The organism is Blastococcus goldschmidtiae, from assembly GCF_031845325.1.
Taxonomy (GTDB): domain Bacteria; phylum Actinomycetota; class Actinomycetes; order Mycobacteriales; family Geodermatophilaceae; genus Blastococcus; species Blastococcus goldschmidtiae.
The window spans coordinates 1-114,953 of the sequence record NZ_JAVREI010000014.1; the positions used below are offsets into that span (position 1 = coordinate 1).

Sequence of the window (114,953 nt, forward strand, 5' to 3'; positions counted from 1 at the left end):
AGCGCACCGCCGCCCTGGACAGCTGGCTGGAGCACTACAACACTGCCCGCAGCCACTCCGCCCTCGGAGGCCGCCCACCGGTCAGCCGCCTCGCCGCGTGAACAACCTCTCCGGTCGCGACACCTAGACCGCGGCGTTCCTGCCGGATATCGCGTCGCCCCGGCCGCACCGGGTGCGACGGCCGGAAACCGCCAGGATCCTGTCGGTGCTCCTGCCTAGGGTGCGGCCGTGAGCTCTCCGGCAGCCGCCCCCGCGGGGCGCACCGTCCTGGCCGTCGTCGTCACGGTGCTCGCCTGGGCGTCGGCGTTCGTGGCCATCCGGGGAGTGGGGGAGGACCTCTCACCCGGTGCCCTGGCGCTGGGCCGCCTGCTGGTCGGCACCACGGTGCTGGCGGCGCTCCTCGCCGGCCGCGGCTGGATCGCCCCCGACCGTCGCGAGTGGGCGCTGCTCGCGGTGTGCGGCGTCGGCTGGTTCGGCGTCTACAACGTCGCGCTGAACGCCGCCGAGCAGCACCTGGACGCCGGCACCACCGCGATGCTGGTCAACATCGGCCCGATCCTCATCGCCGTCCTCGCCGGCTGGCTGCTCGGCGAGGGCTTCCCGCGCTGGCTCGTCGTGGGCGTGGCCGTGGCCTTCGCCGGGGTGCTGCTCATCGGCTCGGCCACCCGCGGCCCCGAGCTCGACCTGGCGGGGGTGCTGCTGAGCGTCGTCGCCGCCGTCACCTACGCCATCGGGGTGGTCGCCCAGAAGCCGCTGCTGGGCCGGCTGCCCGGACTCCAGGTCACCTTCACCGCCTGCGCCATCGGCGCGCTGTGCTGCCTGCCGTGGGCCGGTGCGCTCGTCGCGGACCTCCGGACCGCGCCGGCGGGGTCCGTGGCCGGCATGGTCTACCTCGGGGTGGTGCCGACGGCGCTGGCCTTCAGCACCTGGGCCTACGCGCTGCGCAGGATGGACGCCGGCCGGCTGGGGGTCACCACCTACCTGGTGCCGCCGCTGGTGATCCTGCTGGGCTGGTTGCTCCTGGACGAGGTCCCGCCGGCCCTGGCCGTCGTCGGAGGCGCGGTGTGCCTGGTGGGTGTGGCGCTGTCCCGGCGGGGTGGACGGCGGCGCGCGGCGGCCCCGGAACCCGAGCGGCTGGTCGCGGGCTGATCCTCCGCGGCGCGTCCCGCTGCGACGGCGGCGTGCGGTGCCGGTCGAGGATGGGGTAGGCAGGGGGGCAGGCACGCGACCCGGGAGGTACGCCGTGGAACAGCAGGAGTGGGCGCAGGTGGTGGGCGCCGCCACGCGGGCGCCCTCGATCCACAACACGCAGCCGTGGCGGTTCACCGCCACCACCGACCAGCTCGACGTCTTCCTCGACCCGGCACGTGCGCTGCCGGTGCTCGACCCGACCGGCCGGCAGCAGGTGATCAGCTGCGGCATCGCGGTCGAGTTCGCCGTCGTGGCGTTCGCGGCCGCGGGCTGGCTCAGCGAGGTGGAGCTGCTGCCCGACGACGACGGCGACCACCTGGGCACCCTGCGGCTCATCGGCCGGATCGAAGCCACCGAGGAGGACCGGGCGCTCGCCTCCGCCATCGAGCAGCGGCACACGGTGCGCGACCCTTTCCAGCCCCGGGACGTGCCCTCGGCACTCCTGGACCGGCTGCAGGCGGAGGCCGGCGCTTTCGGCGTCTGGTTCAAGCCGGTGACCCGCTCGGAGGAGGAGGTGGCCACGGTCTTCCTCGTCGACCGCGCCGAGGAGATGGAGCAGCAGGACCCTGCCTACCTCGCAGAGCTGCAGAGCTGGCTGCGCACCGACCCGGCCGCCGTCGACGGCGTGCCGGTCGAGGCGGTGCCCAGCGCGGACCCCCACCAGCGGCCGTCCAACTGGACGATCCGCGACTTCGTCGTCGGCACCCGCGAGCACGGCGGAACCGGCCGCACCGCCGACCCCGACGCACCGCCGCCGGACGTCGAACGGCCCACCGTCGTGCTCGTGGGTTCCGACGGCGACGACCGGTACGCCTGGCTGCAGGCCGGCCGGGCGCTGGGCCGGATGCTGTTGCTGGCCACGTCGGCGGGTGTGGCGGCGTCGCCGCTGACCCAGGCGCTCGACTGGCCGGCGACGCGGACCCGGTTGCGGTCCCGGCTCTCGCTGGTGGGGCACCCGCAGATGCTGCTGCGGATGGGTTACCCGCAGGAGGGGGCCGTCATCGCGAGCAGCGGCCGGCGCCCGGTGGCCGAGGTGCTGGCGCCGGCGCCGGCCGGCTGAGCACCCCGCACCCTCACTGGTCCGAGCGGCGCGCCGGCGCCCACGGGTCCTCGGCGTCGAAGCCGTCCCCCGGGGTGTCGGCCGGGACGCTCCGGCCCTCGGCGCGCCGGGCGGCTGCGTCCAGCGCCTCGTCCCGCCGGCGGGCGCTCTCGGCCGCGGCGGCGCGGGCCTGGGCCCGCTCCTCGCGGCGGGCCGGGCTCGCGCTGCCCTCGGCCGCTCCCGCCCGCCACAGCGCGATGCCGGCCGCGGCCAGTCCGATCGGCAGCACGTAGGCCGCCGCCCGCTCGGTCGCGCCCCGGGCGAGCACGTCGACCTCGGCGATGAAGAAGATCGTCGCGGCCGCGCCGACCAACCCCAGCAGGACCAGCAGCGTCCCGAGCAGCTCCGAGCGGGGACGCAGGGCGTACGCCAGGGCGATGAGCCCCACGGCGCTGCCCACCAGGTACAGGACCGCGCCGGTGCCGTGCCAGACGTCGGACCGGTCCGCGGGGAAAACGCCGACCAGCAGGGCGCCGAGCGCGGCGATGCCGACCAGGTAGGCGGCCGCCCGGCCGGCGGCGCTGCTCAGTGCGGGGAGGAGCAGGACTGCGCCCCCGACGATGAGTGCGGCCTGCACCACGAAGGAGGCGTTCATCGTCTGGTGGCCCGGCCAGCTCGTCTCACCGAGTTCGCTGATGACGTCCTCGACGCGGGAGTGCCCCTGTCCCCGCAGCTGCACCACTGTCTCCACGACGAAGAACTGCAACGTCAGCACCCAGGCGAGCGCGCCCCAGCGGAGCCGGTCGAGAGTCACGGGACCCATGGTCCCAGCCCGGGCAGGCCGGCTCGCGCCTGCACCGACGCCAGCTGGGCGGTGGACAGCCACGACGGGTTGCTGCCGGCCGGCATCCGCAGCACCTCAGCGGTCCGGAATCCGGGATCGGCCAGGAGCTCGCCGCGCTCGACCGGGTCGGGCAGGTGGGTCAGCCGCACCGGGAGCACGGGGCCGTCGTCGTCCCCGTTCCTCTGGCGCACCGGCCCGGTGACGGTGCCGACGGCGTGCACGCCCGGGCTCGCCCGTCCGCTGACCCACAGGACGACCGGCTGGCCGGGGGACACCAGCTCCAGCCGGTAGGAGCGCCGGACGCAGCGGGTCAGCTCCCGCTCCTCGCCCGGCGCCCAGCCCGGCACGATCTCCGCCGGGGGCCGGGTGCTCTTGAGCAGCCAGGCCGCGACGTCGGAGCCGTGCAGCCGGGCCACCGGTCGCCGACCGGGTCAGTCGGTGGCGGGGTGCCGCACGGCGCCGGCCGGGTCCGCGTCGTCGGAGTCGACGGCCTGCCGTTCCAGCTCGGTGCGGTGCTCGAGCACCTCGTCGCTGGGGTGCGGGTCCTTCGCGTGCTGGGTGCGGTCCCGCGTCACGTTCTCCTCGGGGAGGAGGACGTCGTCGAGGGTGGGCTCGTCCTGAGGGCTGGTCATGGCGGGAACTCCGTCCGGAGGGATCAACGTGTCACCGGAGCCATAGCCCGGTCGACCGGGGTCCTAACCACGGCGGCCGGCTCACCGCGGTTCGAGCCGGGCCGCCGGGAGCCAGGTCTCGATCAGCGAGGGCCCGTCCGGGCCGGTGACCGCGTAGGTGACCCGGCCCTGCCAGCTGCCGTGCCGCTGCCGCCACTCGACCAGCAGCCCCGGCCAGGTGCCGGGCGCGTCCGGGGGGTCGTGCACCCAGCAGTGCCGGCCCTCGCCGCCACGGCCCGCCGCAGCGTTGCCCGTGGCGGGCGTCCGGTCGGGGAGGTCGAGGTCCGGCGGCGGTGCGTCGGCGGCCGGCGGGGAGGCTCGGCCGGACAGCGCGGCCCGCTCGGCCAGCGATCTGCCCGAACCGCCTCGCTGCATGCCTCCGGCCACCCGGCCAGCATGGCATGGGTCGAACGTGTGTTCGACCGCGGCATGCGAGTGAGCAGGAGATGAACAGTCGAGGACGCCGGAACTGTGGCGCAGGACACCGGATCTCGGCTGGCCGCCCGAGGGCCGGCGCCCTATGCGGAACCCGTCCGCCCGGTGGCGTCACCACGTTCCGTGTGCGGTCCGATGCATGTCGCCGGTCCGAGGGCGAACACCGACATGCCCCCGGGAGGACGGCGTGACCGTTTCGTCATCTGGCCGTCGGAATCGCTCCCTAGCGTCCGCCGCCGTCACTCAGTGACGCCGCTACCCAGCCCCTCGGAAGGACCAACGCGTGCCCGAAATCCTCGGCACCGCACGGCGATCAGGCACCGCACGTGCCCTCGGACGTCGCGCGGCCATCGGCACCGCCGCTGTCTCCATGGCAGTCGTCGGCATGCCCGCGCTCGCCTCTGCGGCGCCCCCGACCGCCCCCTTCATCTCCGAGTTCCACTACGACGACGCAGGCGGTGACGCGGGAGAGTTCGTCGAGGTCCAGCTGCCTCCGGGCACGAGCTCGGCAGGCCTGACGGTCGAGCTCTACAACGGCGGTGGCAACCCGACCGGTGCCCTCTACGACACGCTCACGCTGCCGGCCGTGACGGCTCCCGCGGACGCGCCGGCCGTGGTCGCCGTCGACGCGGTGGGGCTCCAGAACGGTGGGCCCGACGGGCTGGCCCTGGTCGCCGCCGATGGGACCGTCGTGGAGTTCCTCTCCTACGAGGGCACCTACGTGGCATCGGACGGCGCCGCGGCCGGCATGACCAGCGAGGACGTCGGCGTCGCCGAGGATCCCGCGCCGGTGGAGGGTTCGTCGCTGTCCCGGATCTACGACGTCACGACGGAGACGTTGACCTGGACCGGTCCCGCGCCCAGCACGCGGGGCGCGGTCAACCCCACCACCGGCGGCGAGACCCCCGGTGACGGCGGCCAGACCCCCGGCGACGGCGGCGAAACCCCTGGTGACGGTGGCGAGACGCCCGGTGGCGGCGGCGAGACTCCCGGCGACGTCTGCACGACCGACCCGACCCACACCATCGGCGCGGTGCAGGGCAGCGGCGACACGACCCCGCTCGCAGGCCAGTCGGTCAGCGTGCGCGGCGTCGTCGTCGGCGACCTGCCGGGGATGTCCGGCTTCTTCGTCCAGGACGGCGGCGACGGCGACTCCGCCACGTCCGACGGGATCTTCGTCTTCAGCCCCGCCGCGGTCGACCTCGGCGACACCGTGACGGTGAGCGGCCCGGCGGCCGAGTACTTCGACCAGACGCAGATCGGCTCGGGCAACACCGTCACCGTCTGCGCCGAGGGCACCGTGGCCGACCTCCCCGCCGCCACTCCACTGGACCTCCCGGCCGACGACGTCGACCGGGAGCGCATCGAGGGCATGCTGGTCGACCCGGTCCAGGACCTGACCGTCAGCGAGGTCTACGACCTCGACGCCTACGGCGACCTGACCCTCTCCGAGGGCGGCGTGCTGGTGCAGCCGACCGAGCTCGCCCGCCCCGGCGCCGCCGCTGCCGCCATCGCGGCCGACAACGAGTTGCGCCGGATCGTCCTCGACGACGCGGTCAGCGGTGCGGTCAGGGACGTTCCCTACCTGACCCAGGAGACCCCGGTCCGGGTCGGCGACGTGCTGGAGTTCACCGAGCCGCTGGTCTTGGGCTACGGCTTCGACCGGTGGCGGCTCTTCCCGGCCGACGGCACGGCAGACGGGGTGTTCGCTCCCCAGAACACCCGGCCGGCCTCCCAGGAGCCGGTGGGCGGCGACATCCAGGTCGGCGCCTTCAACGTGCTGAACTACTTCCTCACCTTCGGCGACAGCTCCACCGCCCGTGGCGCCGAGAACGCCGCGGAGTTCCAGGAGCAGGCCGCGAAGATCGTCACGGCGATCGACGAGATGGACGCCGACGTGCTGGCGCTCATGGAGATCGAGGACACCGACTCCACCGGCTACGCCCCGGGGAACGCCGACGCGGCGCTCGCCGAGCTGGTCGGCCGGCTGAACACCGCCGCCGGCGACGCGGACAAGTGGGCGTTCGTGCCCATGCCGCAGGAGCTGTACGGCGTCGACCGCGACGTCATCCGCAACGCCATCATCTACCAGCCCGCCGCCGTCATCCCGGTCGGCGACTCCGTGGGCCTGGTCGACGAGGCGAACTTCGACAACGCCCGTGAGCCCATCGCGCAGACCTTCGAGGCCGACGGCGACGAGTTCACCGTCATCGCCAACCACCTGAAGTCCAAGGGCGGCGGCCGCGACGCCAGCGGCGACAACGTCGACAGCGGGCAGGGTGCGTACAACGGCGACCGCACGCGTCAGGCGCAGTCGCTGGCCGCCTTCGTCGAGTCGCTGCAGGCCGGCACCGAGGACGACGACGTGATGGTCCTCGGCGACCTGAACGCCTACTCGGAGGAGGACCCGATCCTGGCTCTCGAGGCGGCCGGCCTGACCGACCTGGGCACGGAGCTCGACCCGGGCCGGTACAGCTACGTGTTCGACGACCTGTCCGGTTCGCTGGATCACGCGATGTCGACCGACAGCCTGACGGCGAAGGTGACCGACCTCGTCCACTGGAACATCAACTCGGTGGAGTCCATCGCCTACCAGTACGACCGTGACCCGGCCCTGTACGCCGAGCACGAGTACCGGTCCAGCGACCACGACCCGCTCCTCGTCGGCCTCGACCTGGGCGAGCTCCCCGGCGACGGCGAGGTGCCCGGCGACGGCGAGGTGCCCGGCGACGGCCCGATCGTGGACGACGGCACCACCGAGATCCAGCTGCTCGGGTTCAACGACTTCCACGGCCGTCTGGCCCAGGCCGTCGCGCTCGCGGGCACCATCGAGGAGCAGCGGGAGCGCGACGACGTCGACGCCACCGTGCTGGTCTCGGCCGGTGACAACATCGGCGCCTCGCCGTTCGTCAGCTCCGTCCAGCAGGACGAGCCGACGCTCGAGGTGCTCGACGAGATGGGCCTCGGCGTCTCCACGGTCGGCAACCACGAGTTCGACCGCGGCTTCGAGGACCTGGTCGAGCGGATCGGCGTGGACGGGGGGAGCGGCCTGGCCGACTTCCCCTACCTGGGCGCCAACGTCTACCTCGACAACGGCGAGCCGGCCCTGCCGGAGTACGCCCTCACGGACGCTGCCGGTGTCTCGGTCGCCTTCATCGGCGTGGTCACCGAGGAGACCAGCTCCCTGGTCTCCCCGGCGGGCATCGAGGGCCTCACCTTCGGCGACCCGGTCGCGGCCACCAACCGGGTGGTCGGCGAGCTGACCGACGGCGCGGGCGACGAGGCCGACGTGATCGTCCTGCTCGCCCACGAGGGGCCTCCCGGCGACGACCTGGAGGAGCAGCGGGCCGCGGACACCGCGTTCGCGGAGATCCTCAGCGACGTGGACGCCGACGTGGACGCCATCTTCAGCGGCCACACCCACCAGACCTTCGCGTGGGAGGCGTCCGTGGGCGACAGCGGACAGACCCGGCCGGTCATCCAGAGCGGCTCCTACGGTGAGCTGCTCGGCCGCATCTCGCTGACCTTCGACGAGGTCACCGACGAGGTGATCGAGTTCGAGGTCGAGAACCTGGAGCTCACCGAGCGGTCGGAGGAGGACCTCGTCGCCGCCTACCCGCGGGTCGCCGAGGTCGCCGAGACCGTCGCCGAGGCGGAGGCCTTCGCCGACGAGGTGGGCAGCGAGGTCATCGGCTCGCTGGTCGCCGACATCACGCGGGCCTTCACCGCCGACGGCACCGAGGACCGCGGTTCCTACTCGGCGATCGGCGGGCTGGTGGCCGACTCCTACGTCTACGGCACGGAGCTGTCCGCGGGGGAGCCGGCCGACCTCGGTCTGGTCAACCCCGGTGGGCTGCGCTCCGACCTGCTCGTCGGCGAGGAGGGCGCACCGGGGGAGATCACCCTGGCCGAGGCCAACGCGGTGACGCCGTTCGCCAACGACCTGATCGTGGTCAGCCTGACCGGCGAGCAGCTGGTGCGGATCCTCGAGCAGCAGTGGCAGCCGGAGGGCAGCTCGCGTCCGTTCCTCGCCCTGGGGACGTCGGAGGAGCTGACCTGGTCCTACGACCCGGAGCAGCCGGCCGGTGAGCGCATCATCGTCGACAGCATCCGGATCTCCGGTGAGCCGATCGACCTGGGCGCGACCTACCGGGTGGCGACCAACAGCTTCCTGGCCTCCGGTGGCGACAACTTCACCGTGTTCGCCGAGGGCACGTCGGAGGAGACGGGTCTGATCGACTTCGAGGGCTTCCAGGCCTACATCGAGGACAACCCGGGCCTGGACCCGGCGGACTACGTCGGCCGCGTCACCCTGGCCGACGGCGACACGCCGCCCGGCGACGGCGAGCAGCCCGGTGACGGGGAGCAGCCCGGTGACGGGGAGTCGCCCGGCGACGGCGAGCAGCCCGGTGACGGGGAGCAGCCCGGTGACGGCAACGGTGGTGTCGGGCAGCCGGATGACGGTGACGGGGAGCAGCCCGGCGACGGCAACGGCGGCGGCGAGCACCCGGGTGACGGTGACGGGGAGCAGCCCGGCGACGGCAACGGCAACGGGTCCGGCAACGGCAGCGGTTCCGGGAACGGCAACGGTTCCGGGAACGGCTCCGGATCCGGCAAGGTGTCCGGCTCGGGCGGTACCGACGCCATGAAGGGCGGGGGCTCGCTGGCCTACACCGGCGCCGAGGTCTCCGGCCTGGTCGCCCTCGGCCTGGCGCTGACCGCCGCCGGTGGTGCCCTCGCGGTCGCCAACCGGCGTCGCCGGGAGCTCGCGGACTGATCCCGCAGCACCGCTGAACGGCCGGAGGCCGGTCCCCGTCGCGGGGACCGGCCTCCGGTCGTCGTGCGGGGCGGACGAGCCCCGGGGCGTCCGCCAGATCCGCTCAGTCGGCGCGGGGGCCGGCGACGCCGTCGGCCAGGGTGCGCACGACCGAACGGAGCAGCGGGTGCCCGGGCAGGTCCTCGACGAGGACCGGCAGGGGGAGCGACCAGTTGGGCCGGTCGCCGGCCCCGGGCATGTTGGGACGGCGGGGCTCGCCGATCGCGTCGTCCAGCGTGGCCGAGAGCAGCAGGGACGGCGCCTGCGCGAGCAGTCGGTGCGCGTGCTCGACCGCCTCCTCCGCCGCGGCACCCTCCGCCAGCCCGGGCAACTGGGCGAGCAGCGTGGTGCGGCCGCGCTCCAGCTCTTCCTCGGTCCCGGTCCCGTGCTCGCGCTGCTCCGCGATGTCCGCGCCACCCACCAGCCCGGCGACCGTGGGCAGGTCGTGGGTGGTGATCGCCGCCATCGCCTCGGCCGGCCAGGTCGCGGGCTCGTCGTCCTCGAACCACAGCAGCCGGTAGGAGAGCACGCCGTGCTCGGCCATGGCCTCGCGCACGCCGTCCTCCACGGTGCCGAGGTCCTCGCCGACGACGAGGGCCTGCGCCCGGTGGCTCTCCAGCGCGACGATGTCCAGCAGGTCCTCCGCCGGGTAGCGGACGTAGGCGCCGTCGGCGGCGGTGCCGTCGCGCGGTACCCACCACAGCCGGAACAGGCCCATGACGTGGTCGATCCGCAGGCCGCCCGCGCCGGCGATGGTGGCCCGGATCGACTGGATGAACGGCTCGTAGTCGGCGTCCCGTAGCCGCCACGGGATCAGCGGGGGAGAGCCCCAGTCCTGCCCGGCGGAGTTGAACGCGTCCGGGGGAGCGCCGACGCTCACGCCGTCGGCCAGTACGTCCTGCCACGTCCACGCGTCGGCGCCGCCGCCGGCGAAGCCGATGGGCAGGTCCTGGATCACGGTCATGCCGTCGGTGGCGGCCGTGAGCTGCAGCTCGAGGGCCCACTGCAGCCAGGCGTGGAAGGCGACGACCGCGCCGTGCCGCTCCACGTAGGCGTCCAGCGCCTTGCCACCGGACCGCCGGAGCTCCTCGGGCCAGGTGTGCCAGTCGGCCCCGTGCTCCTCGGTGATCGCCGCCCAGGTCGCCCAGTCCTGCAGCGGCCGGCCCTGCTGCTCCCGCCAGCGCCCGAACGCCTCACCGCCCCCGTGGGCGAAGAAGATCCGCATGAGGACCTCGCGCTTGCGGGCCCAGATCGCGTCGCGGTCGATGAGCTCGCCGTCGCCCAGCGCGCGCCCGGCCTCCTCCTCGAGGTCCACGCCGTCGGCCCCGGGCACCTCGGACACGCGCAGGTAGATCGGGTTGAGGAAGCGCCGGGTGGCCGGCAGGTAGGGACTGGCCTCCTGCTCGGCGATCGGGGCGACGGCGTGCAGCGGGTTGATGAGCACGAAGCCGGCGCCCTGGTCGGCGGCCATGCGCCGGATGCTGCGCAGATCCCCGAGGTCGCCGATGCCCCAGCTCTCCCGGCTGCGGGTGGCGTAGAGCTGGACCGCCCAGCCCCAGCTCCGCTCCGCGGGCAGCCAGCAGCGGCCGGGGGAGACGATCAGCCGGCGCCGGCGCCCGTCGGCGGACTGCAGCCAGTGGTAGCCGAGCGGGAAGTCCTCGGGGAGGTGCCCGTCGATCGACCGGAGCTCGCCGTCCTCGCAGATGGCGTCGGCGGCGTCGACCTCCAGGGCGTCGCCGGGCCGGGCCACGATCGGAGCCCTGTCCTCGAGGTCGTCCGGGGGCGTCCCGATGATCTCGCGGAGCTTCTCGATGGTCTCCTGCGCTACCTCGTGCTCCTCGTCGAGCGCGTCCAGCCAGCTCGCATCGATGCCCCACTCGTCGGTGGTCGGTGTCGGTGTCACCGGCCGATCCTCGCCGGGCTCCGCTGCCCCCGCAGGTCGGACGGGCGTCGCGCCGGTCTCCCCGATGGCGAGCGGGGAGCGCGAACAGATTGCCCGAGGCCCCCGGTGCGCCGTCGTCGAGCAGAGCCGGCTTGCCCGCAGCCACCCTGTCCGGCAGCGTGGACCGGGGGCGGTACCCGGGACCGGGTCCTGCGGGGCGGCCACCGACGGGCCACGCCATGCCGGCGGTGCGCCGCTCGACCGGGAAAGAGACGACATGCCGTCACTGCAGCTCGACCTCCCGCTCCATCTCGACCTCGACACCAAGAGGTCGCTTGTCGGAGAGATCGGGGACGTCTACGCCGAGGTGATGGACGTCCGACTCGAGTTCATCACCGTCTCGATCCACGCCCTCGGCCCCGGGGGTGTCTGGCGATGTGGCACGGAGGGCCCGGAACCGGCGGGGCTGGTGATGTGCGACGTCCGCGCCGGCCGGCCGGCCGCGACACGGGAGGCGCTCGCCCGCCGGATCGTCGACGTGTGCGTCCGCATCTGCGGGCTGCCGGAGCGCCACCTCAAGGTGGAGTTCACGCAGCACTCCGGGGACGAGATGTACCACCCGAGCCTCGGGGGCTTCGCCCCGGACTGGGCGCCCATCGCCGGCAAGCCGGGGTGACGCCCCGCCGGTGAACACATCGTGACCCGCACCCGACGACGAGGCGTCCCCGGCCGCCGCCGCTGCGGGGCACACTGGCCGCGTGCGCAGGCCCGACCTCCCGCTGCGGCGCCGTACCGGCCCGACCAGCCTGGCGCGTCAACTGCTGATCCTGCAGGGCCTGGTGCTCGCCGTCATCGTCCTCACGGCGACCGCCGTCGCCTACGTCAACGCCCAGCGAACGGCGCAGCACGACGCCGAGGGACAGGTGACGGCGATCGTGGCGGCGCTGGCCCACTCACCGCTGGTGATCGACGCGGTGGCCGGCCCCCGGCCGACCGAGGTGCTGCAGCCGTACGTGGAGACGGTGCGCAGGGACACCGACATCTCCTTCATCACCGTGTTCGCCCCCGACCGGACGCGGTACACCCATCCCGATCCCGCGGAGATCGGCCGGTCGTTCATCGGCACCATTGCGCCGGCGTTGGCCGGCCGGACCTTCACCGAGACCTACACCGGAACGCTGGGGCCCTCGGTGCGGGCGACGGGCCCGGTCGTCGACCGGGACGGTGACGTCATCGGACTCGTCTCGGCGGGAATCACGCTCGATGCGATCGGAGTGGATCTCGCCCGGTCCTTGCCCGGCATCGCCGGCGTCGGGCTGGTCACCCTCGCCGTGGGCGGTACCGGCAGCTGGCTGATCAGCCGGCGCCTCCGGCGGCAGACACGCGGCCTCGGGGCGCCGGTCCTGGCCCGGATGCTCGACTACTACGAGGCTGTGCTGCACGCGGTGCGCGAAGGGCTGCTGGTCGTCGACGGGAACCGCCGGGTGCAGCTGGTCAACGACGAGGCGCGTCGCCTGCTGTCCCTCGACGCCGATCCGAGCGGACGGCACGTCAACGAGTTGCTCCTGTCCGGGGACCTCGCGGAGACGCTGTGCCAGCAGCAGCAGACGGTCGACGAGGTGCACGTGAGCGGAGGCCGGGTGCTGGTGGTCAACCAGGTACCGGCCCACGCCTCGGGGAGTTCGGCCGGCGCTGTGGTGACCCTCCGCGACCACACCGAGCTGCAAGCGCTCACCGGCGAGCTGGACAGCGTGCGCGCCTTCGCCGAATCCTTGCGAGCGCAGGCCCACGAGGCGGGCAACCGGCTGCACACCACGGTCTCACTGATCGAGCTGGGCCGCGAGCAGGACGCCGTGGAGTTCGCCACCGCCGAGCTCGCGTCGGCCCAGCGGCTGACCGACCGGGTGGTCGACGCCGTCGAGGAACCAGTGCTGGCTGCCCTGCTGCTGGGCAAGTCCGCGACGGCACACGAGCGGGGCGTGCTGCTCGAGATCGATCCGGGCACCGCCGTGGCAGCCACCGGCATCCCCAGCGGCGAACTGGTGACCATCGTCGGCAACCTGCTCGACAACGCCATCGACGCCGCGCTCGCCGGCGAACCTCCGCGCGAGGTCCAGTTCGCCGCGTGGATCGACCGCGACCGCCTGGAGATCCGCGTGGAGGACAGCGGACACGGCCTCACGGAGCAGCAGGTGCCGCTGGTGTTCGAGCGGGGGTGGACCACCAAGGACGCCGGCGAGAAGCCATCAGCTGGGCCCGGACGGGGGCTCGGGCTGGCGCTCGTCGCGCAGGCGGTTCGTCGCAACGGCGGTTCCGTCGCCGTGCGCTCGGGTCCGGGGGCGCAGTTCGCCGTGTCCTTACCGGTCCGCACGGCCGTGGAGACCGCACCGTGATCCGGGTTCTGGTGGTCGAGGACGAGCCGGTCGCCGCCGAGGCGCACCGCACCTACGTCGACCGCACGCCGGGTTTCACGACTGCTGGGGTCGCCGGGACGGGCGCGCTCGCTCTGGACGCGCTGGGGCGGATGTCCGTGGACCTGGTGCTGCTGGACATGAACCTCCCCGACACGCACGGCGTCGAGGTGTGCCGGCGGATCCGGGCCGCCCGTCTCGACGTCGACGTCCTTGCCGTGACCTCGGCCCGGGAGCTGGCCACCGTCCGCGCCGCCGCGGCACACGGGGTCGTCGGTTACCTGCTCAAGCCGTTCACGTACGCGGCCCTGCGCGACCGGTTGGTGGCCTACGCCGACTACCGGGACCGGTTGCCCGCGGGCGGCGCCGCCGCCGGACAGGAGGACGTCGACCGGGCCCTGGAAGGCCCACGACCCCAGCGGCAGGCGCCCATGCCCAAGGGCATGCACCCGCAGACCCTCGACTCCGTGGTGGCCGTGCTCCGTGCCGCCGACGGGCTGTCCGCCGCCGAGACCGCCGGCGAGACGGGTACCTCCCGGATCACCGCCCGCCGGTACCTCGAGTACCTGGCCGAGACCGGGCTGGCCACCCGGACCCCCCGCTACGGCGGCGCGGGGCGGCCGGAGACCGAGTACCGCTGGCGGTGAACAGCGGCAGCTGCCGGGCGGCGGCGCCGTCGTGCGACCGGGTGCGCTGAACCCCCGGCGCAGCGATCGTCGGCGCGTCCTCGCGGAGTCGGTAGCGCGGACCCGGCCATGTACAAAATGGACTAATGTCGCGTGGGTCACACTTCGTGGTGCAGGGTTCGCCCGACCGGAGCCGCTCCGCGATCCTGGAGGCGTTCGACCTATGTCCCTGCACCACCTCACCGACGCGGGTGCGCGTACGCGCCCGGCACGACCCGGCCTCGGCCGGTATCCGCGACTGGCCGGCCTGGCCGCCGCCTCCCTGGTGCTCGCCGCGTGCGGCGGCGGGGGCGGGGGCGCCGTTGAGGACGACCCGGCAGCCGCCGAGGGTTTCCCCGAGGACGAGATCACGATCGTCGTCCCCTTCTCCGCCGGTGGTCCCACGGACACGGTCACCCGGCTGATCGCCGAGCCGATGGGCGAGGAGCTCGGCACGCAGATCGTCGTCCAGAACGTCGAGGGCGCCGGCGGCACCATCGCGGCCGGCCAGGTCGCCAGCGCGGACCCGGACGGCTACACCGTGCTGATGCACCACATCGGCATGTCGACGGCACCCTCGCTGTACGCCGACCTGCCCTACGACCCGCTCGAGGACTTCAAGACCGTGGGTCTGGTCACCGAGGTGCCGATGACGATCATCGCGCGCAGCGACTTCGAGCCCGACACCCTCGAGGAGCTCGTCACCTACCTCGAGGAGAACGGCGAGGACGTGACCCTGGCCAACGCCGGCGTCGGTGCCGCCTCCCAGCTGTGCGGTCTCCTGCTCCAGGACGCCATCGGCGTCGAGCTGACCGAGGTGCCCTACGAGGGCACGGGCCCGGCGCTCCAGGACCTCGTCGCCGGCGAGGTCGACCTCATGTGCGACCAGACGACCAACACGACCGGCCAGATCCAGGGCGGCGGCGTGAAGGCCTACGCGGTGACCACCGAGGAGCCCGTGGAGAGCCTGCCCGACCTGCCGACCACCGCGGAGGCCGGACTGGATGACCTGCAGGTCGGTGTGTGGCACGGCCTGTACGTCCCCGCCGAGACCCCCGACGCGATCGTCGAGGAGCTCACCGCGGCCCTGCAGGTCGCGCTGGAGGACCCGAACGTCATCGACCAGCTCGCCGAGCTCGGTGCCGCACCGTCCTCGCAGGACGACGCGACGCCCGAAGCGCACACGGAGCTGCTGTCCGACCAGATCGACCTGTGGCAGCCGATCATCGAGGACGCCGGGGTCTCTGCGGACTGACGCCCGTGGTGGTGGGGTGGGCCGTTCCGTGGAGCGGCCCACCCTCCGCCGTTCCCGACAGCTGAGAACGGATCCGCATGAAGCTGCACGACGCGCGCAAGGACCTCCTGGCCGGAGCGGTGTTCACCGGTTTCGGCCTGGCCTTCGCCTTCACCTCCGCGACCTACGAGATCGGCAGCCCGCTGCGCATGGGTCCCGGTTTCTTCCCGCTGGTGCTCGGTGGGCTGCTGGTCGTGCTGGGCGTCTCCATCGCCGTTCAGGGGTTCCTCGCCGCCGACGGTGGCGACATCGGCAGCGTGCCCTGGAAGGCACTCGTGCTGCTCCTCGGCGCGATCATCTTCTTCGGGTTCACGGTGCGTGACCTGGGGCTGGTGCCGGCGCTCTTCGTGACGGTCCTGCTGGCCGGCCTGGCCGGGCGCAACGCCCGCGTCATCCCCGCGGTGGTCATCGCGGCGAGCCTGACGGCCCTGAGCGTGCTGATCTTCGTGTACGGGCTGCAGCTGCGGCTGGACCTGTTCGGCCCCTGGCTGGGGGGCTGACCCGCCGATGGGCATCCTCGACAACCTCGCGCTCGGGTTCGAGACGGCGTTCACGCCGGTCAACCTGCTCTTCTGCCTGATCGGTGTCGCCCTCGGCACCGCGGTCGGCGTGCTGCCCGGGATCGGGCCGACCGCCACGATGGCCCTGCTGCTGCCGATCACCTTCGGCTTCGAGCCGGCCACCTCGCTGATCATGCTGGCCGGGATCTACTACGGCGCCCAGTACGGCGGGTCGACGACGGCGATCCTGATCAACCTGCCCGGTGAGTCCTCGGCCGCGGTCACGGCGATCGACGGGCACCAGATGGCCAAGCAGGGCCGCGCGGGCACGGCGCTGGCGACCGCGGCGCTCGGCTCCTTCTTCGCCGGCACCGTGGCCACGGTGTTCGTGGCACTCCTGGCCACCCCCCTCGCGGACCTCGCGCTGAACTTCGGGCCGGCGGAGTTCTTCTCCCTCATCGTGCTGGGCCTCATCGCCTCGATCACGCTGGCGAGCGGGTCGACGCTCAAGGCGCTGGCGATGATCGTGCTGGGCCTGGCGCTGGGCACCGTCGGCCAGGACCTCGTCTCCGGATCTCCGCGCTTCACGTTCGGACAGCGCGAGCTCGACGGGGGGCTGGACTTCGTCTCCCTCGCGGTCGGGCTCTTCGGCGTCGCCGAGATCCTCCGCAACCTCGAAGGCGACCTGACGCGCAGCGTCATGGTGAAGAAGGTCAAGAACCTCTGGCTCACCATGGCGGACTTCCGGCGCGTCCGGATGCCCGTGCTCCGCGGCACGGCCCTGGGCTCCGCGCTCGGTGTCCTCCCGGGCGCGGGCCACGTCCTGGCGTCGTTCATGTCCTACTCGGTCGAGAAGAAGGCGTCGAAGACCCCCCAGGAGTTCGGCAAGGGTGCCATCGAGGGCGTCGCGGGGCCGGAGTCGGCCAACAACGCCGCCGCGCAGACCGCCTTCATCCCGCTGCTCACCCTCGGCCTGCCGGGGAACGCGGTCATGGCGCTCCTGGCCGGGGCGCTGCTCATCCAGGGCATCGTTCCCGGTCCCGACGTGATCAACAACGAGCCGGAGCTGTTCTGGGGGCTGATCGTCTCCTTCTGGATCGGCAACCTGTTCCTGGTCATGCTCAACCTGCCGCTGATCGGGCTGTGGGTGAAGATGCTGACCATCCCGTACCGGGTGCTGTTCCCCGCGATCATCGCCTTCGCGGCCATCGGCACGTTCTCCATCAACCGCAATCCCTTCGATGTCTACGCGATCGCCTTCTTCGCCGTCCTGGGGTACGTCCTCATCAAGCTGGGCTGTGAGCCGGCACCGCTGCTGCTGGGCTTCGTCCTGGGGCCGCTGCTGGAGACGTACCTGCGCCGGACGCTGACCATCTCCCAGGGCGATGCAACGGTGTTCCTGACCCGGCCGCTGTCGGCGACCCTGCTCGCCCTCGCCGTCGTCGCGTTCCTGATCGCGGTGCTGCCGTCGGTCCGGCGCAAGCGCGAGGCTGTGTTCGAGGACGAGGACTGATCGCTCCGGCAGGTCGTCCGCCTCCCGGTCGGCGACCTGCCGGCCGAGGGTCAGGCGGTGAGCGCCAGCCAGAGCGGCAGGGTGAACAGCGCGGCCGTCGTCGCCGCGGACACCTGGGCGGCCACGAACGTGCCGTTGCCGTTCATTCGTGCGGCCAGCACGTAGGACGCCGTGGCCGGCGGGACGGCGGCGAAGGCGAGGACGACGAAGCGCTGCTCCCCGTCCACGCCGAGAAGGGCGCAGAGCGCGAGGGCCACCGCCGGCACGGCGAGCAGCTTGACCGCCCCCAGGTAGCCGGCCATGAGCCGTTGTCCGCGCGGCAGCCCCCTGAGGCGCAGCGCGGCGCCGACCGCCAGCAGCCCCAGCGGCACCGCCGCGGCGGCCAGCCGGGACAGCGTCGCGTCGACCGGTCCGGGGAGCGTCAGCCCGAGCAGGTTGCCGCTCAGCCCCGTCACCGTGGCGATGATCAGCGGATTGCGGGCGACCGCACCGAGCACGTCGAGCGCACGTCCGCCCGGCGCACCCCCGGGTGCGCTCCGGGCCAGCGCCGTCACCGCCAGGACGTTCACCAGGGGGACGCTGACGCCCAGCAGCACACCCATGAGCGCCAGGGCGGCCACCCCGAGGTCGTCGACCAGCGCGAGCGCGATGAAGGTGTTGAACCGGAAAGCGGTCTGCCACCCCGAGGCCGCCGTCATGCGGTCGACGCCCGGCAGCCACCGGACCACCGCGCCGAGGAGCGCGCCGGCGCCCGTGGCCCCCAGCGCGGCCAGGAGGACTCCGCCGGAGCCGGCGGCGGCGAGGTCGGCAGCCAGCGTGGTGCGGAGGAGGAGGACCGGGAAGAGGACGAAGTAGACCAGGCGCTCCAGGTCGACCCAGAACTCCGGCGACCGCCAGGCGAATCGGCGCAGCAGCAGGCCGATGAGGAGGAGAGCGAACTCCGGCAGGACCAAGGCAGCCGCGTTCACCGGGGAAGCCTAATCAGCCGGACGTCGGCGCCTGCGCAGCGAGCCGGCGTCCTCGCGGTGTCTCAGGTGTAGGCGTCGACCGCGAGGTAGACGGCCAGGCCGAGCCCGGCGAGGGCGATGATCCGCCGCAGCGCCGTCTGGGGTGCCACGCGGACGATGCGGGGCCCGAGCAGTGAACCGAGGAACAGCCCGACGGCCAGCGGCAGGGCGGCGGACCAGACGACGGTGGAGAAGATCGCGAAGCCGACCGCGGCGACTGTGTTGGCCACCCCCAGGACGACGTTGCGCATCGCGTTGCTGCGGGGCAAGCCCTCGCCGGTCGTGAGCAGGAACGTGGCCATCATCAGCACGCCGGCCGCGGCCCCGAAGTAGCCGCCGTAGACGGAGATGACCAGGACGGCGATCGGCAGCCACCACTGGTCGGGGCGGCCGGCATTCGCGGCGGCGCCCTCGGCCGCCAACTCCCGGGGTGGGCGCTGGACCAGGATGGCGATCGACGCCGCGCCGATGAGCCACGGTACGAGCTTCTCGAAGCCCCCCGCCGGTGTGACCAGGAGGAGCAGGGCGCCGAGAGCCCCGCCGATGAGGCCGGCCGCCATGAGCGGCAGCAGCCGCCGCCCCTGCCCCTCGAGCTCCGGGCGAGAGGCACTGACCGTGCCCACGCCCACCACGACGAGGGCAGCGGTGTTGGTGACGTTGGCCGTCACTGGGGGGAGGCCCGCGGCCAGCAGGGCCGGGTAGCTGATCAGCGAGGCCAGCCCGGCGATGCTCCCGGTGAGTCCCGCCCCGACGCCGGCCAGCACCAGGAAGGCGAACTCCCAGACGCTCACCCGGTCACCAGCACCACGATAGCGACGAGCCCGAGGGCGACGATCGCCGTCCGAAGCACCGCCGCGGGCAACCGCCGTCCGTAGCGGGAGCTGACCGCGGCTCCGGTCAGCGATCCCACCGACAGGAGCGCGGCGGCCTGCCAGTCGATGCGGTCGGGGGCGACGACCACGTAAGCGATCGCGGCGACGGCGTTGACCGCCAGCGTGAGGACGTTCTTGATCGCGTTGAGGCGCTGCAGGGGCTCGCGCAGGAGCATGCCGAAGATGCCGATCTGCAGCACGCCCTGGCTGGCCGCGAAGTAGCCGCCGTAGGTGCCGGTGAAGTACGCGCCGACGAAGCACGCCGCGAGCCGCCCACCTCGGACCGGCGGGGCCGTGCCGTCGTCGGGACGGGCGGGGAGCCTGCGCTGGACCCGCGGCTGGAGGATCACCAGGACGACGGCGAGGCCGATGAGTGCCGGCACGATCGCCTCGAACGCCGCGGCGGGCAGGGTCAGCAGCAGGAACGCCCCAGTGAGCGCGCCGAGGACCGAGGCGGGCAGGAGCCGCAGGAGGAGCCCGCGCTGGCCGCGCAGCTCGCGGCGGTAGCCGATCGAGCCGCTGAGGTTCCCGGCGACCAGGCCGAGGGAGTTGCTGATGGTGGCCGGGACCGGGGGGAGTCCCACGGCCAGGAGCACCGGGAAGCTGACGAGGGTGCCGGATCCGACGACGGCGTTGATCCCACCGGCCGCGAAGCCGGCCGCGATCACCGCCAGCATCTCCCAGACGGTCATGTGGACATCGCCCGGAAGCGTCGCACGCCGCCGAGGCCGAACGCCTCCGGTGACGTGACGATCGGCTCACACCCGGTGGCAGCAGCGGCCGCGGCTCAGCGTCGAGGCCGCGCCCGTGACGTCGCTCGCTTCGTGGCCGGCGCGGCGGCCGGGTCCTCGGGCCAGGGGTGCCGGGGGTAGCGGCCCCGGAGCTCGCTGCGGACGGCGGGATAGCCGGTGCCCCAGAACCCGGCGAGGTCGACGGTGGTGGCCACCACCCGGTGCGCGGGGGAGAGGAGCTGCAGCCGCAGGGGTCGTCCCGCCACCTGCGGGGCCCGGGCCCAGCCGAACACCTCCTGGACCCGCACCGAGAGGGTCGGCACGGTGGGATCGGTGTAGTCGATCCGGATCCGCGACCCGGTCGGGACCGTCACGGCGTCGGGGACGACGGTGTCGAGGTCGCCGGACACCTGCCAGGGCACCAGGGTGCGCAGGGCCGCGGTCACGTCGATGCGGGCGAGGTCGGCCCGCCGGCGGGCACCGGAGACGTCGATCGCGGCGAGCAGGTCGTCGTCGGCGACGGCCGGCCAGGGCTCCCCGACACCGGCGTGCGCGGCGGCCAGTCGCTCGCGCAGCCGGCGGGCCGCCGTCGTCCAGGTGAGCATGCCGGGGCCTTCCTGACGCAGGCCCTCGGTGACCGCGGCTGCCAGGGCGGCCGGATCGGGTTCCGGCAGCGGCCGGTCGGCCAGCACGACCGCGCCCAGCCGCTCCACGCGGGCGCTGCGCACGTCGCCGTCCCGCCAGGTCACCTCGTCGCCGTCGGTGTGCAGGGGGCCGCCGGCCTCCAGGGCGGTCGCCTCGTCGATCGCGACGGCCGAGCGCACCCGGGCGTCCCGGCGGCCGGGCGACCGGTCGGCGACGGCGATCGCCAGCCACGGAGCGCCGGAGAGCGCGGTGCCCGGCGGCAGCTCGGCTCCGGTGCCGGCAGCCATCAGGTACGTCGTGCCCTCGGCGCGTCGCCGGGCCAGCCGCTCGGGATGGGCCAGGCCGACCACCAGCCCGGCCGCTGTGTCATCGGGCAGCGCGTCCCCGGGCAGGCGCCGGGGGTCGACGTCGCCCGCCGCTCGCTCGAGGCGGCCGACCTCGTCCCGCCAGCGCGCGGTCGCGCCCCGGTCGGTGCCCGAGCGCAGAGCCCGCCACGTCGCCGTGAGGTCGTCGCCGCGGGCGGGCAGGTCCGCCGACAGCAGCGCGACCACCTCGGCAGCCCTGCGACGACCGACCAGGGGAGCGCCGTCGAGCAGCGCGCGGGCCAGCCGGGGATGCACGCCGACGGCGGTCAGGGCGCGTCCCCGCGCCGTGGCCCGTCCCTCGTCGTCCACCGCGCCGAGGGTGCGCAGCGTCTGGCCAGCGACGAGCAGCGCCGCCGCCGGCGGCGGGTCCAGGAGCGCGAGACCGGAGCCGCCGGGCGCACCCCAGCACGCCAGCTCCAGTGCGAAGTCGGTGAGATCGGCGACGGCCACCTCCGGCTCGTCGTGCGCGGGCAGCCGGTCCTGCTCGGCGGGGGTCCAGCAGCGGTAGACGGTGCCCGGTGCCTCCCGGCCGGCGCGGCCGGCGCGCTGGGTGACCGCCGCACGCGACGCCCGCACGGTGACCAGCGATCCCAGGCCGCGGGCCAGGTCGGCCCGCGGCACCCGCGTCAGCCCGGCGTCGACGACGACGCGGACCCCCGGCACGGTGAGGCTGCTCTCCGCGAGTGCCGTGGCGAGGACGACGCGGCGTCGCGGGCCGGGCTGCAGGGCGGCGTCCTGCGCGGCCGCCGGCAGCCGGCCGTGCAGGGGCAGCACGTCGGCGTCCACCCCGCGGAGCGCCCCGGCCACGGTGCCGATCTCCCCGGCGCCGGGGAGGAAGACCAGCACGTCACCGGTGCGGTCGGCCAGCGCCCGGCGGACCGTCGCCGCGACGTGGGACAGCAGCCGCGGGTCGACGCGCAGGCCGTGCGGCGGGTCCACCGGGCCGGCCGGCGGCGCCCACACGACGTCGACGTCGTGCAGGGTGCCGGCGGCCTCGACCACGGGAGCGGGCCGGCCCTCGCCGCCGAGCAGGCCGGCCAGCCGGTCGGCCTGAGCCGTGGCCGACATGGCGAGCACCCGCAGCTCCGGGCGCAGCGCCCCGCGGACGTCGAGGCCGAAGGCGAGCGCCAGGTCGGTGTCCAGATGCCGCTCGTGGCACTCGTCCAGGACGACGGCGTCGACCCCGGCCAGCTCCGGATCGGCCTGCAGCCGGCGGACGAGCAGCCCGGTGGTCACCACCTCGACGCGGGTGGCAGGGCCCCGACGGCTGTCGCCGCGGACGCTGTAGCCCACCCGGCCGCCCACCGGCTCGCCCAGGAGCGCCGCCATCCGGCGGGCGGCCGCGCGGGCGGCCACACGTCGGGGCTCGGCCACGACGATGCGTCCGGGCAGGTCCCCGGCCAGCGCGAGGGGGACGAGCGTCGTCTTCCCGGTGCCGGGCGGGGCCACGAGTACGGCCGTACCCCGTGCCGCCAGTGCCCCCGCCAGCGCCGGGAGCGCGGCGCGGACCGGCAGGTCGGTCCCCGGCGTCCCGGGCGGTGGCAGCACGCGGTCAGTGTTCCGGAAGGCGGTCACCCCATCGGGGGCGGTCGGGTCCAGCGTGCTTCAGCGCCCGGCCCGCCCCGCCGACGTCCTGGGTACTGGGACGAGAGCGGGGACCGATGGAGCACGGAGCCACACGGCGGCAGCTGCCGGCGTGCGCCGGCTGGGCCGTCGCCGCGTCGGTGCTGCTGATCGTCTACCGGGAGGTCGCCGGCACCCTGGGCGGCGAGCTCCTCTACCTGCTGGTGGTCTGGGCCGCGACCGCGATGGCGTGGTGGTGGCTCCGGGAGGGGGCCGGGCGCCTCGCCGGGGTCCTCATCGCCGCCGGGCTGACGATGTCCTCCCTCGGCGACCTCCTGTGGATGATCCTGAAGTGGCTCGGCAACGAGCCGGACGTGTCGGTGGCCGACGTCCCCTACCTGGCCGGCTACGTCGCCCTGGGGCTGGGGCTCACGGTGCTGGCCCGGGTTGCCCGGCAGCCGGGACGGCAGCGGATCGACGGCTGGATCGACGCGGCCGTCGTGTTCGTCGCCGCGCTGCTGCTGATGTGGCACCTCTCCATCGCCGAGACGGTGGCCGACGCCTCGGTGTCGCTGGGCACGCGGGTGGTGTGGGCGATGTACCCCGCCCTGGACGCCGCGCTCATCGCGCTGGTGTTCCGCCTGGTCGGCGGGGGACGCCGGGACGGCAGCGCGGTCGCGCTGGCCGCCGGCTCGATGTGCTGGCTGGTGTCGGACCTGGGCTTCCTCGTGCGGCCCGACGCCTCGGGCCTGCTGGACGTGGGCTGGATGCTCGGGGCCGCGTTCCTCGCCTCCGCCGTCCGGGACATCGGACGGCGGCGGTCCGCGACGGCGGCCGTGGCGCCCGGTGACGGCATCGGACGCCTGGCCGTGTCCCTCGCGGCGCTGTTGGTGCCGGGCACCCTCGAGCTGTTCAACCACCTGGGCGACCGGCCGGAGAGCCCGCTGGCGCTGTACACGGCGCACTTCGCGCTGGTCGTGCTGGTGTTCGCGCGCACCGTGCGCCTGCTGCAGGCCGAGGGACGCGCCCGCGACATGGTCCGGTCCCAGGCGCGGCACAGCGCGGCGCTGGCCGCCCACTCCTCCGATGCGGTCGTCGTCGTCGACCGGTCCGGCCGCCTGCGCAGCGACGCCACGCGGCTGGCCGGCCTTCTCGGCTCCGCCCACGACGTGGACGGTGGGCTCGCCGAGCTCATGACCAGCACCGGACTGCGGCTCGAGGAGGCGCGCGTCGTCTTCGAGCGGGCCCTGGCGGCCGGAGGCTCGGTCGTGAGCGCGGAGCTGCCCCGCCGGGTGGACGGGCAGGAGTTGTGGCTCGGGGTGCGCCTGGTCGACCTGACCGACGATCCGGATGTGCGGGGCGTCGTCATCCACGCCACGGACATCACCGAGCGCAAGCGCGCGGAGCAGACCCTCGCGCACCAGGCCTTCCACGACGGGCTCACCGGCCTGGCGAACCGGGCGCTCTTCGCCGACCGGGTCGAGCAGGCGCTGCGGCACAACGCGCGGCGCGGTGACACGGCCGCCGTCGTCTTCATCGACCTGGACGGGTTCAAGGAGGTCAACGACGCGCTCGGCCACCAGGCCGGCGACGTCCTCCTGCAGCAGGTAGCCGGCCGGCTGCAGGCAACCGTCCGCACGGGGGACACCCTGGCCCGGCTCGGCGGCGACGAGTTCGCGATCCTCGTCGAGCAGATCATCGGCCCCGACGAGGCGCGCGCCGCCGGTGACCGCGTCCTGGCCGCGCTGGGCGGCCCGGTCCGGATCGGCAACCAGGTCGTCTCCGTGTCGGGCAGCGTCGGCGTCTCCATCAGCGACGGCGACGCGACGCGCGACTCGCTGGTGCGCGACGCCGACATCGCGATGTACGCCGCCAAGTCGGCCGGCCGCGGCCGCGTCGTGGTGTTCGACCCCAGCATGCGCGCCGCCGTCGTGGAACGGCGCGAGCTGGAGCGCGAGCTCCAGGGCGCGCTCGCCGGGGGACAGCTGCGGCTGGTCTACCAGCCGGTCGTCGAGCTCGACGGGTCGACCGTCGTGGGCTTCGAGGCACTGCTGCGTTGGACGTCGCCGTCGCTCGGACCGGTCCCGCCGGACCGCTTCGTGCCCGTGGCGGAGGACCTGGACCTCATCGGGGAGATCGGCGCCTGGGTGCTGCGGGAGGCGTGCACGGCAGCAGCACGGTGGCGCCGGCTGCCCGGCGGCCGGGACCTCACCATGGCCGTCAACGTGTCGGCAGTGCAGCTGGCCTCGCCCGACCTGGTCGGGCAGATCGCCGAGGCCCTCGCCGGCAGCGGGCTCCCGGCCTCGGCCCTCGTCCTCGAGGTCACCGAGACCGCCCTCGTCCGGGACCCGGACGCCGCCGCCGAACGGCTCGCCGCGCTGCGCGCGCTGGGCGTGCGGCTGGCGCTGGACGACTTCGGGACGGGGTACTCCTCGCTGAGCTACCTGCGGCAGTTCACCGTCGACGTGCTCAAGATCGACCGCTCGTTCATCGCGACCATCCAGGGGGCCCACCTGCCTCCGATCGTGCGCGGCCTGATCGACCTGGGACGCACCCTGGACCTGGAGATCGTCGCCGAGGGCGTCGAGCTGGAGGTCCAGCGCGACCAGCTGCGCGCCGCCCGGTGCGACCTCGCCCAGGGCTACCTGTTCGACGCACCGCTGGAGGCGGGCGCGGCGGAGCGGCTCGTGCTCCACCCGGCGGGCGCCTCGCTCGCCGACACCGCCCGCCGACTGCCCGCGCCGCGTGTCGGGGCGACGCCGGGCCGAGCGGGGAGCGTCAGACCGTCCTGAGGTCGCCGGGACGGCCGGACCTCGGTAGGCATGACCCATGCCGGTGATCGGATTCCACAACTCCCACGAGCAGGTCCATCCCGCAGAGCTGCTCAAGGCGGTCCAGCACGCCGAGGAGGTGGGGTTCACCGCGGCGATGTGCTCGGACCACCTCACGCCCTGGAACCCACGGCAGGGGGAGTCCGGCTTCGCCTGGTCCTGGCTGGGTGCGGCGATGGCCACGACGTCCCTGCCCTTCGGTGCGGTGAACGCCCCGGGGCAGCGTTACCACCCGGTGATCGTCGCCCAGGCGATCGCGACGCTGGGCGCGATGTTCCCCGGCCGGTTCTGGGTGGCCCTGGGCAGCGGCGAGGCGATGAACGAGCACGTCACCGGTGACAAGTGGCCCCGCAAGGACGTGCGAGACGCCCGCCTCCGGGAGTGCGTGGACGTGATCCGCCGGCTGCTCGCCGGTGAGGAGGTCAGCCACGACGGCCTGGTCACGGTCGACCGGGCGATGATCTACACGCTGCCCGAGCAGCAGCCGGCGCTCATCGCCCCGGCGGTCAGCGTGGCCACCGCCCGGAGGGGCGCGGACTGGGCCGACGGGCTGGTCACCATCAACCAGCCGCACGACAAGCTGCGCGAGATGATCGCCGCCTACCGGGACGCCGGGGGCCAGGGCAAGCTCGTGCTGCAGGTGCACGTGTCCTGGGACCCCGATCCCGACCGCGCCCTGGGCATCGCCCACGACCAGTGGCGGAGCAACGTCTTCCCCCCGCCGCTGTGCTGGGACCTCGACAGCCCGGAGGCGTTCGAGCAGGCCAGCGCGCACGTCACCCCCGAGGACGTGACCGGTGCCGTCCGCGTGTCGGCCGATCTGGGGCAGCACGCCGCCTGGCTGCAGGAGTACGTCGACCTCGGCTTCGAGGAGATCTACCTGCACCACGTCGGCGTGGAGCAGCGGCCCTTCCTCGACGCGTTCGGCCAGCACGTCCTGCCGCAGCTGGGGGTCACCGCCCCGGGGCCCGCGGTCGCCGTCGATCCACCCGGACCGGCCGAGAACCGCCGGCCGCACCTCGACCCGGTGCCGGCGCCGTGAGGATCACCGACACCAGCGACCTGTGGTGGAAGAACGCCGTCGTCTACTGCCTCGACGTCGAGACCTACATGGACTGGAACGGCGACGGCATCGGTGACTTCGAGGGTCTCGCCCAGCGCATCGACCACCTGGCCGACCTCGGCGTCACCTGCCTGTGGCTGATGCCCTTCTACCCGACCGCCGAGCGCGACGACGGCTACGACATCACCGACTTCTACGGCGTCGACCCGCGGCTGGGCAGCGTCGGTGACTTCGTCGAGGTCCTCCGCACGGCGAAGGAGCGGGGCATGCGGGTGATCGCCGACCTCGTGGTCAACCACACCTCGATCAAGCACCCCTGGTTCCGCTCGGCCGAGGCCTCGAAGGACTCGCCGTTCCGCGACTTCTACGTGTGGCGCTCGGACCCGCCACCGGACACCTCCGGGCAGGTCGTCTTCCCCGACCAGGAAAACGGCATTTGGACGCTGTCGGAGAAGACGGGGGAGTGGTACCTGCACAAGTTCTACAAGGAGCAGCCCGACCTGAACGTCACCAATCCGCGGGTGCGCGACGAGGTCGCGAAGGTCATGGGCTTCTGGCTGCAGCTGGGCCTGGACGGCTTCCGGGTGGACGCCGTGCCGTTCTTCCTGGAGACCGTCGGCGCGGACGACGGGGCGTTCCCCGAGCCGCACCAGTACCTGCGGTCGCTGCGCTCGCTGGTCAACCGGCGGTCCGGCGCCGGCGTGCTGCTGGGCGAGGTCAACCTGCCGTTCGAGCAGCAGCTGGAGTTCTTCGGCGGCACCGACGGCGACGAGCTGACCATGCAGTTCGACTTCAACGGCATGCAGGCCCTCTACCTCTCCCTGGCCCGGGGTGACGCCGGCCCGCTCTCCGCCTCCCTCGGGAAGCGGCCGACCCTGCACCCGGACTCGCAATGGGCGACCTTCGTGCGCAACCACGACGAGTTGACCCTGGACAAGCTCTCCGACGAGGAGCGCGAGGAGGTCTTCGCCGCCTTCGGGCCGGAGGAGCGCATGCAGGTGTACGGCCGGGGGCTGCGGCGCCGGCTCCCACCGATGCTGGACGGCGATCCGCGGCGCGTTCGGATGGTCTACAGCCTGCTCTTCTCGCTGCCGGGCACCCCCGTGCTGTTCTACGGGGAGGAGATCGGCATGGGCGAGGACCTCGACGCCGAGGGGCGGCTCGCCGTCCGGACCCCCATGCAGTGGACCTCCGGCCGCAACGGCGGGTTCTCCACCGCCGAGCCCCGGAAGCTGCCCGGCCCGGTGGTCGACGGCGGCTTCGCCCCGGACTACGTCAACGTCGCCGACCAGCGCAACGACCCCGACTCGCTGCTGTCGTTCATGAAGCTGCTGATCCGGCGGTACCGCGAGTCACCGGAGCTCGGGTGGGGGGGCTTCCAGGTGCTGGAGCACCCGTGCCCCGAGGTGATGGCCCACCTGTGCACCTGGGACGACGGGGCGCTGGTGGCCATCCACAACCTCAGCTCCGTGCCGCGCACGGTGCCGTTGGTGCTGGAGAGCTGCGGCCCCGATCACCGCCTGGCCGACCTGCTGCAGGCCGGCAGCACGGACGTGGGCGACGGCGGGCGCGTGGAGCTCCAGCTCGACGGCTACGGCTACCGGTGGCTGCGGGTGGTCGGCGCGGACAGCCGCCGGCTGGTGTGAGCCAGCTGAAGGGCATCACACAGCGAGGCGAGCCGCCGCAGACGCTTTGGCTCAGGAGCGTCTTTCTCGGGGATCTCCCTGCCCGACCAGGGCGGATTGCGTAGCATCCAACCCATGCCCCTGGAAGTGTTGGCGGACCGCTATGAAGTTCTCCGGCGCCTAGGTCAAGGGGGAATGGGCGATGTATGCCTTGCCCAAGACACGCTGTTAGGACGCGATGTCGCAGTGAAGTTTGTGAGCGACCGGGCCCTGCGTGAGACACCAGGGTCTGCCGACATCCTTCGCGACGAGGCGAAAACCGCCGGTAGTCTACTGGGGCACCCGCAGATTGTGAGCGTCCTTGACCTGCTGCATGTTTCCACGGACTTGCATGAGGGCCCAGCAATAGTCATGGAATATGTGGCAGGATGCAATCTCGCGGAGTGGATTACCGTACATCAGAACAAACTTGATGTGCGCACCCGCCAGCAAGTGGGTCTGTATATCGCACAAGAGATCATCGAAGGTGTGTCTTTTGCGCATAAGAAGGACGTGCTACACCGCGACTTGAAGCCGCACAACATTCTAGTGTCTCTAGAGGGGCGAATTAAGGTCACTGACTTCGGCCTCGCTCGCGTAGTTGATGCCGTCACCCGAAGCCATACGCTTTGGTGGGCGCGAACTCCTCTGTACGCAGCGCCAGAACAGTGGCGTGACGAGAAGCCGGACGAAAAGACGGACGTCTATCAGCTTTGTGCATCGCTCTACCATCTCTTCGCCGGCAGACCAGCTGCGGAGGGGCGTAGTCCAATGGCGCTGATGCGCTGGCACGAGCGCGGGAGTGTAAGATCTCTTGACACTGGCGAGGGGGAAAGTCTCGACGAGAGGGTCGCGAGACTAATTGTTCAAGGTTTGTCCAAGCGGCGAACGGACCGCCCAGACCTGTGGGCCATCTTCGACGCGGTGTCGGACCAACTCCCCGGGCATGTAAATGTCGAAGTGGATGTCACGGACTGTGAGCCCGAGGCTGTGGAGGAAATCGTCCGACTGACGGATCTGGATCGCGATGAACTTAAAAAGGGAAAAGTCGCCTTCGAGTGGCCGAACCCTCTAGAACCTCTTCGTGAGGCCATTGGCGTTGTTCTCAATGGCGGCATGTGTCGCATATTGCCGTCATCTCCGCCCGTAGCGGAGTCGTCTTCGTCCGGGGGGTCGACAGACGTTGGGGGACCAGAAGGCGAGCCCCCATCAGTCGTTGCGGAGTAACTGTCCGCAACGGAGGACGGTTGAGCCACCGAGAATTGGGTCTTGACGAACCGGTTCGACCTGTTGCCAGCAGGGGAACTTCGGCGCGGAAGGAGGCTGAACCTTGCGCGCCCGTAGTGCCGATGACGTGCAAGCCGTCCGGCATATTTCCATGTGCGGGTTCTCGGAGCGAGAATTTGCGATGAGGGCCTCGCGTACGAAGGGGCCGTCGAGCCAGCACGCCTGGTACAGCACTCTTGGCCCCAAGTCATTTATGAGCACAGCGTCCCCTTGGGCCGCGGTGGCGTTGCCGCCGCAGCACCCTGGAGTCCGATCCTGTGGGCGGACGGACGGCGGCGGTCTCCGCGGCGGCGGCCCTGAGTAGCCGGGGCCGTCTGTGACGGCGGCAGGGTGACTGGTGTGACCTCGCCGGGCGCACGGCGCGGCATCACGCTGCGTGCACGGTTCGCCGGGGCGGCGTCCCGGACACGTAGGACGCGTGCGCCTAGCGTGGCGCGCGAGGTGATCAGTCATGAGTGAACGCAACGGAAGCACGTCCACCGGTCCCGGGACCGCCGAGATCCCGGTGGTCCGCCCGAGCGGCGCCGTGGCGGCGTCGAAGGCCGGAGCGGCTCCGAAGGGTGGAGCCGCTGCGAAGTCGGGGGCGGCTCCGAAGACGGCGGCCGCACCGAAGGCCGGAACGGCCCCGACGACCGGCGCGGCGGCGAGCACGACCGGGGCAGCCGCGACGGGCGGTCGGGCGACCACCGGCGTGTTGCCGACGGTGGCTGCCCCCGACGCCGTGACGGCGGAGGCCCCGCCCGCGCCGGAGCCGGCCGCTGCCGAGCGGGACCTGCCGCCGGGTGCCCAGCCGACCGCTCCGGTCTCGGTGCGCCCGGCACCCCGCATGCCACGCCGTGGCCCGATGACGATCATGGGGCCGTGGGCGCCGGTGGCCGGAGGGCTGCTCGGCCTGGTGCTCGGTGGCATCGTCGCCGCGGTGCTCGGCGGGTCGGCGGAGAGCTACGACGAGCGGCTCTCGGTCGTGTTCGTGGTGCTCGGCCTCGGCATGCTCGGCACCGCCGGCACGCTGCTGGCCGACGAGGTGCGCATCGTGCGGCAGCAGGCCCGCGACGCCGTCGTCCGCCCGCAGTGGGTGGAGGCGACCGCCGGGCTGGTCAACGGGCTCACCCCGGCGCGGCTGCTGATGCTCGGCAGCGTCGTCGTCCTGGTGCTCGCCGCCTACGTCGGCCGGGGCTGACCCCGCGCGACCGTCCACCCGGCGGGGCCCCCGTGCACCCGGGGTCCCGCTGGGCGCGCCGTCGCCGCACTAGAAGTAGGCGTCGATGCCCAGGTGGACGGCGAGCCCGAGCCCGGCGACGGCGATGACCCGCCGCAGCGCCGTCTGGGGCGCCCGCCGCACGATGCGGGGGCCGAGCAGCGAGCCGAGGAACAACCCGATCGCCAGGGGCAGCGCGGCCGACCAGGCGATCGAGGCGAAGAGCACGAAGCCGACCGCCGCGACGGTGTTGGCCACCCCGAGGACGACGTTGCGCATGGCGTTGCTGCGGGGCAGGCCCTCCCCGGTCGTGAGCAGGAAGGTGGCCAGCATGAGGACGCCGGCCGCTGCCCCGAAGTAGCCGCCGTAGATGGAGATGGCGAACACGGCGGGCGCCAGCCACCACTGGTCGCCGTGCCGGTGGACGCCGGCGGCAGCGGCCTCGGCGGCGAGCTCGCGCGGAGGGCGCTGCACCAGGATCGTCAGCGCCGCCCCGCCGATGAGGAAGGGCACGATCCGCTCGAAGGCCTCGGTGGGAGTGCTGAGCAGCAGGGCCGCCCCGATGCTCCCGCCCAGGACGGCGGCGGCGGCCAGCGGCACGAGCCTGCGCCCCTGGCCCTCCAGCTCCGGTCGCGAGGCGCTCACCGACCCGACGCCGGTCAGGACCAGCGCCGCGGTGTTGGTGACGTTCGCCGTCACCGGTGGCAGACCCACCGCCAGGAGGGCGGGGTAGCTGATCAGCGACGCGAGGCCCGCGATGCTGCCGGTGAGCCCCGCGCCGACCCCGGCGAGGACCAGCAGGGCGAACTCCCAGACGCTCATCGGCTCAGCAACACCGCGATGGCGACGAGACCGAGGACGACGATCGCCGTCCGCAGCACCGGCTCGGGCAGCGTCCGCCCGTAGCGCGAGCTCACGTACCCGCCGACGAGCGAGCCGGCCGCGAGCAGCCCCGCCGCCGTCCAGTTCACCCGGTCTGTGGCGACGACGACGTAGGCGCCGGCGGCCACGGTGTTCACCGCGAGCGTGAGGACGTTCTTGAGCGCGTTGAGCCGCTGCAGCGGCTCGCGCAGGAGCAGGCCGAAGATGCCGATCTGGAGCACGCCCTGGCTGGCGGCGAAGTACCCGCCGTACGTGCCGGTCAGGTAGGCGCCGCCGAAGAGCGCGGCGTTGCGTCCCGGGCCGATCGGCTGCTCCACGTCGTCCGGGGACCGCCGTCGGGCCAGGGCCCGCTGGACCAGCGGCTGCACGGCGACCAGCGTGACGGCCAGGGCGATGAGCACCGGGACGACCGCCTCGAACGTCGAGGCCGGCAGGTGCAGAAGCAGGAAGGCGCCGGTGAGGCCGCCGAGGACCGAGGCCGGCAGCAGTCCGAGCAGCCGCCTGCGCTGACCGCGCAGCTCCCTGCGGTAGCCGAAGGCACCCGAGGCGTTGCCGGCGATCAGGCCGAGGGAGTTGCTGATCGTGGCCGGCACCGGCGGGATGCCGACGGCGAGCAGCACCGGGAAGGACACCAGCGTCCCCGAGCCGACGACGGCGTTGATGCCGCCCGCGGCGAACCCGGCGGCGGCCACCGCGATCATCTCCAGGCCGGTCATGCGTCCATCGCCGTCGAGACCGGCACGGCGGGGGACGATCCGCGGAGACCGGCCGTGTCTATCCGGTCACGCCGAACCCGGGCCGGCAGCGGGCGGGCAGGGCTCAGAGCTCAGGGCTTCACCGAGAGCACCGGGCGATCGGCGTCGAGCAGGATGCGCTGGGCCGCGCTGCCCATGAGGAGCTTGCCCACGGCGGAGCGCCTGCGGAGGCCGATGACGATCACCGAGGCGTCGACCTCCGTCGCGATCCGCAGGACCTCGTCGGCGGCGTCGCCCGAGTGGCTCTCCTGCCGGACCTCCAGCGGGACCCCGGCCTGCCCGGCCTGGTCGGTCAGCCGGCGCACCGCGTCCTCGGATGCGACGTCCGCACTGACCGGCGCTCCGCTGCGCGCGGTGTTGAGCACGACGAGGGGCTCCGCCCGGCGGCGGGCCTCGGCGAGGGCTGCGGCGAAGGCTGCCTCGCCCTCGGGGGTGGGCACGTAGCCGACCAGGACGGTCATACCAGCTCCTCGGTGTCGTCCGGCTGCTCGGCGGGGCGCCGCCGGGACAGCGCGGTGCGGATGGTCGGCAGGAGAGCAACCAGGAGGAAGATCACCAGCAGTGTGCCCGAGATGGGCCGGGTGAAGAACTGGAAGGCGTCGCCGTCGAAGATCAGCAGCGATCGGCGCAGCGAGTCCTCGAGCAGCGCGCCGAGCACGAACGCCAGGACCAGCGGGCCCGGCTCGAAGCCGAGCTTCTTCATGAGGTACCCGAGGATGCCGAAGACGATGACCAGCACGATGTCGAACACGTTGTTGTTCACCGTGTAGACGCCGACCAGCGTGATCAGCACGGTGATCGGGGCGAGGATCGCCGGCCGGACCCGCAGGATCTTCACGAAGAGGCCGACCAGCGGGATGCTCATGATCAGCAACAGGATGTTGCCGATGTACATCGAGTTGACGACGCCCCAGAAGAGTTCCGGCTCGTCGGTGACCAGCCGCGGGCCCGGCTGCACGCCCTGGATGAGCAGGGCACCGAAGATGACGGCCATGGTGGCATTGGCCGGGATGCCGAGGGTCAGCAGCGGGATGAACGACGACGTCGCGGCGGCATTGTTCGCCGTCTCCGGTCCGGCGACGCCCTCGACCGCGCCCTTGCCGAAGCGCTCGGGCGTCGTGGACCGTCGCTTCTCCATCGCGTAGGCCGCGAGGGAGGACAGCGTGGCGCCTCCTCCGGGCAGGATGCCGAGGACGAAACCGACGACCGAGCCGCGGCCGATCGCACCGGAGGACTGGCGCAGGTCCGCCCGCGACGGCCAGACGTTGGCCACGGCCGCCGGTGCCTGGACCCGGGTGTGCCGCTCCTCGAGGTTGTACAGGATCTCGCCGAGGCCGAAGAGACCCATCGCGATCGGCACGAAGTCCAGACCGTCGGCCAGGTTCAGGTTGCCGAAGGTGAACCGTTCGCCGCCGGTGAAGGCGTCCCGGCCGACCGTGGCCAGGAGCAGGCCGATGCAGGCGGCGACGACGGCCTTCAGCCGGCCGCCGCTGCTGACCGTGGCCACGAGCAGGATGCCGAGCAGGGCCAGCGCGGTGTACTCGGGCGGGCCGAAGTCGAGCGCGAAACCGGCCACGACCGGCGCCAGGAGCGTGAGCGCGAGGATCGACACCGTGCCGCCGACGAAGGAGCCGATCGCCGCGATGCCGAGCGCGGTGCCGGCCTTGCCCTGACGGGCCAGCGCATGGCCGTCGAACACCGTGACCACCGACGACGCCTCACCGGGCAGCTTGAGCAGCACCGAGGTGATCGTGCCGCCGTACTGGGCGCCGTAGAAGATGCCCGCGAGCATGATGATCGCGGTCACCGGCTCGACCCCGATGGTGACCGGGAGCAGGATCGCGATCGTGGCTGCGGGCCCGAGGCCGGGCAGCACGCCGACCAGCATGCCGACGACGACGCCGATCAGGCAGTATAGCAGGTTCGTCGGTTCCAGGACGACGGTGAAACCGTCGAGCACCGGTGCGAAATCCATGGCGTTGCTTACCGGCCCCTTCTCAGAACAGGTGCGGGATGGGGACGGACAGGGCCGCCACGAAGATGAGGTAGAAAGGCGACCACCATGCCGATGCTGGCGATGACCGACATGCGCCAGCTCTCGCCGCCCAGGAAGCGGAGCCAGACGAAGGCGAGCAGCCCGGCGGGGATCTCGAAGCCGATGACGTCGATGAAGGCGACGAAGACGACCATGGTCGCCAGCCCTGCCACCACCTGCCAGGTGGAGTGCGTGAACCGTTCGGTGTCGGCCGTGGTGCGGGCGGTGAGCAGGAGGCCGAGTCCGAGGACGATGATCGTGACGCTGAGGATCAGCGGCCAGGTGCCCGACCCCGGATTCCCGGCGCTGCCGGCGCCCAGCGACATCGCGCCGACGAGCGCGGCCGCGCCGAAGGCGATCACGATGGTGGCGACGACCAGGTTGGTGATCGGCCCCGCCGGTGGTGGACGGTGTTCCGCCTCCTCCTCGACCTGCAGGGCCGCCTCCTCGATGTCGTGCAGGTCCGGCGTGGCCGGGACATCGACGGGGTCTCCTGCCGAAGGGGGAGTGCCTCCGCGTTTCCCCACGGGGGTGGCCCCGGCGGCCGTGCGGCCGCCGGGGCTCCCCGAGGTGTTCACCTCGTCGTGCGCAGAGCTCACTACTCGCCCCCGAGCTCGATGCCGTACTCCTCGATGACCTCGCGGTACCGGTCCAGGTTGGACGTCCAGGTCTCGACGACCTCGTCGCCGTCGACCTCGTAGGGGGTCAGCTGGTTGTCCTCGTTGAACTGCTGGTACTCCTCGGTCTCGAAGGTGGCCTGGAAGGCCTCCTCCAGCGTGGAGATCACGTCGTCCGGCGTTCCCTCCGGTGCGACGACCGCCCGGGACTGCTGGACGGGCACGTCGTATCCCGCCTCGACGGCGGTCGGGGTGTCCGCCAGGTAGGAGGGACGCTCCTCGGCGAAGGTGACGATGGGGGTCAGCTCGCCGGCCTCGATCTGCTCGATCGCCTCCCCGAGCTGGATCGAGCCGACGTCCACCTGGCCGCCGAGCACGGCGGTGAGGGTGGGGGAGCCGCCGTCGAACGGCACGGCCGTGGCGTCGATGTCGGCCTGGGCGAAGAGCAGCTCCTGCGACAGCTGGCTGCCCGTGCCGACCCCGGTCGTCCCGAAGGTGATCGGTCGCCCGGCGGCGGCCAGGTCCTCCACCGTGGCGAAGCCGGAGTCGGGGGCGGTGACGAGGACGTAGTCGTCGAGCGAGAGGCCGGTGATGACCTCGTAGTCCTCGATGCTGACGGCGTTCTCCTCCCCGACGGCGAAGGGGGTGATGTAGGCGAGGCTGCCGTTGAAGATCGCGAGGGTCTGGCCGTCCGGGTCGGCGTCGGCCAGTGCCTCCAGGGAGATGGCGCCGTTGGCCCCGGGCCGGTTCTCGATGGTGACGGCGACGCCGAGCTCGTCGGACACCCCCTCGGCCGCCGCGCGGGCGATCAGGTCGGTGCTACCGCCCGGGTCCGCGCCGACCAGGATCGTGATGGGTCCGTCGGGGAACTCGGCGGAGTCGCCGCCACCGCCGCCGACGTTGCCGCCGCAGGCGGCCAGGGAAAGCGCCAGCGTCAGGCCGGCACCGGTCGACGCCCAGCGGCGCACGCGGTGGTTCGTGGTCATGTCGATCTCCTCTGCGAGCAGCCGTCGGTCGGCTGGAGCTGTGAGTGGCGTCACTCGATGCAGCGGAGCGTAGGGAGCGCTTCTCATGCCTGTCCAAGATCAAAGGGGCATTGATTGATACCTTGCCTGCATGGCGTTCACCCTGGAGCAACTCCGCGGTTTCCTGGCCGTCGCAGAGGAGTTGCACTTCGGCCGTGCAGCCAGCCGCCTCAAGATGACGCAGCCACCGCTGAGCCGCCAGATCCAGAAGCTGGAGCGGGTGGTGGGTGCGCAGCTGCTCGAGCGGGACAACCGGCACGTGACGCTCACGGCGGCGGGCGAGGTCTTCCTCGCCGAGGCCCGGCGGCTGCTCTCGCTGGCGGACTCGGCACCCGAGCTCGCCCGGCGGGTGTCGTCCGGATCGCACGGGCTGGTGCGCATCGGTTTCACGGCGGCGTCGACCTACGGGACCCTCGGCCGCCTGATCGACGAGCTGGACCGCGCTCTGCCCGACATCCACCTGGACCTGCACGAGATGGTCACGCGCGAGCAGGTGGCCGCACTGCTCAACGAGGAGGTCGACCTCGGCCTCGCGCGGCCGCCGTTCGACGCCGACACCTTCGGCTCACGCCTTCTGCACCGGGAGGCGCTCCTGGTCGCCGTCCCCGACGGTCACTGGCTGCTGGACCTGGGGCGCGACGCCGTCGCCGGGGATCTGGCCGCCGAGCGGGTGGTCATGCACTCGCCGACCAGGGCGCGGTACTTCTACGACCTGGTGGTCAGCATGGTCCCCACCGCGTCGGAGAACGCCGTGCACACGGTGAGCCAGGTGCTCACCATGCTGTGGCTGGTGGCCGCCGGCCGCGGCGTGGCGTTCGTGCCCGCGTCAGCCGCCCGGCTGCCCATCGACGGGGTGCACTTCGTCCGGCTCGAGACGCCGGTGCCCGAACCGGTGGAGCTGCACCTGCTCTGGATGCGCGAGTCGAGGAACCCGGCGCTCCGGCGGGTGCTGGAGCACCTCGCGCGGGTCGATCAGGAGTTCTGATCCTCTGCCGACGATGCCGAGGGGGCATCGTTCGATGCGCAACAACTCTTGGACAGGCATCGTCCGCCGTTCCTACGGTGACGTCGACCACCGCTGCTGCGAACCGCCTGGATGCGCCGCCGCGGACCCGTCGGACCCGAGGACCTGATCGCCGTGCCCCTGATGTCTCCCGACGCCCTCGCCGACCGGCTCAAGTCCGGCCTGCTGTCCTTCCCGGTGACGCACTTCGACGCCGAGCTGCGCGTCGACGAGGCGCGGTACCGGGAGCACCTGGCCTGGCAGACGAGCTTCGACGTCGCCGGGCTGTTCGCCGCGGGCGGCACCGGTGAGGGCTTCTCCCTGACGTCGGAGGAGATCGACCGCGTCCTGCGGATCGCCGTGGAGGAGGCCGGGGACCGCGTCCCGGTCATCGCGCCGGCCACGGGCAGCACCGCGCAGGCGGTCGCCCAGGCGAGGGCGGCGAAGGAGGCGGGGGCCTCGGGGATCCTGCTCTTCCCGCCCTACCTGACCGAGGCCAGCCAGGCCGGCCTGGTCGAGCACATCAGCGCCGTGTGCGGGGCGACCGACCTCGGGGTCATCGTCTACAGCCGGGCCAACGCCGTGCTCGTGGACAGCACCGTCGCGCAGGTCGCGGACCGCAACCCCACCCTGATCGGTCTCAAGGACGGCATCGGCGACATCGAGCAGATGACCCGGACCTTCGCCAAGGTGGGCGACCGGCTGATCTACATCGGCGGCCTGCCCACGGCCGAGACCTTCGCGCTGCCGCTGCTCCAGCTCGGGGTGAGCACCTACTCGTCGGCGCTCTACAACTTCCTGCCCGAGTTCGCGCTGCGCTTCTACGCCGCCGTCCGGGCCCAGGACCGGGCGGCCGTCTACCAGATGCTCACCGATTTCGTGATCCCGTACCTGGACATCCGCGACCGGACCCGGGGATACGCCGTGTCGATCGTCAAGGCCGGGCTGACGGCCGTGGGCCGCGACGGCGGCCGGGTGCGTCCGCCGCTGACCGATCTCACCGCCGCAGAGCTCACCGAGCTGACCACCCTGGTGAGCAAGCTGCCCTGACCGAGATCGCCCGGTCGGCAGGTCACCGGGCGTCCGCTGCGCACCGACCCCCGGCGATCTGGAGAGCGACATGACGAGGTCCACCACCGCACCGGCGGAGCCGCGCCGCGCCGAGGTCGTGCTGGACCGGATCGAGTCGGTCACCGTCTCCTCGGTGGTCCTGCCGTTGAGCACCGCGGTCAAGGACGCCAAGGTGCTCACCGGCCGGCAGCGGGCGCTGACCGAGGTCACGTTCCTCTTCGCGGAGGTCCGCACCGAGGCCGGGCTCGAGGGCCTCGGTCTCAGCTACGCCCTCCGGGCGGGCAGGGCGGCACAATTCGCGCACGCCCGGGAGATCGCCCCCGACCTCATCGGTGAGGACCCCAGCGACATCGACCGGCTGTGGACCAAGCTGGTCTGGGCCGGCGCGTCGGTGGGCCGCAGCGGAGCCGCCACCCAGGCCGTCGCGGCGTTCGACACGGCGCTCTGGGACCTGAAGGCCAAGCGGGCCGGGCTGCCGCTGGCCAAGCTCCTCGGTGCGCACCGGGACTCGGTGCCCTGCTACAACACCTCCGGCGGCTACCTGCACGCGCCGATCGAACAGGTCGTCGAGAACGCGGGGCGCTCGCTGGCCGCCGGCATGGGCGGCGTCAAGATGAAGGTGGGCCAGCCGGACTCCGCCGAGGACCTGCGCCGGCTACGGACGGTCCGGGAACACCTCGGCGACGACGTCCCGCTGATGGTCGACGCCAACCAGCAGTGGGACCGGACCACCGCCATGCGGGTGGGCCGGGCACTGGAGGAGTTCGGCCTGGTCTGGATCGAGGAGCCGCTGGACGCCTCCGATGCCGAGGGCCACGCCCAGCTCGCGCGGGCCCTGGACACCGCGGTGGCCACCGGCGAGATGCTCACCAGCGTCGCCGAGTTCGGCGAGTTCCTCCGCCTCGGCGCCGTGGACGTCCTCCAGCCCGACGCCCCCCGGGTCGGTGGGATCACCCCGTACCTGAAGATCGCCGCCCTCGCCGAGCACGCCCACCTGCAGATGGCGCCGCACTTCGTGATGGAGCTGCACGTCCACCTCGCCGCGGCGTACCCGTCCGAGTCCTGGGTGGAGCACTTCGACTGGCTCCACCCGCTGTTCGACGAGCGCCTGGAGATCAGCGGCGGGCGCATGCACGTGCCCGCCCGGGCCGGCCTCGGCATCACCCTGAGCGAGCAGGCGCGCGCCTGGACGGTCGACTCCGTCCGCGTCGACGCGCCGCGCTGAACCGACCGAGACCCCGAACGAGGAGTGCCATGACCACCGACGTCCGGACCACCGACGTCCAGCTGGACCGGTCGACCCGCACCGAGGGCGGCCGCGTGGTGCGCGTGGAGATCACGCCGGTCGCCTTCCGGGACCCGCCGCTGCTCAACGCCGTCGGCGTGCACGAGCCGTTCGCGCTGCGCTCGGTCGTGGAGCTGGTCACCGAGTCGGGCACCTACGGGCTCGGCGAGTCCTACGGCGACCTCCCGCACCTCCAGCGGCTGCAGCGCGCGGCCGCCGAACTGGCCGGGGCCGACGTCTTCGACCTGCCGGAGCTGCGGCGCCGGGTGGTGGCCTCGCTGGCGGCCGACGACGGCCGCGGTGGCCACGGGATGAGCGGGATGGTGACCGGCTCGGCCACCGTCGACCGGGTGCTCTCCCCGTTCGAGGTCGCCGCGCTCGACGTGCAGGGCAAGCTCGTCGGCCGTCCGGTGAGCGACCTCCTGGGCGGTGCGGTCCGCGCGGCCGTCCCGTTCAGCGCCTACCTGTTCTACAAGTGGGCCGGGCACCCCGGGATGCCGGCGGACTCCTGGGGAGCGGCGCTGGACGCCGGCGCCCTGGTCGACCAGGCCCGCCGGATGGTGGACGAGTTCGGGTTCACCGCGATCAAGCTCAAGGGCGGGGTCTTCCCGCCCGAGGAGGAGATCGCGGCCATCGAGGCGCTGCGCGCCGCGTTCCCGGACCACCCCCTCCGGCTCGACCCGAACGCCGCGTGGACCGTGGACACCTCGATCGCCGTGGGGCGGGCGCTGGACGGCGTCCTGGAGTACCTCGAGGACCCGACCCCGACCATCGAGGGCATGGCCGCCGTCGCGCGCGAGGTCCCGATGCCCCTGGCCACCAACATGTGCGTGGTTGCGTTCGACCACCTGCCGCCGGCCGTCCGGCAGGGGGCCGTCCAGGTCGTGCTGTCCGATCACCACTTCTGGGGCGGGCTGCGCCGCTCGCAGGGCCTGGCCGCCGTCTGCGACACCTTCGGCATGGGCCTGTCCATGCACTCGAACTCCCACCTCGGGATCAGCCTGGCCGCCATGACGCACCTCGCCGCGGCCACGCCGAACCTCGACTACGCGTGCGACACGCACTGGCCGTGGAAGGACCCGGCAGAGGACGTGGTCGTCCCCGGGGTGCTCCGGTTCCAGGACGGCGCCGTCGCGGTGCCCACGACGCCCGGGCTGGGCGTGGAGCTGGACCGGGACGGACTGGCACGGCTGCACGAGCAGTACCTGACCTGCGGGCTGCGACAGCGGGACGACACCGGCTACATGCAGCGGGTCGACCCCTCCTACGAGGCCCGGAGCCCGCGGTGGTGACCGGCCGGACGCCCACCGTCGCCACCGTCGAGGTGGTCCCCGTCGCCGGGCACGACAGCATGCTGCTGAACCTCAGCGGCGCGCACGGGCCCTTCTTCACCCGCAACATCGCGATCGTCACCGACTCCGAGGGCCGCACCGGCCTCGGCGAGGTCCCCGGGGGCGAGGCGATCCGCCGCACCATCGAGGACGCGGGAGCACTGCTGACCGGGCAGTCGATCGCGGCCTACGGCCGGCTGCTGCGCGAGGTCGCGGCCACCTTCGCCGACCGGGACGCCGGCGGCCGCGGCCTGCAGACCTTCGACCTGCGGACGACGATCCACGCCGTCACCGCCCTGGAGTCCGCGCTGCTGGACCTGCTCGGCCAGCACCTGGGCGTGCCGGTGGCCGAGCTGCTCGGTGAGGGGCAGCAGCGCGACCGCGTGCCGATGCTGGGCTACCTCTTCTACGTCGGCGACCGGTTCGCGACCGACCTGCCCTACCTGGCCGAGGCCGATCCCGCCGACGACTGGGAGCGGCTGCGTCGCGAGGAGGCGATGACCCCCGAGGCGGTCGTCGCCCTCGCCGAGGCCGCGCAGGCCCGGTACGGCTTCTCCGACTTCAAGCTCAAGGGCGGCGTGCTGCCCGGCGAGCAGGAGGTCGCCGCGGTGCGCGCCCTCGCCGAGCGCTTCCCGGACGCCCGCATCACCCTCGATCCCAACGGGGGCTGGCTGCTCGCCGACGCGGTCGAGCTCTGCCGGGACCTGGGCGGCGTGCTCGCCTACGCCGAGGATCCCGTCGGAGCCGAGGGTGGCTTCTCGGGCCGCGAGGTCATGGCCGAGTTCAAGCGGGCCACCGGCCTGCCCACGGCGACCAACATGATCGCCACCGACTGGCGGCAGATGGCGCACGCGATCCGGTCCGCCGCCGTCGACATCCCGCTCGCCGACCCGCACTTCTGGACGATGCGCGGCTCGGTGCGCGTCGCGCAGCTGTGCTCGGACTTCGGCCTGACGTGGGGCTCGCACTCGAACAACCACTTCGACATCTCCCTGGCCATGTTCACCCAGGTCGGGGCGGCAGCTCCCGGTGAGATCACCGCGCTGGACACGCACTGGATCTGGCAGGACGGCCAGCCGCTCACCCGGTCGCCGCTGCGGATCGAGGACGGCGCGATCGCCGTGCCGACCATGCCCGGCCTCGGTGTCGAGCTGGACCGCGACGCCCTGGCCACCGCGCACGAGCTCTACCTGGAGCACGGGCTCGGCGCGCGGGACGACGCCGTCGCCATGCAGTACCTCGTCCCGGGCTGGGCCTTCGACCCGAAGCGCCCCTGCCTCGTCCGATGAACCGGTCAGGAGACCCTGTGACGACGTCCGGAACCCCCACCACACCCGCGAGTCCCGCCGTGCTCGACCGGATCACCTCGGTGACCCTCTCGTCGGTGACCCTGCCGCTGGCCAACCCGATCAGCGACGCGAAGGTCTTCACCGGCCGGCAGCGCCCGATGACCGAGGTCGCCTTCCTCTTCGCCGAGATCGGCACCGAGTCCGGCCTGGAGGGCGTGGGGTTCAGCTACTCCAAGCGGGCCGGCGGCCCGGCGCAGTTCGCGCACGCCCGCGAGGTGGCGCCGGACCTGCTCGGCGAGGACCCCAGCGACATCGCCCGGCTGTGGACCAAGCTGGTGTGGGCCGGTGCGTCGGTCGGCCGCAGCGGCGCCTCCACCCAGGCGATCGCGGCCATCGACATCGCGCTGTGGGACCTCAAGGCCAAGCGCGCGGGCCTGCCGCTGGCCAAGCTGCTGGGGGCGCACCGCGACTCGGTGCGCTGCTACAACACCTCGGGCGGGTTCCTGCACGAGTCGGTCGAGCAGGTGAAGGACAACGCCACCCGCACCCTGGAGCAGGGCGTCGGCGGCATCAAGATCAAGGTCGGCCTGCCCGACTCGGCCGAGGATTTGCGCCGGGTCCGCGCCGTCCGCGAGCACCTCGGCGACGCCGTGCCGTTCATGGTGGACGCCAACCAGCAGTGGGACCGCCCGACGGCCATGCGGGTCAGCCGCCGGCTCGAGGAGTTCGACCTCGTGTGGATCGAGGAGCCGCTGGACGCCTACGACGCCGAGGGCCACGCCGAACTGGCCCGCAGCCTGGACACCGCGATCGCGACGGGGGAGATGCTGACCAGCGTCGCGGAGCACGCCGCGCTCATCCGCGCCGGCGCCGTGGACATCCTCCAGCCCGACGCGCCGCGCATCGGCGGCATCACCCAGTTCCTCACCCTGGCCACCCTGGCCGACCAGGCCGGGCTGCTGCTGGCGCCGCACTTCGCGATGGAGATCCACGCGCACCTGGCCGCCGCCTACCCGCGCGAGCCCTGGGTGGAGCACTTCGACTGGCTGCACCCCCTGTTCAACGAGCGCCTCGAGACCCGCGACGGGCGCATGTACATCTCGGACCGGCCCGGTCTGGGCATCACGCTCAGCGAGCAGGCGCGCGCCTGGACCGTGGACCGCGTCCACGTCGGCGCGACGCAGTGACCACCGCACCACAGCACCGGAGGACAGGCACATGAGCGACGTCGTCAGCATCGACCCCGGCACCGGCGAGGCCGTCGAGGTGGTCGCGCAGGAGACCACCACCGCCGAGGTGGACCGCCTCTGCGCGGCCGCCCTCGCCGCCGCGCCCGGCCTGGACGCCCTGGGTCGCGCCGGCCGTGCCGCGCTGCTGCGCGCCCTGGCCGACGCCCTGGAGGCCCGCCGCGACGACGTCGTCGCCGTCGCCGACCGGGAGACCGCCCTCGGGACCACGCGCCTCAACGGTGAGCTGACCCGCACCGCCTACCAGCTGCGCCTGTTCGCCGAGGTGCTCGACGAGGGCAGCTACCTGGAGGCCGCGATCGACCACCCGGGGGACACCCCCATGGGCCCGCGTCCCGACCTGCGCCGCATGCTGCTGCCGATCGGCCCGATCGCGGTGTTCGGGGCGAGCAACTTCCCGCTCGCGTTCTCCGTGCCCGGGGGCGACACCGCGTCCGCGCTGGCCGCCGGCTGCCCCGTCGTCGTCAAGGCGCACGGGTCGCACCCGGCCACCTCGCAGCTGGTGTTCGACGTGTTCGTCGCGGCGGCCCGCGCGGCCGGCGCGCCCGAGGGCACGCTCGGCATCGTGCACGGGCTGCAGGCCGGAGCCGACCTGGTCGCCCACCCGGCGATCCGCGCCGTCGGCTTCACCGGCTCGGTCAACGGCGGCCGGGCGCTGCTGCAGATCATCGAGCGGCGCCCCGACCCGGTGCCCTTCTTCGGCGAGCTGAGCAGCCTCAACCCGCTGATCGTGACCCCGCACGCGGCCGGCGAGCGCGGCGAGGTCATCGGCCGCGAGCTGGTCGGCTCCTTCACCCTCGGCGGTGGGCAGTTCTGCACCAAGCCCGGCCTGGCCTTCGTGCCGGCCGGTCCCGACGGCGACCGCGTCGTCGACGCGATGGCCGAGGCCGTGCGGGCAGCGCCGGCGCCGGTGCTGCTGAACGAGGGCATCGCCGCCTCCTACGGCCGGATCTCCGACGGTCTGTCCGGGGCACCTGGCGTCGAGGAGATCGCCCGCGGCGCCGACCCGGCGGGGGAGGGCTTCCGCGCCGTGCCGCGGCTGCTCACCACCACCGCGGCCGACCTGCCGGCGGAGGTCACCGAGGAGTGCTTCGGCCCGGTCAGCGTGGTGGCCCGCTACGACGGCGAGAAGGAGCTGTTCGCGGCGCTGTCGGCCATGCCGTCCTCGCTGACCGCCACCGTGCTGCGCGGTTCGGGGGAGACCGAGCTGCCGCTGGCCGTCTCCCAGGAACTGCGCACCCGGGCGGGGCGGCTGGTCTACGACGCCTATCCGACGGGCGTGGCCGTCTCCTGGGCGCAGCACCACGGTGGGCCCTGGCCGTCCACCAACTCCCAGCACACCTCGGTGGGCACCACCGCCATCCGGCGGTTCCTCCGGCCGGTCACCTGGCAGGGGGCGCCGCAGGAGCTGCTCCCCGAGGAGCTCACCGACGACTACCGCGGCATCCCGCGGCGCATCGACGGCGTCCTCGAGCTGCCCCGGTGACCCCACGGGTCGCCCTCGTCAGCTCCGAGCGCGGCCTGGCGGTCGACCCCGACCTCCCGATCGCCGGCTCGGCGCTGCGGGAGGCGGGGCTGGCCGTCGACCTGGTCCGCTGGGACGACGCCGGCCTCGACTGGGACGCCTACGACCTCGCCGTCGTCCGCTCCTGCTGGGACTACGCCTGGCGCCTCGAGGAGTTCCTGTCCTGGGCGGCGCGCGTGCCGCGGCTGCGCAACGCCGTCGAGCTGCTCCGGTGGAACACCGACAAGACCTACGTGCGTGACCTGGCGCGCGCCGGGCTGCCGGTGGTGACGACGGCGTGGGACCCGGCCGGCGCGGACGAGCTGCCGGACGCGGCGGAGTGGGTGGTGAAGCCGTCGGTCTCCGCGGGATCGCGGGACACCGCCCGGTGGGGCGACGCCGCGGCCGCCCTGGCGCACGTGGCGGAGCTGAACGGCGCCGGCCGGACGGCGATGGTGCAGCCCTACCAGGCCAGCGTCGACGAGCTGGGCGAGACCGCGATGCTGTTCATCGGCGGACGCTTCTCCCACGCCGTGCGCAAGGGGCCGCTGCTGGGCCGCGGTGAGGGCGTGCGGCAGGACCGCGACAGCCGGGGCGACCTGCGCCCGGCGCAGCCGTCGGCCGATCAGCGCGAGGTCGCCCGGTCGGTGTTCGACGCGATCCCGACCCTGGTGCCCGGTGCTCCCGCGCCGCTGTACGCGCGCATCGACCTGGTGCAGGACGTCTCCGGCCGACCGGTCGTGCTGGAGCTCGAGCTCACCGAGCCCAGCCTGTTCCTGCCCCAGGCGCCGGACGCCGCGGACGCGCTGGTCCGCGCGGTGGAGGCGGAACTGCGCGCGTGAGCGGGGTGCTGGGCGGCTTCGCCGCGCTGGCCGCGGTGATCGCGGTGGGGTGGGTCGTGGGGCGCGCCGGCACCCTCGGCAGCGACGCTCCGCGGATCCTGTCCCGGCTGTCGTTCTTCGTGGCCACCCCGGCGCTGCTGTTCCTCACCCTGAGCCGCGCCGACACGGCGACCGTCGCATCGCTGGCGCTGATCGCCACAGCGGGCAGCGCGGTCGCGAGTGCCCTGCTCTACGCCGGTCTGGCCCGGTGGCGGTGGCGGCTGCCCGCCCCGGAGCTCGCCACGGGCGCGCTCTCGTCGTCCTACGTCAACGCCGGCAACCTGGGCATCCCGGTGTCGGTGTACATCCTGGGCGACGCCTCCTACGTGGCGCCGGTGCTGCTGTTCCAGGTGCTGGTCATGACACCGGTCGGGCTCGGGGTGCTCGCCGGCTCCGGGACCGGCGGGCAGGCAGCGCCGTCCTGGCGGCAGCTGGTGCTCCAGCCGGTGCGCACGCCGGTGGTCATCGGCTGCGTGCTCGGTCTGCTCCTGGCGGCCAGCGGGCTGGACGTGCCACCGGTGCTCCTGGAGCCGGTGGAACTCGTCGCGGCGGCGGCGGTGCCCGCCGCGCTGCTGGCCTACGGCATGTCGCTGCACGGGGCTCCCCGCCCGGGCGCCGGCGCGCTCGCCGGGCAGGTGTGGCTGGCCGTCGTCCTCAAGAACCTGGCGATGCCGGCCATCGGGTACGCCCTCGGCCGGTGGGTCGCCGACCTCGACGGCGTCGCCCTGCTGGCGGTCACGGTGACCTCCGCCCTGCCCACCGCGCAGAACATCTTCGTCTACGCCGCGACGTACGACCGGGGCACCGTCCTGGCCCGCGACGCGATCCTGCTCAGCACCGTGCTGTCGGTGCCCGTCCTCGTCGGCATCGCGGTGCTGCTGGCATGAAGGGAACTTCCATGTACCACGAGCAGTTCGACGCCGTCCTGATCGGCGGCGGCGTCATGAGCGCGACGCTCGGGACGCTGCTCGGCGAGCTCGAGCCGGGCTGGCGGATCGCCGTCGTGGAACGGCTGGACGAGGCAGGATCGGAGAGCTCGAGCGCCTGGAACAACGCCGGCACCGGGCACGCCGGGCTCTGCGAGTTCAACTACACGCCCCGCCGGGCCGACGGATCGGTCGACGTCTCGCAGGCCGTGGCGATCGGCGAGCAGTTCGCCGCCTCGCTGGTCCTCTGGGCGCACCTGGTCTCGGCGGGCCGGATCGGCGAGCCGCAGGACTTCATCCGCCCGGTGGCGCACGCCGGATTCGGGCGCGGACCGGACGGCGTGGCCCACCTGCGGGCCCGGTGGGCGGCGCTCCGCGGGCATCCGCTGTTCGCCGGCACCGAGTACAGCGAGGACCGGGCGCAGCTCGCCGACTGGCTGCCGCTGATGTTCGGCGACCGCCCCGACGACGGTCCCGTCGCCGTCACCCGCTCGACGCAGGGCACCGACGTCGACTTCGGTGTGCTGACCCGCCGGCTCCTGACCGCGCTGCGGTCCCACGGTGCCGACGTCCGGCTGGGGCAGCAGGTGACCTCCCTCGAGCGGGACGGCGAGGCGTGGGACGTCGGGGTCCGGGACCGCCGCACCGGCGCACCCGGCCGGTTGCGCGCGCCCTACGTCTTCGTCGGCGCGGGCGGCGGGACGCTGCCGCTGCTCCAGCAGGCACGGGTTCCGGAGGTGCGCCGGTACGGCGCCTTCCCGATCAGCGGCCGGTTCCTGCGGACGGCGGACCCCGACCTCGTCGCGGCGCACGGCGGCAAGGTCTACGGACACGCCGCCCCGGGGGCGCCGACCATCTCGGTGCCGCACCTGGACCACCGGACGGTGGAGGGCCGGGAGCACCTCGTGTTCGGTCCGTTCGCGGCGTTCTCCCCGCGCTTCCTCCGCACGGGGCGGCTCAGCGACCTCCTCCGGTCCGTGCGGCCGGGGAACCTGCCGGTCCTCGCGGCGTCGGCCCGGGACAACCGCTCGCTCATGGCCTACCTGGTCCGGCAGCTCGCCCAGACCTCCGAAGGCCGGCTCGACGCGCTGCGGACGTTCGTCCCGCGCGTCGAGGCCGACGACTGGGAGCTGGTCACCGCCGGGCAGCGGGTCCAGGTGCTCAAGATGTCCGGCGGGCGCGGGGCCATGGTCGGCTTCGGCACGGAGGTGGTCACCTCCGCCGGTGGCTCGCTCGCCGCCCTGCTCGGCGCCTCACCCGGTGCCTCCACCGCGGCCGCGACGATGGTCGACGTGCTCGCGACGAGCTTCCCCGGTCGCATGGCGGCCTGGGCGCCCCGGCTTGCCGAGATCGTGCCGTCGGCGGGAGGAGCGGAGCGCCTGGAGCCGGCCGAGTTGCTGGCCCGGGCGCAGGCGGCCCGCCGCGTGCTCCGCCTGGACGAGGCAACCGGCGGTCCCCGGGAAGACCTGGCATGACGTCCCCGGAACTGCTCGAGCGGCTCCGCGAGGTGGTGGGGGAGGAGGGCCTGGTCACCGAACCCGCGCAGCTGGACGGGTACCTCAGCGACTGGCGCGGCGCCTACCGCGGCACGGCCGCGGCCGTCGTCCGGCCGGCCAGTACGGAGGAGGTCGCCGCGGTCGTGCGGATCTGCTCCGGGGACGGGGTGGCCGTCGTCCCGCAGGGTGGCAACACCGGCCTGTGCGGCGGTGCGGTGCCCGACGCCTCCGGCCGGCAGGTGGTGCTCTCGCTGGAGCGGATGCGCCGGGTGCGCGCGGTCGACCCGGTCAACCAGACGATCACCGTGGAGGCCGGCGTCGTGCTGCAGGCGGTGCAGGAGGCGGCCGCCGCCCAGGGCTGCCTGTTCCCGCTCTCCCTCGGGTCGGAGGGCAGCTGCACGATCGGCGGGAACCTGTCGACCAATGCCGGCGGCACGGCGGTGCTCCGCTACGGCACCATGCGCGACCTCGCGCTCGGGCTGGAGGTGGTGCTGCCCGACGGCCGGATCTGGCACGGCCTGCGCGGGTTACGGAAGGACAACACCGGCTACGACCTCAAGCACCTGTTCATCGGCGCCGAGGGCACCCTCGGCGTGGTCACCGCGGCGGTGCTCAAGCTGTTCCCCGCCGTCCGCAGCCGGGCGACGGCGTGGGTGGCGCTGCCGTCGGTCCGCGCGGCGGTCGAGCTGTTCGGCATCGTGCGCGCCCTCTGCGGGGACCGGCTGACCGGGTTCGAGCTCATGAGCCGCCAGAGCGTCGAGTTCGTGCTGCGGCACGGCGCGGGCGCCCGCGACCTCTTCGGCGCACCGCACCCCTGGTACGTGCTCGTGGAGCTGGGCGACACCCTGCCCGAGGCCGGCCTCGGCGGGCTGCTCGAGTCCGCGCTGGCCGAGGCGTTCGAGCGCGAGGTCGCCGGTGACGCGGTGGTGGCCTCCGGCTCCGCGCAGGTGGACGCGCTGTGGGCGCTGCGCGAGGGGATCTCCGAGGCCCAGAACTTCGAGGGCCCGAGCCTGAAGCACGACGTCACGGTGCCGGTCAGCAGCATCGCCGACTTCGTCGAGCGGACCGACCGCGCGCTGCGCGAGGCGGTCCCCGGCATCCGGATCGTCGTCTACGGGCACATCGGCGACGGCAACCTGCACTACAACCTGAGCAAGCCGGAGGACGGCGACGACGACGCGTTCCGGCGGCGGGCCGACGAGCTGGGCCGGATCGTCTACGACTCGACGAGCAGCTTCGACGGCAGCATCAGCGCCGAGCACGGGCTCGGGCAGTCCAAGCGGGAACTCGTCGCCGACTACAAGGACGCCCTGGAGCTGGACCTGATGCGGGGCATCAAGCAGCTGCTGGACCCGCGGGGCCTGATGAACCCCGGCAAGGTGCTTCCGGGCTGAACCGGGGCCCTTCGCGCGAGGGGTGATCCGGTGTGGCCGGGGAAGCCCCGTGCGACTCGTGGGACGGACCGGTCCGGGCCGCGCCGAGGTGTTTCCCGTCACAATCGCGTCAGGCAGCCTACCGTCGTCCCCATGCACCCCCAGCCCGTCGAACCGTCGTCCACACCCCGTTCCGCCGCCCCCGCCCGGGTGCGGTACCTGCACCAGCTGGCCGCGGCCCGGGTGACCGCGGCACGGCCGCGATCCGAGCAGCAGATCGCGGACATCGTCCGCGTCACGGTCGACGACGAGGTGGACACCCGCACGTTCGCCGCCATCGTCACCGACGTCTCGGACGACCTCCGTCGCTGACGCACCTCACCGCCCCGCACCGGGACGGCCGCCGGCTCACGGGTGGGTGGCGATCCGCCCGAGCACCTCGTCGGGCAGGGCGCGGTCGGCGTAGAGGAGCCGGACGGCGTCCGGGTCCGGGTTGCCCGCGTCCGGACCGCGCCAGAGCAGCGTCAGCCCCGAGCGTTCCGCGCGCCCGCGGGACTCGAGGTTGTGCTCGAGCAGGGTGGCGACGACCGGCAGCCCGGGATCGGTCCGGTGCGCCGCGTCGAGTGCGGCGGCCACCAGTTCCGCCGCGAGCCCCCGGCCCCACGCCGCGGGCGTGAAGCGGTAGTAGAGGTTCCACCACGCCGTCCCCACCCGGACGGCGCAGCCACCCGTGCCCACGACGTCGTCGGCACGCAACGGCGTCCCGGGCAGGTCGTGCCGCAGTCGCGCGGTCCAGTAGCCCAGGCCGTCCCGTGCCCAGTGGCCGACGGAGTGCTCGATGCCCTCCGCCGTCCGCTCCGGCGACGTGTGCCGCCCCGACGGCAGGTGGGCCCACGTGCCGGGGTCCGACATCAGCGCGACGTGCGCGTCCAGGTCGCCGGGGACGACGGCATCGAGCCGGAGCCGCTCCGTCTCGACGTGCCGGAGATCCACGACGGTTCCTTCCGCTGGAGGAGGGCCCGGACGGGGCCCGTCGGCACAGTCTGGACGGCGCCCGACCGCCGCCAGGCGCGGGGCCGCGGGTAATTCCGTGGACAGGAGAGCCCGCGGCGCCATCATCGGCCGGTGCGCGTGCGACTCGTCCCGGTCGAGGACGCCGCGCTGGCGGCCGCCGCCCGCGCACTCTGCGCCGCACCGGTCGATCCGCCGGGCATTCCGGACCACGACTGGCTGCACGGCGATCCCGGTGAGGTGCTGCGCAGGCTCCGCCTCGCCCGTGACCGTCGGCTGGCCGCCGGTGGCCGCGCCTGGACCATCGGCGCCGACGGAGCGGTCGTGGGCTACCTGAGCGCATCCATCGACGACGGCGGCGCCCGGGCGGAGACGTTCTCCGTGGTCGCGCGCGCCGAGCAGGGCCGGGGGATCGGTTTCGCTGCCCGACGGCTCGCCCTGGACGAGCTGGCAGCGGCGGGCATCCGGTCGGTCGTCAGTCTCGCGCGGCCGGGCAGCGCGTCCGCCGCCGTCTCACGACGACTGGGCTACCGGCTGACCGGCACGGAGGAGCGGACCCATCCCGACGGCTACGTCGTGGCACTCGAGCGGTACGAGCTGCGCCTCCCGCGCGGTGATGCACGCATGATCGGCGGATGACCTCGGCGCGGACGGCACTGCTGGCGAACTTCCGGTGGCACGGCGGGCACGCCGACGTCTGGCGGGTGTTCGCCGACGGCGACGCGCTCGCGTCGGTCGTGACGGGGCTCGCGGATCCGTGGCGGGGCTCCGCCGTCTCGCGGGTCGTCGGCATCGAGTCACGCGGTTTCCTCCTCGGGGCCGCCGTCGCCGTGTCCCTGGGCGTGGGCTTCGTGGCCGTGCGGAAGGACGGTGGCCTGTTCCCCGACGCCACGGTGACGACGGAGGCCGAGGAGGACTACCGGGGGCTGCGCCACCGGTTGCGGATGCAGGCCGTCCTGACGCCGGCCGACCGCGTCCTGCTGGTCGACGACTGGGCCGAGCGTGGCAGTCAGGCGCGTGCCGCCCGGTATCTCGTCGAGTCCACCGGGGCCACGTTCCTCGGGATCTCGCTGCTGGTGGACCAGTTGCCGGCACCCGTCAGGTCTTCGCTGGGGAGGGTCACGGCCCTGGTGTCCGCCGACGAGCTCGGCGACCCCGGCGCCTGAGCTTCCGTGGCACCGCACCGCGGAAGCCGGGCAGCCGCGACTGCACGGGGTTCCCGGCTCAGCCGGCCGGCCGCCACGGCGTCAGATCGAGATTCGGATAGCGGAGTGCCGTTCCGGCCAGGGTGTCCGGTGTCCAGTACGGGTGGCCGGGGGCGGGGAACCCGAGCGCCATCAGCTGGGGCGGGATCGCCCGGCTGACGAAGGCCGTCCATTCCGGGGTGAAGCTCCGTGTGGCCCAGGCGCCCCGTTGCCCCCAGATCAGGCCGGCCGGCCGGTAGCAGATCTGCATGCTGTAGCGGACGCCCCGTGGCGCGGTGAGCTGGGTGCCCCGGTGGACGGTGCCGGGCTGGAAGGCGATGACCGTGCCGGCCGGCCCGGCGCCGGACACCTCGGCGTCGTAGAGGTGCGGGCTCCCGCTGTCGTCGGTGAACCGGGACCGGCCCGACGTGCCCGGCCGGAGGAACCAGTTGGGCACCGCGGGCAGGTCGGCGGTGTGCCGGGAGGAGACCAGGTGCGGTGGCCCCAGGTCCTCCGGCACGTCGGTGAGGAACAAGAACATCTCCACCTGCCGGCAGCCGGGAGCCGAGCTGGGCACCAGGATCGTGTGGTTCAGGTAGTCGCGGTGCAGGTCCTGCTCGTAGTCGCAGGCACCCGTGTACTTGGCCCACGCCTCGGCGCCGTACAGGTGCACGTCGTCCTCCGGCAGCAGTGCCTGCGCCAGCTCCAGCAGCCGGGAGTGGACGGCGAGCAGGCTGATCTCGGTGCTCGCGAAGGGGAAGGAGTCGATACCGGCGAACTCGTCACCGAGGAAGCGCTCGCGGCGGGGATCCGTGCCGTCGTGAAAGCCGTCGGCGCTGGGGAACATCGCCGGCAGCTCGCGCACGGCCGGTTCGAGCTCGTCAGCGGGGATGAACGCCGGGAGGACGACGAAGCCCTCGGTCTCCCATGCCCGTGCCGCGTCCGCGAGGTCCATGGGGGGAGCCTCGGCGGGACGGAGGAGCCGGGCAACCCGTTTATCGCCACGCGCACCGGGAGGCCGTTGTCCTCCAGCGGCGGAGCGTCCCCGGTTGTGCGCACCGCTCCGCCCGCACGTTTGCGCCGCCTCACTCCTGCGGAGCTGCGGGCGCCGCCCCGGCCGCGCCCCGGCGTCGGCTCCGGCGCAGCGGGATGAGCACCGCTGCGGCGACCACGGCGGCGACCGCCAGCCACGGCAGCAGGACACCGAGGACGACGACGGCGCTGCCGGCCGCGGCGACGAGGGCGCGCCAGCCGGTGGCGAGTCCCTCGAAGAACCCGTCCGGACCACCGGGCGGCGCCACGCCGTCCGGCCGCAGGTGCACGTGCAGGGTCGACAGCTCGACCTGGTCGGCCAGCAGCGCCCGCTGGGACTGCAGCGACTCCAGCTGCTCCTGCCGGGAGGAGAGCGCTCCCTCGGCCGAGAGCAGCACCTCGATGGACGCTGCCTCGTCCATCAGGGCCTGCAGCCGGGCCACGGAGGTCTCCAAGGCGGAGATCCGGGCGTCCAGGTCGACGGCCTCCCCGGTCACGTCGGAGCGGGACACCGACACGCTCGCCACCTCGCCGAGGTCCTCCAGATCGGCCAGGACGTCGGTCAGCTCGTCCGCGGGCACGCGCACGACGAGGTCTGCGCTGGCCGACTCCTCCTCGCCGTCCCCGGCCGCCGCCTGCTCGGTCCGCTCGTCCACCCGGCCGCCGGCGGTCTCCACCAGCTCGCTCACCCGCTGGGCGGCGTCGGAGGGGTCGTCCACGACGAGGGAGGCGGTGGCGGTCGTGATCACCTGCCGGTCGGCGTCGGTCGGTGCGCCTTCGTCGGCGACGGCCCCCGCGCTGCCGCCGCCGTCCGCGCTGCTCGACTCGTCTCCGCCCGAGCCGGTGCACCCGACGAGCACCAGCACCACGGCCAGCGTCGCTGTTGCCCTGCCCACGAGAGTCCTCATGGCGGGACCGTAGGACCGCGCTCGGGTCGCCGACCAGGGCCGATGCCCGATCGTGACGCGGGGAGGAGGCGGCCCCCGTCAGCCCGCCGGCCGGCTCACCTCCCGGTGACGCGCCCGGCTGCGGGAGCGGCCCTCCCGGCGGTCCTGCAGGAACGCTGTGGTCGATGTGTCCTCAAGGGCGGCCTATGGGACAGCGTTCCCCAAGATCACCACGCCCTGATGGTCGCCGTATGAGGTGATGAGAGAGCCGTCAGCGCGTATTGATCTTGCGGTGAAGCGTCCCTTAGTGGGCCGCTTAGGGACGGGCCTTGAGAGTGGGGCGAAGGACGTCGCCTCGTGTAGATGATCGTCGCGACTCCGACGCGTCCTCACGGCACCCCGGGGGCAGGGTCGGGCACGGTCAGATGTGCAGCGACATACCCGCCACCGCCGCCATCGTCATCGTCGGGATCCCCGCAGCCGGCTGTTCCCACGGTGGCGAGGGCCAGCAGCACGGCCACCAACCAGGCGCGCAGGCGCAGTGCACGGCGACGGGCAGCACCACGGTTCGACGAGTTCGCCAATGTCCTGACCACGGGTGCCTCCTTTGGCGAGCTGCGCCCCCGATGGGCACAGCATCCTCCATGCCAGCATCGCGCGCAGATGTGACGCCCCCTGGGTCGGTGTGCCGGCGGCCCCTGGCCAGGGCCAGGCCAGTTGGCGAGAAGGACTCGCAACGGCGGTCGGTGTCCATCGATGGACCCCTCGGGACACTCATCGCAGCGACTCGACCGTTCGTGCGGGTCGTCGTCACGCCGCTCACGGGCTGCTCAGGCCCAGGCGTCGTCCTTGCGGCCGGCGTCCACCAGACGGAGCACGGCGGAGCCCTCCTCGTCGGAGGCCTCCAGGTCCACCTCGACGTCGAAGCCCCAGTCGTGGTCGCCCGCCGGGTCGTCGACGATCTGCCGCACCTTCCAGACGCCGGGCCCCGACTTGTCCCAGATGAGCATCGCCGGGCCGCGGGCGTCGCCGCCGGTCCGCACCTCGTCGTGCTCCGCGAAGTAGCCGCGCACCACCGGCTCCCAGCGGTCGGCGTCCCAGCCGGAGGCCTTGTCCAGCTCGCCCAGGTCGTACCAGCGGCGGCGGGCCCAGAGCTCCACCCGGCGGAACAGCGCGTTGCGGACCATCGCGGTGAACGCCCGCTCGTTGCCGGTCAGCGGCCGCGGCCGGGCGGGGACGGCGACCTCGGCCACCGGACCCTCGTCCGGGTTGGTCAGCGACTCCCACTCGTCCAGCAGCGAGGAGTCGACCTGGCGTACCAGTTCGCCGAGCCACTCGACGAGGTCGGTGACCTCTTCGGTGCGGGCCGCGGCGGGAACCCCGGAGCGCAGCGCCTTGAACGCGTCGGAGAGGTAGCGCAGTACCGCGCCCTCGGACCGGGTGAGGCCGTAGGTGTTGACCAGCTCGCGGAAGGTGAAGGCCCGCTCCCACATCTCGCGGACGACCGACTTCGGCGACAGGTGAGCGTCGGCCGCCCACGGGTTGGTGCGCACGTAGATGTCGAAGGCGGCGCCCAGCAGCTCCTCCAGGGGCTTGGGATAGGTCACCTCCTCGAGCAGCTCCATCCGCTCGTCGTACTCGATGCCCTCGGCCTTCATCTGCGCGACGGCCTCGCCCTTGGCCTTGTTCAGCTGGGCGGCGAGGATCTGCCGCGGGTCGTCCAGCGTCGCCTCGATGACGCTGACGACGTCGAGGACGTAGGTGTCCGACTCCGGGTCCAGCAGGTCGATGGCGGCGAGGGCGAACGTCGACAGCGGTTGGTTCAGCGCGAAGTCCGGCGGCAGGTCGATCTTGAGGTCGTAGCGCCGTCCGTCCGGCTCGGGCTCGGGCAGCCGCTCCAGGACGCCGGCCTGCAGCAGCGAGCGGGCGATGCCGATCGCCTCGCGGATCAGCTTCAGCTGCCTCTTGCGCGGCTCGTGGTTGTCGGTGAGCAGCCGGCGCATGGCCGCGAACGGGTCCCCGGGCCGGTCGACGACGTCGAGGACCATCGCCGTCGACACCCGCATGTTGCTGGTCAGCTTCTCCGGCTCGCCTCCGACCAGGCGGGTCATCGTCGCCTCGCTCCACGGCACCATGCCGTCGGGCACCTTCTTGCGGACGAGCTTGCGGCGCTTCTTCGGGTCGTCGGCGACCTTCGCGAACTGCTTGAGGTTCTCCACCTCGTGCTCCGGCGCCTGGACGACGACGGTGCCCGCGGTGTCGTAGCCGGCCCGCCCGGCACGGCCCGCGATCTGGTGGAACTCGCGCACCTGCAGCAGGCGGGTGCGGACGCCGTCGTACTTCGACAGCGCCGAGAACACGACGGTCCGGATCGGCACGTTGATGCCGACGCCGAGGGTGTCGGTGCCGCAGATGACCTTGAGCAGCCCGGCCTGGGCCAGCTGCTCCACCAGGCGCCGGTACTTGGGCAGCATGCCGGCGTGGTGGACGCCGATGCCGTGGCGCACCAGCCGCGAGAGCGTCGTCCCGAACGACGACGTGAACCGGAAGCCGCCGATCATGTCGGCGATCGCGGCCTTCTCCTCCTTGCTGCACACGTTCACGCTCATCAGCGCCTGCGCCCGCTCCAGTGCCGAGGCCTGGGTGAAGTGGACGACGTAGACCGGGGCCTGCTTCGTGTCCAGCAGTTCCTGGATCGTCTCGTGCATCGGCGTCGTCGCGTAGTAGTGGTGCAGCGGCACCGGGCGCTCGGCGTTGGCGACCAGCGCGGTGGGCCGGCCGGTGCGGCGGGTGAGGTCCTCCCGCAGCGACGTGACGTCGCCCAGGGTGGCGCTCATGAGCAGGAACTGCGCCTTCGGCAGCTCGAGCAGTGGCACCTGCCAGGCCCACCCGCGATCGGGGTCGCCGTAGAAGTGGAACTCGTCCATGACCACGAGCGCGTTGGCGAGCTGCTCCGATTCGCTGCCCTCGCGCAGCGCGATGTTGGCCAGGATCTCGGCGGTGCAAGCGATGATCGGCGCCCCGGCGTTGACGCTCGCGTCCCCGGTGAGCATGCCGACGTTGGCCGCGCCGAAGACGCCGCACAGGGCGAAGAACTTCTCGCTGACCAGGGCCTTGATCGGCGCGGTGTAGTAGCTGCGGCGGCCGGCGGCCAGGGCGGCGTACTGCGCGCCGGTGGCGACCAGCGACTTGCCCGAACCGGTCGGCGTCGCCAGGACCACGTTCGCGCCGCTGACCAGCTCGATCAGCGCCTCCTCCTGCGCCGGATAGAGCGTCGTGCCGCCGGCTTCGGCCCAGGCGGCGAAGGAGGCGAACAGCTCGTCGGGGTCGGCGCCCTTCGCCCGAAGCGCGGAGAGATCGTCGACGTCGTCGAGCAGGGGAGGGGCAACGGTCGTGGTCATCAGGTGCACCAGCGTGCCCGACGTGCCGCTGCTTCCCACGACCCCGTCCCGGCGTGTGCCCGTGTCGCCCGTTCGGTCACGATCCGGTAACGGCGTGACTAACGGAGCGTGAGGGTGGACACTGGGAATCCGCTAGGTGAACAGCAGGTGAACGAGAGGTAGCTGAACATGCGCAATCCAGAGTGCCCGGAATGCCGGTGGGTGCCCGTCGTCGACGGTGCGGGTCGTCGTCGGCTCGAGATGCGCTGGCAGCTGCCCGTGTCCGCCCCGGCCGCCGAGAGCCTCGCCCACGCCGCCTGACGACCGGGTTCCGCGCGGATCGGCGCGGGTAGGCAGGCGGCGAGCAGCCGGGCAAGCAGCGCCCCGGGCTGCCGTCCGCAGCCGATCCACCGGAGGACCACTGTGTCGTCACCTCGTCCCGAGACCCAGCCCGCCCAGCAGCAGACCCCGCCCGGGACGCTCGGCGAGATGGACCCCGAGCCCGACCACGGCGAGGAGAGCTACCAGGGCTCCGGCCGGCTCAGCGGCAAGAAGGCCGTCATCACCGGCGGCGACAGCGGCATCGGCCGCGCCGTGGCCATCGCCTTCGCCCGCGAGGGAGCCGACGTCCTCATCTCCTACCTGAACGAGCACGAGGACGCGCAGGACACCGCGCGGTACGTCGAGCAGGCCGGGCAGAAGTGCGTGCTCGTCCCCGGTGACCTCGCCGACCGCGCGCACGCCAAGACGATCATCCCGAAGGCGGTCGAGGAGTTCGGCCGGGTCGACGTCCTGGTCAACAACGCCGCCTTCCAGATGAGCCACGAGTCGCTCGACGAGATCAGCGACGACGAGTGGGACCACACCGTCGCGGTCAACCTCTCGGCGATGTTCACGCTGACCAAGGATGCGATCCCGCACATGCAGCCGGGCGCCTCGATCATCAACTCGTCGTCGGTCAACTCCGACAACCCCAGCCCGAACCTCATCGCCTACGCCATGACCAAGGCCGGCATCGCGAACTTCACCGCGTCCCTGGCGCAGCTGTACGCGGAGAAGGGCATCCGGGCGAACAGCGTCGCGCCAGGTCCGATCTGGACGCCGCTGATCCCCTCCACCATGCCCGAGGAGAAGGTCGAGAGCTTCGGCCAGCAGGTGCCGCTGGGCCGCCCGGGACAGCCAGCCGAGCTCGCGCCGGTCTACGTCCTGCTGGCCAGCGACGAGTCCTCCTACGTGTCTGGGGCCCGCATCGCCGTGACCGGCGGCAAGCCGATCCTCTGATGGTCTTCATCTGGAGCAGTGGCTGGGGCCCCCGCCGCCGGCGTCCCCGCCGGAGGTACGGCCGGTCCGGCTACGGCCGGGGGTACGGCTACGGGTCGCCGCCCGGCTACGGGCACGGCCGGGGGTACGGGCGCCGCAACGACTCGTGCCTGCGCGACCTGCTCTTCCTGAACACCGGCTGCTGCCTGGCCAACGCCGTCGGCTGCGGCATGGACGCGGTGCTGCTGGCGCCGGTCACCGCCGGGCGGATGCGGACGGCCGGGACGGGGGAGCGGGGCGCCCGCCTGGCGGACCGGATGGTGGCCGCGGTGCGCGTCTACCAGCGCGAGATCAGCCCGAAGCGGGTGCCGTGCTGCCGCTACGAGCCGACGTGCTCGGCGTACGCGGTGCAGGCCCTGGAGCGGCACGGCGCCGGCCGGGGGAGTTGGCTCACCCTGCGCCGGCTGGTCCGCTGCCGTCCCGGGGCCGCCGGTGGACCGGACCCGGTGCCCGGCGCCGCCTGACCGCGGCCGGTCCCGGCTACCGTCGCGCGGTGACCATGGACGGGGCGACGACGGGTCTGGCGACCTGGCGGGATCCGGACTGGCGCGATGCTGCCCTGGCCTGGGCCCGCGAGCAGCTGGCCGGGGCCGGGCTCGCGCTCGACGGCGAGCCCGAGCAGCCCCATGTCCGCATCTGGGCGACGGCCTTCCGGCTGCCCCTGCGCGACGGCGGTGTCGCCTGGTTGAAGGCTCCCGGAGCCGGCTCCGCGCAGGAGCCCCTGCTGGCCGAAGCGCTGGCGCGGTGGATGCCCGACCGGGTCCTGGTGCCCCTGGCCGTCGATCCGGCCCGCCGCCTGCTGCTGCTCCCGGACGGCGGGCCACGGCTGCGGGAGCACGGGAGCGACGCCGGCACCTGGGCGGCGATGCTGCAGTCCTACGCGGCACTCCAGCTGGACGTGATCGGGCACTCCGAGGAGCTGCTCGCGCTGGGCGTGCCCGACGCCCGGCCGGCCGCGCTGCCGGACCTGGTGGCCGACCTGCTGGCCGACAACGACGCGCAGTGCGTCGGCCGTCCAGGCGGCCTGGCCCCGGGGATCCGCGCGCGCGTGACCGCCGACCTCCCCGCCTACGCCGAGGCGTGCCGCGAGCTCGCCGCAGGGGTGCCGGCCACGGTGCAGCACGACGACCTGCACGACGGCAACGTCTTCGCCTCCGACGGCCGGTACCGGTTCTTCGACTGGGGCGACGCCTCCGTCGCGCACCCCTTCCTCAGCGTGCAGGTCGCGCTCGTGTCGGCCGCCCGCGTGCTCGGGCTGGCCGCGGGGACGCCGGCTCTCCGGCGGCTCCGGGACGCCTATCTCGAGCCGTGGACCGGCCACGGCACTGCCCGCGAGCTGCGGCGGCAGTGCGACCTGGCGCTGCGTGTGGCGCCGCTGGCCCGCGCGCTGACCTGGCGGCGGATCCTGCGCGGCGTGCACCCGGAAGAGCGGGGGGAGTGGCAGCTCAGCGTGGCCGAGTGGACCGCCGAGCACCTCGCTCCCGGGCCGCTGGCCCCGGCGCCCTCGTGACCGTCGGCCAGACTGTTCGCGTGCCCCCTGTCGACGACGCCGCCGGTGACCTCCCGGTCACCTCGTCCCTCGTCGTGCCCGCGGCCGCGTTGTCGTGGCGGTTCTCCCGCTCGTCGGGGCCCGGCGGGCAGGGCGTCAACACCGCCGACTCGCGGGTGGAGCTCTCGGTCGCCCCGCTGGAGCTGCCCGGCCTCACCGATCCGCAACGAGCGCGGCTCGCCCAGCGACTGGCGGACCGGCTGATCGACGGCGTGCTCACCATCGCGGCGAGCGAGCACCGCCAGCAGTTGCGCAACCGGCAGGCCGCACGCGAGCGGATGGCGGCCGTGCTGCGCGCCGCGCTCGCCCCACCGGCGCCGGCCCGGCGGCGCACCAAGCCGACCCGCGGGTCGAAGGAGCGCCGGATCGAGGCGAAGAAGCAGCGCGGCCAGCTGAAGAAGCAGCGCCGCACCTGGGACTGAGGGGTGGGGGTTCCCCCGGGTACCCCCCCCCCCCCGCCGCTCAGCCGCCGCTGCAGGTGCACCGTCACCGGCTCGCCGGCCGCGCTCTTGCCGATCGCCGTGCAGATGGCCGCCCGCAGCGGCAGCCAGTGCGGTCCGCTGCCCGACGGCATGAGCGTCGCGGCGAAGGCGTGCCCGTCGGCCGTGCCGGTGACCTTGACCGCCCGCCGGGTGCCCAGCAGCTCGGCGGAGTCCGGGACGACGAGGTAGGTGGGGAACGCGCCGTCCTTCTCGATGGGAGCGGTGAACGTGTGGTCCAGGACCGTCGGGGTGCTCATGCCTCCATGGACCGTCCCGGCGCCGGCAACTCATCGCGGCGCCGCCGGAGGAAGGCCCGCTCGCGGTCGTTCCCGGTCAGGGCGAGGGCGGCGTCGTAGGCGGCGAGCGCTTCCGCCGCGCGGCCCAGCCGGCGCAGCAGGTCGGCCCGGACGGCGGGGAGCAGGTGGTGCCGCGGCAGGTCGAGTTCCTGGACCAGTGCGAGCCCGGCCGCCGGGCCGGACACCTCGGCGACCGCGACCGCCCGGTGCAGCGCCACCACGGGGCTCGGCGCCAGCGCCATCACCTGGTCGTAGAGCGCCACGACCTGCCGCCAGTCGGTGGCGGCGGCCGTGGGGGCGTCGCTGTGCACCGCCGCGATCGCGGCCTGCAGCTGGTAGACCCCGGGCCGGTTCCGGCGCAGGCACCTGCGCACGAGCTCCTGCCCCTCGGCGACGAGCTGCCGGTCCCACTGCGTCCGGTCCTGGTCGGTGAGCAGCACCAGCTCGCCGTCGGCGGACGTCCGGGCGGGGCGGCGCGACTCGGTGAGCAGCATCAGGGCCAGCAGCCCGAGCACCTCCGGCTCGTCGGGCATCAGCTCCGCCAGCAGGCGGCCCAGCCGGATCGCCTCGGCGCACAGCTCGTCGCGCACCAGCTGCTCGCCGGCCGAGGCGGCGTACCCCTCGGTGAAGACCAGGTAGACGACGGCGAGCACGGCCGGGAGCCGGTCGGGGAGCTCGGCCTCCGACGGCACCCGGTACGGGATGCCGGCATTGCGGATCTTGGCCTTCGCGCGGACCAGTCGCTGGGCCATCGTCGGCTCGGAAACCAGGAACGCCGCAGCGATCTCGGCCGTCGTGAGGCCGCCCAGCAGGCGCAGGGTCAGGGCCACCCGCGCCGGCATGGCCAGGCCGGGATGGCAGCAGGTGAAGACCATCCGCAGCCGGTCGTCGGTCACGGGTCCCTCCTCCGCGGGTGGCGGGTCGTCGCGGAGCAGCGCGGCCTGGACGTACCGGTCGGTCCGCGTGCTTTCCCGCCGGAGCCGGTCGATGGCCCGGTTGCGGGCGGTCGTGATGATCCAGCCCGGGGGACTGGGTGGCACCCCGTCGTCGGGCCAGCGGGCGACGGCGGTCACGAAGGCGTCCTGCACCGCCTCCTCGGCGGCGTCGATGTCGCCGAGGAGGCGGGTGAGGACGGCGACCGCCCTGCCCGAGTGCTCGCGGAAGACGCGCTCGACCAGCGCGGTGGGCTCCGGTGTCATCCGGTCAGAAGGACCGAGCCACCGGGCGGACCTCGACCGGCAGTCCGAGCACCCCCGTCAGCTTGCCGGCCCAGGCCAGTGCCTCGTCGAGGTCCGCGACCTGGATCAGGTCGAAGCCGCCGACGAACTCCGTCCCCTCCGCGTAGGGGCCGTCGGTGACGAGGACCCCGTCCCCCTCCGCGCGGACGACGGTCGTCGACTCCGGCTGGTGCAGGGCGGCGGCGAACATCCAGACCCCGTCCGCGCGCATCTCCTCGTTCAGGGTGGCGAGATCGCGCATGACGGGCTCGAGGTCCTCCGGCGACGGCACCTGGCCGGTCGGCTGGATGATGTTGAGCAGGTACTGCGGCATCGAATCCTCCTCGGGCGCGGCCGGTCCCTCCAGCCGCTCACCCCCTGTACGAACGAATCCTGCCGGGATCGACACCCGCCAAGAACTTCTGCTCAGCCTCGGTGGCGGTCGATGACCTCGCCGAGGATGCGGACTCCGTCGGGGAAGCGCGCGGGGTCCGGGCCGGCGAAGCTCAGCCGGAGGAAGGGCGCCGTCGGCTCGGCCGGGAACCACTCGGTCCCGGGTGCGACGACGACGCCGGCGGCCTGGCAGTCGGCGACCAGCCGCGACAGGTTGGTGTCGTCGGGCAGTCGGGCCCACAGGTGCAGGCCTCCGGCGGGGACGTGCTCGACGTGCGCCTGCGGGGCGTGCTCGGCGAGCGCGGCGGTCAGCAGGTCCCGGCGGGCACGCAGCTGCTGGCGCAGGCCCCGCAGGTGGCGCTCCCATCCCGGCTGGGTGACGACGTCCAGGGCGGCGGCCTGGAGCAGCCCGCTGACGTACATCGACTCCGCGGCCCGGTCCGCCAGCAGCCGGTCGCGGGCCGCCCCGCGCGCCACGACCGCCGCCACGCGGAGAGCGGGGGAGACGCTCTTGGTCAACGAGCGCAGGTAGACGACGTGACCCGAGTCGTCCTGCGCGGCCAGTGGCGTGGGGGCCGTGGTGATGCCGAAGTCGTGCGCCCAGTCGTCCTCCAGGAGGAAGGCGCCGTGCGCACGGACCACGTCGAGGACCTGCCGCGCGCGCTCGGGCGACCACTGCGCTCCGGTGGGGTTCGCATAGTTCGGCTGGGCGTAGAAGAGGCGGGCGCCGGTCTCGCGGAAGGCGCGGGCCAGCTCCTCCGGATCGGGGCCCTCCGCGCCGCTCGGCACCGGGACGACGGAGACCCCCGCCCTCGTCGCGGCCTGGATCGCCCCCCAGTACGTCGGGGACTCCAGGAGCACCGGGCGGCCGGCGCCGGCGAGGGCGGAGAACGCGGAACTCAGCCCGCTCTGGCTGCCCGGGAGCACGATCACGTCCCGGGGCGTGGGGGCGGCGACGTCGGCCGGCGTGGCCGCGCGCAGCTCGTCGGCGAACCACGCCTGCAGCGCGGGCAGGCCCGCGGCCGGGGGACGGGAGAGCGCGGCCTCGCTGCGCGCGTTCCGGGCCAGCGCCGCGCGGACCAGGCGCTCGGGCAGCAGCTCGCGGTCCGGGAAACCGGAGTGGAACGCGATGACGTCGTTCGGGGTCGTGCGCAACGCCGTCGGCATCGCCAGCGACGACGCCGACGGAGCGCGCAGCGCCGCGGTCTGCCAGCCGTAGTCGGCCGGGCGGGTGGCCCGGACCGCGCGGACGAACGTCCCGACCCCGGGCCGGGTCTCGATCAGCCCCTGGCCGGCCAGGGTGCGCAGCGCCTTCTGCACGGTGACCGGACCGGCTTGGTGCCGGGCGGCGAGGACGCGGGTCGGCGGCAGTTGTGCCCCCGGCGCGGCGGAGGCGACCCAGGCCCGGAGCTCGCGGGCGATCCGGCTCCCGCTATCGTCGTCCATGACGGCTCACGATAGCGCTACTCGTTCGCGCGCCATCCCGGTACCGACGCCCGCGGCGGGCCTCGCGTGGGGACTGCTCGGGGTGCTGGCCTTCTCCTTCACGGTGCCTTTCACGCGCATCGCCGTCGGCGGGCTCGACCCGCTGTTCATCGGCTCCGGCCGCGCGGTCGTCGCGGCGGTCCTGGCCGCGACCGCGCTGATCCTGACCCGGCAGCGGCGTCCGCGCGGAGCCCAGTGGGGCCGCCTCTGCCTGGTCGTCGGCGGAGTCGTCATCGGCTTTCCGCTGCTCACATCGTTCGCGCTCACCAGCACCCCGGCGAGCCACGGCGCGGTCGTCATCGCCCTGCTCCCGGCCGCCACCGCAGTGGTGGCGGTGCTGCGTGCAGGCGAGCGGCCGCCGCGGGCGTTCTGGGCGGCGACCGTCGCGGGGGCGCTCGTCGCCGTCGGCTTCGCCTCGGCGCACTCCGGCGGCCTCGGCCGGCTGCACTGGGCCGACCTGCTCCTCTTCGGCGCCGTCCTTGCGGCCGCGGTCGGCTACGCCGAGGGCGGGCTGCTGGCCCGCGAGCTGGGCGCCTGGCAGACGATCTCGTGGGCGCTCGTCCTCGGGGCGCCGGTCACGGGCGGCCTGGCGCTGGTCTCGGCGCTCCGCGAGCCGCCGGACGGCACCCCGGGGGAGTGGGTCGCGTTCGGCTACCTCGCCGTGGTCAGCATGTTCCTGGGCTTCTTCGCCTGGTACCGGGGACTGGGCATCGGCCCGATGGCCCGGGTCAGCCAGACCCAGCTGGTGCAGCCCGTGCTGAGCATCGTGTGGGCGGGGCTGCTGCTCGGTGAGCACGTGTCCACCGGCACCGTCGTCGGCGGGCTGGCGGTGATCGCGTGCGCAGGGTTCGCCGTCCGGGTGCGGCAGCCCGCGCCCGCACCGCTGGGCCGATGAGCGCGGCTGGACCACGGGTCGGTGGTCCTCCCGCCCGGCCGTTCTCAAGCTCGGAATGCAGAAGCCGGCAAGGCGCCCTGAAGGCGGCCTTAGGGACACCAGCAGGGGATGTCTTCGCCGGAGATTGACGACGCTCGATCGGTCGTCCGGGTTTACGGGGCCGACGCGGGAGGTCTGCAGTGAACCGTGACCGCGACCCCGGAGTGGTCCGAAAGTTTGATCCCCTCGGGAGTTTCGCCCTCCCAGGCCGCCCAGTCGGTTCCCCACACGACACCACCGACCGGTGCGACGGCGCACACGTGATCGATCGGCGGGTGCTTCAGGCGCTTTTCAGGAAGGTGGTCGCCGTCCGTAAGACAAGTGAGGCCGACAGCCTCGAAGCTATTCCGCAGGAGCTTCCGGCTCGCGTTGGTTCCGTACCAGTTCGGCGCCCCGAGTGACTGGTTCAGGTCACCAGCGACTATGAGGAGCTTGCCGGGATGGTCCTTCCGCAGGTTGCTCCACTCCAGACTCTGCTGGGACGTCACGCGCCCAAATTCGTCCCAGCCCCCACGCGCTGCGGCCAGGTCGTAATCCGGTCCGAGCTCACCCTTCCAGGGCAGGACCGTGCCGAAGATGATGATTCCGTCCTCGAGTGCTGCGGCGGTGGTGCGGACTGGGTCAACGACCTGGAATTCCGCGCCGGGCCGTTTGCTCCAAATCGTGACCCACCGCCCGCCTCGGCGAGCTCCCGGACGATATTCGCTGGTGAGCGCCTTGTATGAATCTGGGAGCGCGAGCTCGTCGTTTGTCTCCGTGAGTACGAGGACGTCGCAGTTCTCGGCTAGCAACACGTCGAGTCGCGCCGCGTTGTGCTCCCTACTCGCGGACCGGACGTTCCACGTCCCAACCCGGATCGAGAGTTCGTCCACGTGCGGTGACACGGTCAGTGAGCTGGGGTCGACAACGACGCTCGGGCGCAGTCGCCTCAGACTCGCCGCGGTTGCGTGAACTCTGTCCACTGCGTGCCGTCGAACCAGCGCTCGATCGATGGGTCCTGCTTGTCGGCATACCAACCAGCGGGCGGCAGCTGCGGCGCGGGGGCTGGTGACGGGGCGACATGAGCAGTAGCCGCACGGGGAGCAGCAGCTCGTGCCAGGGCAGCCTGCTCACGCATCAGCCGGGTTTGCTCCTTCGCCTGCTTCGCAGACGCCTTCGTGTACGAGGCCGTCCGTTCCTTGTCGGGCTTCAGGCCGGAGGCGCGGGTGATCGGGGCCATGCCGGAGTAGTTCTTGCGGCCCTTGGCGTCGGCGTAGCGGTGCGGGTCGTCTCCGAACTCGGCGAGCACCCGGGCGCCGAGGATCGGCCCGAGCCCGGGCTGGCTCAGGTAGATCTCAGCGTCCGGGTGCCGGCCAAAACCCGCCTCCACCTCGCCCCGGAGCGCCTCGACCTGGGTGACCAGGGCGTCGATGACGGCGATCAGTGAGCGCACCGCGGCGGCGTAGGCGCTCACCACGCCGGGATGGGCCTCCAGCTGCGGGGTGCGCAGTGCGGTCTGGATGCGTTCGGCCGAGGCGTCGATGCTGCGCTGCCGCCCGGCCCGGCGCAGGGCTGCGGCGATCTTGCTCTGGGAGAGCCGGCGCCCGGCCTCGGGTGCGGGAGCGATGGCCAGGATCGCCAGGGCCTCCCGGCTGGCCAGGTCCTCGCCGAAGGCGGCCAGGGCAGCGGGATAGAACTCCCGCAGCATCGAGCGCAGCGCGTTGGTCTGCCGCTGCCGCGACCAGATCAGCGACTGGTGAGTGCGGGTGAGCACCTTGATGTGCTCGGCCAGCGCCGAGTCCCCGGCCACCGGACGGTGATGCGCCCGGTCCAGGCGAACCAGCTCGGCCAGCACGTGCGCGTCGCCGGGGTCGCTCTTGGCACCGGCGGTGCCGTGCCGCTCCCGGTAACGGGCCACCTGACGGGGATTGATCGCATAGACGGTGTAGCCGGCGGCGATTAGCGCCTGCACCCACGGGCCGCGGTCGGTCTCGATGCCGACGATGACCTGATCGGCCTCATCGTCCTCGTCGAGATGGTCAGCGATCAGCGAGTGCAGCCCCGCCAGCCCGTCCACGCCCTCGGGCAGCCGCCGACGAGCCAGCCGGCGGCCGGACTCGTCGACAAGCTCAATGTCGTGATGGGCCTCGGCCCAGTCATTTCCAAGGAACAACACCTCTCTGGCCTCCTCCGGATCGGCATCAGCTGCATCCGACCCTGGAGGAGAAGACCGTGGCGACCTAATGGATCAGTGCTCCAGGGCACGCCATCCCACCGGCCATCCGCTCCTCCTCACCAACCGGCGGGGGCACGGTCTGAAGCTGGGCCTCGAGGATCGGACCCGGGACAAAGAGTGCTCACCCGCCAGCGGCTCGGACACCCGGATCCTGCTGCAAACCGACCGGATGCACCCCCATTAGGGACACCGCAGGGCGCCGCGCCGGCGTGCCCTGCTCCTTGCAGGCGCTCCCCCTGGAGCGGGCTGACTCACAAGCCCCGACGTTCGGCCGATGCCTTCCAGATCCGCTGGAGCCCGGAGTAGTCGATGACGTGGATGGACTCCTCAGCCAGTACACGGCGAGCGACGGCCGACGTGAGGAACTCGAAGTCGGACTGGCGCACCGGCCAGCCCGCGTCCAAGTCATGCGAGCTGTCGTCGTCCAGACCTGGGTGCACTGCCCACTCACTCAAACCCGCGGGAAGGGCGCGGAGGAATTCGACGTAGCGCTCGGTCTTACCGGGGACGCCCAGGGCGAAGCTGTCGAGGAAGTCATGGTCCACGACAGGCAGTCCGCGCCGGCGTGCGGCGTCCCGACCCGGGTCCAGCCACACTCGCGCTGCCAGACCGTGCTCAGCAGCGAGGGCAATGGTCAGGGCCAGCAGATCCGGTCGGCCTCCGTCAGCGATGCAATGCCAGTCCAGATGGGTCGGCGCCAACCCGTATCGATCCACGGCACGGATCTGCGCCCGAAGCTCTCGTTCGACCTCCTCCAGTCGCGCTTGCGCCAGCAGCCGGGGGATCTCCGCGGTAGTGAACAGCCGACCGTCGCCATCCAGGAGCGAAGGCACCTGGTGAGCCGAAGTGACCGGCGCCCAGCGATGGTCCGCGGTGTCGCGAGTAAGGGTCAGGTGAATGCCGAAGGGGACATCTGGCGCACGCCGCAGCAGTTGCATCGCATGGTGTGCCGCCGGACACGGGACCATCAGGCTGCACGAACTGGCCACGCCGTCCTGCATCGCGCGGAGCACGGCCACGTTGATGGACTCGTGCATGCCCAGGTCGTCGCAGTTGATGATCAGAACGCGCGCGCCGGCGGGATAACCGAGCAGCTCACTCGACAGCACCGCCGACCTCCCTCTCGTCCTAGCGTTCCGCCTCAGGCTTCGTCCTGTGGGTGTCCCATAGTGGGCCGCTCAGGGCGACGTGTCTCGCGGCAACTCAGCACCGCAGGCGTCGCATCGATCCCCCGCTTCCAGTGCAGCGCAGCAGTTCGGGCACGTGAACTGGGGCGGACCGTCGGGCGGAATGGTCGGCGGTGGCGATGTGGGCCAACGCCAACGGTCACGACGTCGCCACCTACCGGACGAAGTCGACTGAAGTCTGGGCAGTCCCGCGCGACGAAGCGCCGCCCTGCTCGGCAGATGTCTCGCGAAGTTCTCCGGTTCGCTCTCAACCTCAGCGAGGCAACCGAGCGTGTGTACAGGTAGAGGCGCACTCGTCAGGGTGCTCGACCGGAAGGTGCCGTGACTATGGACAGCGAGGCTGAGTTCGCCGGCTTCGTCGAGCAGTGGTCGCCGGCCTTGATGCGGGTGGCCTACCTGCTCACCGGTGACCGGGGGCTGGCCGAGGACCTGCTGCAGACGGCGCTGCTGAAGATTCGACGACGCTGGTGATGGTCGCGTGACGGCCCGCGGCTGGCCTCTGCCTCTTGCGCTGCTCGTACTTGCACTGTCCGCCTGTGGTGGCAACGAGGACGAGCGACCGCCGACGGGCGACGAGCTCGCCCGCCCGTTGGCGAGCGACGTTCACAACAGCCTGCTGGGGCTCTGGGAGCGAGGCGACCGGATACCCCCGTCATCCGACTTTCGGCTGTACGAAGGTGAAACCCACTGCGACATGGACAGTGCCCTGATCCTGGACATGCGGTGGCCGCTTGACGGCGGCAGCGCCGAGAACGCCAGGCGCTTGTTCGTGCGCGACCCTGAAGATGTCTTCGCTGAGGAAACCGTCGAGTCATTCGATCCCGATGCCGAGCTGCCCGACGACGCGATGCCGACCGGCTACGAGAACGGTGACGGGGTCGAACTGTGGCTGGCGGAGGACCTCTCGACGGCCTACGCCCTGGACGGTGACGCCGTCGAGGCGTGGCCGGCCCTCCCGGGTTGGGGCTGCGCGTGAGCGGACCCCGGCGACCTGGATCCGAGGTGTCGATCCGGCGGCAACCGGGCTGCGGCCTGGAGCGGCATGCCGGTCGGCCGCCAGGATGATCGCGTGACCGCTCGCGGCTGGGCTCTACCCCTTGCACTGCTCGTCTTCGGTACGTCCGCTTGCGGCAGCGACGATCACGAACGGCTGCTGACGGGTGACGACCCCGGCCGCGAGGAGGCGGGGTGGGAGCGCGACGAGGAGGCCCCGCCATCCCTGATCCGGATCTACGAAGGCGAGACCCACTGCGACAAGGACAGTGCCCTGATCCTGGACATCCACTGGCCGCTCGACGGCGACAGCACCGAGCGCGCCGGGCACGTCTTCGTGCGCGACCCCGAGGGTGTCCTCGCTGAGGAGACCGCGGGGCCGTTCGTTCCCGATGCCGAGCTGCCCGAGGATGCGATACCGACCGGCTGGGAGCACGGCACCGGGCTCGAACTGTGGCTGGCGGACGACCTCTCAACGGCCTACGCCGTGGACGGTGACACGGTCGAGGCGTGGCCGGCCCGCACGCGCGGCGAGATCTGCGCGTGAGCGGGCCCCGCGCCCTGCGCTTCTCGTAGGCAGGCCGTCGCCAGGGTCTCGCGGTGGGCCGCTCACGGACGTCCGTGCCTGGGTCGGCGGCTCCTCCGGCACTCACTCCGATGCCTGTCGGTCGCGACGTCCTCACGGCGGGCCTGGGACTTCCGGGGTGCGGCATGATCGGTAAATGTCACCTGCCGGAGAGACTCCGCCGCTGCCGTTGCCGGAGTTCGTGAAGTGGTCGATCTTCCCGTTCGAGGGCGAGCTCCGGGTACGCCAGCCCAAGCCGCTGTACCCGACGGACCGCCCACGCTCGGGGGAGCCGGGCGGGGGACCCTGTCACGCGTGTGCGGCTGGTGATGACGAGTACATCTGGGTCGACAAGCGCTGGCGGGTCAGCGCAGCCAAGCCCTCAGGGGTGCCGGTCCAGGTGTTCCTCGAGACCCGTGAGCACCTCGACATGGACGACCTCGACGACGAGATGGCCGGCGAACTGGGGCAGATGATCGTCCGGCTCGACCGGGCGATCCAGGCCATCGGTGGCATCGGCCGGGTCCATGTCGCCCGCTGGGGCGACGGTGGCTCGCACTTCCACATGTGGCTCTACGGGCGCCCCCGCGGTGCCAGCCAGATGCTCGGGTTCTGCCTGCCGATGTGGGCGGAGATCCTGCCGCCGACCGAGGAGGAGCTGTGGCAGGCCAACATGGCGGTCGTCGCCGCCGAGCTCGCCACGGTGAGCGGCAGGGCGATCGCCAAGCCGTAGCGGAGGCGCTCCCGCCCCGCAGCGGCTTCGGGCGTGGGTCCAGGTGCCCGGCAGCCACCGGCCTTCCGGTAGCGAGGGCGGACGCGAGGCCTCAGGTGGGGCCGCTCCCGGCCTCCACCAGCCCCGCCTCGTAGGCGAACACCACGACCTGCGCCCGGTCGCGGAGCCCGAGCTTGGTGAGCACGCTCGACACGTGCGACTTCACCGTCGCTGGGCCGATGAACAGCTGCTGCGCGATCTCGGCGTTGCTGAGGCCCTGCGCCACGGCGGCCACGACGTCGCGCTCCCGCTCGGTCAGCTGCCGCAGTTGCGCGGCGAGGGCGTGGTCGACGGTGCGCTGCGCGGCGAACCGCCCGATCAGCCGCCGGGTGACCGACGGCGCCAGCAGCGCGCCGCCCTGCGCCACGGTGCGGACGGCGACGACCAGCTGCTCGGGTGGGATGTCCTTCAGCACGAATCCGCTCGCCCCTGCCCGGAGTGCGCGGTAGACGTACTCGTCCGGCTCGAACGTGGTGAGGATCAGCACGCGGACGGCGTCGCCCAGCTCCTCGACGATGCGCGCCGTCGCCTCCAGCCCGTCCAGCTCCGGCATCCGGATGTCCATGAGCACGACGTCGGGCCGGTGCGCGCGGGCGACGTCGACCGCTTCGAGGCCGTTGCCCGCCTCGCCCACGACCTCGACGTCCGGCTGGTGGTCGAGCACCATCGCGAAGCCGCCGCGCACCAGCGCCTGGTCGTCGACCACGACGACGCGGATCGTCATACCGGCAGCCGGGCGCGCACCCTGAACCCGCCGCCGTCGCCGCTGCCGACGTCGAGGCTGCCGCCGAGCAGCGACGCCCGCTCGCGCATGCCGACGACGCCGTGCCCGGCGCCGGGCAGCACGGTGACGCCCGACCCGTCATCGGTCACGTCCACCGACAGCCACCTCCCGTCGTGCGCCACCCGCACGCTGGCCCGCGCCCCCGGTCCCGCATGCTTCACGACGTTGGTCAGGGACTCCTGGACGATCCGGTACGCCGACAGCTCGACCCGGGCCGGCAGGTCGCCGAGCGCACCCTCCGTCGTCAGGTCGACGTCGTGCCCGGCGGCACGCATCTGCGCCACCAGGCGGTCGAGGTCGGCGAGCCCGGGCTGCGGTGACGTGCCGTCGTCGGCGCTCGGCGGGCGCAGCACCCCCAGCAGGTGCCGCAGCTCGTCCAGAGCCTGCCGGCCGGCCGCCTCGACCGCGCCCATCGCCCGGATCGCGGCCTCCGGATCGGTGGCCGCGACGGTCTTCGCCGCGCCGGCCTGCACCGTCATCATGCTCACCCGGTGCGCGACGACGTCGTGCAGCTCGCGGGCGATTCGGGCCCGTTCCTCGGTCACGATGCGCTGCGCCTGCTCCTGGCGCTCCCGCTCCGCCAGCACCGCCCGCTCGGCGCGCAGCCGCAGCCGGCGCCCGACGTACCAGACGCTGAAGAACACGACGACGCCGAACCCCACCTCGCCCCAGGGCAGGTCGCCGGTGAGGCCGTGGAGCACCACGACGACCAGCGCGGCGTCGACGCCGACGTGGCCCCAGCGCTCGGCGCTGCCGTACCGGCCGACGCCGTAGACCGCGACCAGCGCCTGCCACCCGAGGTCGGAGTCGCCGCTGCCGAGCGTCAGCGCCCAGGCCGCCAGCACGACGGCGAGGACGGCGACCGGGGCCTGCCTGCGCCAGTACAGCGCGGCGCTCCCGACGACGAAGAGCAGCAGCACGTAGACCGGGACGTCGCCCGGGCTGCGCAGGACCAGCGAGTCGCCCGTCCCCTCGGTCACACAGGCGCTCAGCACGAGCGACACCGCGGCGAGGGCGGCGTCGGCTGCTCTCGGCCAGCGGGTGAACGGTCCGGGGCGCACCTCGTCACCGTAGGCGCGGCGCGCCCTGCCGTCGCCGTCCTGCAGGCGGACGCCGGCCTCCGCCGCCAGGGGGAGGGGCGGCCCTCGGGACCCCGCCCCGCGCCGGGAGACAGCGCCGCTGACCCCGCGGAATCGTCGTCGCCACGGCCCCCGACCTCCTGGAGCGCAGCATGAACCGCTTGATCCGCCGCATCGGCGACGCGAGCGCACGACGTCCGAAGCGCACCGTCGCCGCGTGGGTGCTGCTCGCCGCGCTCGTCGTGGCGCTGTCCGGCACCGTGGGCGGTGCGTACCTGGACGACTTCACCGCACCGGGCAGCGACAGCGCCGCGGCCACGGAGCTGCTGGAGCAGCGTTTCCCCGCGGCGGCCGGCGGCACCGCCGTCGCCGTCTTCGCCGCCGACGACGGCGAGCTGCTCGAGGGCTCCCGGAGCGAGGTCGAGCGAGCGCTCGCGCGCCTGGCCGACGTCGACCACGTGGCCTCGGTGAGCGACCCGTTCGCGACCGGTCGCCTCTCACCGGACGGGCGGATCGCCTTCGCCGACGTCACGACCGACGTCCCGACGCCGGAGCTCGGGGCCGCCTGGATCGAGGCGCTGACCGCAGCGGTCGAGCCCACGCGCGACGCGGGGCTGACCGTCGAGCTCGGCGGGGAGGCGGTGTTCCTCAACGCCGAGGTCGAGCCGTCCGGCGCGGAGGCGGCCGGTGTCGTCGCCGCGCTCGTCGTGCTCGTCGTCGCGTTCGGCACGGTGGTGGCGGCGCTGGTGCCGATCGTGCTGGCGCTCGTCGCCGTGGGCGTCGGGCTCGCTTCGGTGGCGGTCCTGGCCGCCGTGCTGGACGTCTCCACCGCCGCGCCCACGATCGCCGCGATGGTCGGGCTGGGCGTCGGCATCGACTACGCCCTGTTCCTCGTCTCCCGCTACCGCGAGAACCGCGCCGCGGGGCAGCAGGGCGCGGCCGCGCTGTCGTCGGCCATGGGCACCTCCGGCACGGCGATCGTCTTCGCCGGGGGCACCGTCGTGCTGGCGATGACCGCGCTGGTGCTCACCGGGATGGGCGTGCTCGCCTCCATCGGCCTGGCCACCGCGCTCGTCGTGCTCTTCGCGGTGGCGACGGCGCTCACGCTGCTGCCCGCGCTGCTGACGCTGCTCGGCGACCGCATCGACGCCGGGCGGCTGGTCGGGCGCCGGCGCGCGGCCCGCCCCGCGTCCTCGTCGCCCGAGGGCACCGTGTGGTGGCGGCTGGCCCACCGCATCTCGGCGCGGCCGTGGCCGTACCTGGTCGTGGCGTCGCTGCTGCTGCTGACGCTGGCCGCGCCGGCCCTGTCGCTGCGCACCGGCTTCCCCGACGCCGGTGACGACATGCCGTCCACCACGCACCGGCAGGCCTACGACCTGGTGGCCGAGGGCTTCGGCCCCGGCCTCAACGCACCGCTCCTCGTCGTGGCCGACCTGCAGGGCACCGGCCTCGACACGGGCGACGCGTCGCGGGTCGCCGAGCGGCTCGCCGGCGAACCCGGGATCGCCGAGGTCGGCGAGTGGCAGCCGAGCCCGTCCGGGGACAGCGCGGTGCTGACCGTGCTGCCGACCACCGCGCCGTCGGACGCGGCGACCGCGGAGACGCTCGAGCGGGTCCGGGCCCTCCTGCCCGACGGCGTGCACGTCACCGGTCAGGCCGCCATGGCCATCGACCTCGACCGGCAGCTCTCGACGACGCTGCCGCTGCTGCTCGGCGCGGTGCTCGCCGCGTCGTTCCTGCTGCTGACCGTGGTGTTCCGGTCGGTCGTCATCGCGGCCAAGGCGACCGTGATGAACCTGCTGTCGATCGGGGCCGCCTGTGGCGTCGTCGTCGCGGTGTTCCAGTGGGGCTGGCTCGGCGGCCTCATCGGCCTGCAGAGCACCTACCTCATCGCGTCGCCGCTGCCGGCCATCTTCTTCGCGGTGCTGTTCGGGCTGTCGATGGACTACGAGGTCTTCCTCGTCTCACGCATCCGTGAAGCGCGTGCCGCAACCCGCGACGACGTCGAGGCGGTCGCCCGCGGGATGGCGGCGACCGGCCGGGTCATCACCTCGGCGGCGCTGATCATGACCGTGGTGTTCCTGGCCTTCGTGGTCAACCCGTCGCCGTTCGTCAAGATGATCGGGCTCGGCCTGGCCGTCGCGATCGCCCTCGACGCGACCGTCGTGCGGATGGTGCTCGTGCCGGCGACGATGGCCCTGCTCGGGCGGTGGAACTGGTGGGTGCCCCGCTGGCTCGACCTGCGACTGCCGCGGCTGGAGGTCGACGGTGCACCGGCTGTCGGGTCGTCAGTGCCATCGGCGGTCCCGGACCCGGTCCCGGTGCCGATCGGCTCGCGCTGATGGCAGTCCGGTCAGCCCGATCCTCAGCGGGGGAGCGGCTGGCGCACGAGCACCCAGACGGGCAGCTCGTCGTCGGAGGTGCGCAGCTCCTCGCTCACCTCGAAGCCGAAGCCGCGCAGGAAGCGCACGTTCGCCCAGGAGTACACCGCGGCGGCAGCGACCTCCTGCTCGGCGTCGCAGCGCACGATCACCGGGGCGAGCACCGCGGCGGCCAGCCCGCGCCGGCGGGACGACGGCCGCACGCCGAGGTGGGCCAGCCACCAGTGCGGCTCCGACGGCCGGGCCACGGAGAGCAGCGCGCCGGTCTCGGCCACGGTCCGCGCGCGGTCGCCGGCGATGTAGGGCAGCTCGCGGGCGAGCGCCTCGGCGACGTCGGCGGGCAACGGCGCGGTACCGGCCGGCGGCTCCCAGCTGGCGACGGCGTCGACGTCGTCGGTCACCCAGGCGCTGCCGGTGGCCACGCCGCGGTGACCGGCGTCCAGCTCGTGCAGCCGGGTGAGCCGCTGCATCCGGCCGTCGTCGGGCAGCGCCCAGCGGACCCAGCGCGAGTCGGCCAGTGCCACGGTGAGCGTGGCTGCGATGCGGGGGACGTCGCGGTTCTCGGCCGGCCGGACGTCGGGGCCCTCCTCGTCCGGATCGTCGATCCGCCGGATGGTGGGTCCCTGGGTCACCCGGGCATTCGACCACGCCCCGGACACACGGACGGGGGCCGCCCCGGATGGGACAGCCCCCGTTCGGTGTGGCCCCCTGCAGGGGCCCGCCACGAGCGTGCGAGTGGTGGGGAGCAGGGGGTCCTTTTTCAGGCGGCGTCGAAGCCGGCCCGGTCGACCTTGCGGTGGAAGCGGTCGCCGAGCTTGCCGCCCAGGATGGCGCCCAGGAGGGTCACCAGCAGGACCGCGACCAGGGCGATGATGCCGCCGGTCGTGGCGGTGCCCTCGTCGATCGGGATGCGCGGCAGGTTCAGCTCCTGCAGCACGTTGTACTCGGAGCCGAAGACCAGCCCGGCGACGGCCAGCGCCAGCACGACGAGCAGGCCGATGACCCAGACGGCGATGCCCTGGCGGGCACCGTCGAAGCGCGCCATGCGGCCGGCGACGTAGCCGCCGGCCAGGTAGGCGAGGAACAGCACCACGAGCAGGATGATCCCGCCGGCGATGCCGATGGTGTCGGCCTCGTCGGCGACGTCCTCGGCGGCGTCACTGATGGACGACACCCCCTCGGTGAGGCCCAGGGCCACGCCGGCGGCGCTCAGCAGGGCGATCAGCAGGACGGCGAGCCCGTTGGCGGACAGCCATCCGAAGAAGGCGGCTCCCCACTTGATGCCGCCGTAGCGGGAGTGCTGCGCGTCGACGGCGTTCCGCGCGGTGCCGCGGGTGGCCGAGGCGCCCCGGTCGTCGAGCGGCGTGGGATCGGATGTGGCCATGGGTGGCGTCTCCAGGGGAGCGGGGCGGCGAGATGCTCGGCCGGAACGGGCCGCACGGCGGGTGCCATGCGGTGGGGCGGCGGGGGGGGGGGGGGGGGCCCCCCCCCCCCCCGCCGCGGCGATCAGCTCCGGCGGGTGGTGGTCTCGTCGTCGAGCTCGATCTGCTCCTTGCGCACCGTCTCGTTGACGGTCTCCTGCTCGGTCACCGTCTGGGTGTCCAGGCGCACGCGCTCGACCGGCACGGCTTCCTTGGCCACGACCGGGCGCTCGGCGTGCAGCACGACCTCGTGCTCCTCCTCGGAGATGGCCGGGCCGTCCAAGGCGTTGCCGACGTTGCCGTCGGTGATCGGCTCGCGCTCGACCCGGATCTCCTCGTGCGAGACCGGCACGGTCTGCGTCACGTTCTCGCTCACGACGTACTTGCGCAGGCGGGCGCGGCCGGCCTCCACGCGCTCGGTGCCGACCCGGAGGTGCTCCTCGGAGCGGGTCATGGCGTCGTCGGTGGTCGGGCCGGAGGTGTCGTGGCCGACCGTGCCGTGCTCGTTGGCCCGGTTCGTCGTCCGGTCGGCGGTGCCGGTGGTCGTGGTGTCGGTGTAGGCGGCGTTCGTCCCGGTGCCGACGCCGTAGTAGCGGTAGAGCTCCTGCTCCTCCTGCGGCGACAGGTGGCCGTCGGTGTCGATCTGCGGCGCGTGCTTGACCTTGTCCTTGTCGTAGGGCAGGCGGAGGTCGCTCCCGGACAGGTCGGCGTCGGCCAGCGGCACGAAGGACTCCTTCGTGCCGAACATGCCGGTGCGGACCGTGGCCCACTCGGGACGGCCGGTCTCGTCGTCGAGGTAGACCTCGCCGACGGTGCCGAGCTTGCCGTCGGCTCCGTGGGCGGTGCTGCCGATGACGGTGCTGAGCTGCTGTTCGGTGATCACGTGCGCTCCTCGCGGGTTCAGGGCTGGATTGCGGTCTCGCCTCGGGGGTAGGTGCTCACCGCCGAGGGCCGCAGCCACCCATGCCCGCCCGTTTACCTCGTAAACGGAAGCCGGGCGTGTCGCCTCAGTCGCGCGAGTCCCCGCGCCGCGGTGTCCGGCCCTCGCGCAGCACGATCTCCAGGCGCTCGAGCAGGTTCTCCAGTGCCTCCTCGAACTCCGCCGCCGACTCGTCCAGCGACAGCAGCGACTCCAGCCGCACCACGGTGGGGTACTGGCTCAGGTCCGTCGCCTCCTGCGCCTCGGGCACGCCCTCGGGCTTGTCCTCGGCGTTGACCGCGACGCCCTTCTGCGACACCTCCAGCAGGAGGTGGCCGAGCAGGAAGCTGGAGTAGGCGCGGTAGGCCGACACCGCCGCCTCCTGGCTGAAGCCGCTGTCGATCAGCGCGACCAGGAACGACTCCACCCAGCGCAGGCTGCGCAGCGGCGGGCGTACCCAGGGCGCCGCCGGCGGACGGGTCGCGACGAGCGGGAACACCTCGGGGTGCGCCAGCGCGATGCGCCGGACGCCGTGCGCCAGGCGCTGCAGGTAGTCCTGCCAGCCGTGCCCGGGCTCCAGGTGGACGTCGGGGTCGCCGTAGAGCTCGTCGATGACCGTCTCGACGACGCCGTCGAGCAGGTTCTCCCGGCTCGGGACGTACCGGTACAGCGCCATCGCCTCGACGCCGAGGTGCGCGCCCAGCCGGCGCATCGTCAGCGCGCCCAGCCCCTGGGAGTCGATGAACTCCACCGCCGCCCCCAGGATGCGGCGCCGGTCCAGGCCCGCGCGCCCCGAGCCCCGGCCGGCGGCGGGGATGACCGCGGCCGCTCCGCCACGCCCCTCCGGGCTGTCGGGATCGGCGTCCTCCCGGGGCTCGTCCACGGCCGTCCTCCTTCGCTCGGTTCCGACTGCGCCCCCCGGGGACGATCGTCCACCCCGCGCCGCTCACCGCCGCGGCCGAGGTGGTGTGAGGTCCTGTGCACCCAGCGTTGACGCCGTCGTGCACCCGGGGTAACGACCGGCACCGAGTCTCGTTCCGTGCCCGCCTCCCTCGCCGCCGAGTCCGCCCGCTCCGGCGCCGGCACGGTGCGGACGACGGCCACGCACTGCCCCTACTGCTCGCTGCAGTGCGGGATGGCGGTGACCGCCGGCGACCGCCCGCCGACGCTCGTGCCGCTGGACTTCCCGACCAACCGCGGCGGGCTCTGCTCGAAGGGCTGGTCGTCCACCGAGCTGCTCGACCACCCGGAGCGGCTGCTGCGGCCGCTGGTGCGCGCCGAGCCCGGCGACCGCACCAGCGCCCTGGTCGAGAGCTCCTGGGCCGACGCCCTGGACCGGGTGGTCGCCGCGATCGAGCGCACGCAGCGCATGCACGGCCGCGACGCCGTCGGGTGCTTCGGCGGCGGGTCGCTCACCAACGAGCAGGCCTACCAGTTCGGGAAGTTCGCCCGGGTGGCGCTGCGCACCAGCGCCATCGACTACAACGGCCGGTTCTGCATGAGCTCGGCTGCGGGGGCGGCCAACCGCGCCTTCGGCCTGGACCGCGGCATGCCCTTCCCGCTCAGCGACATCGCCGAGGCCGACGTCGTCGTCCTGGTCGGCTCCAACCCCGCCGACACCATGCCCCCGGCGATGCAGTGGTTCGACGAGGGACGGGCGCGCGGCGCCCAGCACATCGTCGTCGACCCCCGGCGGACCGCGACCGCCCGCGCCGCCGCCGTCCACCTGCAGCCGCTGCCCGGCACCGACCTGGCGCTGGCCAACGGGCTGCTGCACATCGCGATCGCCGAGGGACTGGTCGACGAGGAGTACGTCGCCGCGCGCACCAGCGGCTTCGGCCCGGTGCGGGACGGCGTCGCCGCCTACTGGCCCGACCGCGTCGAGCGGCTCACCGGCGTGCCCGTGGAGCAGCAGCGACGCACGGTCTTCGCGCTCGCCCGAGCCGAGAAGGCCATCGTCCTGACCGCCCGCGGCGCCGAGCAGCACCGCAGCGGCACCGACACCGTGCAGGCCTGGATCAACCTGGCGCTCGCCCTCGGCCTCCCCGGCCGTCCGGGCAGCGGCTGGGGCACCGTCACCGGGCAGGGCAACGGGCAGGGCGGCCGCGAGCACGGGCAGAAGGCCGACCAGCTGCCCGGCTACCGCTCGCTGGCCGACCCCGCCGCCCGCGCGCACGTCGCGGCCGTCTGGTGCGTCGACCCCGACGACCTGCCGATGCCCGGGCGCAGCGCCTTCGAGCTGCTCGACGCCCTCGGCACCGACGGCGGCGTGCGCACCCTGCTGGTGCTCGCGAGCAACGTCGCGGTGAGCGCCCCGGACGCCCGCCGGGTGATCAGCCGGCTGCGCGACCTGGACTTCCTCGTCGTCAGCGACTTCTTCCTCTCCGAGACCGCCGAGCTCGCCGACGTCGTCCTCCCCAGCGCCATGTGGGCGGAGGAGGAGGGCACCATGACCAACCTCGAAGGCCGGGTGATCCGCCGCCGGCGGGCGCTGGACCCGCCGGCCGACGTGCCCGACGACCTGCAGCTGCTCGCGACGCTGGCCACCCGGCTGGGCGCCGGCCACCTGTTCAGCGGCGACCCGGAGACCGTCTTCGACGAGCTGCGCCGGGCCAGCGCCGGGGGGACGGCCGACTACTCCGGGATCAGCTACCGGCGCATCGACGACGAGGACGGCGTCTTCTGGCCCTGCCCCGCCGGCGAGGACGGGGCGCCGGACCACCCCGGTACCCCACGGCTGTTCACCGAGCGCTTCGCCACCCCCGACGGTCGCGCCCGGTTCCTCCGCGTCGAGCACGTCGACGCCCACGAGCGACCCGACGCCGACTACCCTTACGTGCTCACCACCGGGCGGGTCCTGGCGCAGTACCAGTCCGGAACCCAGACCCGCCGGTCGCGCAGCCTCCAGCTGATCGCGCCGACGCCGCGCGCGGAGCTGCACCCCGACCTGGCCCGGCGACTGGGCATCGCGCAGGACGACGTGGTCGAGCTGGCCACCCGGCGCGGCCGGGCCCGCTTCCACGCGCAGGTCACCGACGCGATCCGCCCCGACGTCGTGTTCGCGCCGTTCCACTGGGGCGGGAGCTCCAGCGCCAACGCGCTCACCGACGCCGACGCCCTCGACCCCACGTCGAGGATGCCCGCCTTCAAGGTCTGCGCCGTCGCCGTCACGCGCGTGGACGGCCCCGCCGAGCGGATAGCCCCGCCCGATGCCACGACCCAGCCGCAGCCGCGGACCCACCGGCCGGCGGCTCCCCCCGAACCGCGCCACCCCACCCGGAAGAGGAGCACCCGCGTGAAGAGCACCCCACGCTTCCTGCAAGGCGTCTACCCGATCACCGGGGAGGGGCTGACCAAGCCCGGCCCGGTGGACGCCGCGCTGCGCTACACCGTGCCCTCGGGCTGCTCGGCCCAGGCGTTGTACTTCCGGGGCGGCAACTCCACCGGTGAGCTGGTCTACGTGCTCCTGCTGCGCGACGGCGAGCCGGTGCGCTGGTTCCCGATCGGCGCCCGGGGCGACGTCCACGTCCCGCTGCGGGTGGTCGAGGACCTGCCCGGCGGCTCGGTGGTCGAGCTGCACGCCGCCGCACCCGAGGGCGTCACCGGGGAGCTCGTGGTCGACCTGGGTCTGGTGGAGGTCTGATGGGCCGGCCGGGTGGGGCAGAGGTGCAGGGCCTGGGTGGGGCAGAGGTGCAGGGCCGCGGCGGTATGGACCTGCGGGTGCTGGGTGGCCGTCCCGGCGGCGTCACGGCCCTGCACGTGGACGACGGCCTGGAGACGCGCGGCCGGCTGGTCGTGGTGGGCAACGGCATGGCCGGCGCCCGCTTCGTCGAGGAGGTGCTCGAGCGCGGCGGCGACGAGCAGTTCTGCATCACCGTCTTCGGCGACGAGCCGCACGGCAACTACAACCGGATCATGCTCTCGCCGGTGCTGGCCGGGGAGTCGCACGAGGACGAGATCGTCCTGAACAGCCACGACTGGTACGCCGACAACGGCGTCACCCTGCGAGCCGGCGTCCGCGTGGAGCGGATCGACACCGCCGCCAAGCAGGTGCACGCCGACGACGGCACGGTGACCCCCTACGACCACCTGGTGCTCGCGACCGGCAGCTACTCGTTCGTGCCGCCGATGACCGGGGTCCGCCGGGACGACGGCTCGCTGCTGCCCGGCGTGTACGGCTTCCGCACCATCGACGAGACGCGGGCGATGCTCGAGGCCACCGGTCGCTGCCGCCGGGCCGTCGTCATGGGCGGCGGGCTCCTCGGCCTGGAGGCGGCCCGCGCGCTGCAGGGGCACGGGCTGCAGGTCGAGCTGGTGCACGCCATGCCGTGGCTGATGAACGCCCAGCTCGACGCCGAGGCCGGCGCGATCCTGAAGAGGAGCGTCGAGTCCCTCGGCATCACCGTGCACCTCGACGTCCTGGCGACCGAGGTCCTGGGCGCCGACTCCGTCGAGGGCGTGCTGCTCAAGGACGGCCGGCGGCTGGACTGCGACCTGCTCGTCGTCGCCGCCGGGGTACGCCCGCACACCGACGTCGCGGTCCGGTCGGGGCTGGAGGTGGAGCGGGCGATCGTCGTCGACGACCAGCTGCGCACCGAGGATCCCGACGTCTACGCGATCGGCGAGTGCGCCCAGCACCGCGGGGAGGTCTACGGCCTGGTGGCGCCGGCCTGGGAGCACGCGAAGGTGCTGGCCGACGTCCTCACCGGCACCGACCCGGACGCCGAGTACACCGGCAGCCGCACCGCCACCAAGCTCAAGGTGGCCGGGGTCGACGTCGCCGTCATGGGGGTGAGCACCCCCGAGCGGGACGACGACGAGTTCCTGGTGATCTCCGAGCCCAAGCGCGGCGTGCACCTGTCGGTGGTCATCCGCGACGACAAGCTGGTCGGCGCCACGCTGCTCGGCGACACCCGCAAGGTCGCCTTCCTGACCCAGGCGTTCGACCGCGGCGCCCCGCTGCCCGAGGAGCGGATCCGGCTGCTGGTCGACCTGTCCGACGGCGTGGAGGAGGTCGGCGTCGCGGAGATGCCGGCCGACTCGCAGGTCTGCAACTGCAACGGCGTCTCCAAGGGCGACATCTGCGGCGCCGTCGCCGGCGGCTGCGGCAGCGTCGGGGAGGTCATGGACCGCACCCGCGCCGGCAAGGGCTGCGGATCGTGCAAGTCGCTGGTCAAGCAGATCGTGGAGTGGGCAGCCGACGGCGACCTGGCGGAGGACCCGGCGGCGTCCTGGTACGTGCCGGGCATCCCGCTGGCCAAGCCCGAGCTGACGGCCGCGATCCGCGAGCAGGACCTGCGCAGCGTCTCCGCCGTCTTCGCCGCGCTCGCCCCGGCCGGCAAGGAGGACGCGAAGTCGAAGATGGGCCTCACCTCGCTGCTCAAGATGATCTGGGGTGCCGACTTCATCCCGCAGAAGGACGGCGAGTTCATCAACGACCGGGTGCACGCCAACATCCAGCGCGACGGCACGTTCTCCGTCGTCCCGCAGATGAAGGGCGGGGTGACCACGCCCGCGCAGCTGCGCCGGATCGCCGACGTCGCCGAGAAGTACGAGGTGCCGATGGTCAAGGTGACCGGCGGCCAGCGGATCGACCTGCTCGGCGTCCGCAAGGAGGACCTGCCGGCGATGTGGTCCGACCTCGGCATGCCCAGCGGCTACGCCTACGGCAAGAGCATGCGCACGGTGAAGACCTGCGTCGGCTCGGACTTCTGCCGGTTCGGTCTCGGCGACTCCACCCAGCTGGGCATCGACCTGGAGACCCGGTTCCAGGGCATCGAGGGCCCGGCGAAGATCAAGATGGCCGTCGTCGGCTGCCCCCGGAACTGCGCCGAGGCCTACGTGAAGGACGTCGGCGTCGTGGCGATCGGCAACGGGAAGTGGGAGGTCTACGTGGGTGGCGCGGCCGGTGCGACCGTCCGCAAGGGCGATCTGCTGGCGACCGTGGGCTCGCCCGAGGAGGTCACGACGCTGACCGGCCGGTTCGTGCAGTACTACCGGGAGAACGCCAACTGGCTCGAGCGCACCTACGACTTCGTGCCCCGCGTCGGGCTGGAGGCGGTCCGGGAGGTGCTGGCCGACGACGGCCTGTGCGCGGACCTGGACGCCGGGATCCAGCGCTCGGTCGACGCCTACACCGATCCGTGGGGCCAGGACGGCGCCGATCCGGCGACCCCGGGCCAGTTCCGCCCCGCCCTGCCGCTGGTCGCGCTGCCGAAGGTGCCGGTCCGATGAGCGCGCCGCACCTGGAGGCCGCCCGGCCGACCACGTCCGGGACCGAACTGGGCACGCCCGCCACGGACGTCCCCGGCGGCACGGTCGCGGCCGGGCCGGGCGTCGAGCACGTCGTCGGCCGGCTCGACGAGATCCCGATGGGGGAGGGGCGGGCCTACGTCGCCGGCGGCGTGCAGGTCGCGGTGTTCCGGCTGCGCGACGGCTCGCTGCACGCCACGCAGGCGGCCTGCCCGCACGCCGGCGGGCCGCTGGCCGACGGGCAGACCGACGTCGACGTGCTGGTCTGCCCGTTGCACCTGTTGGCCTACCGGTGGTCCGACGGCGCCGCGACCAGCGGGGCCGCCCCGATCCGGCTGTTCCCGGTGCGCGAGCAGGACGGCGACGTGGTGGTCACCGTCTGAGGCCGCCCCCGCCGGCGGTGATCACCACACGCTCACGGCGGGCTCGGGCACGGATGCGACCGCCGTCAGCGCGTGCTGATCTCGGCGCACGCGTCAGCGCTCGGCCGGGCGGGCGCGGACGTGCATCCGCTCGCCCTGCGGGCCGAAGAGGATCAGGGCCTCCGCGGGTTCGGGGAACGGGTTGGAGAAGGCGTGCGGCACGCGGGTGTCGAACTCGACCACCTCGCCCTGGCCGAGCACGAAGTCCCGCGCACCGAGGAGGAGGCGGATCCGGCCCGACAGCACGTAGAGCCACTCGTAGCCGTCGTGCACCTTCTGCTCGGTGTTCCCCACCTGCCAGCGCGGCGGGAGTTCCATCTTGTGCGCCTGGGGACCGCCGCCCTGCCGGGTCAGCGGCACCATCGTCATGCCGTCGCGCTCCACCGGCCGCCCGAGCACCCGCGGGTCGGCGGGCGCCGGGGTGTCGACGAGGTCGTCGAGCGCGACGCCGTAGGCGCGGGCCAGCGGCAGCAGCAGCTCCAGGCTGGGCCGGCGCCCGCCGGACTCCAGCCGCGAGAGCGTGCTGACCGAGATGCCGGTCGTCTCGGCGATCTCGGTCAGCGTCGCGCCGCGTTCGGTGCGCAGTGCCCGCAGCCGGGGGCCCACGAGCTGCAGGGCGTCGTCGTCGGTCATGGCATCAGTTTGCCACTACGGCAAAGCTGATTGCCATAACGGCGCCACCGGCCGACAGTTGGGCTCATGGACGAGCGATACGACGTGGTGGTCATCGGAGGCGGCGCGGCAGGCCTGAGCGGAGCGCTCACCCTCGCCCGGGCCCGGCGCAGCGTGCTGGTGGTGGATGCGGGGGATCCCCGCAACGCCCCGGCCGGGCACGTGCACAACTACCTCGGCCGGGAGGGCACCCCGCCGGCCGAGCTCTACGCGATCGGGCGGGGCGAGGTCGAGAGCTACGGCGGCACGATCCGGTCCGGCCGGGTCGTGTCGGTCCGCCGGGAGGAGGACGGCGGGTTCCGGCTGGTCCTGGACGGCGGCGAGGACGTGCGCGCCCGGCGTGTGCTGCTCGCGGCGGGCCTGACCGACGACCTGCCCGACGTCCCCGGAGTCGCCGAGCGGTGGGGGGGCGCGGTGCTGCACTGCCCCTACTGCCACGGCTGGGAGGTGCGCGACCGCGCGGTCGGCATCCTGAGCACCGGCCCGCTGGGTGCCTACGCGGCGAACCTCTGGCGGCAGTGGACCGACGACGTCGTCCTGTTCGTGCACACCGGCGGCGAGCCGACCGAGGAGGAGCTGGAGCAGCTGGAGGCGCGCGGGGTCCGGATCGTCCGCGGCGAGGTGGCCGGGCTGGAGGGCGGCGCGGACGTCCGGCTGGCCGACGGCGAGCTGGTCGCCCGCGACGCGGTGGTCGTGGCCCCGCGGTTCGTCGCCAACGCCGAGCTGGTCGCCGACCTGGGTGCGGTGCCGGTGCCGATGGAGATGCACGGCGCGGTGATGGGCACCTACCTGCCCGCCGATCCCACCGGGCGCACCGACGTCCCCGGCGTCTGGGTGGCCGGCAACGCCGGCGACCTGAGCGCCCAGGTGATCGTCGCGGCGGCGCAGGGGCTCAAGGCCGGAGCCATGATCAACGCGGACCTGATCCAGGAGGACACCGCACGCGCGATGTCCGGGACGCGCAGCGTGGCGGCATGAGCGAGCACGAGCACGGGACGGCGCGGCAGCCGGCGATCACCCGGGACTCCTACGACGAGCTGTACCGCTCGGCGTCGTCGGTGTGGACCGGCCGGCCGAACGGGCAGCTCGTCGCAGAGGTGACCGACCTCCTCCCCGGTACCGCGCTGGACGCCGGCGCCGGCGAGGGCGGCGACGCCCTCTGGCTGGCCTCCCGGGGCTGGCGGGTCACCGCGGTCGACTTCTCGGCCGTCGCGCTGGGGCGGGGTGCCGCGAAGGCGGCCGAGCTGCTGCTCTCCGACCGGATCGAGTGGCGGCACGAGGACCTCGACGCCTGGGCGCCAACGGAGCGCGCGTTCGACCTGGTGACGGCGCACTACCTCCATGCCGCCTGGACCGACCGCGAGGCGATGTTCCGCCGGCTCGCGGCGGCGGTGGCACCGGGCGGGACGCTGCTCGTGGTGGGCCACCAGCACGGCGAGCAGCGGGGCCACGGGCACGCGCACGCGCACGAGGCCGGCGCTCTCTACACCGCGCAGGACGTCGCCGCGGTCCTGGATCCGGAGGAGTGGCGCGACGTCGTCACCGAGACGCGGGACCGCGATCCGGGCGCGGCCCACCGCACGGGCAACCCGGTGCCCGACACCGTGCTGGTCGCCCGCCGCCGATAGGCCGCACCGGTCGATGGGGGGCTGCCGCGGACGAGTGCGACGACGTGGTGGTCATCAGCGCCTGATCGCCACCACGTCGTCGCACTCGACGGCGAGTCGAGGCCGGTGCAGCAGACCGCCGGTCAGGACCGGGGGAGCGCGAGCGCGGCCAGCGCCTCGGTCACGGCGTCGTCGTGCAGCAGGTCCAGCGCCAGCAGCCGGTGCAGCAGCACGCCGCGGCGGGTCAGCCGGAGATCCGCCGCGCGCAGCCTCGGCAGCGTGGCCACGGGACGCGCCGCGGGCAGCGGCGGGTCGACCAGCCCGGACCGCTGCAGGTCGGCGACGTCCTCGCGGGCACCCCACTCCGACCAGACCCGCGGCTCGTCGGGCAGCGGGGCCATCGGCAGCGGCACCCGGTCCCGCCGCCCGACACCCGCGAGCAGCGCCAGCTGGCGCCAGCTGAGGTCGTCGGTCAGCCGGAGCGCCCGGTCGGCGAGCTCGGCGTCCAGATCGGGGGAGCAGGCGACCTCGGCGAGCAGGTAGCCGAGATGGCGCACCCGCCGCTCGTCGGTCGACCGGCGGGCCGCGGCGACGACCGCCTCGGCGACGTCCTCGGCCGGAGCGCGGCTCCCGGCGCGGGCGGTGAACCAGCCGTCGGTCCGGGCGGGCCGCCCGGAGCGGTGCTGGGTGGCGGCGTACTCCACCGCGAAGGCCAGCACCGCCCCGGCCCGTACCTGCTCGCGCGGCACGGGGACCGCGGCAGCTTCGGTGGCCACGGTGCGCAGGCTCGCCGCGAAGGACGCGCTGATCTGCACCGCGGCGGCCGTCGGCTCGAAGACGACGGTGGCGGCGGCCCGGCTCATCGACCCCGCCACCGGCGCGCCTTGCTCGATCAGCGCGCGCCCGGTCTGGATGTCCTCGGCTGCGGTCACCCGACGATCTTCGTCCGTCGAGTGCCCGGACTGCACCCGGGACGCTCCTGCCTCACCCGCCGGGGCCATGGACGGGCCGCCGGGACCGGGCCGGGAGACCGCGTCCCGGCGACGCCGGGGAGCGGTCAGACGCCTGCGCGCTGCATCAGGGTGCCGCGGCGCAGGTACACGGACCACGTCACCGCCACGCAGGCGATGTAGAAGCCGCAGAAGGACAGCAGCGCCGTCTCCACGCCGCCGGTGGCGCCGTAGGACTCCGAGACGGTGCGCGGGATGAAGACCGCGCCGAGGGCGCCGACCGCGGAGATGATGCCGACGGCGGCAGCGGTGTCGCGCCGCGCCCGGTAGAGCACCTGGGCCGGCGCCTCGTCCGGGAAGGACGCGGCCGCCTCGGCCCGGTAGATGATCGGGATCATCCGGTAGGTCGACCCGTTGGTCATGCCGACGATGGCGAACAGCACCAGGAAGCTGGCGAGGAAGCCGCCGAAGCTCTCCGCGCGGAGGAACAGGATCGCGCTGCCGATGGCCAGGGCCTGACCGACGAAGGTCACGACGGTGACCTTGGCGCCGCCCACCCGGTCGGCCAGCCAGCCCCCGAACGGGCGGGACAGGGAGCCGACCAGCGGTCCGAGGAAGGCGTAGCGGTAGGTGTCGGCGGCGAACTCGTTGGCCAGCACCAGGGGGAAGGCGCCGGAGAAGCCGATGAAGGAGCCGAAGGCGCCGATGTAGAGGAAGGACATCACCCACGTCTGCTTCCGCCGGGCGATGGCGGCCTGGTCGGCGACGTTCGCCTTCGCGCCGGTCAGGTTGTCCATGAAGAACCAGGCGCCGACGGCCGCGAGCACGATGAACGGCACCCAGATGAGCGCAACGTTCTGCACGTACCGGGCCTCGCCACCCTCGGTCGCCCCGGTGCCGCCGCCGACGACCGCGATGGCGCCGGCGGTGACCGCCAGGGGCCCGACCAGCTGGATGATCGCGACGCCGATGTTGCCGCCTGCCGCGTTCAGGCCGAGCGCGAACCCCTTCTCCTTGTCCGGGTAGAAGAAGGAGATGTTCGCCATCGACGAGGCGAAGTTGCCCCCGCCGACGCCGCAGGTGATGGCCGTGAGCACCCAGAACCAGTACGGCCGGTCGGTCGTCGCGGCGACGGTGAGCAGGGTGACCGGGATCAGCAGGAGGGCCGCGCTGACCACGGTCCAGTTCCGGCCGCCGACGAGGGCCGGCATGAAGGTGTAGGGCACGCGCATGATCGCCCCGACCAGCCCGGCCGTGGCGACGAGCCAGAACAGCTGGTCGCTGGTGAAGCCGTAGCCGATCGAGGCCAGGACGGCGGTGGCGATGCTGAACATCTGCCACACGCTGAAGCCGATGTTCTCGGCCAGGACCGACCACGCCAGGTTCCGCCGCGCCACGGGACGGCCCTGCGGGGACGCCCAGAACGCGGGGTCCTCCGGGTCGTAGTCGTCGATCCAGCGGGAGCCGCGCCGGGCGGCCGGTGCCGCGCCGGACGACGGAGCGGCGACAGGTGGGGCCAGGGCTCCGTCGGGGCGGACGGTCGGGGTGGAGGTCATGGCGAGACGCTAGGAACGGGGCATTTCCCCGGCGCCGCAGGCGCGTGACCGCTCGGGAACGGTCCGCTCACCCGCGGTGCGCAGCTGGTGTGAGGCTGTCGGTGGCGGGTGCCAGGATGCCGGCATGGCGATCGAGGTCCGCACGGCGGACGTGTTCGAGGACGTCGCGACGATGGTCGGGCCCAAGCGGCCGGATGCCCAGTCGTGCTGGTGCCTGAGCTACCGGTCGATGTCCTCCAAGGACAACCAGGCGCTGGTCGGCCCGGCGCGCGGCGAGCGGGTGCGCGAGCTCGTCGGTGAGGAACCGCGCCCCGGCGTGCTGGCCTACGACGGCGACGAGGTCGTCGGCTGGGCCGCGGTGCACCCGCGCGCCGACACGAGCTTCGCGAAGAACCGCCGGATCCCGCACGTCGACGACCTCGACGTCTGGGCGCTGTGGTGCGTGCGGGTGCGGCCCGGCCACCGGGGTCAGGGCATCGCCCACTCCCTGGTCGCCGGCGCCGTCGAGTACGCGCGTGCCTGCGGCGCGCCGGCGGTCGAGGCCTACCCGGTCGACAACGACGGCGCCAAGGTCGATCTGACGATGGCCTACGTCGGCACCCGGAGCCTGTTCGAGCGGGCCGGTTTCACCAAGGCCGCCGACACCACGTCGGTCCTCAACGGATTCCCGCGCATCCTCATGCGGCTCGACCTCCGCTGAGCGCCGCTGGTCAGACGGCCAGGCGGTAGCCGCGCTTGACGACGGTTCCGATGAGCGGCGCCCCCAGCGCGGCCCGCAGCCGGGCGACCGCCATCTCCACGGCGTGCTCGTCCCCACCCCCGGGCAGGCTCCCGACGAGCTCGGTCCGGGCCACGACGTCGCCGGGGCGGCGGGCCAGCGTGCGCAGCACGGCCATGGGTCCGGGGGCGAGCTCGACCACCCGGCCGTCGACGACGGCGGCGTGCCCGCGCACCTGCAGGGCGTGCTGCCCGAGCTGCAGCACCGGGTCCCGCTCCGGCAGCCGGGCCACCACCTCACGGGCGAGGGCGCCCAGCCGGGCCCGCTCGGGCTGGCGGGTGGGGATGCCCGCGGCCTCCAGCGGCACCGCGGTGACCGCCCCGACGGCCACCGCCAGCACGCGGTCGCGCAGCGCGGCGACCAGCTCGTCGCGCCGGCCCAGTTCCTCGGCGACGGTGAGCAGGCTGGCCGCGGCCGGTGCGCTGGTGAACGTCACGGCGTCGACGGTGCCGGCCGCCACGGCGGACACCAGGCGGTGCACCGGGGCGACGTCCTCGGGCATCACCCAGCGGTAGACCGGCACCGTGAGCACCTCGGCGCCGGTGTCGCGGAGCCCCGCCACCAGGTCGGGCAGCGGGTCCCCGTGCAGCTGGACGACGATGCGCCGGCCCGCCAGCGGTCCCTCGGCGCCGGACAGCAGGTGGCTGAGCACCTCCGCCGACGACTCGGATTCCGGCGACCAGGCGTCGACCAGGCCGCCCCCGCGGATGGCGCCCCGCGCCTTGGGCCCACGGGCCAGCACCCGGGCGTCGCGCAGGTGCTCGACCAGCGGCAGGTCCCACGCGTCGGCGGCCTCGAGCCAGCCGCGGAACCCCACGCCGGTCGTGGCCACGACGAGATCGACCGGCCGCTCCAGCACCCGGCGGGTGGCGGCGACCAGTTCCGTGTCGTCGGAGAGCGGCACGATCCGGATGGCCGGCGCGTAGACCACGCGTGCCCCGCGCCGGTCCAGCAGGGCGCCGAGCTCCTCCTTGCGACGGGCAGCCGTCACCGCGACGGTGTAGCCCGCCAGCGGCAGCTCCGGCGGAGCCGCCGGATCCGTGTCCAGCTCGGTCACATCTGCCCCTCGGTCACAGAGCCCCCTCGGGCCGGTGCCCACCATGGTGGTCTCCCGGCGTTACGAGGATGTGTCGGCCGTGGTCCGCAGGCACCATGGCGTGGCGGTTGTCACGGTTGCTTCCATCGGGCGAGCAGCACCGATGCGTCGTCCTGGAGCAGGCCGCCCTGGTGGTCGAGGACGGCGGTGGTCAGCCGGCGGACGGTCTCCGCAGGTGGCTGCCCGCCGGCGATGGCGCGGCGCAGGAACTCGCTGAGCCGGTCCTCGCCGAACCACGCTCCGGCAGCGTCGCGTGCCTCGGTGATGCCGTCGGTGTACAGCGCGAGCCAGTCGCCGGGCTCCAGCGCCTCCTCGCCGACGATCAGCCCGCGGGTCTCCAGCCCGAAGGGCACCCGCCGGCCGGCGCCGAGCTCCTTGACCACCCGGCCTTCGCGCAGCAGGAGCGGTGCCGGGTGGCCGGCGTTGATGTAGCGGAGGCGACCGGAGCCGAGGTCGAGCTCGGCGATCACGCCGGTCACGAAGTCGCTGCCACGGAACTGCTCCGAGACCACGTCGTCGATCGCCCGGGCCTGGTCGAACACGCCGCGGCCGTCCCGCCGGGTGCTCCGGTACGCCGCGAGGGTGGCCGCGACCATGAGGGCGGCAGGCATGCCGTGTCCGACCGCGTCGAACATGCCGAGCGAGACCGTCTGCTCGGACAGGGCGTAGTCGAGGGCGTCGCCGCCGACGTCGTAGCTCGGTTCGAGCCGGCCGGCGAGGACGAAGGAGTCCGTGGTCGCGGTGAGCGGGGGGAGCTGCTGCCAGATCAGCTCGGCCGACGGTGACATGGCCCGGCTCCGGCGCGGGCGCTCGAGGCCGTCGCCGTAGGGCTCCATCGAGACGAGGAGGCGTGCCAGCAGGGAGGCGAGCCACCAGCACTGCTCGCGCAGGGCCGGGTCGTCCAGGGCGCCCGGGCCGTCCACCCGGACCTCCAGCACCCCGATCCGGTCCGCCCCCTCCACCACGGGCACCCACAGACGGGGCTGGCCCTCCCGGTCGGAGGCGACCAGCTGCTGGGTCCGGAAAGCGCGACCGGCCATCGTGCTGTCGAGACCCAGCCGACGGCGTGAGCCGGCACGGGCGGGTCCCAGCCGGACCAGGCACCGCTGCTCGTGGTCGATCCGGTGGACGGTCACGTCGACGTCCATCAGCCTCCCGGCCTCCGCGAGGAGGTCCGGGAGCCGTTCGGGCGGCGCCGTGCCGGCGGACTCGAGGAGCCGGGCCAGCGCGGCCAGCGCCCCCGTGGTCGGCCGGACCCGCGGGATGACCCGGCTGTAGGGCACCCGGTGCCGGGTGGACAGCTCGTCCAGCCGCTCGTTCACCGCATGGGCGAGCAGATCGGACTCGTGATCGGGCAGGGTCGCCAGCCCGTGGAGGAACGCATCGACATCGGTGAGGTCCCCCGTGCCGCCCAGCGCGAAGTAGCGCATCCAGAGCTGCTCGAGGCTCAGGTCGGCGTGCGCGTAGCCCGTCGAGAGGGCCGATCGGTGGGTCTCCTCGGTCACGTCCGCCGCCGGCGGACGGCGGAGTCGACCACCGCGCGGGCGGCGTCGGCGAGGGTGACGCCGTCCTGGCTACGGGCGATGAGCATCCGCATCGCGGCGTCCTCGTCGACCGAGTGGCGGCCGATGAGCACGCCCTTGGCGACGCCGACCACGTCCCGGTCGCGGACCGCCTGGCGCATGCCGTCGCTGTGCCGCCGGGCCCGCTCCGCGGTCTGGAGGTTCGCGACGACGAGCGCGGCCTGAGCGGAGAACAGCGCGAGCAGGTGCCTGCTGCGGGCGTCGAATGCGGCGGGGTGGTCTGCGTAGACCTTGATCGCACCCAGCGTGGCGTCGCCTGCCACCAGCGGGGCGCTGAGCGCGGCGCGCAGACCCAGCGGCTGGACGGCCGCGGCCCATCGCGGCCAGCGTCGCTCCTGCTGCAGGTCCTCGACCGCCACCAGTTCCCGCTGGGTGGCCGCGGCCAGGCACGGGCCCTGGTCGAGCTCGTACTGCAGGCTGTCGGCTTCGCGCACGCGCTCGTCGGTCGAGCCGGCCGAGCTCCGCCTGCGGCCCTCGATCAACGAGACCCCCGCGCCGCAGGATCCGGGCACCGTCTCGTGGGCCAGCGAGCTGAGCACGCTCAGGGAGGTCGCGACCGTCTCCTCGGACAGCAGAAGACCCGACATCCGCGCGAAGACCCCGGCCAGCTCGTCGGTCAGGGGTACCGGGGGGCTTGCCACTCGCATCGTGTTCACGCGTCGCCTCACGTGTAGCACTCGCGCGCGGCCGGTTGCTCGACTGTGCGTGGGGTCGATCGACGGGTGCGGAGGGAAGGTGTCGCACGCGTCGTCGTCCCCCAGTGAACCAGGGCCAAGGCGGTCCGGGGAGCGACCGCCTCACCGTGGACCCGCAGGTGGTGCCGCCGGCGGACGTCCTCACGCCCCGACGCAGCGGCCCGAGTGGCCGGCCGGTGTCGCCAGGACGCCGGCCTGCAGTCAGGCCACCGCCCCGGTCAGCGGGCGGCCACGGTCCAGGTGGGCACCGGCCCGCCGCTGCCGACGACGAGACCGCGGCTGGCCAGCAACCGCAGGTGCGCGTCGGTCTCGGTGACGGCGAAGATCCGCATCCGCCGCTCGTACTGCTCCCACGGCCGCGACCAGGTGAGGTACGCGGCCAGCTGCCACGGCGTCGAGTGCGGGTGGGTGGCGATGGCGGCCAGCAGTTCGGCCAGCCGGTGCTCGTGGTGCGCGGTGAGCGAGTCGACGCGGTCGGCCAGCCCGCGGAAGCGCCACTCGTGCGCGGGCAGCACCTCCTCGGCGTCCAGGTCGCGGACGGCGGCCAGCGAGTCGAGGAAGTCCCGCAGCGGATCGCCGCCGCGGGCGTTGGTCGAGATGTTGGGGCTGATGCGGGGGAGGACGTGGTCGCCGGAGAAGAACAGCCGGGTGTCCTCCTCGGCGAAGCAGAGATGGCCGGCCGTGTGCCCCGGCGTGTGGACGGCGCGCAGCCGCCAGCCCGGGAAGTCCGCGTGCTCGCCGTCCTCGAGCAGCCGGTCGGGCACGGCCATGCTCGTCCACGCGCCCATGTTCCCCGCGGGGCCGACGTCGGACACCGCCTCGTCGCGGTCGGCGCCCAGCCCGACCAGGAACTCCACCTCGATGTCCACCGCGTGCTGCGCGCCGGCGGTCGTCAGGCCGCGCACGGCCGTGGCGTCGGCCGGGTGCATGGCGATCCACGCGCCGCTGGCCTCCCGGACCCGTCCCGCCAGGCCGAGGTGGTCGAAGTGCAGGTGGGTGACCAGCGCCCCGCGGACGTCGGCGATGTCACCGCCGATCGCGGCCAGCCCGCCGGTGAGCGCGGCCCACGACTCGTCGCTGCCCCAGCCGGTGTCGATGAGGCCGAGCCCGCCGCCGTCGAGGGCGAAGGCGTAGATGCTGTTGTAGCGCAGCGGATTGTGCGGGATGGGTACCGGGATGGACCACAGGTCGGCCCGCAGCTGCTCCACCGGGGGCAGGTCGCGGGCCTGCCAGGCGGCGTGCTGGGCGGTACCGGTGATCTCCACGTCGGGGCACTCTGCCAGCCGCGGGTCGGGCGCCGGCTGTCACCATGGGGGCATGCCGGGTCCCGCCCCCACCGTCCCCGTGACCGTCACGGCCGTGCCGCGCCGGTTGCGGCTGCTGCTCGTCGTCCTGGCCGGAGTCGTGCTCCTGGTGGCGGCGGTGGTGGCGCTGTCGCTGCCCTCCACCACGAACACCGTCGTGAACTACGGCGTCGTCGACCAGGTCGCGATCGCCGGGCTCGGCCTCGTGCTCGCCGTGGGCGTGCTGTTCCTGGGCCGGTCGCGCGTGGACGCCGATGCCTCGGGCGTGCGGGTGCGCAACCTCCTCATCCGCCACGAGCTGCCCTGGCAGTCGGTGCGGGCCGTGCGGTTCGAGCGGAAGTCGGCCTGGGGGTCGCTGGCCCTGGAGAACGGCGACGAGGTGTCGCTGCTGGGCCTGCAGGCGGTCGACGGCGAGTACGCCGCGCGGGCGGTCGAGGGGCTGCGGGCCCTGCACGCCGCGGCCCGGGCCCACGACCCGGTTCCGCCGCCCCTGCTGTACGACAACTGAAGGACCCTCGTCCCCCCACCCCTCGCAGGCTCGGGGCGAGCCCCGGACGAGGGCCGTTCCAGCACGTCACCTCAGGGGGAATGACCATGGCGGGCAGGACGCTGTAGAGTGGGCGTGCCTCCCCCCGCTACATGAGGCGCGCGAACCAACCAGTGGCCCCGCCCCGGGCCGCTGATCCAAGAGGAGCCCGCTCCCACCTGACGCCGTCCAGGCGCTCAGGTCCCCGGATCGCGAGAACCGGCTCCGGCCGGTTGTCGTGACCCCGCACGCGTCCCCGGACGTGTGCGGCACCGGAGAGTGGGCCCCGTGAGCTGATGCTCGCGGGGCCTTCGTCCTCTCCGGCGCCGGGACGGGTGAGCTCCTCACAGGCAAGAGCAGAGGAGAGGCCATCACCGAGCCCCGCATCAACGACCGCATCCGCGTCCCCGAGGTCCGCCTGGTCGGACCCGAGGGCGAGCAGGTAGGCGTCGTGTCGATCGGCGAAGCGCTGCGACTGGCCCAGGACTCGGAGCTCGATCTCGTCGAGGTCGCTCCGATGGCCCGGCCGCCGGTCTGCAAGCTCATGGACTACGGCAAGTTCAAGTACGAGGCCGCGCAGAAGGCACGCGACGCGCGCCGGAACCAGACGCTCACCGTCATCAAGGAGATGCGGCTGCGCCTGAAGATCGACCCGCATGACTACGAGACCAAGAAGGGCCACGTCGTCCGTTTCCTCAAGGGCGGCGACAAGGTCAAGATCACCGTGATGTTCCGCGGCCGCGAGCAGTCGCGGCCGGAGATGGGCTACCGGCTGCTCCAGCGGCTGGCCGCCGACGTCGCCGAGCTGGGCGTCGTCGAGTCCAACCCCAAGCAGGACGGCCGGAACATGGTCATGGTGATCGCCCCGCACAAGAACCAGGCCGCCACCGACGCCGCGCGACGCACCGCGAAGCAGGAGAAGGCTTCGGCGTCCGACACGGCGAACGAGGAGCAGGCCGCGCAGGCCTGATCGGACGCCCGATCCACCGCACGACCGCAGACGGCCGGTGCCGTGCGGCAGTCCAGCGCTGCCGCCGGCACCGACATCGAGACGAACGAGGACGAGGGACATGCCGAAGCAGAAGACCCACAAGGGCACGGCCAAGCGCGTGCGCGTGACCGGCTCGGGGAAGCTGGTGCGCGAGCACACGAACAACCAGCACAAGTTCGAGGTGAAGTCCTCGAGCCGCAAGCGCCGCGTGAGCGGGATCGGCGTGCTGTCCCCGGCCGACGCGCCGCGGATGAAGAAGCTCCTGGGCCTCTGAGCGTCCTTCCACCACCGACTTCTAGAAAGACAGGAGCACTTCCGTGGCACGCGTGAAGCGGGCGGTCAACGCCCAGAAGAAGCGCCGCACAGTTCTCGAGCAGGCCAGCGGCTACCGCGGTCAGCGCTCGCGGCTGTACCGCAAGGCCAAGGAGCAGATCCTCCACTCGGCCACCTACAACTACCGCGACCGCAAGGTCCGCAAGGGTGACTTCCGCAAGCTGTGGATCACCCGGATCAACGCCGCCGCGCGTCAGAACGACATGACCTACAACCGGTTCATGCAGGGTCTGAAGCTCGCCGGCATCGAGCTGGACCGTCGTGTCCTGGCCGAGCTGGCCGTCAACGAGCCGGCCGCGTTCGCCACCCTGGTGGAGTCCGCCCGGGCCGCGCTCGCCGCCAACCCGCAGGCGACCGGCGCCCAGGCCGCCTGACGAAGGACCAGCCTGCCCCCCACGCCTCGCGAGCTCGGCGCGGGACCCTGCAGGCAGGCCGTTCCATCACGTCACCAGACGCCGTCGGTGACCGATCCTCCCGGGTCGGCGCCGGCGGCGTCGGTGTCTGCACGCCATCGTGAGTGGAGGGACCGCATGAGCGAGCTGCTGACCGAGCGGTCCGCCAGGATGGTGGCCGCCCGCAAGCTGGTCCGCCGCGCCGGCCGGGACGCCGCGGGCCTCTTCCTCGCCGAGGGGCGGCAGGCCGTCGTCGAGGCGCTGGCCGACCCCACCGGCGTCCGCGAGGTGTTCGCCACCGAGGCCGCCGCCGCGGCGCACCGCGATCTGCTCGACTCCGTCGCCGTGCCGGTCCGGCTCGTCAGCGAGAAGGCGGCGGCCGGGCTGTCCGAGACGGTCACCCCGCAGGGGCTGGTCGCCGTCTGCGCGCTGCGGGACGTGCCCGCCGACGACGTCCTGGCCGCCCCGCCCGCCCTGGCGGTGGCGCTGGCCGAGCTGGCCGACCCCGGCAACGCCGGCACCGTGCTGCGGACGGCGGATGCCTGCGGTGCGGGGGCCGTGGTCTTCGGCGCGGGCTCGGCCGATCCGTACGGGGGCAAGGCCGTGCGGTCCAGCGCGGGGAGCCTGTTCCACCTGGACGTCGTCCGCAGGGTGCCGCTCGAGGAGTTCCTGCCCGGCTGGCAGGCCGCCGGCGGCACGGTGCTCGCCGCCGACGGCGGCGGAGAGCTCGCCCTCGACTCGGCGGCCGCCGAGGGCCGGCTGGCCGGGCCGGTGCTCTGGCTGTTCGGCAACGAGGCGCGCGGTGTCCCCGCCGGGCTGGCCGGGCTGGCCGACGCCCGGGTGCGCATCCCGATGCGCGGCCGGGCGGAGAGCCTGAACCTCGCCGCCGCCGCTGCGATCTGCCTCTACACGACCCAGCTGGCCCAGTAGAAGGACCCCGCTGCCCCCCCAGCACTGGCAGGCTCGCGCCGGGGCCCTGCAGCGGGGGCTCAGATGAGCTGGGCGCGCTTCCAGAGCCGCTCCGAGGGGCCGCCGATCAGCCCCACGTCGCGCAGGAACGCCACCAGGCCGGTGGAGGCCTCGCGCAGCTTGGCCGCGTAGTGCTCGTTCGCCCGCGCGGCGGCCTTCGCCGTCGCCGGGTCCAGGCCGACCGAGGCGTACACCTCGGGCTGCACCAGGTTCTCCGCGACGATCGCGGCCACCGCGGCGACGACGGTGCGGTGCTTGCGCAGCTGCCACCCCGAGAGCTCCGGCGTCCGGCGGGCGACCTCCTCGCGCGCGAAGCGCATGTGCCGCGCCTCCTCGACGACGTGGATCTGGCTGGTCGCGCGGGTGAGCGGCTGGACCCGCTCGTCCTTCATCAGATCGCGCTGGAAGATGTCCAGGATCTCCTCGGCCACGAGGATCGCCGCGTAGGCGGCCGGGCCGTCGCCCTTGGCCGCGAACGCCTTGCCGAGGCGCTGGATCCGCTTCGGCGGCTGGTAGGACGGCGCACCGAAGGTCTGGGCCGTGCGGGCGAACATGACCGAGTGCCGGCACTCGTCGGCGATCTCGGTCAGCGCCCACTGCACGTGCGGCTGCGCCGGGTCGTCGCCGTAGATGTCGCGGAGGATGAGCTGCATCAGCAGGCACTCGAACCAGATGCCGACGCCGGAGATGGAGCAGTACTCGTGCACCGTGAGCGTGACCCGCTGCTCCTCGCTGAGCCCCTCCCACAGCTCGGTGCCGTAGAGGCTCGACCACTCCGGGGACAGGCCGTACAGGTGCTCGGGGATCGGTGCGTCCCAGTCGATGTCGACGACCGGGTCGTAGGACTTCTTGGCCGCCGAGCCGAGCAGCCGCGCGGACAGCGCCTGCCGGTCGACCGGCGCCTTGCGCGTGGCGGAGTCGTGGGCGGCGGTGGCGGAGGGCAGTGTGGCGGTCATCAGCGGTCTCCCTCGGGCTGCGAGCGGGGCTGTGAGGAAAGGTAGTTGTTACGGTGAAACACATGCAACCCGTGCTCGGCGAGTCGCAGGAGACTCCGCCCGCAGCGCCGGACGCCGCGCCCGCGGACGGACGGCGCGCCCGGTGGACCGAGCACCGTCGCGCCCGGCGCGAGGATCTGGTCACCGCCGCGGTGGAGGCCGTGCGGCTGGCCGGCCCCGAGTTCGCGGTGGAGGACGTCGCGCGCAGCGCCGGGGTCTCCAAGACGGTCATCTACCGGTACTTCGGCGACAAGGACGAGCTGGTCGACGCCGTCCTCGGCCGCATCTCCGAGGCGATCCTGCTGCCCCGGCTGATGGGTGAGCTCGTCGCCGACCGTGCCGACGACCGGGCGCAGCTGCACGCGGTCATCGCCGCCTTCGTCTCCCTCATCGAGGACGAGCCCGCGCTCTACCGGTTCGCCTACGCCCACGCCGGGCGTTCCGGGCGGGCCGACCTGGTGGCCGCCACCGAGCGGGAGATAGCCGAGGCGCTGGGCGTGCTGATGGGCGACCGGCTGTCGGCGGCCGGGCGGCCGGCCGAAGCGGCGATGACCTGGGCCTACGGCGTCGTCGGCATGGTGCAGCTCGCCGCCCACTGGTGGTCGGCGGCGCGCACGGTGACGGCCGCCGAGCTGGTCGACCAGCTCACCGAGCTGGCCCACGGTGGCCTGGGCACGCTCCTGCCACCGGTCCGCTGACCGACCGCACCCGACCCCGGAGGAGACGATGAGCGAGCACGAGGAGCCCGAGGGCTACGAGGGCGAGGCCACCGTGGTCGTCGAGGGAGAGCCCAGCCGCACCGCCCGTGCGGTGCTCGGCGCGCGGTTCGACCCGCTGGCGGGCTCGGTTGTCTGGTCCGGGCGGATCGCGCTGGCGCTGCCGGCCCGCACCCGCCTGGAGCTGACGACGCCGCACGGGAGCGGGCCGGCCGAGGCGACCGAGTCCGACCCGTGGGGCAACACCCGCGTCACCGGCGTCGGCCGGCCGCCCTTCCCGGTCGAGCTGCTCGACGGCGCCGCCGAGGTCTGACCCGGGTCAGCGCCGCACGGCCGTCCCGGTCGCCGCTGCGCCGAGCAGACCCGGGACGTCGTCGGCGTCGGCGGGGCACAGGGCGCTGCCCACGCGCACGCCCAGCACGACCTGCTCACCGGCGACGACGAACGGGGCGCTCATCGCGTCGGCCAGCGCGCCGGCGATCCGGGAGGTCTCCCGGGCCGCGGCGGCGGAGGCCAGGCACGGGACGGCGGCGGCGAAGCGACCGGCGCCCAGCCGGCCCGCGAGGTCTCCGTGGCGCAGCCGCCCGCGCAGCCGCTGGGCCGCGGCGCGTAGGAGGTCGTCGGCGGCCGCGCGACCGAACCGGTCCGCGAGGGCGTCGATGCCGTCCAGGTCGACGGTGAGGACGCCCAGGACGTCGTCGCCCCCGCGCGCGTTCCAGGTGGCGATCTCGAGCAGCTCCTCGGTCCGCAGCCGGCTCGGGAGGCCGGTGACCGGATCGGTGGCCCCGAGGCTCTCCAGGTGGGCCCGGTGGTCGGTCACGGCGGCCCGGGGGCGCGGGATCGGCACCGGCGGGGGAGCGGAGGTCGCGAGCGGAGGTTCGGGGGCCTCCGCCGGGGGTGCGGGGACCGCACGAGGGGGAGCAGCCGGCAGCGCTCCGGCCGGGCGCGGTGCGACCCGGGAGAGCAGCGCCCGGGCCGCGCGCACGACCGTCGTCCGCTCGTAGGTGAGGGCGTACTCGAACTGGCGGTCCATGTCGGGGCCGGTCGAGCCGAGGTCGCGGGCCAGCAACGCAGCGGAGAAGTGCGGCCCGAGGACGACGACGTCCCACTCGTCGCGCACCGGGTCGGCGGGGGCCAGGGTGGCGCCGCGGATTCCGGGCAGCGGCTCGGTGTCCAGGCCCTCCCCGACGGCGCAGACGAAGCCGGTGGCCGCGGCGAGCTCCGCGTACCGGCGCTCGGTCGCGGGGGTCACGTGCCGCGCCTCCTGGAAGGTGGCGGCGACGACGCAGGTCTGCCCCACGCGCACCGCCTCCCGCTCGAGCTGCTTGCTGAGCTCGACCAGCAGCGACTTCGGGGAGCTGCGCAGCCGGGTGCCTTCGGGAAGGCAGCCGAAGGGGGAACCGTCGCCGGGCTCGTCGACGTCGACCGGCTCGGGGGAGGGCAGGAAGAGCTCGGTGCAGGGACGGTCGAGTGCCGGTGCCGGCTCCGGGCGGCCGAACAGCCACCCCTGGCCGAGGCTGGCGCCCAGCGACCGGGCGGTGGCGAGGTGCTCGGCGGTCTCGATGCCCTCGGCCAGCACCAGCGCGCCGGTGCTCTCGGCGTAGGCGTTGACCGCGTTCATCACCTGGGCGACCGCCGGGCCGGGACGGCCCTGCACCAGGCGCAGGTCGAGCTTGACCACGTCGGGGCGCAGCAGCGGCATGAACGACAGCGACATCGGATCGGCGCCCACGTCGTCCAGCGCGATGCCCCACCCGAGCCTGCGCACGCGCTCGACGGTGCGCAGCAGCTCCGCCGGCCGGGCGGCCAGGGCGCGCTCGGTGACCTCGAGGACGACGCGCAGCTCGCGGGGCGCGGTGTCGGCGATGGCCAGCAGGTCGGCCAGGGGGGCGCTGTCCAGCACGTCGGGCTCGACGTTGACGAAGACCGTGGTGGGCGTGAGCAGGCCATGCGCGACCGCGGCCCGGAAGGCCGCGGCGCGGCACGCCTCGTCGAGCTCGGCCAGCCGGCCGGCGGAGCGGGCCGCGGCGAACATCGCGTCCGGGCGCTCCAGCGGCCCCTCGGGCCCGCGGGCGAGCGCCTCGTAGGCGACCACGCAGTCGCTGTCGAGGTCGACGATGGGCTGGAAGACGCTGCGCACGCCGCCGTCCAGCACCCGGTCGAGGGCGGCGGCGAGGGCGTCGGGGAGGTCCGTGTGCACGTCCTCCCATCGGCCGGTCGCCGGTCCCGGCCAAGTCGAGCGCAGCCACCCCACCCCGAAGGGGGAGGCGGGCCACGCCCGGCGTTTCGTGCCGCAGGGAGCCTCAGCGAGCCGTCAGGGCCCCCCGCGCCGTCGTCTTGCACCGGTACATGTCCACGTCCGCGCTGTGCAGCAGGGCGGAGAACTCCTCGCCGTCGGCCGGGTAGACGGCCACCCCGACGCTGGCGCCCACCAGGACGCTGCGGCCGGCCGTCTCGATCGGCGTCCCCAGGGCGGCCACCAGCCCGTCGGCCACCCGCCGGGCCTCCGCGGCCGCGTTCTCCGGGGCCAGTCCGGTCAGCGCGACGAGGAACTCGTCGCCACCCAGCCGGGCCAGCAGGTCGGCGCGGCGCAGGCGCCCCCGCAGGGTCCGGGCGACCGACTGCAGCACCTCGTCGCCGGCCGCGTGACCCAGTTCGTCGTTCACCTCCTTGAAGCCGTCGAGGTCGACGAACAGCAGCGCGACGGTGTCCGAGCCGCTGCGTGCGCCCCACACCGCGGCCTCCACCTGCTCCTCGAGACGACGCCGGTTCGGGAGCCCGGTGAGGGGGTCGGTGTAGGCGAGCACCTCGATCCGGTCCAGGTAGGCCCGGTTGCGGTCGCGCTCCTGCAGCAGCGCCCGCTCGGCGGCCACGCGGGCGGAGACGTCGTGCTGCACCCCGATGTACTGCACGAGGACGCCGTCGGAGTCGAGGACCGGGGCCAGGTGGATCTCGTTCCACCACGGCTCGCGGTCGGTTCCGCGGAGGTTCAGGACCGTCTCCCGGACCTCCTCGCCGCGGTCGATGGCCGCACGGATGCGCGCCACCGCGGCCGGGTCGGTGTCCGGTGACTGCAGGAACCGGCAGTTGCGGCCCAGGATGTCCTCGCGCGGCAGCCCGGCCAGCGTCTCGAACGCGTCGTTGACGTAGATGAGCGGCTGGTCGGGCAGTCGCATGTCGGCGATCGTGACCCCGCTCGTCGTCGCCGCCAGGGCGCTGCTCAGCAGGGCGTCGCCGTCCGGCCCGACGTGGTGCCGTGCCGGCGAGGGGCTCAGGGCCCGCACCGGGCGCTCCGGTGCGACCGGCAGGGCGGCGTCGGCGCGCGGGACGACACGGGTGAGCAGCGCATGCGCGGCCCGGATGACGGTCTCGCGGTCATAGGTCAGGGCGTACTCGAAGCTGCGCTCCAGGTCCGGTCCCTCGTCGCCGAGGTCACGGGCCAGCAGCGCGGCGCTGAAGTGCGGGCTGAGCACGACGACGTCCCATTCCCCGCGCACCGGGTCGGACGGGTCGAGCGCGGCACCGCGCACCCCGGGCAGCGGCTCGGTGGGCAGGTCCTCACCGAGGGCGCACACGAAGCCAGTGCGCTCGACGAGGTCGCGGTAGCGCTGGATGGTCGAGGGCGTGAAGTGCCGGGCCTCCTGGAAGGTCGACGCGACGACGCACGTCTCGCCCAGCCGCATGGCCTCCCGCTCCAGCTGCTTGCTCAGCTCGATCAGCAGCGACTTCACCGACCGGCGCAGCGGCACGCCCGCGGGCAGGCAGGCGAAGGGGGAGGCGTCGACGTCCGCCGCGGCCGGGGCGGAGGCGAAGGCGAGCTCACCGGTGGGGAGTCCGGGGGCGATGCCGGGCCCGGGGCGGCCGAACAGCCACCCCTGCCTGAGGGTGGCGCCCAGGGCGCGTGCGGTGGCCAGGTGCTCCTCGGTCTCGATGCCCTCGGCGAGGACGAGGGCCCCGGTCCGCTCGGCGTGTGCGTTGACCGCGTTCATGATCTCGGCGATGGCCGGCCCCGGGCGGGTCTGCACGAGGCTCAGGTCCAGCTTGATGACGTCGGGGGACAGCAGCGGCAGGAACGCCAGCGACATGGAGTCCGCCCCGACGTCGTCGACCGCCACGGCCCAGCCGAGGCTGCGGACGCGCTCGACGGTGCGCAGCAGCTCGGCCGGGCGGGCGGCCAGGGCACGCTCGGTGATCTCCAGGACGATCCGCAGGTCGCGCGGGGCGCCCTCGGCGATCGCGAGCAGGTCGTCGAGCGGGGCGCTGTCGAGCACCTCCGGCTCGACGTTGACGAAGACGGTGAGCGGGGCGAGCAGCCCCTGCTCCACCGCGCCGCGGAAGGCCGCGGCACGGCAGAGCTCGTCCAGTTCGGCCAGCCGGCCGGCCGTCCGGGCCGCGGCGAAGAGCAGGTCGGGGCGCTCCAGCGGCCCCTGCGGCCCGCGGGCGAGCGCCTCGTAGGCGACCACGCGCCCGGTGTCGAGCTCCACGATGGGCTGGAAGACGCTGCGCACGCCGCCGGGAGCCAGCGCTGCCTCGAGCGCGCTCTCCGGGTTCTCCGAGAAGAGGTCCACGTCCCCCCATCGGCCGGCGGGTGGGTGCAGGCGAGCCGGCGCGGCCGCTCCCCTCCCATGGGGGGAGAGGTCAGCCCGGCAGCGTGATCAGCACGACCGCGGTCGCCGCCGTCAGCAGGCCGGTGACCTGCGCACCGACCAGCCGCTCCCGCAGGACGACCTGGGCCAGGACGACCGTGCTGACCGGGTAGAGCGACGCCAGGACGCCGGTGATGGCCAGCGGGCCGTCGGCCTGGGTGGCGAGCAGGAACAGCGCGTTGGCCGTCATGTCGCCGACGCCGGACGTGGCGACCAGCGGCAGCGCGGCCCGGGTGACCCGCAGGGACTGCCCGGCCGCGAGGGCGATGCAGACGACCAGCCCCACGGACGCCACGCGGGCGGTCACCAGCGGGGTGAGGCCGGCGTCGGCCGAGGTCCGGTCGAGGAGCACGAAGAACAGGCCGAACATGCTGCCGGCCAGCAGCGCCGGAGCCAGGGCGGCCGGCCGGGCCGCCCGCAGTGCCGACAGCCCGCTCTCCGCCGACACGAGGACGACGGCGGCCAGCGCGAGCGCGATGCCGACCCGGGCCCACGTCCCGATGGTCTCCCCGCCGGCCAGGCCGACCAGGACGGGGACGGCGGCGGCGGTGACGGCGGTGACCGGCGCGACGACGCTCATCACCCCTCCGGCCAGGGTGCGGAAGAAGACGACCAGGCCGGCGGCGCCCGCGAGACCGGCGGCGGCACCCCAGGCCAGATCGGCGGTGCCGACCGGGCCGCCGAGCCAGGGGAGGAGCACGAGCAGCGCCACCAGGCCGATCACCTGGGACACGGCAACCACGCCGAAGACGGACGCGCGCCGGGTCGCCAGCCCGCCCAGGAAGTCCGATGCCCCGTAGACGACGGCCGAGGCGAGCGCCAGGACCACCGCCACGACCGACCTCCGGATTCCGCGGCCCGCCGGGTGCGTGACCGGGCACGTTGTAGCACCCGCCCCCGACCGGACCGGCGGTCCCATCGTGTCCGTCGAGCACTGCGAACCCGTGGCCATCACGGGGGCGATGGCCACGAGTTCGCAGGGTCCGTACAGACAGCGCGGCCCGCCGCGCCGCGAGCGGCCGGTATCCCAGGCGCGGACTCGGTGGCCCGACGGGCAGAATGGCCTCCCGTGTCTGGCGCCAACGATCCCTACGACCCCAAGCAGGTCGCCACCCTCTCGCCGGAGGCCCTCGACGAGGCGGTCGACGCCGCCCGGTCGGCCTTCGCGCAGGCCGGCGACCTCGAGGGGCTGGCCGCCGTGCGCCCGGCCCACCTGGGGGACCGCGCGCCGGTGCTCCTGGCCCGCCGGGAGCTCGGCGCTCTGCCCCCGGCCGCCCGGTCCGATGCCGGCAAGCGGGTGAACGCCGCGCGGGTCGCCGTCACCGACGCCTACGCCGCGCGGCTGGCCGAGCTCGAGGCCGAGCGCGATGCCCGGGTGCTCGCCGAGGAGCGGGTCGACGTGACCCTGCCCTGGGACCGGACCCCCCGGGGCGCACGGCACCCGATCACCACGCTCATGGAGCGGATCGGCGACATCTTCGTGGGCATGGGCTACGAGGTGGCCGACGGCCCGGAGCTCGAGGCGGAGTGGCTGAACTTCGACGCGCTGAACATCGGCCGCGACCACCCGGCCCGCACGATGATGGACACCTTCTTCGTCGCGGGTGGGCCGGGCCAAGAGGAGGACTCCGGCCTGGTGCTGCGCACGCACACCAGCCCCGTGCAGGCGCGCACGATGCTCTCGCGCACGCCGCCGATCTACGTCGTCGCTCCGGGCCGCACGTACCGGACCGACGAGCTCGACGCGACGCACACCCCGGTCTTCCACCAGGTCGAGGGCCTGGCGATCGACCGCGGCCTGACCATGGCGCACCTGCGCGGCACGCTGGACCACCTGGCGCGGTCGCTGTTCGGCGCGGACGCCATCAGCCGCTGGCGGCCCTCCTACTTCCCGTTCACCGAGCCCTCGGCGGAGTTCGACGTCTGGTTCCCCGAGCACCGCGACGGCCCGCGCTGGGTCGAGTGGGGCGGCTGCGGGATGGTCAACCCGCGGGTGCTCGTGGCCTGCGGGATCGACCCTGACGAGTACTCGGGCTTCGCGTTCGGCATGGGCATCGAGCGCGCCCTCCAGTTCCGCTCCGGCGTCGGCGACATGCGCGACATCGTCGAGGGCGACGTCCGTTTCACACGAGCATTCGGAGTCGAGCAGTGAGAGTCCCCATCGGCTGGCTGGCCGAGTACGTCGACGTCCCCGCGGGGACGTCGGTCGAGGACCTCGACACCGCCTTCGTGCGGCTGGGCCTCGAGGTCGAGGAGATCCACCGCCCCGAGCAGGTCACCGGCCCGCTCGTCGTGGGCAGGGTCGCCGACATCGAGGAGCTGACCGGCTTCAAGAAGCCGATCCGGTTCTGCCAGGTCGACGTGGGGGAGGAGGCTCCTCGCGGCATCGTCTGCGGTGCCCGGAACTTCGCCGTCGGTGACACGGTCGTCGTCGCGCTGCCCGGCGCGGTGCTGCCCGGCGGGTTCGAGATCGCCGCTCGTGCGACCTACGACCGGATCTCCGACGGCATGATCTGCTCGGTGCGCGAGCTGGGCCTCGGCGAGGACCACGCCGGCATCCTGGTGCTGGGCGGCGAGGGCGCCGACGTCCCACCGCCGGGCACGCCCGCCGGCCCCGTCACCGGCCTGGACGACGTCGTCATCGAGCTGGCGGTCACCCCCGACCGCGGCTACTGCCTGGCCATGCGCGGCATCGCCCGCGAGATGGGCACCGGCCTGGGTGCCCCGTGGCGCGACCCGGGCGCGGCCACGCCGCCGGCGTGGTCCGGTGCCCCCGCCTGGCAGGTCACCGTCGCCGAACCGGAGCGCTGCGACCGCTTCTCCATGCTCGCGATGGAGGGGCTGGACCCGACCGCGCCGAGCCCCTGGTGGCTGCGCCGCCGGCTGGCCCAGGCCGGGATCCGCAGCATCTCGCTGGCCGTCGACGTCACCAACTACGTGATGCTCGAGCTCGGCCAGCCGATGCACGCCTTCGACCGGGACGCGGTCAGCGGCCCCATCGCCGTCCGGCTCGCCCGCGAGGGGGAGCAGCTCACCACCCTCGACGGCACGGCGCGCTCGCTGTCCGCCGACGACCTGCTCATCACCGACGACACCGGGCCGATCGGCCTGGCCGCCGTGATGGGCGGTGCGACCACCGAGATCGGTAGCGGAGGGGACAGAGCGACGACGTCGATCTTGTTGGAGGCGGCGCACTGGGAACCCACCGGCGTCGCCCGCACCGCTCGCCGGCACCGGCTGCCCAGCGAGGCGGCCAAGCGCTTCGAGCGCGGCGTCGACCCGGAGATGACCGTGGTCGCGCTGGCCCGCGCCGCCGACCTGCTCTCCGAGTACGGCGGGGCGACCGTCGTGGGCGGCGTCGTCGACCTCGACACCCGCCGCCCCCGGCCGCAGATCGCCCTGGATGCCGGCCGCCCCGCACGTACCGCCGGGGTGGCCTACTCGCCGATGCAGGTCATCGAGCTGCTCACGGCCGTGGGTTGTTCCGTCGACGGGGACGGCACCGACCTGCTGGTCACCCCGCCGTCCTGGCGGTCCGACCTGACCGACCCGGCCGGCCTGGTCGAGGAGGTCGTCCGGCTCGCCGGCTACGACGACATCCCCTCGGTGCTGCCGACGGCGCCCCCGGGGCGCGGGCTGACCGACGTACAACGTCGCCGCCGGGCGATCGGCCGGGCCCTGGCCGAGACCGGCTACGTCGAGGCGCCGTCCTACCCGTTCGTCGGGACGCCGGCCCTGGACGCGCTGGGCCTGCCCGACGACGACGAGCGCCGCCAGCTCGTGCTGGTGCGCAACCCGCTGTCGGAGGAGGAGCCGGCGCTGCGGACGACGCTGCTGCCCGGCCTGCTGGCCACCCTGGCCCGCAACCTCTCGCGGGGGCAGCGCGACGTCGCCCTGTTCGAGCACGGCTCGGTGTTCCCCGGCGGGGTGCGCACGCCCGCGCCGCTCCCCGGCGTCGAGGCCCGCCCGGACGACGCGACCCTGGCCGCGCTGCTGAGCGCGGTGCCCGAGCAGCCCTGGCACGTGGCGGTGGCGCTGGCCGGCAACCGCGAGCCGCGCGGCTGGTGGGGCGCCGGGCGTGCCGCGACCTGGGCCGACGCCGTGGAGGCCGCCCGCCGGGTCGCCGCCGCATCCGGCGTCGAGCTGACCGTCCGGGTGGGGGAGCGGGCGCCGTGGCACCCGGGCCGCTGCGCCGAGCTGCTGGTGGGCGACGTCGTGGTCGGGCACGCGGGGGAGCTGCACCCACGGGTGTGCGCGGCGCTGGAGCTGCCGGCCCGCACGTCGGTCATGGAGCTCGACGTCGACGCGCTGCCCGCCGCCGGTGTCGCCGTCGGCCCGCACATCTCGGCCTTCCCGCCGGTGCTGCAGGACCTCGCGCTCGTGGTGCGGGACGACGTCCCGTCGGCCGCGGTGGCCGCGGCCCTGCGCGAGGGCGCCGGGGAGCTGCTGGAGTCGCTGCGGCTCTTCGACGTCTACACCGGTGCCCCGGTGCCGGCCGGATCGCGCTCGCTGGCGTTCGCGCTGACGCTGCGCGCGCCGGACCGGACACTGACCGGTGAGGAGGCGGCCGCCGTGCGCGACGCCGCGGTCACCGCTGCCGCCGCCGCGACGGGCGCGGAGCTCCGTGCCTGACGAAGGACCCCGTCCTCCCCACCCTTCGCAGGCTCAGGGCGGGACCCGGGACGGGGCCGGACAGGCGGTCCTCTCGGGCGTCGCCTTGGTCACCGGCGCGTCGACCGGCATCGGCCGGCACCTGGCGGAGGGGCTCGCGGCCCGCGGCATGGCCGTCGCCGGGCTCGCCCGGGGCGAGGAGCGGCTGCGGACGGCGATGGACGAGGTCGCCGCCGCCACCGGCGGTCGCACGCTGGCCGTGGCCGCCGACGTCACCGACCGCGCCTCGGTGGAGGAGGCGGTCGGCGTGGTGCGCGCGGAGCTCGGGCCGATCGCGCTGCTGGTCAACAACGCCGGGCTGATCGACGAGTTCGAGGTGCCGGTCTGGGAGGCCGACCCGGACCAGTGGTGGGACGTCGTCTCCAGCCACGTGCGCGGCGCGCTGCTGACCGTCCGGACGGTCGTGCCCTGGATGGTGCTGCGCAACAGCGGCCGGATCGTGAACATCGCCAGCGGCATGAGCACCCGGGCCAACCCCGACTACTCGGCCTACTCGGTGGCCAAGACCGGGCTGATGCGGCTGACCGAGTCGCTGGCCACCGCGCTCGAGGGTTCGGACGTGCGCGCCTTCGACGTCGCACCCGGCGTCGTGGACACCCCGATGACCCGCTCCATGCACATGTGGGAGGGGTTCACCGACTGGACGCCGCCGGAGAGGGTGGTCGAGCTGATCGCCGCCATCGCCGCCGGTGAGCTGGACCAGTGGTCGGGCCGCTTCATCCGCGCCGGCAAGGACGACCTCGACGTGCTGTGCACCCTCGCCCCTGACGACGCCGACCGCCAGCTCCGGCTGCACACGTACGGGGGCGACGACCCCCTGGGGTGAGACGGGCCGGCCGCGCCTCTCCCGCGGTCGGTGCGCGGCCCGTATGGTCGGCTGCCGACCAGGTCGGAGGCGCGCTCCCGCGCCCGGGGAGTGCAGGAGCGATGGCAGCAGGGACGAACGGCTCGCGCGCTGAGACGGTCACGACCCCGGACGACGCGGCGCGGGACCACCAGCTCCTCCGCGCCGCCATCGAGGGCGGTCTCGACGGGCTGGTCGTCGTCTCCGCCGACGGGGTCATGATCTCGTCGAACGAGATGTTCCAGCAGATCTGGCCGATCCCTCCGGAGATCATCGCGTCGGGCGACGACGACGCCGCGCTCGCCTCCGTGCTGGACAAGCTGGTGGATCCCGACGCCTTCCTGAGCCAGGTCCGCGGGCTCTACGCCCAGGCGTCCGGCTCCGCACGCGACGAGCTGCTGCTGCTCGACGGGCGGATCCTCGATCGCTACGGCGCCGCCCTGCAGGACCCGGACGGTGGCTACATCGGGTGGGCCTGGTACTTCCGCGACGTCACGGCGGAACGGGCGGCGGCCGTGGACGCCGAGCGGCTCGATGCCCTGGTCGCCATCGCGCAGGCACTGGGTCATGCCGCGTCCGAGGGCGAGGTCCTGTCCGTCGTGGCGGGCCGCGGCGCCTCCGTGATCGGCGCGAGCGGCGCCTCGCTCACCTTGACCGGGCCGGATCCGGGGCTGGTGCGCGTCCTCGCGACGGACAACTTCGACGAGCAGCTGCTCGCGGACGTGGCGACGCTGCCGGCGGACTTCGGGCTCCCGCAGGTGCGCGTGATCACCACGGGGGAGTCCCTGTTCCTGGTCGACCGCGCCGAGGCGGTGGCGCTGTGCCCGCAGGCGCAGGACGCCTACCTCCGGGGCCACGTGGAGGGGTCGGCAGCGGTGCCCCTGGTCGCGCACGGCCGCACGTTCGGTGCACTGGCCGTCGCCTTCGAGACACCCCAGCCGTGGCTCGAGTCCGACCGGGCGCTGGTCCTCGCCCTCGCCGCGCTGACCGCCATGGCCCTGGACCGGCTGCAGGCACAGCGGGCCGAGCAGGCCGCCGCCCGGGAGATCCGCCGGCTGTCCGAGGCGTTGCAGCGCAGCCTGCTCACCGCGCTGCCGCAGTCGGACCGGCTGCAGATCGCGGCCCGGTACCAGCCGGCCGCCCGGGACGCCGAGGTGGGCGGCGACTGGTACGACGCGTTCTCGACCGCGGGCGGGGGCACGATGCTCGTGGTGGGGGACGTCGCCGGCCACGACAGCACGGCCGCGGCTGCGATGGCCCAGGTGCGCAATGTGCTGCGCGGCGTGGCCCAGGTGGTGCATGCGTCGCCGGCGGCGGTCCTGTCGGCTTTGGACGACGCGTGGGCGCGGCTGCGGATGACGTCCCTCGCGACGGCGGTCGTCTGCCAGGCCTGGTCCGAGGACGAGGACGAGGACGAGGACCCGAGCCGGCCCACCATGCGGCTGCGGTGGTCGAACGCCGGTCATCCGCCGCCCCTCCTGGTGCATGCCGACGGACGCTGCGAGGTGCTCGAGCGGTCGCCGGAGCTGCTGCTCGGCGCCCGACCGGACGGTCACCGGACCGATTCCGAGGTCGTCGTGCCCTCGGGAGCGGCCCTGGTGCTGTACACCGACGGGCTGGTCGAGCGGCGCGACCAGCTGCTCGACGACGGCATCGAGCGGCTCCGATCGGTGGTGGAGGAGCTGCACGCGCTGCCTGCTGACGAGCTCTGCGACGAGCTCGTCGCCCGTCTCGTCGACGCGAACGAGGACGACGTCGTCCTGCTGGTGGCCCGGGTTCCCTGTGACGAGCCTGCCCACGGCAGCCGCCTGCGCTGACGTCCGCGGGGTGCACTCCACCGGACCTGCCGCGGCTGCTCGGCGCAGCGCCGGTCGTGCGCCCGGCGGTTCGGACCCGCTCGGCGGGAGGGGCGGATCAGCCGACCGTGGCCAGGGCCAGGGGGGCGATGTCCACGGCCACCGGTACGTCCGCGTCGAGCTCGACCAGCTCCCCGTCCAGCTGCAGCGGCATCGGCACGAGCGGGGTGAACGCGTAGTGGGTGACGCTGGGCTGCGGGCCCAGGCCCCGGGTCGCCGCCCGGATCGCCGTGGCCAGCGACCGCAGCCGGCCGGTGCGCCGCTCGGTGATCACCTCGAAGCGGCCGTCGTCCGGGGTGCCGTCGTCGCTAAGCTTGGCGTACTTCGCCATCTCGGCGATGTTGGCGAACACCAGGCTGTCGATCCGGTGCCGTCGACCGTCCTCCGCCCGGATGGGGAAGGGCCGGAAGCGCCAGAATCCGCGGACCACCGACACCATCTCGCGCCACGACCCCTTGCCGCCCTTCTCGAGGTCGACCGCGACCACCGGGGTCAGGCCCACGCCGATGTAGGAGTGCGCGTACCGGACCTCCGCGGTCTCGCCCGTGCCGAGGGTGAGCCGGAGCAGGTCGATCCGCCGGACGTCCCCGGCCACGATCGCGTCCGCGAGCGGTCCGTGCTGCGTCGTGCGCCGGTGGTCGTTGGCGTTCCCGGCCGCGTGCACCGCGCAGACGGCCCGGTCGTTCCCGGCGTCCATGACGCCGTTGACGACCTCGTTGTACCCACCGTCGCCGCTCACCGAGACGACGAGGGGACTGCCCGTCGCGGCCGCCTCCCTCGCCAGCTCCCGGGCGTGCCCCGCGTGCCGGGTGGGCGAGAGCTCCGAGGGCACAGCCGGCAGGCGGCCTGCGAGGTCGTCCCGCAGGTCCTCCGCCAGCTCCTCCGCGTCGCCGGTGCTCTGCGGGTTGAAGATGATGACTATCCGGTCGAAGGAGCTCACGACCGGACCGGTGCCCAGGGGATGGGCCGGTAACCGGCTCGGCCGCCCGCCCACCCGTTCGGCCTACCTGTGGTCGCGGTCCGGGGGCGCCGGCGCGCTCAGCAGGTGAACACCGACCAGCAGATCTCGTTCCGCACGCGCTGGTCGTCCAGCACGAGCTCGCGGACGGCGTCCGGGAGCTGGTCGCGCTGCCAGCGGCACTCGGCCTGCCCCGCGGCCTCGCTCTCGCCGGCCGGCGCGGCAGCGAGGACCGCCTTGATCGCGTACGCCGCCGCGCCCAGGTCGTGGGCGGCGACGTGCGCGACAGCGCCGGCCTGTCCGGCCGCATAGGCGGCGTGCCGTGCGACGCCCCGCAGATCCCTGGCCGCCCCCATGGCGTGACCGCCCGCGGCGCGGGCCGCCATCATCGCGACGTCGCCCCGCACCCACGCGCGGGCGGCCTCGATCGCCGCGCGCGGTCTCGGGTCCTGGGGCCGGACCGCCTCGAACAGGGGCAGTACGTGCTCCGCGCAGGACGCGGCCCACAGCGCCAGGAGATGGTGGTCCGCATCGGAGAGCGTTCCGCCACGGCGGACGGTGACCAGCCGGGGATCCCGGACCTTCGGCAGGATCATGACCGAGGTTCTACCGGAGGCGGGAGCCGCCGCCATAACGGAGTGAGCGGTCATGCATGACCGTGTATGGTCATGCATCGTGAGCACAGGGCAGACGTGGACGGTCGGGGTCACCGGCGCCACCGGGTACGCCGGGGGAGAGGTGTGCCGCCTGCTGGCCGCGCACCCGAACCTGCGGTTGGCCGGGGTGCACGCCAACTCGAGCGCCGGCCGACGCCTGGGCGAGCTGCAGCCGCACCTGCTGCCGTACGCCGAGATGGTGGTCCAGCCGAGCGACGCGGCGAGCCTGTCCGGTTACGACGTCGTGGTGCTGGCGCTGCCGCACGGGGAGTCGGCCGCCATCGCCGCCCAGCTCCCGGTGGACACCCTGGTCATCGACTGCGGCGCCGACCACCGGCTGACCGACTCCGTTGCCTGGGAGCGCTGGTACGGGGACGGGTACGCCGGCTCCTGGCCCTACGGGCTGCCCGAACTGCCCGGCCAGCGGGAGCAGCTGGCCGGCGCGCGGCGGATCGCCGTCCCCGGCTGCTACCCGACCTCGGTCACCCTCGCGCTGGCCCCGGCCCTGGCCGCCGGCCTGGTCGAGCCCGAGGTGGTCGTCGTCGCGGCCAGCGGGACCAGCGGCGCGGGCAAGTCCGCCAAGCCGCACCTGCTCGGCAGCGAGGTCATGGGTGCGGTGAGCGCCTACGGCGTCGGCGGGGTGCACCGGCACACGCCGGAGATGATCCAGAACCTGTCGCAGGCGGCCGGGACGTCGGTCGGCGTGAGCTTCACGCCCACGCTCGTGCCGATGAGCCGGGGCATCCTCGCCACCTGTTCGGCGAAGCTCGCGCCCGGTGTCGACGCCGACAGCGCGCGGGCCGCCTACGAGAAGGCCTACGCCGACGAGCCGTTCGTCCACCTGCTGCCCGAGGGGCAGTGGCCGACGACGGCGCAGGTGCTCGGTGCCAACACCGTGGCGCTGCAGATCGCCGTCGACGGCGACGCCGGCCGGCTCGTCGTGGTCGCCGCCGTCGACAACCTCACCAAGGGCACCGGGGGAGCCGCGCTGCAGTGCGCCAACCTCGCGCTCGGCCTTCCGGAGACCACCGGTCTCCCGCTCGTAGGAGTCGCGCCATGACCGTCACCGCCCCGAAGGGCTTCAACGCCGCCGGCGTCGCAGCCGGGCTGAAGTCCAGTGGCGACCCCGACGTCGCGCTGGTGCTCAACACCGGCCCCGACGACGTCGCCGCCGCCGTCTTCACCACCAACCGCTTCCCGGCCGCCCCGGTGATCTGGAGCCGCCAGGTGCTGGCCGGTCAGCGCTGCCGGGCCGTCGTCCTCAACTCCGGCGGAGCCAACGCCTGCACCGGGCCCGAGGGCTTCGCCGACACCCACACCACCGCCGAGCACGTGGCAGAGGAGCTGGGCCTCGGCGCAATCGACGTCGCCGTCGCCAGTACCGGGCTCATCGGCATGCGGCTGCCCATGGACCTGCTGACCGCAGGGGTCACCGCCGCGGCGCAGGCTCTGAGCGAAGACGGCGGTGCCGAGGCCGCCCGGGCGATCATGACCACCGACAGCGTGCCCAAGACGACGATTCAGCAGCGCGGCGGTCCGGACGCCGGCTGGAGCATCGGCGGCATGGCCAAGGGCGCCGGGATGCTGGCGCCCAGCCTGGCCACGATGCTCGTGGTCCTCACCACTGACGCGACCGCCGACCCCGACGTCCTGCAGCGGGCGCTGCAGACGGCGACCGCGGCCAGCTTCGAGCGGGTCGACTCCGATGGCTGCCTCTCCACCAACGACACCGTGATCGTGCTGGCGAACGGCGCGAGCGGGGTCACGCCGACCGAGGAGCAGCTGACCGAGGCCCTCGCCGCGGCGGCGACCGACCTGGCGATGCAGCTGCTCGCCGACGCCGAGGGCTCCACCAAGGACATCGCCATCACGGTGCGCAACGCCGCCACGGTCGACGACGCGCTGACCGCCGGTCGGGCCTGCGCGCGCAACAACCTGCTCAAGACGGCGCTGTTCGGCAACGACCCCAACTGGGGCCGGGTGCTCGCCGCGATCGGCACCACCGACGCCGCCTTCGAAGCCGATCAGGTCGACGTCACCATCAACGGCGTCACCGTGTGCCGCGGCGGCTCGATCGGGGACCCGCGCGAGGGCGTCGACCTCACCGGCCGGGCCATCACCATCGACGTCGACCTGAAGGCCGGCATCGAGGAGGCGACGATCTGGACCAACGACCTGTCGATCGCCTACGTGCACGAGAACTCGGCGTACTCGACGTGAGCACCCAGGAGCCCGAGCCGCACGTGACCACGGTCCACGACCCCGAGGCCCAGGACCCCACCCCGCCCGACGTCGCGGTCGACCAGGCGGTCCCGCCGCGGCGGATCGGCACGCACCGGGTCATGCGCACCCACGACCCCGAGGGCGACGCCCGCCGGATCGCCGTCCTCACCGGGGCGCTGCCGTGGCTCAAGGAGTTCCACGGCAACGTCGTCGTCATCAAGTACGGCGGCCACGCGATGGTCGACGACGAGTGCCGCCGGGCGTTCGCCGACGACATGGTCTTCCTGCGGACCTGCGGCATCCTGCCGGTCGTCGTGCACGGCGGCGGTCCGCAGATCACCGAGATGCTCGGCCGGCTGGGCATCCAGAGCGAGTTCCGAGGCGGCCTGCGGGTCACCACGGAGCAGACGATCGGCGTCGTCCGCATGGTGCTGACCGGCCAGGTCACCCCGGAGGTCGTCGGGCTGATCAACCAGCACGGCCCGCTGGCCGTGGGCCTGTCCGGTGAGGACGGCGGGCTGTTCACCGCCGAGCGCACCCGGGCCGTCGTGGACGGCGAAGCGGTCGAC

105 protein-coding genes and 1 pseudogene (1 of these 106 running past the window's edge) are annotated in these 114,953 nt (G+C 73.6%); 60 read left to right on the forward strand and 46 right to left on the reverse strand.

Features of this window, described 5'->3' with window-relative positions; translation table 11 throughout:
- The 3 genes from RM425_RS16650 to RM425_RS16660 all read left to right on the forward strand — a co-directional run.
- A partial coding sequence (locus RM425_RS16650) for an integrase core domain-containing protein (protein WP_311346444.1) occupies positions 1-101 on the forward strand: 101 nt, incomplete at its 5' end.
- A gap of 127 nt (positions 102-228) precedes the next feature.
- On the forward strand, positions 229-1,149 hold the full coding sequence (locus tag RM425_RS16655; protein ID WP_311346338.1) for a DMT family transporter: 921 nt from the start codon (positions 229-231) through the stop codon (positions 1,147-1,149).
- Positions 1,150-1,243: 94 nt separating this feature from the next.
- Positions 1,244-2,251, forward strand: a complete 1,008-nt coding sequence (locus tag RM425_RS16660; protein WP_311346339.1) for an Acg family FMN-binding oxidoreductase — start codon at positions 1,244-1,246, stop codon at positions 2,249-2,251.
- A 13-nt stretch (positions 2,252-2,264) separates the two neighbouring features.
- On the opposite strand, the gene RM425_RS16665 is transcribed toward RM425_RS16660, so the two are convergent.
- From RM425_RS16665 to RM425_RS16680, 4 genes are all read right to left on the reverse strand, one after another.
- Positions 2,265-3,053, reverse strand: coding sequence for a DUF998 domain-containing protein (locus tag RM425_RS16665; protein ID WP_311346340.1), 789 nt, complete (start codon positions 3,051-3,053; stop codon positions 2,265-2,267).
- Positions 3,041-3,490 carry a hypothetical protein gene (locus tag RM425_RS16670; protein WP_311346341.1) on the reverse strand — a complete coding sequence of 150 codons (450 nt, stop codon included), beginning with the start codon at positions 3,488-3,490 and terminating at the stop codon, positions 3,041-3,043. The genes RM425_RS16665 and RM425_RS16670 overlap by 13 nt, the downstream gene beginning before the upstream one ends.
- Positions 3,491-3,505: 15 nt before the next feature.
- On the reverse strand, positions 3,506-3,706 hold the full coding sequence (locus tag RM425_RS16675) for a hypothetical protein (protein ID WP_311346342.1): 201 nt from the start codon (positions 3,704-3,706) through the stop codon (positions 3,506-3,508).
- Between the two features lie 81 nt (positions 3,707-3,787).
- Entirely contained in the window at positions 3,788-4,132 is a 345-nt protein-coding gene (locus RM425_RS16680) for a hypothetical protein (protein WP_311346343.1), read from the reverse strand.
- Positions 4,133-4,463: 331 nt separating this feature from the next.
- Between RM425_RS16680 and RM425_RS16685 the strand changes: the two genes are divergently transcribed.
- The gene (locus RM425_RS16685) at positions 4,464-8,957 is read left to right on the forward strand and encodes an ExeM/NucH family extracellular endonuclease (protein WP_311346344.1); all 4,494 of its coding nucleotides are present in this window, start codon (positions 4,464-4,466) and stop codon (positions 8,955-8,957) included.
- A 103-nt stretch (positions 8,958-9,060) separates the two neighbouring features.
- On the opposite strand, the gene malQ is transcribed toward RM425_RS16685, so the two are convergent.
- Entirely contained in the window at positions 9,061-10,899 is a 1,839-nt protein-coding gene (malQ, locus tag RM425_RS16690; RefSeq protein WP_311346345.1) for a 4-alpha-glucanotransferase, read from the reverse strand.
- A gap of 256 nt (positions 10,900-11,155) precedes the next feature.
- On the opposite strand from malQ, the gene RM425_RS16695 reads away from it, so the two are divergent.
- The 6 genes from RM425_RS16695 (at position 11,156) to RM425_RS16720 (ending at position 17,261) form a co-directional block, all read left to right on the forward strand.
- Entirely contained in the window at positions 11,156-11,554 is a 399-nt protein-coding gene (locus tag RM425_RS16695) for a tautomerase (protein ID WP_311346346.1), read from the forward strand.
- 82 nt (positions 11,555-11,636) lie between these two features.
- Positions 11,637-13,271: a sensor histidine kinase gene (locus RM425_RS16700; protein WP_311346347.1), complete on the forward strand. Its 1,635-nt coding sequence runs from the start codon at positions 11,637-11,639 to the stop codon at positions 13,269-13,271.
- Complete coding sequence (locus RM425_RS16705; protein WP_311346348.1) at positions 13,268-13,936, forward strand: response regulator; 669 nt, start codon at positions 13,268-13,270, stop codon at positions 13,934-13,936. Before RM425_RS16700 ends, RM425_RS16705 begins: the two co-directional genes overlap by 4 nt.
- 202 nt (positions 13,937-14,138) lie before the next feature.
- Entirely contained in the window at positions 14,139-15,209 is a 1,071-nt protein-coding gene (locus RM425_RS16710) for a tripartite tricarboxylate transporter substrate-binding protein (protein ID WP_311346349.1), read from the forward strand.
- A 77-nt stretch (positions 15,210-15,286) separates the two neighbouring features.
- Positions 15,287-15,748: a tripartite tricarboxylate transporter TctB family protein gene (locus tag RM425_RS16715; protein WP_311346350.1), complete on the forward strand. Its 462-nt coding sequence runs from the start codon at positions 15,287-15,289 to the stop codon at positions 15,746-15,748.
- A gap of 7 nt (positions 15,749-15,755) precedes the next feature.
- Positions 15,756-17,261: a tripartite tricarboxylate transporter permease gene (locus RM425_RS16720; RefSeq protein ID WP_311346351.1), complete on the forward strand. Its 1,506-nt coding sequence runs from the start codon at positions 15,756-15,758 to the stop codon at positions 17,259-17,261.
- 50 nt (positions 17,262-17,311) lie between these two features.
- On the opposite strand, the gene RM425_RS16725 is transcribed toward RM425_RS16720, so the two are convergent.
- The 4 genes from RM425_RS16725 to hrpB form a co-directional block, all read right to left on the reverse strand.
- On the reverse strand, positions 17,312-18,229 hold the full coding sequence (locus tag RM425_RS16725) for an AEC family transporter (RefSeq protein WP_311346352.1): 918 nt from the start codon (positions 18,227-18,229) through the stop codon (positions 17,312-17,314).
- Between the two features lie 62 nt (positions 18,230-18,291).
- Entirely contained in the window at positions 18,292-19,059 is a 768-nt protein-coding gene (locus RM425_RS16730) for a sulfite exporter TauE/SafE family protein (RefSeq protein ID WP_311346353.1), read from the reverse strand.
- Positions 19,056-19,832: a sulfite exporter TauE/SafE family protein gene (locus RM425_RS16735; RefSeq protein ID WP_311346354.1), complete on the reverse strand. Its 777-nt coding sequence runs from the start codon at positions 19,830-19,832 to the stop codon at positions 19,056-19,058. The genes RM425_RS16730 and RM425_RS16735 overlap by 4 nt, the downstream gene beginning before the upstream one ends.
- Before the next feature lie 95 nt (positions 19,833-19,927).
- Entirely contained in the window at positions 19,928-22,429 is a 2,502-nt protein-coding gene (gene hrpB / locus RM425_RS16740) for an ATP-dependent helicase HrpB (protein WP_311346355.1), read from the reverse strand.
- Between the two features lie 113 nt (positions 22,430-22,542).
- Between hrpB and RM425_RS16745 the strand changes: the two genes are divergently transcribed.
- The 5 genes from RM425_RS16745 (at position 22,543) to RM425_RS16765 (ending at position 30,469) form a co-directional block, all read left to right on the forward strand.
- The gene (locus tag RM425_RS16745) at positions 22,543-25,236 is read left to right on the forward strand and encodes a putative bifunctional diguanylate cyclase/phosphodiesterase (RefSeq protein WP_311346356.1); all 2,694 of its coding nucleotides are present in this window, start codon (positions 22,543-22,545) and stop codon (positions 25,234-25,236) included.
- A 37-nt stretch (positions 25,237-25,273) separates the two neighbouring features.
- Positions 25,274-26,317 carry a TIGR03885 family FMN-dependent LLM class oxidoreductase gene (locus tag RM425_RS16750; RefSeq protein WP_311346357.1) on the forward strand — a complete coding sequence of 348 codons (1,044 nt, stop codon included), beginning with the start codon at positions 25,274-25,276 and terminating at the stop codon, positions 26,315-26,317.
- On the forward strand, positions 26,314-27,984 hold the full coding sequence (locus RM425_RS16755) for an alpha-amylase family protein (RefSeq protein ID WP_311346358.1): 1,671 nt from the start codon (positions 26,314-26,316) through the stop codon (positions 27,982-27,984). Before RM425_RS16750 ends, RM425_RS16755 begins: the two co-directional genes overlap by 4 nt.
- A gap of 114 nt (positions 27,985-28,098) precedes the next feature.
- Positions 28,099-29,229: a serine/threonine-protein kinase gene (locus tag RM425_RS16760; protein WP_311346359.1), complete on the forward strand. Its 1,131-nt coding sequence runs from the start codon at positions 28,099-28,101 to the stop codon at positions 29,227-29,229.
- A gap of 511 nt (positions 29,230-29,740) precedes the next feature.
- The gene (locus RM425_RS16765) at positions 29,741-30,469 is read left to right on the forward strand and encodes a hypothetical protein (RefSeq protein WP_311346360.1); all 729 of its coding nucleotides are present in this window, start codon (positions 29,741-29,743) and stop codon (positions 30,467-30,469) included.
- 69 nt (positions 30,470-30,538) lie between these two features.
- Here the strand turns inward: RM425_RS16765 and RM425_RS16770 are convergent, their stop codons facing one another.
- The 6 genes from RM425_RS16770 to RM425_RS16795 form a co-directional block, all read right to left on the reverse strand.
- The gene (locus RM425_RS16770; protein WP_311346361.1) at positions 30,539-31,309 is read right to left on the reverse strand and encodes a sulfite exporter TauE/SafE family protein; all 771 of its coding nucleotides are present in this window, start codon (positions 31,307-31,309) and stop codon (positions 30,539-30,541) included.
- Positions 31,306-32,085: a sulfite exporter TauE/SafE family protein gene (locus RM425_RS16775; protein WP_311346362.1), complete on the reverse strand. Its 780-nt coding sequence runs from the start codon at positions 32,083-32,085 to the stop codon at positions 31,306-31,308. Before RM425_RS16775 ends, RM425_RS16770 begins: the two co-directional genes overlap by 4 nt.
- A 110-nt stretch (positions 32,086-32,195) precedes the next feature.
- Complete coding sequence (locus RM425_RS16780; RefSeq protein ID WP_311346363.1) at positions 32,196-32,585, reverse strand: universal stress protein; 390 nt, start codon at positions 32,583-32,585, stop codon at positions 32,196-32,198.
- A complete protein-coding gene (locus tag RM425_RS16785; RefSeq protein WP_311346364.1) occupies positions 32,582-34,099 on the reverse strand; it encodes a tripartite tricarboxylate transporter permease in 1,518 nt (505 codons plus the stop codon). The genes RM425_RS16780 and RM425_RS16785 overlap by 4 nt, the downstream gene beginning before the upstream one ends.
- Positions 34,100-34,107: 8 nt before the next feature.
- Positions 34,108-34,758, reverse strand: a complete 651-nt coding sequence (locus RM425_RS16790) for a tripartite tricarboxylate transporter TctB family protein (protein WP_311346365.1) — start codon at positions 34,756-34,758, stop codon at positions 34,108-34,110.
- Positions 34,758-35,762 (reverse strand): Bug family tripartite tricarboxylate transporter substrate binding protein, encoded by a 1,005-nt coding sequence (locus RM425_RS16795; protein ID WP_311346366.1) that lies wholly within the window; start codon positions 35,760-35,762, stop codon positions 34,758-34,760. The genes RM425_RS16790 and RM425_RS16795 overlap by 1 nt, the downstream gene beginning before the upstream one ends.
- 130 nt (positions 35,763-35,892) lie before the next feature.
- Between RM425_RS16795 and RM425_RS16800 the strand changes: the two genes are divergently transcribed.
- The 12 genes from RM425_RS16800 to RM425_RS16855 all read left to right on the forward strand — a co-directional run bounded on the left by RM425_RS16800 (position 35,893) and on the right by RM425_RS16855 (position 49,579).
- A complete protein-coding gene (locus tag RM425_RS16800; RefSeq protein WP_311346367.1) occupies positions 35,893-36,786 on the forward strand; it encodes a LysR substrate-binding domain-containing protein in 894 nt (297 codons plus the stop codon).
- A 162-nt stretch (positions 36,787-36,948) separates the two neighbouring features.
- On the forward strand, positions 36,949-37,854 hold the full coding sequence (gene kdgD, locus RM425_RS16805) for a 5-dehydro-4-deoxyglucarate dehydratase (RefSeq protein ID WP_311346445.1): 906 nt from the start codon (positions 36,949-36,951) through the stop codon (positions 37,852-37,854).
- A 70-nt stretch (positions 37,855-37,924) separates the two neighbouring features.
- The gene (locus tag RM425_RS16810) at positions 37,925-39,100 is read left to right on the forward strand and encodes an L-talarate/galactarate dehydratase (RefSeq protein WP_311346368.1); all 1,176 of its coding nucleotides are present in this window, start codon (positions 37,925-37,927) and stop codon (positions 39,098-39,100) included.
- Positions 39,101-39,129: 29 nt separating this feature from the next.
- On the forward strand, positions 39,130-40,452 hold the full coding sequence (locus RM425_RS16815) for a glucarate dehydratase family protein (protein ID WP_311346369.1): 1,323 nt from the start codon (positions 39,130-39,132) through the stop codon (positions 40,450-40,452).
- On the forward strand, positions 40,446-41,780 hold the full coding sequence (locus tag RM425_RS16820) for an enolase C-terminal domain-like protein (protein WP_311346370.1): 1,335 nt from the start codon (positions 40,446-40,448) through the stop codon (positions 41,778-41,780). The genes RM425_RS16815 and RM425_RS16820 overlap by 7 nt, the downstream gene beginning before the upstream one ends.
- Positions 41,781-41,797: 17 nt before the next feature.
- Entirely contained in the window at positions 41,798-42,967 is a 1,170-nt protein-coding gene (locus RM425_RS16825) for an L-talarate/galactarate dehydratase (RefSeq protein WP_311346371.1), read from the forward strand.
- A 31-nt stretch (positions 42,968-42,998) separates the two neighbouring features.
- Positions 42,999-44,513, forward strand: coding sequence for an aldehyde dehydrogenase (NADP(+)) (locus tag RM425_RS16830; RefSeq protein ID WP_311346372.1), 1,515 nt, complete (start codon positions 42,999-43,001; stop codon positions 44,511-44,513).
- The gene (locus tag RM425_RS16835) at positions 44,510-45,373 is read left to right on the forward strand and encodes an ATP-grasp domain-containing protein (RefSeq protein WP_311346373.1); all 864 of its coding nucleotides are present in this window, start codon (positions 44,510-44,512) and stop codon (positions 45,371-45,373) included. Before RM425_RS16830 ends, RM425_RS16835 begins: the two co-directional genes overlap by 4 nt.
- Positions 45,370-46,299 (forward strand): AEC family transporter, encoded by a 930-nt coding sequence (locus tag RM425_RS16840; RefSeq protein ID WP_311346374.1) that lies wholly within the window; start codon positions 45,370-45,372, stop codon positions 46,297-46,299. Before RM425_RS16835 ends, RM425_RS16840 begins: the two co-directional genes overlap by 4 nt.
- Positions 46,296-47,813: a malate dehydrogenase (quinone) gene (mqo, locus tag RM425_RS16845; protein ID WP_311346375.1), complete on the forward strand. Its 1,518-nt coding sequence runs from the start codon at positions 46,296-46,298 to the stop codon at positions 47,811-47,813. Before RM425_RS16840 ends, mqo begins: the two co-directional genes overlap by 4 nt.
- Positions 47,810-49,228 (forward strand): FAD-binding oxidoreductase, encoded by a 1,419-nt coding sequence (locus RM425_RS16850; protein ID WP_311346376.1) that lies wholly within the window; start codon positions 47,810-47,812, stop codon positions 49,226-49,228. The genes mqo and RM425_RS16850 overlap by 4 nt, the downstream gene beginning before the upstream one ends.
- Positions 49,229-49,360: 132 nt before the next feature.
- Complete coding sequence (locus RM425_RS16855; RefSeq protein WP_311346377.1) at positions 49,361-49,579, forward strand: hypothetical protein; 219 nt, start codon at positions 49,361-49,363, stop codon at positions 49,577-49,579.
- 36 nt (positions 49,580-49,615) lie between these two features.
- Here the strand turns inward: RM425_RS16855 and RM425_RS16860 are convergent, their stop codons facing one another.
- Entirely contained in the window at positions 49,616-50,200 is a 585-nt protein-coding gene (locus RM425_RS16860; RefSeq protein WP_311346378.1) for a GNAT family N-acetyltransferase, read from the reverse strand.
- A 132-nt stretch (positions 50,201-50,332) separates the two neighbouring features.
- Here RM425_RS16860 and RM425_RS16865 point away from each other — a divergent pair, with 132 nt between their 5' ends.
- Positions 50,333-50,857 carry a GNAT family N-acetyltransferase gene (locus RM425_RS16865; protein WP_311346379.1) on the forward strand — a complete coding sequence of 175 codons (525 nt, stop codon included), beginning with the start codon at positions 50,333-50,335 and terminating at the stop codon, positions 50,855-50,857.
- The gene (locus RM425_RS16870; RefSeq protein ID WP_311346380.1) at positions 50,854-51,384 is read left to right on the forward strand and encodes a phosphoribosyltransferase; all 531 of its coding nucleotides are present in this window, start codon (positions 50,854-50,856) and stop codon (positions 51,382-51,384) included. The genes RM425_RS16865 and RM425_RS16870 overlap by 4 nt, the downstream gene beginning before the upstream one ends.
- A gap of 58 nt (positions 51,385-51,442) precedes the next feature.
- On the opposite strand, the gene RM425_RS16875 is transcribed toward RM425_RS16870, so the two are convergent.
- From RM425_RS16875 to RM425_RS16890, 4 genes are all read right to left on the reverse strand, one after another.
- A complete protein-coding gene (locus tag RM425_RS16875) occupies positions 51,443-52,357 on the reverse strand; it encodes a phytanoyl-CoA dioxygenase family protein (RefSeq protein ID WP_311346381.1) in 915 nt (304 codons plus the stop codon).
- Positions 52,358-52,487: 130 nt separating this feature from the next.
- Positions 52,488-53,342: a DUF4349 domain-containing protein gene (locus tag RM425_RS16880; RefSeq protein WP_311346382.1), complete on the reverse strand. Its 855-nt coding sequence runs from the start codon at positions 53,340-53,342 to the stop codon at positions 52,488-52,490.
- 368 nt (positions 53,343-53,710) lie between these two features.
- Positions 53,711-53,917, reverse strand: a complete 207-nt coding sequence (locus RM425_RS16885) for a hypothetical protein (protein ID WP_311346383.1) — start codon at positions 53,915-53,917, stop codon at positions 53,711-53,713.
- Positions 53,918-54,151: 234 nt separating this feature from the next.
- On the reverse strand, positions 54,152-56,722 hold the full coding sequence (locus RM425_RS16890; protein WP_311346384.1) for a DEAD/DEAH box helicase: 2,571 nt from the start codon (positions 56,720-56,722) through the stop codon (positions 54,152-54,154).
- A gap of 168 nt (positions 56,723-56,890) precedes the next feature.
- Between RM425_RS16890 and RM425_RS16895 the strand changes: the two genes are divergently transcribed.
- The 5 genes from RM425_RS16895 (at position 56,891) to arfB (ending at position 59,992) form a co-directional block, all read left to right on the forward strand.
- Complete coding sequence (locus RM425_RS16895) at positions 56,891-57,022, forward strand: hypothetical protein (protein ID WP_311346385.1); 132 nt, start codon at positions 56,891-56,893, stop codon at positions 57,020-57,022.
- A 102-nt stretch (positions 57,023-57,124) separates the two neighbouring features.
- Entirely contained in the window at positions 57,125-57,982 is an 858-nt protein-coding gene (locus RM425_RS16900) for an SDR family oxidoreductase (RefSeq protein ID WP_311346386.1), read from the forward strand.
- Positions 57,982-58,485: a membrane protein insertion efficiency factor YidD gene (yidD, locus tag RM425_RS16905; RefSeq protein WP_311346387.1), complete on the forward strand. Its 504-nt coding sequence runs from the start codon at positions 57,982-57,984 to the stop codon at positions 58,483-58,485. The genes RM425_RS16900 and yidD overlap by 1 nt, the downstream gene beginning before the upstream one ends.
- A 29-nt stretch (positions 58,486-58,514) precedes the next feature.
- Positions 58,515-59,531 (forward strand): hypothetical protein, encoded by a 1,017-nt coding sequence (locus RM425_RS16910; protein WP_311346388.1) that lies wholly within the window; start codon positions 58,515-58,517, stop codon positions 59,529-59,531.
- A 20-nt stretch (positions 59,532-59,551) separates the two neighbouring features.
- Positions 59,552-59,992 carry an alternative ribosome rescue aminoacyl-tRNA hydrolase ArfB gene (gene arfB / locus RM425_RS16915; protein WP_311346389.1) on the forward strand — a complete coding sequence of 147 codons (441 nt, stop codon included), beginning with the start codon at positions 59,552-59,554 and terminating at the stop codon, positions 59,990-59,992.
- 113 nt (positions 59,993-60,105) lie between these two features.
- On the opposite strand, the pseudogene RM425_RS16920 reads toward arfB, so the two are convergent.
- From RM425_RS16920 to RM425_RS16935, 4 genes and pseudogenes are all read right to left on the reverse strand, one after another.
- A pseudogene (locus RM425_RS16920) lies at positions 60,106-60,309 on the reverse strand (DUF1905 domain-containing protein); the annotation flags it as partial.
- Positions 60,306-61,547 carry an RNA polymerase sigma factor gene (locus RM425_RS16925; protein ID WP_311346390.1) on the reverse strand — a complete coding sequence of 414 codons (1,242 nt, stop codon included), beginning with the start codon at positions 61,545-61,547 and terminating at the stop codon, positions 60,306-60,308. The gene RM425_RS16925 and the pseudogene RM425_RS16920, both read right to left, overlap by 4 nt.
- A gap of 4 nt (positions 61,548-61,551) precedes the next feature.
- Positions 61,552-61,899, reverse strand: a complete 348-nt coding sequence (locus tag RM425_RS16930) for a YciI family protein (protein ID WP_311346391.1) — start codon at positions 61,897-61,899, stop codon at positions 61,552-61,554.
- Positions 61,900-61,991: 92 nt separating this feature from the next.
- A complete protein-coding gene (locus tag RM425_RS16935; RefSeq protein ID WP_311346392.1) occupies positions 61,992-63,404 on the reverse strand; it encodes an aminotransferase-like domain-containing protein in 1,413 nt (470 codons plus the stop codon).
- Here RM425_RS16935 and RM425_RS16940 point away from each other — a divergent pair.
- Positions 63,403-64,338, forward strand: coding sequence for a DMT family transporter (locus RM425_RS16940; RefSeq protein ID WP_311346393.1), 936 nt, complete (start codon positions 63,403-63,405; stop codon positions 64,336-64,338). The two genes, RM425_RS16935 and RM425_RS16940, sit on opposite strands and share 2 nt — an antisense overlap.
- A 152-nt stretch (positions 64,339-64,490) precedes the next feature.
- Here RM425_RS16940 and RM425_RS16945 read toward each other — a convergent pair whose 3' ends face one another.
- The 3 genes from RM425_RS16945 to RM425_RS16955 form a co-directional block, all read right to left on the reverse strand.
- Positions 64,491-65,249, reverse strand: a complete 759-nt coding sequence (locus RM425_RS16945) for an endonuclease/exonuclease/phosphatase family protein (protein WP_311346394.1) — start codon at positions 65,247-65,249, stop codon at positions 64,491-64,493.
- A 56-nt stretch (positions 65,250-65,305) separates the two neighbouring features.
- Entirely contained in the window at positions 65,306-66,532 is a 1,227-nt protein-coding gene (locus tag RM425_RS16950; RefSeq protein ID WP_311346395.1) for an IS110 family transposase, read from the reverse strand.
- Positions 66,533-66,843: 311 nt separating this feature from the next.
- Complete coding sequence (locus RM425_RS16955; RefSeq protein WP_311346396.1) at positions 66,844-67,701, reverse strand: ChbG/HpnK family deacetylase; 858 nt, start codon at positions 67,699-67,701, stop codon at positions 66,844-66,846.
- A gap of 405 nt (positions 67,702-68,106) precedes the next feature.
- On the opposite strand from RM425_RS16955, the gene RM425_RS16960 reads away from it, so the two are divergent.
- The 4 genes from RM425_RS16960 to RM425_RS16975 all read left to right on the forward strand — a co-directional run bounded on the left by RM425_RS16960 (position 68,107) and on the right by RM425_RS16975 (position 70,070).
- Positions 68,107-68,250: a sigma factor gene (locus RM425_RS16960; RefSeq protein ID WP_311346397.1), complete on the forward strand. Its 144-nt coding sequence runs from the start codon at positions 68,107-68,109 to the stop codon at positions 68,248-68,250.
- Between the two features lie 7 nt (positions 68,251-68,257).
- Positions 68,258-68,755 (forward strand): hypothetical protein, encoded by a 498-nt coding sequence (locus RM425_RS16965; protein ID WP_311346398.1) that lies wholly within the window; start codon positions 68,258-68,260, stop codon positions 68,753-68,755.
- A gap of 93 nt (positions 68,756-68,848) precedes the next feature.
- A complete protein-coding gene (locus RM425_RS16970) occupies positions 68,849-69,319 on the forward strand; it encodes a hypothetical protein (protein WP_311346399.1) in 471 nt (156 codons plus the stop codon).
- 175 nt (positions 69,320-69,494) lie between these two features.
- Positions 69,495-70,070 carry a hypothetical protein gene (locus tag RM425_RS16975; RefSeq protein ID WP_311346400.1) on the forward strand — a complete coding sequence of 192 codons (576 nt, stop codon included), beginning with the start codon at positions 69,495-69,497 and terminating at the stop codon, positions 70,068-70,070.
- 91 nt (positions 70,071-70,161) lie between these two features.
- On the opposite strand, the gene RM425_RS16980 is transcribed toward RM425_RS16975, so the two are convergent.
- Entirely contained in the window at positions 70,162-70,833 is a 672-nt protein-coding gene (locus RM425_RS16980; RefSeq protein WP_311346401.1) for a response regulator transcription factor, read from the reverse strand.
- The gene (locus RM425_RS16985) at positions 70,830-71,954 is read right to left on the reverse strand and encodes a sensor histidine kinase (protein ID WP_311346402.1); all 1,125 of its coding nucleotides are present in this window, start codon (positions 71,952-71,954) and stop codon (positions 70,830-70,832) included. The genes RM425_RS16980 and RM425_RS16985 overlap by 4 nt, the downstream gene beginning before the upstream one ends.
- A 170-nt stretch (positions 71,955-72,124) precedes the next feature.
- On the opposite strand from RM425_RS16985, the gene RM425_RS16990 reads away from it, so the two are divergent.
- Positions 72,125-74,314 carry an MMPL family transporter gene (locus tag RM425_RS16990; protein WP_311346403.1) on the forward strand — a complete coding sequence of 730 codons (2,190 nt, stop codon included), beginning with the start codon at positions 72,125-72,127 and terminating at the stop codon, positions 74,312-74,314.
- Positions 74,315-74,337: 23 nt separating this feature from the next.
- Here the strand turns inward: RM425_RS16990 and RM425_RS16995 are convergent, their stop codons facing one another.
- The 4 genes from RM425_RS16995 to RM425_RS17010 all read right to left on the reverse strand — a co-directional run bounded on the left by RM425_RS16995 (position 74,338) and on the right by RM425_RS17010 (position 77,576).
- The gene (locus RM425_RS16995; protein WP_311346404.1) at positions 74,338-74,985 is read right to left on the reverse strand and encodes a GNAT family N-acetyltransferase; all 648 of its coding nucleotides are present in this window, start codon (positions 74,983-74,985) and stop codon (positions 74,338-74,340) included.
- Between the two features lie 128 nt (positions 74,986-75,113).
- Positions 75,114-75,737: a hypothetical protein gene (locus tag RM425_RS17000; RefSeq protein ID WP_311346405.1), complete on the reverse strand. Its 624-nt coding sequence runs from the start codon at positions 75,735-75,737 to the stop codon at positions 75,114-75,116.
- A gap of 122 nt (positions 75,738-75,859) precedes the next feature.
- On the reverse strand, positions 75,860-76,657 hold the full coding sequence (locus RM425_RS17005) for a PRC and DUF2382 domain-containing protein (RefSeq protein ID WP_311346406.1): 798 nt from the start codon (positions 76,655-76,657) through the stop codon (positions 75,860-75,862).
- A 124-nt stretch (positions 76,658-76,781) separates the two neighbouring features.
- Positions 76,782-77,576 (reverse strand): TetR/AcrR family transcriptional regulator C-terminal domain-containing protein, encoded by a 795-nt coding sequence (locus RM425_RS17010; RefSeq protein ID WP_311346407.1) that lies wholly within the window; start codon positions 77,574-77,576, stop codon positions 76,782-76,784.
- 156 nt (positions 77,577-77,732) lie between these two features.
- Between RM425_RS17010 and RM425_RS17015 the strand changes: the two genes are divergently transcribed.
- From RM425_RS17015 to RM425_RS17025, 3 genes are read left to right on the forward strand one after another with little or no spacing between them, the layout of a single operon-like run.
- On the forward strand, positions 77,733-80,336 hold the full coding sequence (locus tag RM425_RS17015) for a molybdopterin oxidoreductase family protein (RefSeq protein WP_311346408.1): 2,604 nt from the start codon (positions 77,733-77,735) through the stop codon (positions 80,334-80,336).
- Positions 80,336-82,927, forward strand: coding sequence for a nitrite reductase large subunit NirB (gene nirB, locus RM425_RS17020; protein ID WP_311346409.1), 2,592 nt, complete (start codon positions 80,336-80,338; stop codon positions 82,925-82,927). The genes RM425_RS17015 and nirB overlap by 1 nt, the downstream gene beginning before the upstream one ends.
- On the forward strand, positions 82,924-83,328 hold the full coding sequence (locus RM425_RS17025; protein WP_311346410.1) for a Rieske (2Fe-2S) protein: 405 nt from the start codon (positions 82,924-82,926) through the stop codon (positions 83,326-83,328). Before nirB ends, RM425_RS17025 begins: the two co-directional genes overlap by 4 nt.
- Before the next feature lie 93 nt (positions 83,329-83,421).
- On the opposite strand, the gene RM425_RS17030 is transcribed toward RM425_RS17025, so the two are convergent.
- Positions 83,422-84,000 (reverse strand): helix-turn-helix domain-containing protein, encoded by a 579-nt coding sequence (locus RM425_RS17030; protein WP_311346411.1) that lies wholly within the window; start codon positions 83,998-84,000, stop codon positions 83,422-83,424.
- 66 nt (positions 84,001-84,066) lie between these two features.
- Between RM425_RS17030 and RM425_RS17035 the strand changes: the two genes are divergently transcribed.
- Entirely contained in the window at positions 84,067-85,017 is a 951-nt protein-coding gene (locus RM425_RS17035) for an NAD(P)/FAD-dependent oxidoreductase (protein ID WP_311346412.1), read from the forward strand.
- Positions 85,014-85,667, forward strand: a complete 654-nt coding sequence (locus RM425_RS17040) for a class I SAM-dependent methyltransferase (protein ID WP_311346413.1) — start codon at positions 85,014-85,016, stop codon at positions 85,665-85,667. The genes RM425_RS17035 and RM425_RS17040 overlap by 4 nt, the downstream gene beginning before the upstream one ends.
- Positions 85,668-85,789: 122 nt before the next feature.
- On the opposite strand, the gene RM425_RS17045 is transcribed toward RM425_RS17040, so the two are convergent.
- Positions 85,790-86,578 carry a hypothetical protein gene (locus RM425_RS17045; protein ID WP_311346414.1) on the reverse strand — a complete coding sequence of 263 codons (789 nt, stop codon included), beginning with the start codon at positions 86,576-86,578 and terminating at the stop codon, positions 85,790-85,792.
- Between the two features lie 125 nt (positions 86,579-86,703).
- Positions 86,704-88,152: an MFS transporter gene (locus RM425_RS17050; RefSeq protein ID WP_311346415.1), complete on the reverse strand. Its 1,449-nt coding sequence runs from the start codon at positions 88,150-88,152 to the stop codon at positions 86,704-86,706.
- A 124-nt stretch (positions 88,153-88,276) separates the two neighbouring features.
- On the opposite strand from RM425_RS17050, the gene RM425_RS17055 reads away from it, so the two are divergent.
- On the forward strand, positions 88,277-88,852 hold the full coding sequence (locus tag RM425_RS17055; RefSeq protein WP_311346416.1) for a GNAT family N-acetyltransferase: 576 nt from the start codon (positions 88,277-88,279) through the stop codon (positions 88,850-88,852).
- Between the two features lie 10 nt (positions 88,853-88,862).
- Here RM425_RS17055 and RM425_RS17060 read toward each other — a convergent pair whose 3' ends face one another.
- From RM425_RS17060 to RM425_RS17075, 4 genes are all read right to left on the reverse strand, one after another.
- Positions 88,863-89,987 carry a uroporphyrinogen-III synthase gene (locus RM425_RS17060; protein ID WP_311346417.1) on the reverse strand — a complete coding sequence of 375 codons (1,125 nt, stop codon included), beginning with the start codon at positions 89,985-89,987 and terminating at the stop codon, positions 88,863-88,865.
- Positions 89,988-90,097: 110 nt separating this feature from the next.
- Positions 90,098-91,531 (reverse strand): PP2C family protein-serine/threonine phosphatase, encoded by a 1,434-nt coding sequence (locus RM425_RS17065; protein ID WP_311346418.1) that lies wholly within the window; start codon positions 91,529-91,531, stop codon positions 90,098-90,100.
- The gene (locus RM425_RS17070) at positions 91,528-92,250 is read right to left on the reverse strand and encodes a GAF and ANTAR domain-containing protein (protein WP_311346419.1); all 723 of its coding nucleotides are present in this window, start codon (positions 92,248-92,250) and stop codon (positions 91,528-91,530) included. Before RM425_RS17070 ends, RM425_RS17065 begins: the two co-directional genes overlap by 4 nt.
- A gap of 272 nt (positions 92,251-92,522) precedes the next feature.
- Positions 92,523-93,569 (reverse strand): MBL fold metallo-hydrolase, encoded by a 1,047-nt coding sequence (locus RM425_RS17075; RefSeq protein WP_311346420.1) that lies wholly within the window; start codon positions 93,567-93,569, stop codon positions 92,523-92,525.
- 52 nt (positions 93,570-93,621) lie between these two features.
- Between RM425_RS17075 and RM425_RS17080 the strand changes: the two genes are divergently transcribed.
- The 5 genes from RM425_RS17080 to RM425_RS17100 all read left to right on the forward strand — a co-directional run bounded on the left by RM425_RS17080 (position 93,622) and on the right by RM425_RS17100 (position 96,780).
- A complete protein-coding gene (locus RM425_RS17080) occupies positions 93,622-94,116 on the forward strand; it encodes a PH domain-containing protein (RefSeq protein WP_311346421.1) in 495 nt (164 codons plus the stop codon).
- Positions 94,117-94,519: 403 nt separating this feature from the next.
- Positions 94,520-95,104: a translation initiation factor IF-3 gene (gene infC / locus RM425_RS17085; protein WP_311346446.1), complete on the forward strand. Its 585-nt coding sequence runs from the start codon at positions 94,520-94,522 to the stop codon at positions 95,102-95,104.
- Positions 95,105-95,204: 100 nt separating this feature from the next.
- The gene (gene rpmI, locus RM425_RS17090; RefSeq protein WP_040336545.1) at positions 95,205-95,399 is read left to right on the forward strand and encodes a 50S ribosomal protein L35; all 195 of its coding nucleotides are present in this window, start codon (positions 95,205-95,207) and stop codon (positions 95,397-95,399) included.
- 43 nt (positions 95,400-95,442) lie between these two features.
- A complete protein-coding gene (gene rplT / locus RM425_RS17095; RefSeq protein ID WP_091769824.1) occupies positions 95,443-95,832 on the forward strand; it encodes a 50S ribosomal protein L20 in 390 nt (129 codons plus the stop codon).
- A 156-nt stretch (positions 95,833-95,988) separates the two neighbouring features.
- Entirely contained in the window at positions 95,989-96,780 is a 792-nt protein-coding gene (locus RM425_RS17100; RefSeq protein WP_311346422.1) for a TrmH family RNA methyltransferase, read from the forward strand.
- Between the two features lie 59 nt (positions 96,781-96,839).
- Here RM425_RS17100 and RM425_RS17105 read toward each other — a convergent pair whose 3' ends face one another.
- Entirely contained in the window at positions 96,840-97,775 is a 936-nt protein-coding gene (locus RM425_RS17105; protein WP_311346423.1) for an AurF N-oxygenase family protein, read from the reverse strand.
- A gap of 62 nt (positions 97,776-97,837) precedes the next feature.
- On the opposite strand from RM425_RS17105, the gene RM425_RS17110 reads away from it, so the two are divergent.
- Positions 97,838-98,512 carry a TetR/AcrR family transcriptional regulator gene (locus RM425_RS17110; RefSeq protein ID WP_311346424.1) on the forward strand — a complete coding sequence of 225 codons (675 nt, stop codon included), beginning with the start codon at positions 97,838-97,840 and terminating at the stop codon, positions 98,510-98,512.
- 28 nt (positions 98,513-98,540) lie between these two features.
- Complete coding sequence (locus RM425_RS17115; RefSeq protein WP_311346425.1) at positions 98,541-98,843, forward strand: DUF4873 domain-containing protein; 303 nt, start codon at positions 98,541-98,543, stop codon at positions 98,841-98,843.
- 6 nt (positions 98,844-98,849) lie between these two features.
- Here the strand turns inward: RM425_RS17115 and RM425_RS17120 are convergent, their stop codons facing one another.
- The 3 genes from RM425_RS17120 to RM425_RS17130 form a co-directional block, all read right to left on the reverse strand.
- Entirely contained in the window at positions 98,850-100,730 is a 1,881-nt protein-coding gene (locus tag RM425_RS17120) for an EAL domain-containing protein (protein WP_311346426.1), read from the reverse strand.
- 103 nt (positions 100,731-100,833) lie between these two features.
- Entirely contained in the window at positions 100,834-103,098 is a 2,265-nt protein-coding gene (locus RM425_RS17125) for a diguanylate cyclase domain-containing protein (RefSeq protein WP_311346427.1), read from the reverse strand.
- A 70-nt stretch (positions 103,099-103,168) separates the two neighbouring features.
- Complete coding sequence (locus RM425_RS17130) at positions 103,169-104,011, reverse strand: EamA family transporter (RefSeq protein WP_311346428.1); 843 nt, start codon at positions 104,009-104,011, stop codon at positions 103,169-103,171.
- A gap of 234 nt (positions 104,012-104,245) precedes the next feature.
- On the opposite strand from RM425_RS17130, the gene pheS reads away from it, so the two are divergent.
- From pheS to RM425_RS17150, 4 genes are all read left to right on the forward strand, one after another.
- Positions 104,246-105,328: a phenylalanine--tRNA ligase subunit alpha gene (pheS, locus tag RM425_RS17135; RefSeq protein ID WP_311346429.1), complete on the forward strand. Its 1,083-nt coding sequence runs from the start codon at positions 104,246-104,248 to the stop codon at positions 105,326-105,328.
- Positions 105,325-107,808 carry a phenylalanine--tRNA ligase subunit beta gene (gene pheT / locus RM425_RS17140; protein WP_311346430.1) on the forward strand — a complete coding sequence of 828 codons (2,484 nt, stop codon included), beginning with the start codon at positions 105,325-105,327 and terminating at the stop codon, positions 107,806-107,808. Before pheS ends, pheT begins: the two co-directional genes overlap by 4 nt.
- A gap of 85 nt (positions 107,809-107,893) precedes the next feature.
- The gene (locus RM425_RS17145) at positions 107,894-108,673 is read left to right on the forward strand and encodes an SDR family NAD(P)-dependent oxidoreductase (protein ID WP_311346431.1); all 780 of its coding nucleotides are present in this window, start codon (positions 107,894-107,896) and stop codon (positions 108,671-108,673) included.
- Positions 108,674-108,774: 101 nt separating this feature from the next.
- Complete coding sequence (locus RM425_RS17150) at positions 108,775-110,508, forward strand: SpoIIE family protein phosphatase (RefSeq protein ID WP_311346432.1); 1,734 nt, start codon at positions 108,775-108,777, stop codon at positions 110,506-110,508.
- A gap of 97 nt (positions 110,509-110,605) precedes the next feature.
- Here RM425_RS17150 and RM425_RS17155 read toward each other — a convergent pair whose 3' ends face one another.
- Entirely contained in the window at positions 110,606-111,487 is an 882-nt protein-coding gene (locus tag RM425_RS17155) for a diacylglycerol/lipid kinase family protein (protein WP_311346433.1), read from the reverse strand.
- Between the two features lie 98 nt (positions 111,488-111,585).
- Positions 111,586-112,101, reverse strand: a complete 516-nt coding sequence (locus tag RM425_RS17160) for a putative immunity protein (RefSeq protein WP_311346434.1) — start codon at positions 112,099-112,101, stop codon at positions 111,586-111,588.
- Positions 112,102-112,180: 79 nt separating this feature from the next.
- On the opposite strand from RM425_RS17160, the gene argC reads away from it, so the two are divergent.
- The 3 genes in view from argC to argB are tightly spaced (each overlapping or abutting the next) and all read left to right on the forward strand, a layout consistent with a single transcriptional unit that may run on beyond the window.
- Entirely contained in the window at positions 112,181-113,221 is a 1,041-nt protein-coding gene (gene argC / locus RM425_RS17165; protein ID WP_311346435.1) for an N-acetyl-gamma-glutamyl-phosphate reductase, read from the forward strand.
- A complete protein-coding gene (argJ, locus tag RM425_RS17170) occupies positions 113,218-114,381 on the forward strand; it encodes a bifunctional glutamate N-acetyltransferase/amino-acid acetyltransferase ArgJ (RefSeq protein ID WP_311346436.1) in 1,164 nt (387 codons plus the stop codon). Before argC ends, argJ begins: the two co-directional genes overlap by 4 nt.
- Positions 114,378-114,953 carry the 5' portion of an acetylglutamate kinase gene (gene argB / locus RM425_RS17175; RefSeq protein WP_311346437.1) on the forward strand. 480 nt of this gene lie beyond the right edge of the window, so 576 of the gene's 1,056 nt are visible here — the first part of the coding sequence; it begins with the start codon at positions 114,378-114,380; the stop codon falls past the right edge of the window. The genes argJ and argB overlap by 4 nt, the downstream gene beginning before the upstream one ends.

Bases quoted from the DNA above. Each gene is read 5' to 3' on its own strand.
- RM425_RS16665 (WP_311346340.1), bottom strand. From the start codon at position 3,053: ATGGGTCCCGTGACTCTCGACCGGCTCCGCTGGGGCGCGCTCGCCTGG.
- RM425_RS16675 (WP_311346342.1), bottom strand. From the start codon at position 3,706: ATGACCAGCCCTCAGGACGAGCCCACCCTCGACGACGTCCTCCTCCCC.
- RM425_RS16695 (WP_311346346.1), top strand. From the start codon at position 11,156: ATGCCGTCACTGCAGCTCGACCTCCCGCTCCATCTCGACCTCGACACC.
- RM425_RS16710 (WP_311346349.1), top strand. From the start codon at position 14,139: ATGTCCCTGCACCACCTCACCGACGCGGGTGCGCGTACGCGCCCGGCA.
- RM425_RS16715 (WP_311346350.1), top strand. From the start codon at position 15,287: ATGAAGCTGCACGACGCGCGCAAGGACCTCCTGGCCGGAGCGGTGTTC.
- RM425_RS16720 (WP_311346351.1), top strand. From the start codon at position 15,756: ATGGGCATCCTCGACAACCTCGCGCTCGGGTTCGAGACGGCGTTCACG.
- RM425_RS16735 (WP_311346354.1), bottom strand. From the start codon at position 19,832: ATGACCGTCTGGGAGATGCTGGCGGTGATCGCGGCCGGCTTCGCGGCC.
- RM425_RS16745 (WP_311346356.1), top strand. From the start codon at position 22,543: ATGGAGCACGGAGCCACACGGCGGCAGCTGCCGGCGTGCGCCGGCTGG.
- RM425_RS16750 (WP_311346357.1), top strand. From the start codon at position 25,274: ATGCCGGTGATCGGATTCCACAACTCCCACGAGCAGGTCCATCCCGCA.
- RM425_RS16760 (WP_311346359.1), top strand. From the start codon at position 28,099: ATGCCCCTGGAAGTGTTGGCGGACCGCTATGAAGTTCTCCGGCGCCTA.
- RM425_RS16765 (WP_311346360.1), top strand. From the start codon at position 29,741: ATGAGTGAACGCAACGGAAGCACGTCCACCGGTCCCGGGACCGCCGAG.
- RM425_RS16770 (WP_311346361.1), bottom strand. From the start codon at position 31,309: ATGAGCGTCTGGGAGTTCGCCCTGCTGGTCCTCGCCGGGGTCGGCGCG.
- RM425_RS16775 (WP_311346362.1), bottom strand. From the start codon at position 32,085: ATGACCGGCCTGGAGATGATCGCGGTGGCCGCCGCCGGGTTCGCCGCG.
- RM425_RS16780 (WP_311346363.1), bottom strand. From the start codon at position 32,585: ATGACCGTCCTGGTCGGCTACGTGCCCACCCCCGAGGGCGAGGCAGCC.
- RM425_RS16785 (WP_311346364.1), bottom strand. From the start codon at position 34,099: ATGGATTTCGCACCGGTGCTCGACGGTTTCACCGTCGTCCTGGAACCG.
- RM425_RS16795 (WP_311346366.1), bottom strand. From the start codon at position 35,762: ATGACCACGAACCACCGCGTGCGCCGCTGGGCGTCGACCGGTGCCGGC.
- RM425_RS16800 (WP_311346367.1), top strand. From the start codon at position 35,893: ATGGCGTTCACCCTGGAGCAACTCCGCGGTTTCCTGGCCGTCGCAGAG.
- kdgD (WP_311346445.1), top strand. From the start codon at position 36,949: ATGTCTCCCGACGCCCTCGCCGACCGGCTCAAGTCCGGCCTGCTGTCC.
- RM425_RS16810 (WP_311346368.1), top strand. From the start codon at position 37,925: ATGACGAGGTCCACCACCGCACCGGCGGAGCCGCGCCGCGCCGAGGTC.
- RM425_RS16815 (WP_311346369.1), top strand. From the start codon at position 39,130: ATGACCACCGACGTCCGGACCACCGACGTCCAGCTGGACCGGTCGACC.
- RM425_RS16830 (WP_311346372.1), top strand. From the start codon at position 42,999: ATGAGCGACGTCGTCAGCATCGACCCCGGCACCGGCGAGGCCGTCGAG.
- mqo (WP_311346375.1), top strand. From the start codon at position 46,296: ATGAAGGGAACTTCCATGTACCACGAGCAGTTCGACGCCGTCCTGATC.
- RM425_RS16850 (WP_311346376.1), top strand. From the start codon at position 47,810: ATGACGTCCCCGGAACTGCTCGAGCGGCTCCGCGAGGTGGTGGGGGAG.
- RM425_RS16855 (WP_311346377.1), top strand. From the start codon at position 49,361: ATGCACCCCCAGCCCGTCGAACCGTCGTCCACACCCCGTTCCGCCGCC.
- RM425_RS16870 (WP_311346380.1), top strand. From the start codon at position 50,854: ATGACCTCGGCGCGGACGGCACTGCTGGCGAACTTCCGGTGGCACGGC.
- RM425_RS16875 (WP_311346381.1), bottom strand. From the start codon at position 52,357: ATGGACCTCGCGGACGCGGCACGGGCATGGGAGACCGAGGGCTTCGTC.
- RM425_RS16880 (WP_311346382.1), bottom strand. From the start codon at position 53,342: ATGAGGACTCTCGTGGGCAGGGCAACAGCGACGCTGGCCGTGGTGCTG.
- RM425_RS16890 (WP_311346384.1), bottom strand. From the start codon at position 56,722: ATGACCACGACCGTTGCCCCTCCCCTGCTCGACGACGTCGACGATCTC.
- RM425_RS16895 (WP_311346385.1), top strand. From the start codon at position 56,891: ATGCGCAATCCAGAGTGCCCGGAATGCCGGTGGGTGCCCGTCGTCGAC.
- yidD (WP_311346387.1), top strand. From the start codon at position 57,982: ATGGTCTTCATCTGGAGCAGTGGCTGGGGCCCCCGCCGCCGGCGTCCC.
- RM425_RS16925 (WP_311346390.1), bottom strand. From the start codon at position 61,547: ATGACACCGGAGCCCACCGCGCTGGTCGAGCGCGTCTTCCGCGAGCAC.
- RM425_RS16930 (WP_311346391.1), bottom strand. From the start codon at position 61,899: ATGCCGCAGTACCTGCTCAACATCATCCAGCCGACCGGCCAGGTGCCG.
- RM425_RS16940 (WP_311346393.1), top strand. From the start codon at position 63,403: ATGACGGCTCACGATAGCGCTACTCGTTCGCGCGCCATCCCGGTACCG.
- RM425_RS16935 (WP_311346392.1), bottom strand. From the start codon at position 63,404: ATGGACGACGATAGCGGGAGCCGGATCGCCCGCGAGCTCCGGGCCTGG.
- RM425_RS16960 (WP_311346397.1), top strand. From the start codon at position 68,107: ATGGACAGCGAGGCTGAGTTCGCCGGCTTCGTCGAGCAGTGGTCGCCG.
- RM425_RS16975 (WP_311346400.1), top strand. From the start codon at position 69,495: ATGTCACCTGCCGGAGAGACTCCGCCGCTGCCGTTGCCGGAGTTCGTG.
- RM425_RS16980 (WP_311346401.1), bottom strand. From the start codon at position 70,833: ATGACGATCCGCGTCGTCGTGGTCGACGACCAGGCGCTGGTGCGCGGC.
- RM425_RS16990 (WP_311346403.1), top strand. From the start codon at position 72,125: ATGAACCGCTTGATCCGCCGCATCGGCGACGCGAGCGCACGACGTCCG.
- RM425_RS17000 (WP_311346405.1), bottom strand. From the start codon at position 75,737: ATGGCCACATCCGATCCCACGCCGCTCGACGACCGGGGCGCCTCGGCC.
- nirB (WP_311346409.1), top strand. From the start codon at position 80,336: ATGGGCCGGCCGGGTGGGGCAGAGGTGCAGGGCCTGGGTGGGGCAGAG.
- RM425_RS17025 (WP_311346410.1), top strand. From the start codon at position 82,924: ATGAGCGCGCCGCACCTGGAGGCCGCCCGGCCGACCACGTCCGGGACC.
- RM425_RS17030 (WP_311346411.1), bottom strand. From the start codon at position 84,000: ATGACCGACGACGACGCCCTGCAGCTCGTGGGCCCCCGGCTGCGGGCA.
- RM425_RS17035 (WP_311346412.1), top strand. From the start codon at position 84,067: ATGGACGAGCGATACGACGTGGTGGTCATCGGAGGCGGCGCGGCAGGC.
- RM425_RS17040 (WP_311346413.1), top strand. From the start codon at position 85,014: ATGAGCGAGCACGAGCACGGGACGGCGCGGCAGCCGGCGATCACCCGG.
- RM425_RS17050 (WP_311346415.1), bottom strand. From the start codon at position 88,152: ATGACCTCCACCCCGACCGTCCGCCCCGACGGAGCCCTGGCCCCACCT.
- RM425_RS17055 (WP_311346416.1), top strand. From the start codon at position 88,277: ATGGCGATCGAGGTCCGCACGGCGGACGTGTTCGAGGACGTCGCGACG.
- RM425_RS17080 (WP_311346421.1), top strand. From the start codon at position 93,622: ATGCCGGGTCCCGCCCCCACCGTCCCCGTGACCGTCACGGCCGTGCCG.
- rpmI (WP_040336545.1), top strand. From the start codon at position 95,205: ATGCCGAAGCAGAAGACCCACAAGGGCACGGCCAAGCGCGTGCGCGTG.
- RM425_RS17100 (WP_311346422.1), top strand. From the start codon at position 95,989: ATGAGCGAGCTGCTGACCGAGCGGTCCGCCAGGATGGTGGCCGCCCGC.
- RM425_RS17105 (WP_311346423.1), bottom strand. From the start codon at position 97,775: ATGACCGCCACACTGCCCTCCGCCACCGCCGCCCACGACTCCGCCACG.
- RM425_RS17110 (WP_311346424.1), top strand. From the start codon at position 97,838: ATGCAACCCGTGCTCGGCGAGTCGCAGGAGACTCCGCCCGCAGCGCCG.
- RM425_RS17115 (WP_311346425.1), top strand. From the start codon at position 98,541: ATGAGCGAGCACGAGGAGCCCGAGGGCTACGAGGGCGAGGCCACCGTG.
- RM425_RS17150 (WP_311346432.1), top strand. From the start codon at position 108,775: ATGGCAGCAGGGACGAACGGCTCGCGCGCTGAGACGGTCACGACCCCG.
- RM425_RS17160 (WP_311346434.1), bottom strand. From the start codon at position 112,101: ATGATCCTGCCGAAGGTCCGGGATCCCCGGCTGGTCACCGTCCGCCGT.
- argJ (WP_311346436.1), top strand. From the start codon at position 113,218: ATGACCGTCACCGCCCCGAAGGGCTTCAACGCCGCCGGCGTCGCAGCC.